The sequence below is a fragment of the Mesorhizobium sp. WSM4836 genome, assembly GCF_055811815.1.
This window is the reverse complement of the sequence record NZ_JBVVQF010000007.1, coordinates 1-110112: the sequence shown is the minus strand read 5'-3', so window position 1 is coordinate 110112 and position 110112 is coordinate 1. Positions and strand designations below refer to the sequence as shown.

111 protein-coding genes, 1 tRNA gene, 2 pseudogenes and 1 riboswitch are annotated in these 110112 nt (G+C 62.6%); of the genes and pseudogenes, 52 read left to right on the top strand and 62 right to left on the bottom strand.

The window, feature by feature from the left end; translation table 11 throughout:
- Window positions 1-216 precede the first annotated feature (216 nt).
- Entirely contained in the window at window positions 217-615 is a 399-nt protein-coding gene (locus AC0L2P_RS11235) for a hypothetical protein (protein WP_473501275.1), read from the top strand.
- A 108-nt stretch (window positions 616-723) separates the two neighbouring features.
- On the opposite strand, the gene AC0L2P_RS11230 is transcribed toward AC0L2P_RS11235, so the two are convergent.
- The 14 genes from AC0L2P_RS11230 to AC0L2P_RS11165 form a co-directional block, all read right to left on the bottom strand.
- Entirely contained in the window at window positions 724-1380 is a 657-nt protein-coding gene (locus AC0L2P_RS11230) for a GNAT family N-acetyltransferase (protein ID WP_473501274.1), read from the bottom strand.
- Window positions 1377-2162 carry an SDR family oxidoreductase gene (locus AC0L2P_RS11225; protein ID WP_473501273.1) on the bottom strand — a complete coding sequence of 262 codons (786 nt, stop codon included), beginning with the start codon at window positions 2160-2162 and terminating at the stop codon, window positions 1377-1379. Before AC0L2P_RS11225 ends, AC0L2P_RS11230 begins: the two co-directional genes overlap by 4 nt.
- Window positions 2159-3154, bottom strand: a complete 996-nt coding sequence (locus AC0L2P_RS11220) for an ABC transporter permease (RefSeq protein WP_473501272.1) — start codon at window positions 3152-3154, stop codon at window positions 2159-2161. Before AC0L2P_RS11220 ends, AC0L2P_RS11225 begins: the two co-directional genes overlap by 4 nt.
- A 164-nt stretch (window positions 3155-3318) precedes the next feature.
- A complete protein-coding gene (locus AC0L2P_RS11215; protein WP_473501271.1) occupies window positions 3319-4359 on the bottom strand; it encodes a sugar ABC transporter substrate-binding protein in 1041 nt (346 codons plus the stop codon).
- Window positions 4360-4398: 39 nt separating this feature from the next.
- Window positions 4399-5163 (bottom strand): ATP-binding cassette domain-containing protein, encoded by a 765-nt coding sequence (locus AC0L2P_RS11210; protein WP_473501270.1) that lies wholly within the window; start codon window positions 5161-5163, stop codon window positions 4399-4401.
- Entirely contained in the window at window positions 5160-6326 is a 1167-nt protein-coding gene (locus AC0L2P_RS11205) for an ROK family transcriptional regulator (protein WP_473501269.1), read from the bottom strand. The genes AC0L2P_RS11210 and AC0L2P_RS11205 overlap by 4 nt, the downstream gene beginning before the upstream one ends.
- 119 nt (window positions 6327-6445) lie before the next feature.
- A complete protein-coding gene (locus AC0L2P_RS11200; RefSeq protein WP_473501268.1) occupies window positions 6446-7201 on the bottom strand; it encodes an ABC transporter permease in 756 nt (251 codons plus the stop codon).
- Complete coding sequence (locus AC0L2P_RS11195) at window positions 7198-7971, bottom strand: ABC transporter ATP-binding protein (protein WP_473501267.1); 774 nt, start codon at window positions 7969-7971, stop codon at window positions 7198-7200. Before AC0L2P_RS11195 ends, AC0L2P_RS11200 begins: the two co-directional genes overlap by 4 nt.
- Entirely contained in the window at window positions 7971-8999 is a 1029-nt protein-coding gene (locus AC0L2P_RS11190; RefSeq protein WP_473501379.1) for an ABC transporter substrate-binding protein, read from the bottom strand. Before AC0L2P_RS11190 ends, AC0L2P_RS11195 begins: the two co-directional genes overlap by 1 nt.
- Before the next feature lie 90 nt (window positions 9000-9089).
- Entirely contained in the window at window positions 9090-9527 is a 438-nt protein-coding gene (locus tag AC0L2P_RS11185) for a VOC family protein (RefSeq protein ID WP_473501266.1), read from the bottom strand.
- 2 nt (window positions 9528-9529) lie between these two features.
- Window positions 9530-10270 (bottom strand): FadR/GntR family transcriptional regulator, encoded by a 741-nt coding sequence (locus AC0L2P_RS11180; RefSeq protein ID WP_473501265.1) that lies wholly within the window; start codon window positions 10268-10270, stop codon window positions 9530-9532.
- The gene (locus tag AC0L2P_RS11175) at window positions 10267-11703 is read right to left on the bottom strand and encodes an FAD-binding oxidoreductase (protein ID WP_473501264.1); all 1437 of its coding nucleotides are present in this window, start codon (window positions 11701-11703) and stop codon (window positions 10267-10269) included. Before AC0L2P_RS11175 ends, AC0L2P_RS11180 begins: the two co-directional genes overlap by 4 nt.
- A 222-nt stretch (window positions 11704-11925) precedes the next feature.
- Entirely contained in the window at window positions 11926-13209 is a 1284-nt protein-coding gene (locus AC0L2P_RS11170; protein WP_473501263.1) for a M23 family metallopeptidase, read from the bottom strand.
- Window positions 13210-13347: 138 nt separating this feature from the next.
- The gene (locus AC0L2P_RS11165) at window positions 13348-13815 is read right to left on the bottom strand and encodes a peroxiredoxin (protein WP_473501262.1); all 468 of its coding nucleotides are present in this window, start codon (window positions 13813-13815) and stop codon (window positions 13348-13350) included.
- A gap of 96 nt (window positions 13816-13911) precedes the next feature.
- On the opposite strand from AC0L2P_RS11165, the gene AC0L2P_RS11160 reads away from it, so the two are divergent.
- Window positions 13912-17289, top strand: a complete 3378-nt coding sequence (locus tag AC0L2P_RS11160) for a hypothetical protein (protein WP_473501261.1) — start codon at window positions 13912-13914, stop codon at window positions 17287-17289.
- A 73-nt stretch (window positions 17290-17362) separates the two neighbouring features.
- Here AC0L2P_RS11160 and tyrS read toward each other — a convergent pair whose 3' ends face one another.
- Window positions 17363-18616, bottom strand: a complete 1254-nt coding sequence (gene tyrS, locus AC0L2P_RS11155; RefSeq protein ID WP_473501260.1) for a tyrosine--tRNA ligase — start codon at window positions 18614-18616, stop codon at window positions 17363-17365.
- Window positions 18617-18847: 231 nt separating this feature from the next.
- Here tyrS and AC0L2P_RS11150 point away from each other — a divergent pair, with 231 nt between their 5' ends.
- Together AC0L2P_RS11150 and AC0L2P_RS11145 are read left to right on the top strand one after the other, a co-directional pair.
- Window positions 18848-19576: a glycosyltransferase family 2 protein gene (locus AC0L2P_RS11150; protein WP_473501259.1), complete on the top strand. Its 729-nt coding sequence runs from the start codon at window positions 18848-18850 to the stop codon at window positions 19574-19576.
- Entirely contained in the window at window positions 19569-19901 is a 333-nt protein-coding gene (locus AC0L2P_RS11145; protein ID WP_023674681.1) for a lipid-A-disaccharide synthase N-terminal domain-containing protein, read from the top strand. The genes AC0L2P_RS11150 and AC0L2P_RS11145 overlap by 8 nt, the downstream gene beginning before the upstream one ends.
- Window positions 19902-19941: 40 nt before the next feature.
- Here the strand turns inward: AC0L2P_RS11145 and AC0L2P_RS11140 are convergent, their stop codons facing one another.
- Window positions 19942-20610 (bottom strand): FMN-binding negative transcriptional regulator, encoded by a 669-nt coding sequence (locus AC0L2P_RS11140; protein ID WP_473501258.1) that lies wholly within the window; start codon window positions 20608-20610, stop codon window positions 19942-19944.
- A gap of 13 nt (window positions 20611-20623) precedes the next feature.
- The gene (locus tag AC0L2P_RS11135) at window positions 20624-21298 is read right to left on the bottom strand and encodes an alpha/beta hydrolase (RefSeq protein ID WP_023674683.1); all 675 of its coding nucleotides are present in this window, start codon (window positions 21296-21298) and stop codon (window positions 20624-20626) included.
- A 321-nt stretch (window positions 21299-21619) separates the two neighbouring features.
- Between AC0L2P_RS11135 and AC0L2P_RS11130 the strand changes: the two genes are divergently transcribed.
- From AC0L2P_RS11130 to sufA, 9 genes are all read left to right on the top strand, one after another.
- Window positions 21620-22798, top strand: coding sequence for a cysteine desulfurase family protein (locus AC0L2P_RS11130; protein WP_473501257.1), 1179 nt, complete (start codon window positions 21620-21622; stop codon window positions 22796-22798).
- A gap of 187 nt (window positions 22799-22985) precedes the next feature.
- Window positions 22986-24503: a Fe-S cluster assembly protein SufB gene (gene sufB / locus AC0L2P_RS11125; RefSeq protein WP_473501256.1), complete on the top strand. Its 1518-nt coding sequence runs from the start codon at window positions 22986-22988 to the stop codon at window positions 24501-24503.
- Window positions 24504-24882: 379 nt separating this feature from the next.
- Entirely contained in the window at window positions 24883-25224 is a 342-nt protein-coding gene (locus AC0L2P_RS11120) for a GIY-YIG nuclease family protein (RefSeq protein ID WP_473501255.1), read from the top strand.
- Between the two features lie 11 nt (window positions 25225-25235).
- On the top strand, window positions 25236-25433 hold the full coding sequence (locus AC0L2P_RS11115; protein ID WP_473501254.1) for a hypothetical protein: 198 nt from the start codon (window positions 25236-25238) through the stop codon (window positions 25431-25433).
- A 33-nt stretch (window positions 25434-25466) separates the two neighbouring features.
- On the top strand, window positions 25467-26222 hold the full coding sequence (sufC, locus tag AC0L2P_RS11110; protein WP_473501253.1) for a Fe-S cluster assembly ATPase SufC: 756 nt from the start codon (window positions 25467-25469) through the stop codon (window positions 26220-26222).
- A 43-nt stretch (window positions 26223-26265) separates the two neighbouring features.
- Complete coding sequence (sufD, locus tag AC0L2P_RS11105; RefSeq protein ID WP_473501252.1) at window positions 26266-27534, top strand: Fe-S cluster assembly protein SufD; 1269 nt, start codon at window positions 26266-26268, stop codon at window positions 27532-27534.
- A gap of 124 nt (window positions 27535-27658) precedes the next feature.
- Entirely contained in the window at window positions 27659-28900 is a 1242-nt protein-coding gene (locus tag AC0L2P_RS11100) for a cysteine desulfurase (RefSeq protein WP_473501251.1), read from the top strand.
- A 4-nt stretch (window positions 28901-28904) separates the two neighbouring features.
- Window positions 28905-29297 (top strand): SUF system Fe-S cluster assembly protein, encoded by a 393-nt coding sequence (locus AC0L2P_RS11095; RefSeq protein WP_352474719.1) that lies wholly within the window; start codon window positions 28905-28907, stop codon window positions 29295-29297.
- 110 nt (window positions 29298-29407) lie between these two features.
- Window positions 29408-29788, top strand: a complete 381-nt coding sequence (gene sufA, locus AC0L2P_RS11090; RefSeq protein WP_473501250.1) for a Fe-S cluster assembly scaffold SufA — start codon at window positions 29408-29410, stop codon at window positions 29786-29788.
- A gap of 135 nt (window positions 29789-29923) precedes the next feature.
- Here sufA and AC0L2P_RS11085 read toward each other — a convergent pair whose 3' ends face one another.
- The gene (locus tag AC0L2P_RS11085; RefSeq protein ID WP_473501249.1) at window positions 29924-30421 is read right to left on the bottom strand and encodes a GFA family protein; all 498 of its coding nucleotides are present in this window, start codon (window positions 30419-30421) and stop codon (window positions 29924-29926) included.
- A 91-nt stretch (window positions 30422-30512) separates the two neighbouring features.
- On the opposite strand from AC0L2P_RS11085, the gene AC0L2P_RS11080 reads away from it, so the two are divergent.
- Window positions 30513-30836, top strand: a complete 324-nt coding sequence (locus AC0L2P_RS11080) for a TfoX/Sxy family protein (protein ID WP_473501248.1) — start codon at window positions 30513-30515, stop codon at window positions 30834-30836.
- A 120-nt stretch (window positions 30837-30956) separates the two neighbouring features.
- Here the strand turns inward: AC0L2P_RS11080 and AC0L2P_RS11075 are convergent, their stop codons facing one another.
- Window positions 30957-31892, bottom strand: a complete 936-nt coding sequence (locus tag AC0L2P_RS11075) for a carbohydrate kinase family protein (RefSeq protein ID WP_473501247.1) — start codon at window positions 31890-31892, stop codon at window positions 30957-30959.
- 278 nt (window positions 31893-32170) lie between these two features.
- On the opposite strand from AC0L2P_RS11075, the gene recA reads away from it, so the two are divergent.
- The 3 genes from recA to AC0L2P_RS11060 all read left to right on the top strand — a co-directional run bounded on the left by recA (window position 32171) and on the right by AC0L2P_RS11060 (window position 37054).
- Window positions 32171-33268 (top strand): recombinase RecA, encoded by a 1098-nt coding sequence (gene recA / locus AC0L2P_RS11070; protein WP_023674696.1) that lies wholly within the window; start codon window positions 32171-32173, stop codon window positions 33266-33268.
- Window positions 33269-33528: 260 nt separating this feature from the next.
- Complete coding sequence (alaS, locus tag AC0L2P_RS11065; protein ID WP_473501378.1) at window positions 33529-36195, top strand: alanine--tRNA ligase; 2667 nt, start codon at window positions 33529-33531, stop codon at window positions 36193-36195.
- Window positions 36196-36259: 64 nt separating this feature from the next.
- Window positions 36260-37054, top strand: coding sequence for a PhzF family phenazine biosynthesis protein (locus AC0L2P_RS11060; RefSeq protein WP_473501246.1), 795 nt, complete (start codon window positions 36260-36262; stop codon window positions 37052-37054).
- A gap of 231 nt (window positions 37055-37285) precedes the next feature.
- Here the strand turns inward: AC0L2P_RS11060 and AC0L2P_RS11055 are convergent, their stop codons facing one another.
- Together AC0L2P_RS11055 and AC0L2P_RS11050 are read right to left on the bottom strand one after the other, a co-directional pair.
- On the bottom strand, window positions 37286-37912 hold the full coding sequence (locus AC0L2P_RS11055; protein ID WP_473501245.1) for a glutathione S-transferase family protein: 627 nt from the start codon (window positions 37910-37912) through the stop codon (window positions 37286-37288).
- An 11-nt stretch (window positions 37913-37923) separates the two neighbouring features.
- Window positions 37924-39135, bottom strand: coding sequence for an NADP-dependent isocitrate dehydrogenase (locus AC0L2P_RS11050; protein WP_473501244.1), 1212 nt, complete (start codon window positions 39133-39135; stop codon window positions 37924-37926).
- 206 nt (window positions 39136-39341) lie between these two features.
- Here AC0L2P_RS11050 and AC0L2P_RS11045 point away from each other — a divergent pair, with 206 nt between their 5' ends.
- The 8 genes from AC0L2P_RS11045 to AC0L2P_RS11010 all read left to right on the top strand — a co-directional run bounded on the left by AC0L2P_RS11045 (window position 39342) and on the right by AC0L2P_RS11010 (window position 44961).
- Window positions 39342-40283: an RNA methyltransferase gene (locus AC0L2P_RS11045; RefSeq protein WP_473501243.1), complete on the top strand. Its 942-nt coding sequence runs from the start codon at window positions 39342-39344 to the stop codon at window positions 40281-40283.
- Window positions 40276-41076, top strand: coding sequence for a glutamate racemase (gene murI, locus AC0L2P_RS11040; RefSeq protein ID WP_473501242.1), 801 nt, complete (start codon window positions 40276-40278; stop codon window positions 41074-41076). Before AC0L2P_RS11045 ends, murI begins: the two co-directional genes overlap by 8 nt.
- A gap of 76 nt (window positions 41077-41152) precedes the next feature.
- Window positions 41153-41341, top strand: a complete 189-nt coding sequence (locus AC0L2P_RS11035; protein WP_023674705.1) for a DUF3008 family protein — start codon at window positions 41153-41155, stop codon at window positions 41339-41341.
- Between the two features lie 10 nt (window positions 41342-41351).
- Complete coding sequence (locus tag AC0L2P_RS11030) at window positions 41352-41780, top strand: hypothetical protein (protein WP_473501241.1); 429 nt, start codon at window positions 41352-41354, stop codon at window positions 41778-41780.
- A 254-nt stretch (window positions 41781-42034) separates the two neighbouring features.
- A complete protein-coding gene (gene rpsD / locus AC0L2P_RS11025; protein ID WP_023717376.1) occupies window positions 42035-42652 on the top strand; it encodes a 30S ribosomal protein S4 in 618 nt (205 codons plus the stop codon).
- Between the two features lie 147 nt (window positions 42653-42799).
- Entirely contained in the window at window positions 42800-43687 is an 888-nt protein-coding gene (ttcA, locus tag AC0L2P_RS11020; RefSeq protein ID WP_473501377.1) for a tRNA 2-thiocytidine(32) synthetase TtcA, read from the top strand.
- Window positions 43677-44504: an inositol monophosphatase family protein gene (locus AC0L2P_RS11015; RefSeq protein WP_473501240.1), complete on the top strand. Its 828-nt coding sequence runs from the start codon at window positions 43677-43679 to the stop codon at window positions 44502-44504. The genes ttcA and AC0L2P_RS11015 overlap by 11 nt, the downstream gene beginning before the upstream one ends.
- A gap of 49 nt (window positions 44505-44553) precedes the next feature.
- Window positions 44554-44961 carry a hypothetical protein gene (locus AC0L2P_RS11010; protein WP_473501239.1) on the top strand — a complete coding sequence of 136 codons (408 nt, stop codon included), beginning with the start codon at window positions 44554-44556 and terminating at the stop codon, window positions 44959-44961.
- 19 nt (window positions 44962-44980) lie between these two features.
- Here the strand turns inward: AC0L2P_RS11010 and AC0L2P_RS11005 are convergent, their stop codons facing one another.
- Window positions 44981-46180 (bottom strand): multidrug effflux MFS transporter, encoded by a 1200-nt coding sequence (locus AC0L2P_RS11005; RefSeq protein ID WP_473501376.1) that lies wholly within the window; start codon window positions 46178-46180, stop codon window positions 44981-44983.
- 201 nt (window positions 46181-46381) lie between these two features.
- Window positions 46382-46717 (bottom strand): Grx4 family monothiol glutaredoxin, encoded by a 336-nt coding sequence (grxD, locus tag AC0L2P_RS11000; protein WP_473501238.1) that lies wholly within the window; start codon window positions 46715-46717, stop codon window positions 46382-46384.
- A gap of 163 nt (window positions 46718-46880) precedes the next feature.
- On the opposite strand from grxD, the gene AC0L2P_RS10995 reads away from it, so the two are divergent.
- A complete protein-coding gene (locus tag AC0L2P_RS10995) occupies window positions 46881-47687 on the top strand; it encodes a phosphodiester glycosidase family protein (RefSeq protein ID WP_473501237.1) in 807 nt (268 codons plus the stop codon).
- 12 nt (window positions 47688-47699) lie between these two features.
- On the opposite strand, the gene AC0L2P_RS10990 is transcribed toward AC0L2P_RS10995, so the two are convergent.
- From AC0L2P_RS10990 to AC0L2P_RS10980, 3 genes are all read right to left on the bottom strand, one after another.
- On the bottom strand, window positions 47700-47933 hold the full coding sequence (locus AC0L2P_RS10990) for a BolA/IbaG family iron-sulfur metabolism protein (protein WP_126093611.1): 234 nt from the start codon (window positions 47931-47933) through the stop codon (window positions 47700-47702).
- 85 nt (window positions 47934-48018) lie between these two features.
- A complete protein-coding gene (purL, locus tag AC0L2P_RS10985) occupies window positions 48019-50256 on the bottom strand; it encodes a phosphoribosylformylglycinamidine synthase subunit PurL (protein ID WP_473501375.1) in 2238 nt (745 codons plus the stop codon).
- Between the two features lie 149 nt (window positions 50257-50405).
- Entirely contained in the window at window positions 50406-51818 is a 1413-nt protein-coding gene (locus AC0L2P_RS10980) for an aminotransferase-like domain-containing protein (protein ID WP_473501236.1), read from the bottom strand.
- Here AC0L2P_RS10980 and AC0L2P_RS10975 point away from each other — a divergent pair.
- A complete protein-coding gene (locus AC0L2P_RS10975) occupies window positions 51817-52164 on the top strand; it encodes a DUF1127 domain-containing protein (RefSeq protein ID WP_473501235.1) in 348 nt (115 codons plus the stop codon). The two genes, AC0L2P_RS10980 and AC0L2P_RS10975, sit on opposite strands and share 2 nt — an antisense overlap.
- Before the next feature lie 16 nt (window positions 52165-52180).
- On the opposite strand, the gene AC0L2P_RS10970 is transcribed toward AC0L2P_RS10975, so the two are convergent.
- From AC0L2P_RS10970 to purC, 7 genes are read right to left on the bottom strand one after another with little or no spacing between them, the layout of a single operon-like run.
- Window positions 52181-52825 (bottom strand): Pr6Pr family membrane protein, encoded by a 645-nt coding sequence (locus tag AC0L2P_RS10970; protein ID WP_473501234.1) that lies wholly within the window; start codon window positions 52823-52825, stop codon window positions 52181-52183.
- A 4-nt stretch (window positions 52826-52829) separates the two neighbouring features.
- Complete coding sequence (locus tag AC0L2P_RS10965) at window positions 52830-53240, bottom strand: hypothetical protein (protein ID WP_473501233.1); 411 nt, start codon at window positions 53238-53240, stop codon at window positions 52830-52832.
- A gap of 2 nt (window positions 53241-53242) precedes the next feature.
- On the bottom strand, window positions 53243-53908 hold the full coding sequence (locus AC0L2P_RS10960) for a glutathione S-transferase family protein (RefSeq protein ID WP_473501232.1): 666 nt from the start codon (window positions 53906-53908) through the stop codon (window positions 53243-53245).
- Window positions 53909-53939: 31 nt separating this feature from the next.
- A complete protein-coding gene (purQ, locus tag AC0L2P_RS10955) occupies window positions 53940-54608 on the bottom strand; it encodes a phosphoribosylformylglycinamidine synthase subunit PurQ (RefSeq protein ID WP_473501231.1) in 669 nt (222 codons plus the stop codon).
- Window positions 54605-54859 (bottom strand): hypothetical protein, encoded by a 255-nt coding sequence (locus tag AC0L2P_RS10950; protein WP_473501230.1) that lies wholly within the window; start codon window positions 54857-54859, stop codon window positions 54605-54607. The genes purQ and AC0L2P_RS10950 overlap by 4 nt, the downstream gene beginning before the upstream one ends.
- A gap of 18 nt (window positions 54860-54877) precedes the next feature.
- Window positions 54878-55120 (bottom strand): phosphoribosylformylglycinamidine synthase subunit PurS, encoded by a 243-nt coding sequence (purS, locus tag AC0L2P_RS10945; RefSeq protein WP_473501374.1) that lies wholly within the window; start codon window positions 55118-55120, stop codon window positions 54878-54880.
- A 40-nt stretch (window positions 55121-55160) separates the two neighbouring features.
- Window positions 55161-55955, bottom strand: a complete 795-nt coding sequence (gene purC, locus AC0L2P_RS10940) for a phosphoribosylaminoimidazolesuccinocarboxamide synthase (RefSeq protein WP_023674725.1) — start codon at window positions 55953-55955, stop codon at window positions 55161-55163.
- A gap of 270 nt (window positions 55956-56225) precedes the next feature.
- Between purC and AC0L2P_RS10935 the strand changes: the two genes are divergently transcribed.
- Together AC0L2P_RS10935 and AC0L2P_RS10930 are read left to right on the top strand one after the other, a co-directional pair.
- Entirely contained in the window at window positions 56226-56546 is a 321-nt protein-coding gene (locus AC0L2P_RS10935; RefSeq protein WP_023674726.1) for a DUF1476 domain-containing protein, read from the top strand.
- A 116-nt stretch (window positions 56547-56662) separates the two neighbouring features.
- Window positions 56663-57436: an HpcH/HpaI aldolase family protein gene (locus AC0L2P_RS10930; protein ID WP_473501229.1), complete on the top strand. Its 774-nt coding sequence runs from the start codon at window positions 56663-56665 to the stop codon at window positions 57434-57436.
- On the opposite strand, the gene AC0L2P_RS10925 is transcribed toward AC0L2P_RS10930, so the two are convergent.
- Window positions 57433-57981, bottom strand: a complete 549-nt coding sequence (locus tag AC0L2P_RS10925; protein WP_473501373.1) for an RBBP9/YdeN family alpha/beta hydrolase — start codon at window positions 57979-57981, stop codon at window positions 57433-57435. The two genes, AC0L2P_RS10930 and AC0L2P_RS10925, sit on opposite strands and share 4 nt — an antisense overlap.
- 272 nt (window positions 57982-58253) lie before the next feature.
- Between AC0L2P_RS10925 and AC0L2P_RS10920 the strand changes: the two genes are divergently transcribed.
- Window positions 58254-59066, top strand: a complete 813-nt coding sequence (locus AC0L2P_RS10920; RefSeq protein ID WP_473501228.1) for a VOC family protein — start codon at window positions 58254-58256, stop codon at window positions 59064-59066.
- 1 nt (window position 59067) lies between these two features.
- Here the strand turns inward: AC0L2P_RS10920 and AC0L2P_RS10915 are convergent, their stop codons facing one another.
- Genes AC0L2P_RS10915 through AC0L2P_RS10900 form a run of 4 tightly spaced genes read right to left on the bottom strand, consistent with a single transcriptional unit; the run spans window position 59068 to window position 62244 of the window.
- The gene (locus AC0L2P_RS10915; protein WP_473501227.1) at window positions 59068-59640 is read right to left on the bottom strand and encodes an RBBP9/YdeN family alpha/beta hydrolase; all 573 of its coding nucleotides are present in this window, start codon (window positions 59638-59640) and stop codon (window positions 59068-59070) included.
- Complete coding sequence (purB, locus tag AC0L2P_RS10910) at window positions 59640-60947, bottom strand: adenylosuccinate lyase (protein WP_473501226.1); 1308 nt, start codon at window positions 60945-60947, stop codon at window positions 59640-59642. The genes AC0L2P_RS10915 and purB overlap by 1 nt, the downstream gene beginning before the upstream one ends.
- 59 nt (window positions 60948-61006) lie before the next feature.
- Window positions 61007-61507 (bottom strand): hypothetical protein, encoded by a 501-nt coding sequence (locus AC0L2P_RS10905; RefSeq protein ID WP_473501225.1) that lies wholly within the window; start codon window positions 61505-61507, stop codon window positions 61007-61009.
- Between the two features lie 11 nt (window positions 61508-61518).
- Window positions 61519-62244, bottom strand: coding sequence for a DUF2259 domain-containing protein (locus AC0L2P_RS10900; RefSeq protein WP_473501224.1), 726 nt, complete (start codon window positions 62242-62244; stop codon window positions 61519-61521).
- Window positions 62245-62490: 246 nt separating this feature from the next.
- Here AC0L2P_RS10900 and AC0L2P_RS10895 point away from each other — a divergent pair, with 246 nt between their 5' ends.
- Entirely contained in the window at window positions 62491-62745 is a 255-nt protein-coding gene (locus tag AC0L2P_RS10895) for a DUF2171 domain-containing protein (RefSeq protein WP_473501223.1), read from the top strand.
- A gap of 47 nt (window positions 62746-62792) precedes the next feature.
- Here the strand turns inward: AC0L2P_RS10895 and AC0L2P_RS10890 are convergent, their stop codons facing one another.
- Window positions 62793-63809, bottom strand: coding sequence for a P1 family peptidase (locus tag AC0L2P_RS10890; protein WP_473501372.1), 1017 nt, complete (start codon window positions 63807-63809; stop codon window positions 62793-62795).
- Window positions 63810-63823: 14 nt separating this feature from the next.
- Window positions 63824-64897: a branched-chain amino acid ABC transporter substrate-binding protein gene (locus AC0L2P_RS10885; RefSeq protein WP_473501222.1), complete on the bottom strand. Its 1074-nt coding sequence runs from the start codon at window positions 64895-64897 to the stop codon at window positions 63824-63826.
- 179 nt (window positions 64898-65076) lie between these two features.
- Here AC0L2P_RS10885 and AC0L2P_RS10880 point away from each other — a divergent pair, with 179 nt between their 5' ends.
- The 5 genes from AC0L2P_RS10880 to AC0L2P_RS10860 all read left to right on the top strand — a co-directional run bounded on the left by AC0L2P_RS10880 (window position 65077) and on the right by AC0L2P_RS10860 (window position 69368).
- Entirely contained in the window at window positions 65077-65571 is a 495-nt protein-coding gene (locus AC0L2P_RS10880; RefSeq protein ID WP_473501221.1) for a flavin reductase, read from the top strand.
- Between the two features lie 190 nt (window positions 65572-65761).
- Window positions 65762-66100 (top strand): XdhC family protein, encoded by a 339-nt coding sequence (locus tag AC0L2P_RS10875; RefSeq protein WP_473501220.1) that lies wholly within the window; start codon window positions 65762-65764, stop codon window positions 66098-66100.
- A 6-nt stretch (window positions 66101-66106) separates the two neighbouring features.
- Window positions 66107-66811: an XdhC family protein gene (locus tag AC0L2P_RS10870; protein ID WP_473501219.1), complete on the top strand. Its 705-nt coding sequence runs from the start codon at window positions 66107-66109 to the stop codon at window positions 66809-66811.
- Entirely contained in the window at window positions 66808-68418 is a 1611-nt protein-coding gene (locus AC0L2P_RS10865) for an NTP transferase domain-containing protein (protein ID WP_473501218.1), read from the top strand. The genes AC0L2P_RS10870 and AC0L2P_RS10865 overlap by 4 nt, the downstream gene beginning before the upstream one ends.
- Window positions 68419-68450: 32 nt before the next feature.
- Entirely contained in the window at window positions 68451-69368 is a 918-nt protein-coding gene (locus AC0L2P_RS10860; protein ID WP_473501217.1) for an alpha/beta hydrolase, read from the top strand.
- Here AC0L2P_RS10860 and AC0L2P_RS10855 read toward each other — a convergent pair.
- Complete coding sequence (locus tag AC0L2P_RS10855) at window positions 69365-70414, bottom strand: DUF1176 domain-containing protein (RefSeq protein ID WP_473501216.1); 1050 nt, start codon at window positions 70412-70414, stop codon at window positions 69365-69367. The two genes, AC0L2P_RS10860 and AC0L2P_RS10855, sit on opposite strands and share 4 nt — an antisense overlap.
- A 124-nt stretch (window positions 70415-70538) precedes the next feature.
- On the opposite strand from AC0L2P_RS10855, the gene AC0L2P_RS10850 reads away from it, so the two are divergent.
- From AC0L2P_RS10850 to AC0L2P_RS10840, 3 genes are all read left to right on the top strand, one after another.
- The gene (locus AC0L2P_RS10850) at window positions 70539-71045 is read left to right on the top strand and encodes a DUF1993 domain-containing protein (RefSeq protein WP_473501371.1); all 507 of its coding nucleotides are present in this window, start codon (window positions 70539-70541) and stop codon (window positions 71043-71045) included.
- 238 nt (window positions 71046-71283) lie between these two features.
- On the top strand, window positions 71284-72150 hold the full coding sequence (locus AC0L2P_RS10845) for a class I SAM-dependent methyltransferase (RefSeq protein WP_473501215.1): 867 nt from the start codon (window positions 71284-71286) through the stop codon (window positions 72148-72150).
- A 485-nt stretch (window positions 72151-72635) separates the two neighbouring features.
- Complete coding sequence (locus AC0L2P_RS10840; protein ID WP_473501370.1) at window positions 72636-75215, top strand: bifunctional diguanylate cyclase/phosphodiesterase; 2580 nt, start codon at window positions 72636-72638, stop codon at window positions 75213-75215.
- Window positions 75216-75302: 87 nt separating this feature from the next.
- Here AC0L2P_RS10840 and radC read toward each other — a convergent pair whose 3' ends face one another.
- Together radC and map are read right to left on the bottom strand one after the other, a co-directional pair.
- The gene (gene radC / locus AC0L2P_RS10835) at window positions 75303-76049 is read right to left on the bottom strand and encodes a RadC family protein (RefSeq protein WP_473501214.1); all 747 of its coding nucleotides are present in this window, start codon (window positions 76047-76049) and stop codon (window positions 75303-75305) included.
- A gap of 52 nt (window positions 76050-76101) precedes the next feature.
- The gene (gene map, locus AC0L2P_RS10830) at window positions 76102-76929 is read right to left on the bottom strand and encodes a type I methionyl aminopeptidase (protein WP_473501369.1); all 828 of its coding nucleotides are present in this window, start codon (window positions 76927-76929) and stop codon (window positions 76102-76104) included.
- Between the two features lie 292 nt (window positions 76930-77221).
- Between map and AC0L2P_RS10825 the strand changes: the two genes are divergently transcribed.
- On the top strand, window positions 77222-77518 hold the full coding sequence (locus AC0L2P_RS10825; RefSeq protein ID WP_352647801.1) for a DUF982 domain-containing protein: 297 nt from the start codon (window positions 77222-77224) through the stop codon (window positions 77516-77518).
- Window positions 77519-77641: 123 nt separating this feature from the next.
- On the opposite strand, the gene AC0L2P_RS10820 is transcribed toward AC0L2P_RS10825, so the two are convergent.
- The 3 genes from AC0L2P_RS10820 to phaC form a co-directional block, all read right to left on the bottom strand.
- Window positions 77642-77716, bottom strand: a tRNA-Glu gene (locus AC0L2P_RS10820).
- Between the two features lie 172 nt (window positions 77717-77888).
- Window positions 77889-79004 (bottom strand): YcbK family protein, encoded by a 1116-nt coding sequence (locus tag AC0L2P_RS10815; RefSeq protein ID WP_473501368.1) that lies wholly within the window; start codon window positions 79002-79004, stop codon window positions 77889-77891.
- A gap of 326 nt (window positions 79005-79330) precedes the next feature.
- The gene (gene phaC / locus AC0L2P_RS10810) at window positions 79331-81166 is read right to left on the bottom strand and encodes a class I poly(R)-hydroxyalkanoic acid synthase (protein WP_473501213.1); all 1836 of its coding nucleotides are present in this window, start codon (window positions 81164-81166) and stop codon (window positions 79331-79333) included.
- A gap of 97 nt (window positions 81167-81263) precedes the next feature.
- On the opposite strand from phaC, the gene AC0L2P_RS10805 reads away from it, so the two are divergent.
- From AC0L2P_RS10805 to recJ, 5 genes are all read left to right on the top strand, one after another.
- The gene (locus AC0L2P_RS10805; RefSeq protein WP_473501212.1) at window positions 81264-81650 is read left to right on the top strand and encodes a hypothetical protein; all 387 of its coding nucleotides are present in this window, start codon (window positions 81264-81266) and stop codon (window positions 81648-81650) included.
- 40 nt (window positions 81651-81690) lie between these two features.
- The gene (locus tag AC0L2P_RS10800; RefSeq protein ID WP_473501211.1) at window positions 81691-82908 is read left to right on the top strand and encodes an LL-diaminopimelate aminotransferase; all 1218 of its coding nucleotides are present in this window, start codon (window positions 81691-81693) and stop codon (window positions 82906-82908) included.
- Between the two features lie 46 nt (window positions 82909-82954).
- On the top strand, window positions 82955-84268 hold the full coding sequence (locus AC0L2P_RS10795) for a homoserine dehydrogenase (RefSeq protein WP_473501210.1): 1314 nt from the start codon (window positions 82955-82957) through the stop codon (window positions 84266-84268).
- A 198-nt stretch (window positions 84269-84466) separates the two neighbouring features.
- Window positions 84467-85450 (top strand): class II fructose-bisphosphatase, encoded by a 984-nt coding sequence (gene glpX / locus AC0L2P_RS10790; RefSeq protein ID WP_473501209.1) that lies wholly within the window; start codon window positions 84467-84469, stop codon window positions 85448-85450.
- Between the two features lie 60 nt (window positions 85451-85510).
- Window positions 85511-87295, top strand: coding sequence for a single-stranded-DNA-specific exonuclease RecJ (gene recJ, locus AC0L2P_RS10785; RefSeq protein ID WP_473501208.1), 1785 nt, complete (start codon window positions 85511-85513; stop codon window positions 87293-87295).
- Window positions 87296-87315: 20 nt separating this feature from the next.
- Here the strand turns inward: recJ and AC0L2P_RS10780 are convergent, their stop codons facing one another.
- The 3 genes from AC0L2P_RS10780 to folE all read right to left on the bottom strand — a co-directional run bounded on the left by AC0L2P_RS10780 (window position 87316) and on the right by folE (window position 89514).
- The gene (locus tag AC0L2P_RS10780; protein WP_473501207.1) at window positions 87316-88287 is read right to left on the bottom strand and encodes a patatin family protein; all 972 of its coding nucleotides are present in this window, start codon (window positions 88285-88287) and stop codon (window positions 87316-87318) included.
- A gap of 83 nt (window positions 88288-88370) precedes the next feature.
- Complete coding sequence (gene hisI, locus AC0L2P_RS10775) at window positions 88371-88841, bottom strand: phosphoribosyl-AMP cyclohydrolase (RefSeq protein WP_473501206.1); 471 nt, start codon at window positions 88839-88841, stop codon at window positions 88371-88373.
- A 10-nt stretch (window positions 88842-88851) separates the two neighbouring features.
- A complete protein-coding gene (gene folE / locus AC0L2P_RS10770; RefSeq protein WP_473501205.1) occupies window positions 88852-89514 on the bottom strand; it encodes a GTP cyclohydrolase I FolE in 663 nt (220 codons plus the stop codon).
- Between the two features lie 240 nt (window positions 89515-89754).
- Between folE and AC0L2P_RS10765 the strand changes: the two genes are divergently transcribed.
- The 5 genes and pseudogenes from AC0L2P_RS10765 to AC0L2P_RS10745 all read left to right on the top strand — a co-directional run bounded on the left by AC0L2P_RS10765 (window position 89755) and on the right by AC0L2P_RS10745 (window position 94696).
- A complete protein-coding gene (locus AC0L2P_RS10765; RefSeq protein WP_473501204.1) occupies window positions 89755-90201 on the top strand; it encodes an iron-sulfur cluster assembly scaffold protein in 447 nt (148 codons plus the stop codon).
- Window positions 90202-90208: 7 nt separating this feature from the next.
- Window positions 90209-90577, top strand: coding sequence for a membrane protein insertion efficiency factor YidD (gene yidD, locus AC0L2P_RS10760; protein WP_473501203.1), 369 nt, complete (start codon window positions 90209-90211; stop codon window positions 90575-90577).
- 145 nt (window positions 90578-90722) lie between these two features.
- The gene (blaOXA, locus tag AC0L2P_RS10755; protein ID WP_473501202.1) at window positions 90723-91538 is read left to right on the top strand and encodes a class D beta-lactamase; all 816 of its coding nucleotides are present in this window, start codon (window positions 90723-90725) and stop codon (window positions 91536-91538) included.
- Window positions 91539-91704: 166 nt separating this feature from the next.
- On the top strand, window positions 91705-93678 hold the full coding sequence (gene thrS / locus AC0L2P_RS10750) for a threonine--tRNA ligase (RefSeq protein ID WP_473501201.1): 1974 nt from the start codon (window positions 91705-91707) through the stop codon (window positions 93676-93678).
- An 83-nt stretch (window positions 93679-93761) separates the two neighbouring features.
- Window positions 93762-94696 (top strand): annotated as a pseudogene (locus AC0L2P_RS10745) (lysophospholipid acyltransferase family protein).
- 10 nt (window positions 94697-94706) lie between these two features.
- On the opposite strand, the gene AC0L2P_RS10740 reads toward AC0L2P_RS10745, so the two are convergent.
- Entirely contained in the window at window positions 94707-95672 is a 966-nt protein-coding gene (locus AC0L2P_RS10740; RefSeq protein WP_376704256.1) for a hypothetical protein, read from the bottom strand.
- Window positions 95673-95828: 156 nt separating this feature from the next.
- Between AC0L2P_RS10740 and AC0L2P_RS10735 the strand changes: the two genes are divergently transcribed.
- The gene (locus tag AC0L2P_RS10735) at window positions 95829-96413 is read left to right on the top strand and encodes a nitroreductase family protein (protein WP_473501200.1); all 585 of its coding nucleotides are present in this window, start codon (window positions 95829-95831) and stop codon (window positions 96411-96413) included.
- 19 nt (window positions 96414-96432) lie between these two features.
- Here AC0L2P_RS10735 and AC0L2P_RS10730 read toward each other — a convergent pair whose 3' ends face one another.
- Entirely contained in the window at window positions 96433-97314 is an 882-nt protein-coding gene (locus tag AC0L2P_RS10730) for an HpcH/HpaI aldolase/citrate lyase family protein (RefSeq protein ID WP_473501199.1), read from the bottom strand.
- Between the two features lie 3 nt (window positions 97315-97317).
- Window positions 97318-97767 carry a MaoC family dehydratase gene (locus AC0L2P_RS10725; RefSeq protein WP_473501198.1) on the bottom strand — a complete coding sequence of 150 codons (450 nt, stop codon included), beginning with the start codon at window positions 97765-97767 and terminating at the stop codon, window positions 97318-97320.
- A 152-nt stretch (window positions 97768-97919) separates the two neighbouring features.
- On the opposite strand from AC0L2P_RS10725, the gene AC0L2P_RS10720 reads away from it, so the two are divergent.
- Complete coding sequence (locus tag AC0L2P_RS10720) at window positions 97920-99041, top strand: DUF2336 domain-containing protein (protein WP_473501197.1); 1122 nt, start codon at window positions 97920-97922, stop codon at window positions 99039-99041.
- A 221-nt stretch (window positions 99042-99262) separates the two neighbouring features.
- Here AC0L2P_RS10720 and AC0L2P_RS10715 read toward each other — a convergent pair whose 3' ends face one another.
- The 10 genes and pseudogenes from AC0L2P_RS10715 to AC0L2P_RS10670 all read right to left on the bottom strand — a co-directional run.
- Complete coding sequence (locus AC0L2P_RS10715) at window positions 99263-99550, bottom strand: GIY-YIG nuclease family protein (RefSeq protein WP_473501367.1); 288 nt, start codon at window positions 99548-99550, stop codon at window positions 99263-99265.
- Window positions 99551-99858: 308 nt separating this feature from the next.
- Window positions 99859-101910 carry a DNA topoisomerase IV subunit B gene (parE, locus tag AC0L2P_RS10710; protein WP_473501196.1) on the bottom strand — a complete coding sequence of 684 codons (2052 nt, stop codon included), beginning with the start codon at window positions 101908-101910 and terminating at the stop codon, window positions 99859-99861.
- A 250-nt stretch (window positions 101911-102160) separates the two neighbouring features.
- Complete coding sequence (gcvP, locus tag AC0L2P_RS10705; RefSeq protein ID WP_473501195.1) at window positions 102161-104971, bottom strand: aminomethyl-transferring glycine dehydrogenase; 2811 nt, start codon at window positions 104969-104971, stop codon at window positions 102161-102163.
- Between the two features lie 16 nt (window positions 104972-104987).
- Window positions 104988-105356, bottom strand: a complete 369-nt coding sequence (gene gcvH, locus AC0L2P_RS10700; protein WP_473501194.1) for a glycine cleavage system protein GcvH — start codon at window positions 105354-105356, stop codon at window positions 104988-104990.
- A gap of 5 nt (window positions 105357-105361) precedes the next feature.
- Window positions 105362-106480 carry a glycine cleavage system aminomethyltransferase GcvT gene (gene gcvT, locus AC0L2P_RS10695; RefSeq protein WP_473501193.1) on the bottom strand — a complete coding sequence of 373 codons (1119 nt, stop codon included), beginning with the start codon at window positions 106478-106480 and terminating at the stop codon, window positions 105362-105364.
- A 151-nt stretch (window positions 106481-106631) separates the two neighbouring features.
- Window positions 106632-106718: riboswitch (glycine riboswitch) on the bottom strand.
- A 140-nt stretch (window positions 106719-106858) separates the two neighbouring features.
- The gene (locus AC0L2P_RS10690) at window positions 106859-107668 is read right to left on the bottom strand and encodes a molybdopterin-binding protein (protein ID WP_473501192.1); all 810 of its coding nucleotides are present in this window, start codon (window positions 107666-107668) and stop codon (window positions 106859-106861) included.
- 1 nt (window position 107669) lies between these two features.
- Window positions 107670-108548 carry a cytochrome b/b6 domain-containing protein gene (locus tag AC0L2P_RS10685; protein ID WP_473501191.1) on the bottom strand — a complete coding sequence of 293 codons (879 nt, stop codon included), beginning with the start codon at window positions 108546-108548 and terminating at the stop codon, window positions 107670-107672.
- Window positions 108549-108650: 102 nt separating this feature from the next.
- Complete coding sequence (locus tag AC0L2P_RS10680; RefSeq protein WP_473501190.1) at window positions 108651-109328, bottom strand: DUF1345 domain-containing protein; 678 nt, start codon at window positions 109326-109328, stop codon at window positions 108651-108653.
- Window positions 109329-109333: 5 nt separating this feature from the next.
- Window positions 109334-109801 carry a YaiI/YqxD family protein gene (locus AC0L2P_RS10675; protein ID WP_473501189.1) on the bottom strand — a complete coding sequence of 156 codons (468 nt, stop codon included), beginning with the start codon at window positions 109799-109801 and terminating at the stop codon, window positions 109334-109336.
- Window positions 109802-109971: 170 nt separating this feature from the next.
- Window positions 109972-110112: pseudogene (locus tag AC0L2P_RS10670) on the bottom strand (S-(hydroxymethyl)glutathione synthase); the annotation flags it as partial.

Sequence of the window (110112 nt, the reverse complement as noted above, 5' to 3'; positions counted from 1 at the left end):
CACGTGGGTTGTCGACTACGGTCCCTCGTAAGGCACATGGACCCTCGATACTGAGTGGCCCCGGCAGACAAACCGGCGATCGACGCAACCAATGGTTTTGTGGTTGTTGCGTGTCGCCGCTCCCAAACGCTTCACAGTCCGGGTGAGGCATAAGACTTTGGTCTTACCAAACCGTCTTTCCGGTTGGGACCTAAGTCTGGTCGGCTGCCTCCTCGGGTGGCAGATGATTGCCGAAAGCTAAAACTTGCAGTAATTCTAGAGATCACAAACAAAAACAAACCTTACTTGCGTATGGGCATGGGCGGGAACGAAAATATTCCTGGATGGCTTACGAGTCATCTTCCGAATGATCCTGTGATCGCAGGAGATCTCGCGGACAAGATATCGAAGGAGGCTGAAAAAATCCAGCTTCCAGGCGAACGGGTTTTGACAACCCGTAGCGAAGAAGACACCTTTAAGAAGAAAAAAGTTGAACCGTATCGCCGCGCCACGGTTGCGGGAATCTTTGCCAGCGGCTCATTCCTGGCCTTATTAGTACTAACCATTTATCTGCTGTATGTGCTGTCGATTGTGGCCGGGGGAACGGTCGCGGATGTTCCTCTGCCCCCACGCTGAACTGTTAGACGTTCCGCCAAGACTCCGATTTGCCCGTACCGTGTTGATGCTGCGACCCTTCCATGTCCGTGGATGTCGTGTGCGACTTGTGCGATTGCCCGCCGCGGCTCAGCCTGCAGCTTCCGCCGGATTCGCAAGCCGTTTTCCGACGTACACGCATTGCTTCGCTGGTTCCGGATCCTGCAGCACCTCGAAGCCGATTGCCTTATAGAACCTTAGCGCATCATCGTTCTCCGGCATGACTTCGAGGTGAATGCCGGTCGAGCCGCTCGCGGCAAGGCGCTGCTCGAGGAAGGCCATCGCGCGCCTGCCGATGCCTTTCCCGCGCGCTTGCGGCAACAGGTCGATATGGCCATGCGACGGGTAGGCTGTCAGCGCAGGCGGAACACCGAAATCGGGTTGGTGGATCAGGTGCCGCGCCCAGTCGCTGCCGCGCCAATGCGAGCTGTCGGGTCCCGGGTCGGCGACGCGCGGCTGCAGGCCGGGATACCAGTTTGACGCCAGGCTGGCATTGAAAGCGGCTGTGTCGGCTGCGCCAAGCAGATAGCCAGCCGCGCCTGCAGCACTATCGATAATGAAGGCCAGCTCGGGTTCGAGGACTTGGTAGGGAATGGTGTAGAGCAGGCCTAGCAGGTCCGGGTCGTCCTCGCGCCCGCTGGCATCCTTGCCGGCATCGCCGGTCTTGAGACAGATCATCGCAAGCGCTGCATGATCAGCGGTGGTCGCGCGGCGCAGGAAGAAACCGCCGCCGAAATCGAGGATCATGGCGGCAGCAGCCGGAAGTCATTGCCCTCGGGCAAAAGCTGCCCGCCATCGACGATGACGGTCGTGCCGGTGATGTAACTGGCGTCGTCAGAGGCCAGGAACAGGAAGGCATTGGCCACATCGCGCGGGCTGCCGAGCCGGCCGAGCGGGATGGCATCTTCCATGTTCTTGATGAAGGCCGCTCCGCGATGCTGCTCTATGCCTTCGGTGAGGATGTTGCCGGGCTCGACGCCGTTGACAGTAATGCCGTAGCCCGAAAATTCGAGCGCAGCCGAACGGATCAGCCCATTGATGCCGGCCTTGGTCGCCGAATAATGGCCGTGGCCGGGGCTGGTGACATGCGGGCCGGTGATCGAGGAGGTGAACAGCATGCGGCCAAAATGCTGTGCCTTCATCGGCACCAGTGCGGCGCGCGCGGCGATAAAGCTGCCGCGCAAATTCACCGCCATGACCCGGTCCCAATCGTCGGGACTGGTGTTTTCCAGCAATTGCCAGGGATAAATGCCGGCATTCTGGACCATGATGTCGAGCCGGCCGTGACGGTGGAGCGCCAGTGACACGGCGGCTTCCGCATCGGCCATCTGAGAGATGTCGGTGCGAATGAATTGAGCGCCGACCTCATCTGCCGTTGCTTGTCCGGCTTCGGTCTCGGTATCGGCCAGCACCAGCTTCGCGCCTTCCTCGGCAAAGCGCTGCGCGATCGCCTTGCCAATGCCGCGGGCAGCGCCGATGACCAGCGCCACCTTGCTAAAAAGTCTGCCGGTTTGCGGTAGGCTGCTCATGCGAGCCTCTGGCGGATGGTTTGCTTGAATGCGTCGAGCAGCACGGCGGCGAGCACCAGCAGGCCGTGGATCACCTGGGTGAAGTTGGCCGGCAGGCCCATGAGATTGATCGCCGTGTTGATGGCGGAGAGAAGCAGCACGCCGGCATAGACGCCGGGCAAGGTGCCGACGCCGCCTTTCAGGCTGACGCCGCCGATGACGACCGCGGCGAAGGCATTGAACAACAGGCCGACGCCGAGATTGGCTGTCGCGCCGGAGGTGCGGATTGCCAGCAGCCAGCCGGCAAGGCCGGCAATCGCGCCGGCGAGAACGAAGGCTATGACAAGGTTTCGGTTGACGCGGATGCCGGCGCGAAAGGTCGCCGTCTCGTTGCCGCCGATCATGACCAGGTGCCTGCCGAATGGCGTCTTGGCCATAATCAGCGAGAACACCACGAAACACGCAATGGCGATCCAGGCAGTCAGTGGCAGGCCGCCCAGGCGCTGGATGCCGAACCAGCGGATTGCCGGCGCAAGGTCCTGCGCCGAGCGGCCGCCGGAAATGACCAGCACCAGGCCGCGCACCCAGATGTAGGAGGCCAGGGTGATGATGAAGGCGCTCATCTTGATCCTGACCACCAGATAGCCGTTGAAGGCGCCGATGAACCCGCCAACGAGAACGGCGATCAGCAGCGAAACCGGAACCATCAGCCATTGCGGCTGCAACTGGATGCCAAGGCCGATGCCCGACGAGCAGAACAGGATACCGACCGCCATGGCGCTGAGCGCCGCCACCGACTCGACCGACAGGTCCATATGGCCGGCAATGATGACCAGCGCCAGGCCGATCGACATGACGCCGAGCACGCTCGAGGCCTCGATGATGTTGGCGAAAATGCCGAGCTGAAAATAATTCGGGATGAGGATGGAAAAGACCACCAGCACGAAGACCAGCATGAACCAGACGAGATTGTCGAGGATGAACTCGAGGGTTTGGCGCGTGCGGGGGTTCATCTGCGGATCCGGTTGGCGCACGAGCCCAAAAAACCACTCGGTTCTTTGGAAAAATCAGGTGCGGTTGAAAATTGCTGCAACGTTGCCGTGCGCGTCCGTTTGAACGCACCGGGCTGCAGGACTGGGCTCCGGGCCTGTGTGGCCCGGAGCTTCTGGCGAGTTCGCTATTCGACCGGCTTTATGGTTTCGGTCGGCGGCTTCATGTTGCCCCAGAAGGCGGGGTTATCGACATTTTCCTTGGTGATCGCAGCGCCGGGGATCTTGATGTTCGGCCCCCACGCTTCCTTGGTCACGGTCGACTTCAGGCCAAGCACGTCGTATTCGCCGGGCTTGATCTCCTGCTTGTTGACTACCTTGTCCATGAACATGGCGACCGCCGCGGCCTGGGCGTAGAGCGGCTGCTCGACTTCGACATTGAGCCAGCCCTTGCGGATCAGGTCGAGACCGACCGGAGCGCCGTTCGAGCTCATCAGCATGACGTCGCCCGGTTTCTTGCCGGCGGCCTCGAGCGAGGCGACGGCAGCGACCGAAAGATGCGCGGCATGGCTGAAGATCAGGTCGATATCGGGGTTGGCGAGCATCTGGTCGGCAACTATGGTGCCGGCGTTGCTGGCCTCCCATTGCATGGCCGGCAGCGAGATGATCTTGACGTCCGGGAACGCCTTCATCTTCTCCTCGAAACCCTTCTGGATGTCGAGCGTGTAGGGGTCGCCCGGATCGCCGAGAACCTGCAGGATCTTGCCCTTCACCGAGCCGTTTTTCGCGGTCAGGAGCTTTTGCGCCTGGTCGGCGGCGACGTAGCCGATCTCGACGGTTCCGGCCACCGAAGTGAAGTCGGACGGGGTCGAGGTGATCTGGCGGTCGAACTCGACGACCGGGATGCCGGCGGCACGGGCCGCCTCGATCGATGGTTTCAGCGCATTGAAATCGACGGCGGCGAGAATGATCGCCGCCGGCTTCAGCGCGATGACGTCGTTCATCTGCGATTGCTGCGCATCGGTCTTGTTGTCGGCGTTTAGTGTCTTCATCTCGTAGCCGACCTGCTTCAGGAACAGTTCCAGCGCGCTCACCGAGCCGGTCTGGAACTCATCGAGCAATGTCGGCACCATGTAGTAGACGGTGCCCTTGGACTGAGCGAATGCCGGCGTGAGCGTGGCAAAGGCCAGTGCCAGGATACCGAAGACGGAAAGAAGTATTTTCTTCATGTCGTTCGCTCCTCTTGCGCCGGACCCCTCATTTGTCCCTCAGCTCGCCGGTCCGGCACCGGCGAGCGTCTCTCCGGTGATCATGTTGATCACCGCGTCGGGACTTGTTTTGTTGCGTGCGACATCGCCAGCCACGACGCCTTGCCGGATCACCACGATCCGGTCGGCGACCTGGAAGGCCTGTTGCATGATATGGGTGATGATGACGACGCCGATGCCCTGGCTCGCCACCTGGCGGATCATGTCGAGGCCGCGCCGCGTCTGCTCGACGCCGAGCGCGGCGAACGGTTCGTCGAGAAGCACCAGCTTGCCGCCAAAATGCACGAACCGGTTGAGCTCGATGGCCTGCCGCTGGCCGCCGGAGAGATGCTCGACATTGGTGCGAAGCGAGGGAATGCGGGTGCCGGCGCTGGCCAGCGCCTTTTGTACCACCTGTTCCATGGCGCGCTCGTCGAGCACCGGAATGCCGAGAACCGTCCTGGTGATCTCGCGGCCCATGAAGAAATTGGCGACCACGTCGATGTTGGTGCAAAGCGACAGGTCCTGGTAGACGGTCTCGATCCCCGCGGCCTTGGCCTCGGCGGGAGATTTTGCGAGGAATTCCTTGCCTTCGAACAGCATGCGGCCGGAGCTCGGCTCGAGCCCGCCGGCAATGATCTTGACCAGCGTCGATTTGCCGGCGCCGTTGTCGCCGAGCAGCGCCACCACTTCGCCCTTGCCGATCGAAAAGCTGATACCTTTCAGCGCTTCGATGGCGCCGTAATTCTTGACAACGTTATCGAGCACCAGCAGCGGTTCGCTCATGCCGCGATCCCCTTGTTATGCAGGAGATCTCGCCCGCGTTCGCGTTCGGCGGTGAAGATCTGGCCGAAGCGTGGCGACAGCACCCCGGAAACGGCAAGTGCGGCGGCGCCGCGCAACACCGCATGCTGGCCGCCGCGCGCGACGCTGACGCGGGGCGTCGTGCGGTCGCTGCGCGCCGAGACCGAATTGGGCAGATGCGCGGCCGCGCCGGCAAGCCTTTCGAGCAGATCGGTGGAGGCAAGCCCGCCGAGGATGATGGTTTCGGGATCGAACAGGTTTTCGATGATGGTGACGGCGTTGCGGAAGATCGGCGCGATCTCGCTCACCCAGTCGGCGTCGGCGACGTTGCGGCGCCGCAGCGCCTCGAGCGAGAGATACCGTTCGAGGCAGCCGCGATTGCCGCACGGGCAGGGCTCGCCGCCCGGCGCCGCGGGAATGTGGCCGATCTCGCCGGCATTTCCCCAGGCGCCGCGCAATGCGGCCCCGTCATGCACCATAACGCCGCCGAGACCGACGCCAAAATAGAGATAGTAATACTCGGAATATGCCGTGCCGAGGCCATAAAGGCGCTCGCCGATCGCAGCCGCCGCCATGTCGGTTTCGAAAAAGGCCGGCAGTCCGGTCGCGGCAGCCAGCCGCTCGCGCAGCGCCACATCTTTCCAGCCCGACATGGTGGTCGGCCCGACAAAGCTCATGGACTCCACGCCGAACGGTCCGGGCAGCGCCATGCCGATGCCGAGAACGCGGCCACCGGGCCGCAATGCCGTCAATTCGAGCACCATGGCGCCGATCAGCTCGAAAGCGTGGTCGGGCGTTGCATTTGGGGCTTCGCGGTAGATGCTCTCGATGACGTCGCCGCTGAGGTTGATCAGCGCGGCATTGATGCCGAGTGGGGTGACGTGGATGCCGACGGCATAGCCGCCCTCCGGATTGATGCGCAGCGTTGCCGGCGGCAGGCCGCGCCCCTTGGGCTCTTCGCGCAGCGACAGCACGTAACCATGCTCTTCCAGCTCGCGAACGATGGTCGACACCGTCTGCACGGTGAGCCCGACCCGCCTGGCAATGTCGCCGCGGGCGATCGGGCCATGAAGGCGGATGGATTCGAGCACTATGCGCCGGTTATACGGCCGCCCGAACTCCTGATTGGTTCCCCGCAGTGCCATGCCTTGCGCCCTCGAGAGAGGCCAGACTGGCACCGAAGATTTATTCAGTCAAATGGAATTCAAAAATAAATCGACTGCTGCGCTGAGCGAAGCCGGCGGATGGCCGCTCAACTGCAAGGTCAGTAGCGGATGGCACGTCGCTCCAGCAGGACCACGATCGCAAACAGCGCGATCGACAGCGAAGACGACAGCACGATCGCCGCATAGAGCCGGTCCGACTGATAGTTGAAGGTCGCCTGGATGATGAGCGCGCCGAGGCCCTTATCCGACCCGATCCACTCGCCGACGATGGCGCCGATTACCGCCGTGGCCGAAGCAATTCTCAGCGAGGAGAACAGCATCGGCAATGCTCTTGGCAGACGCAGGCTCCAGAAGATCTCCCAGCGCGTAGCCGATAGCACCCGGAACAGTTCGTGCTCGTTGTCGCCGGCCGAGTCCAGCCCGCGGATCATGTTGACCAGCGTTGGGAAGAAGCAGATCACCGCCGCGATCACGATCTTCGGCGTCATGCCGAGCCCGAAGATCAGGATGATGATCGGGGACAGCGCCAGGATCGGAATGGTGTTGAAGAACAGCACGATCGGAAAATAGGCGGCCTGCAGGATGCGGCTGTGCACGAAAAGCACCGCCAGCAGCACGCCGGCGAGATTGCCGATGACAAATCCCGCCAGCGCCTCGATCAGCGTCGGCCAGAGATTGCTGAGCAGCAAAGCAAGACTCTTCCGGAACACGCCTGATATGGCCGTCGGTGTCGGCACGATATAGGCCGGCACGCCAAGCCATGGCAGCAGGAACTGCCAGGCGAGCAGGATCGAGGCCGCGCCAAAAACGGGCAGGGCGACGCCCAGCGCCGGTGGCAAGGGCGCCTGCCTCATGAGGCCTGCTCCAGCGCGCCGCGCAGTTCGGCCATCACTGCAACGATCGCCGGATCCTCGCGCGAACAGCGGTTGCCCGCCTGCTTGAACGGCCGCATGTCGAGGTCCCTAGCCAAGCGGCCTGGATTGGCGGCGAGAACGATGACCCGTTCTCCGAGATAGGCGGCTTCGGCGATCGAATGAGTAACGAAAAGGATGGTCGTGCCGGTGCGCCGCCACAACGACAACAGCTCGTCGTTGAGGCGGTCGCGGGTGATCTCGTCCAGCGCGCCGAAAGGCTCGTCCATCAAAAGCAGCCTGGGTTGCCCGAGCAGCGCCCGGGCGATCGCCACGCGCTGGCGCTGGCCGCCGGACAATTGGCGCGGCAGACGCTCACCGAACCCGGCAAGCCCCATCAGATCAAGCAACTCGGCGGTTCGGTCGTCTATTGTCCGGGTAAGCCGGCCTTGTCCGACATCGAGCGGCAGGCGGACGTTGTCGCGCACGGTGCGCCAGGGCAGCAGGGTCGAGTCCTGGAAGACGAAACCGACATCGCGTCGCGAACGGACCGCATGCGGTGTGTCGCCAAGCACGCTGATCGAGCCACCGAGCGGATCGAGCAGGTCCGCGACCACACGGAGCAGGGTCGACTTGCCGCATCCCGAAGGTCCAAGGATCGACAGGAAGGAGCCGGCCTCGACCGACAGGTCGAGACCGGAGAGCACTTTTACCACCGGCTGCCGGCCGCCATAGCCGACATCCAGCCTGCGGGCCTCGACCGCGTTCGCCATCAAGCGGCGGGCGCGTCGAGCTTGGGTCGGTCGGGGGCCGACAATTCGAGTATCTTGGTCGTGTAGACATCGGCTACCGCGGGCCGGCCATTCGGGTATTGGCCAACCTTGTCCAGCAGTGCCAGCTGCTCCTCGATCGAGGCGGGATCGAAGGTTCCCCATCCGTCCTTCGCGGTTGCACCGTCGAAAGAGAGTTTCAGCACCAGATCGATCGTCTTCTGCTCCCAGCCAAGGTCCATTTCCGGATAGGTCTCGACCATCTTCTTGACTGCTTCCTGGGGGTTGGCGTGCACCCAGCCCCAACCCTTGGCGACGGCACCGATAAATTTCGCCAGCGTTTCCGCATCCTGTTCGATCGCCGTGTCGGTAGCGAAATAGACGTCGGCATAGGAGTTCAGCCCGAGATCGCGCACCAGGAGATCGATCCTGTCGTCGCCGACGACGCTCAGCGCCTGGGTATTGGTGATCCATCCGCCAATCGCGTCGACGTCGCCGCGCACCAGCGGCGCCTTATCGAAGCCGACATTGACGACGGTGACCTCGGACGGATCAATGCCGTTCTTGGCCAGGATCTCATCGATGACGAAGCGCGCCGTCGGCTGGATGCCGATCTTCTTTCCCTTGAGATCGGCCACGCCGCGGATCGGCTTGGCGGGCTTCGAAGTGAAGGCATAGGGACCGGTGCGAAAGCCGCAGGCGATGATCTTCACCGGCACGCCACTGGCGCGCGCCGCGTAGAGTTGGGGCGTTTCAGAAAACTGGCCGAGTTGTGCGGCGCCCGAAATCACCGGCGGCACCGTCGCGGCATTGGGGCCGCCCGGGCTGAATTCCACCTCGAGGCCCACTTCTTTGAAATAGCCGTTGGCGACGGCCGCGATGTCGCCGATCTGTCCGTTGGACATTAGCCAGTCATACTGGATGACGACTTTTCCGGCAGCTCTGGCGCCCGGCGTCAGCACGAGCTGCATTCCGACCGACGCTGCCGCGACCGCGGCGAAGCCGGCTTTCACGAAGCTGCGGCGGTTCATGTCGTAGTCTCTGTTCCCACTCATTTTTCGCTCCTGTTGCAAGACGTTCTCGTCTCTTCATTGCGAGCCGTTCCCGTGGCGCGGCGTCGTCTACGGCTGTTCGTCGTGATAGTCGCCGGGGCCGCCGTCGAGCCAGGCGTATAGTTCCCAAAGCGTGTCGTCGGGATCGGTGAAATAGGCGCAGCGCGCGTTCCAGACATAATCCTCCGGCGGGCCGTAGAAGGGCACGCCCTTGGCTGCCAGATCGCCATGGAGCAGGTCGATCTCGCCGGGCGCGTCTAGCCTGACCGCCACGCAGACCTTGTGCGCCTGGCGCGGCGACCTCAATTTCGAGACGCCGGTGTGCCGGTTGATGTGGTCGATCTCCCACGCCGCCAGTGTGACGCCTTTGCCATGGAAGTCGGCAAAGCCCTCGGCGCGGCGCCGCAGGCGAAAGCCGAGTTTCTCGACGTAAAATTCAACCGTCCGCTCGATGTTTTCGACGAGCAGGCAGACGTCTGAAATCGCATAGGCGCCTCCGAGCGGCATGGCTACCTCCCTGTGCCGTGCGCGGCGCGCGTTGCCGGCAGCTTGACGCCGACGCGGTCGGCGGCGCCGACGATGTGGGCGCGCATCGCTGCCTCGGCGGCCGTGGGATCGCCGGCGACCAGCGCTTCGTAGATGCGCACATGCTCCCCGACATTGACTTCGACCAGGTCGTGCAGCGGATTGGTGAGGCGCGCGTAGTGGATCGAGCGGCGGATCTGCTCGCAAACGAAAGAGATAAAGGTCTGGATGTAATTGTTGCCCGTCGCCCGCGCGATCTCGCGATGGAACAAAAGGTCGGCGTCGATACTGCCTTCTTCCCAGCGCTCCTCGCCGCTCATCCGGTCTAGCGCCGCCTTGATCGCGTCGAGGTGCTCCTGCCCGCGCCGTTCCGCGGCGAGCGCGGCTGACTCGGCCTCCAGTATGCAACGCAGTTCGAACAGCCGCTCCATATTCCCGGTCGCCTTCAGCGCCTCGCCATCGATGCGGATCGACGCGCGCTGCTCCGGCGCCAGCACGAAGGCGCCGACGCCTTGCCGGGCCTCGATCATGCCATCGGCCCTGAGTTGAGCGATCGCCTCGCGCACTACGTTGCGACTGACGCCGAATTTTTCCGAGAGCTGCTGCTCGGTCGGCAGCCGCGTGCCCGGATTGAGCTCGCCGGATTCGATCTCGCGGCTAAGGAATGCGGCGACGCGATGCGGCAGCGCCTCTACCGTGCCGATAGCGGCCAGTCTTTGCTTCATGGAAAGGTCTCCGTCGATGGCAGAAGGCAGCCGGGATTCATCATTCCCTGAGGGTCGATCGTTCTCTTGAGGGCCGTGATGAGCCGGCGATGGGCAGGCGCCAGGCCGGCCCAGAAAGTGCGATGGCGGGTGCGGCCGATGCCATGCTCGGCACTGATCGAGCCGCCAAGCGCGCCGACGATCTGGTAGAGCCCGGCGGTGATCTCCGCGCCCTGGACACGAGCTTCACCCTCGCCGAGCCCAGGCGGTGGCAGGACGTTCAAATGGATGTTGCCGTCGCCGGCATGGCCATAGGCCTGCGGCAGCCAGCCGGGATGTTCCTTGGCAACGAAGCGGCGGGCCTGATCGATGAGGGGAGGGATGTCCGATATCCTGACCGCAAGGTCGGTGCGCACATGGTAGCCGCGCTTCGCCTGCCCTTCGACCAGCCCTTCGCGGATCGCCCAGAAGGCTCTGGCTTGCGCGATGCTTTCAGCAAGGACGGCCTCGGCAACCAGACCGCTCTCAATGGCGCCGGCCACGAAATCGACCAGCATGGAGCGCAGATCGACCGCGGCACTTGCGGAGAGTTCCATCACCACGTGGACGGGAGCTTCGACCGGCGAAACGACGTCTGCGTCGATCAAGCGGGCGAGGTCGATGCACTCCGAACCAATGATCTCGAAGGCCGAAATCAGATCGGATGTGGCCCGGCGGGCCTGCCGGAACAGGGTGATGGCCGCTTCGAACGAAGCGAGACCGAGATAGGCGGTCTCGACCCGCGCCGGTTTCGGGAACAGCTTGACCTCGACGCCGGTGATAATGCCGAGCGTCCCTTCGCTGCCGATGAAAAGCTGCTTCAGGTCGTAGCCGCGATTGTCCTTGCGCAGGCCGGAAAAGCCGCTCCACAACTCGCCGTCGGGCAGGACGACTTCGAGGCCGAGGATGAGGTCGCGCGCCATGCCATAGCGCAGCACGTTGGTGCCGCCGGCATTGCTGGCCGCATTGCCGCCGATCTGGCAGCTTCCCTGCGCGCCGAGCGCCAGCGGAAACAGGCAGTCCTGTGCCTCTGCCCCATCCTTGATGTGCTGCAGGATGCAGCCGGCGTCGGCCTGCAGGATGAAATTGTCGGCGTCGACGAGACGGATGCCGTTCAACCGCTCCAGGCTGACGACCACCGCGCTGCGGCTGCCGATGTCGATTGCACCCGCCACTAGCCCTGTGTTCCCGCCCTGCGGGATGATTCCGAGCCCAAGCGTACCGCAGAGCCGCACCACGGCCTGGACTTCACTGACGGAAGCAGGTTTCAGCACCGCAAGGGCTCCGCCGCGATGATCCCCGGACCAGTCCAAGAGGTATTTCGCCATGCCGGCCGCGTCGGCAGCCACGCCGCTTTGTCCGACAGCGCTCTCCAGGGCATTCAGAATTTCAGGCGGGATACCACGAGCAGTCATTACAAGCCTGTTGGGACTAAGGCATAGGCTTATGCATATCATCCTACAACTGTGCCGGAGTCAACGCTGTGGGGCGCAAACCATCAAGGGCTGGAGCCGAAATGTTTCCTGGGAAAAGAGAGCGGGGGGCGATTGTCCGAGGATATTTAGGCTAGGCCGCCTTGGCATGGCTGCGCCGGCCCGATGCCGGTCAGTTGCTGGTTCGTCTGGGGAGCAGCCCGGCTAGAGGTACCGCTCGACTTTCTTGCCGACGGTCAAAAACCGCAGCGGATCGATAGCCTCACCATCATGGCGGACCTCGTAATGCAGATGCGGGCCGGTCGAGCGGCCGCTGTTGCCGGTCTTGCCGATGATGTCCCCGGCATCGAGCTTCTGGCCGACGGCGACGTCGATTTCGCTGAGATGCCCGTAGCGCGTCGCAAAACCGTTGCCATGGTCGACTTCGACCATGCGGCCGTAGCCGCCATTCCAGCCGGCCTTGACGACGACGCCGGCTGCCGTGACCTTGGCCGGCATACCGACCGGCGCCCTGAAATCCATGCCGGAATGCAAGGCGGCCGTGCCGAGGATGGGGTCGGTGCGCACGCCGAACGGGCTGGTGACGCTATGGCCGAGCGCGGGGTTGGCAAGCGGCAGCCGGCGCGCTTCCTTTTTAAGATGATCAAGCGCGTCAAGTGCTTCGTCCAACTCCTTGACCTTGCTATCGAAGACCAACGAGCTGTCGAGCGGTATCAGCGGGCCGCCGAGGTCGCTCTTTTCGAATTCGCTGTCGACGGGCAGGCCGGCGGCCTCGAGCGCCTGCGAGATCGCGTCGGCGCTCTTGTAGGCATTATCGGCAAGTGTGGCGATGCGGGTGAGCTGCTGGCTCTCGATGGCCTTCAGCGAGTTGTTGATCGAAACGAAGAGTTTGTCTGCCCGGTCGGCTGCACTTTCGCTCGGCAGCGGATCGGCGCGGGTCGACCACAGCGAGAACGGCCTGGTGTCGTTGCTGGCAAGGGGGGCAGCAAGGCTGGCGACGGAATAGGCCATCGGCTGGGCGATGCTGCCGGTCGCATCGGCACGTTCGTCCGGCTTTGCCGTCGGCACGGGCGGCGTTGCGACCTCATTTTCGGCTCGTTCGAGGATCGGGCCGAGGCGGCCGTGACGCAAGCTGAGCTGGCTCTGCCGTTCCAGCAATTCGCTGACCTTGGTTTCCATCAGCTGCTGATCGAGAAGCTGGCGGCTGGTGATGCGATCGACCTGGCTCCGCAGTGCCGAGATGCGGTCTTCGTAGGCCTGCTGCATGCGCGCCTGCCGTGCCGTCGTGGCGCCGATCAGGTCGTCGCGCAGCACCAGATAAGAGGTCGCCAGCAGATAGCCAATGACGATCGCCGCCAGCGCCGAGCCGCAAAATGCAGCCAGCCACGGGCGTATGGTAAAATGCCTTATCTGGTCGCCCCGGGCGATGATCACCGTGTGCGGCTCTTTGCGTCTGCCGAAGACCGCTGACTGACTGGCTACGTTCACGGGACCAAGCTTTCGTTACGACACCAACGACGAGCCTGATTACACATTATTAGGGTTAACAAAGTTTTGGCGGATCGAACCGTACGCAAAGATATTCGCGCAAAACGTGCATCGCATTACAGCGGCCTGCCGCAGCTCTCAAAGGGCGCGAACCGCCTCCAGCACCTCTTCGGCGTGCCCCTTGACGCGGACGTTGCGCCAGATCCTGGCGATGCGTCCGTCCCGGCCGATCAGGAATGTCGCCCGTTCGACGCCCAAATAAATGCGGCCGTAGAGCTTCTTTTCCACCCACAAATGGTAAGCCTCGATCACCTGGCGCTCCTCGTCGGCGACCAGGTCGATGCTGAGGTCGTATTTCGCCTTGAATTTATCGTGTTTCTTGACGCTGTCCGGCGAGAGCCCGATGACGACGGCGCCGGCCTTTGCGAACTCCGGCTTCAACTGCGAAAAGCCGATCGCCTCGTTGGTGCAGCTTGTGGTGTCGTCCTGTGGGTAGAAATAGAGTACGATGGGTTTTCCCAGCAATGCGGCGAGGCTGAGTGAACCGCCGCCGTCGCGCGGAAGATCGAATTGCGGCGCAACATCGCCCACGTCGAGGTCAGCCATACCGATGCCCTTGTTTGAGGTTACGCGCCAGGCTGCACCGATATAATGTCGAGCGGGGATTCGTCCACGATCGAGTTCGTTTCAACGGAAGATTGCGTGGATCAGGAGCTGCCGCAGCACGAGAAGATCAGGTTCAGGCGTGACGAGATCACCGACCTGGGAACCTTTCCGTCCGCATGCCGCGTCCCGCCGCTCGGCCAGGCATCGATCGGTCGCGGCGTTCGTTTGATGGCGCGGCTGTTTGCCGGCCTTGTCGCCCTTGTGCTGCTGGCTGCCGCCGGCGTCTACGCGATCGGCGTGTCCGGCTTCGGCTCGGAGCGGCTACGCGCGGAAGCCGAAACGGCAATCGAGAAATTGGCCGGCTTCGATGTCGACGTTGCCGTCGGACCGGCCCGGCTGACGCTTGACGGGTCGAGCTTCATTGCGCTGCAGGTCAGCGACGTCAGCCTCAGGACCGCCGACGGCAAACCGATGGCCGATGCCGGCCGGGTCCGCTTCGGCATCCGGCTGATCCCGTTGCTTTCGGGCGAGGTGCGGCTGACCAGTGCCCGGATTTCCGACGCGCACATCGTCATGGCGGCAATGCCGTCCGGCGGCGACTGGACGGCCGAGCTGCGCAACCAGGACGGCCTCATCGATCCGGAAAAACTTTCCGCCGCCGTCTTCGCCAACCTCAACCACGCGCTCGATGCGGTGCGCGAGGATTCGATGCGCCAGATCGATCTGCGCAACGTCGAGTTGGCACTGCCCGAGACCGGATCGGTCAAGTCGGTCACCATCGCCGACGCCTCCGTCTCGCAGTCGGGGCCGGGAAGCATGGAGTTTTCATCCGACGCCGATGTCGACGGCAGGGCGCTTACCATCGCCGCTTCCGCCACCCGCGATCCGACGACGCGACGCATCACCACGCTGGACGCCAGCATCCTGGCAGCGGACGCCGACACTGCGGCGGCAGGTGGCAAATTGGGTGCGATCGCCTTGAAGCTGGCGGGGTCGGAAGGGACCGGCGAAAACGGCTCGCGGCTTACCGCTGCCCTGTCGCTGACCGGATCGGTGCTCGATCTCGGATCGCGCGGCCTGCTTCCGGCCGACATCGATCTCGATGCAACGCTCATCGCCGGGTCGAACAAGATCCAGGTCGACAGTTTGCTGGCGAAAACCGGCCGCTCGACCTTCGATTTCGCCGGTTCGATCGGGCCGAAGCCGGCTACCGGCACAGCGGGCGAGGAGCCATCCTATCGTTACGACCTGACCAGCGACGGTTCGACCCTGGCGCCTTCGGATTCGCCGGAGCCGGCGCTCAGCTTCATTGCCCGTATCGCCGGCGTGTACCAGCCGACGAGCCAAAAGCTGGTCGCCGAGCAGATTGGCGTCCGGTCCGGACCGGGCAGCGAAGTGCTGGGCACGGCTTCGGTTTCATTCGTCGCCAACCAGGCGCCGGGCATATCGGTAGCGCTTAATGTCCACGACATGCCGGTCTCGCATGTCAAGCAATTATGGCCGTGGTTTTCGGCGCGCAATGCAAGGTTGTGGGTGCTTAAGAACCTGTTCGGCGGCCGCGTCGTCGATGGCAGCCTGCAGTTCCAGGTCGTGCCCGGGCGGCTCGGCAACGGCGTGCCGCTTTCCGCCGATGAAGTGTTCGGCCGATTCCAGGTCGAAGGATCGCGCTTCGACACGGCCGGCCGTATTCCGCCGATCCGCGATGCCGTCGGCGTTGTCGGCTTCCACGGCAACGACGTCGACGTCGCGCTGTCCTCGGGCAGCGTCTATATGCCGAGCGGCCGCACGGTAGCGGCGAGCAACGGCACGCTCACCGTCAAGGCGGCGAATCATCCGCCGGTGATCGGCGCGCTCGACATCGATGTCGCCGGCGAGGCGCCGGCAATCGCCGAGCTGGCATCCTATGACCCGATCAACGCCATGCGCCATGTCGGCCTGCTGCCGGACGATCTGTCCGGCACGGTGACCGGCCATGTAAAGGCCGATATTCCACTGCAGTCCGGCGTCGATTCTTCCAAACTCGATTGGCTGGTTGCGCTCGACTACAAGGACCTGTCGCTGGCCAAGCCGTTCGAGGGCCAAACGATCAGCCATGCCGACGGCTCGATCACCGTCGCGCCCGACCGGGCGGTGATCTCGGCCAAGGCGCTACTCAACGGCATTCCGGCCGAGCTCGACCTGATCGAGCCGCTCAGGGATGGCGGCCCGCCGCGCAGTCGCAAAGTGGCGCTGGTGCTCGACGACAAGACGCGCGCCACCGCCATGCCTGGCCTGTCGACGCTGCTTTCCGGAACCATCAAGGTGGCGATCGACAAGAGCGGCACCGGCAACCAGAACGTGTCGGCCGACCTGACCAATGCCAGGCTGGACATTCCCTGGGCCGGCTGGAGCAAGGGCCCCGGCATTCCCGCCAAGGTCGCCTTCGCCATGGCGAAGACCGGCGACACCACGACGCTGTCTAATTTCGAACTGGATGGCAAGACCTTCTCCATCGACGGCAGCGCGGTGCTGGTCAACGGCGCCTTGTCCTCGGCCCGGTTCAGCAAGGTCAAGTTGAACAGGGGCGACGATGTCGGCGTCTCGGTGAAGCGGTCGGGCAAGGCCTATGCGGTCGAGGTCAGCGGCAGCGCGCTGGACGCACGCTCGCTGATCAAGCAATTCACGTCCGACGTTGACACCGCCACCAAGACCACCGGCGTCGATGCGATCTCGGTCAGCGCCGACGTCAGCTCCCTGACCGGCTTCCACGACGAGGTGCTGTCAAATTTGAAGCTCGACTACAGCGCCGCCGGCTCCAGGGTGAACGGGCTCAAGGTGAGCGCCACCGCAAGTTCGGGAGCCGCGATCACCGTCAGCAACACGACCGGCGGCGGCCTGCGCACGCTCAACATGAAGTCGGCCGATGCCGGCGCGATACTGCGCTTCCTCAACATCTACGAGCATATGGAAGGCGGCTCGATCACGCTGGCGCTCACTGGCGCCGGCGACGGTCCGATGAAAGGCCAGGTCGACGCCAGGAATTTCTTTGTCGTCAACGAGCCGAAGCTCGCCTCGATCGTGTCGACGACGCCGGCCGGCGACAGCCGCAGCCTCAACGAGGCGGTCAAGGGCAATCTCGACACGTCGCGGGTGAAGTTCGAGCGCGGTTTCAGCGAGATCGACAAGGGCAGCGGCTATCTCAAGTTGCGCAACGGCGTGCTGCGCGGTCCGCGCATCGGCACAACCTTCCAGGGCACGCTCTACGACCAGAACAACAATATGGACATGACGGGCACGTTCATGCCGGCCTACGGCGTAAACCGCATCTTCGGCGAACTGCCGCTGATCGGCGCGCTGCTCGGCAACGGCCGCGACCGCGGCCTGATCGGCGTCACCTACAGGCTCAGGGGCAACGCCAACAAGCCGAGCCTCGACGTCAATCCGCTATCCGTAATCGCGCCCGGGATTTTCCGGTCGATCTTTGAGTATCGCTGAGGCGGGTAGCTAGGGCTCGCTCTGCAGCGATCCTTCGCGCCCCCTCTGTCCCGCCGACGCCAACGGTTGAGCGTCAGACCGGCCGCACCAGAACGTGCTTCTTCTTGCCGAGCGACAGCTTTGCAACGTTTTCCGGGCCAAGGTCTTGCAGCGTCACCATCCGACGGTCGTCTGTTACCGGCTGGTCGTTCAGGCGCACGGCGCCGCCCTGGATATGCCGTCGTGCCTCGCCGTTGGACCCAGCCAGCCCGGCAGTGACGAACAGTGACAATATGCCGACGCCGGCTTCAAGATCGGCCCTGCCCACCTCGACGGTCGGCAGTGTTTCGGCGAGCGCCCCTTCTTCGAACGTCTTACGCGCCGTGTCGCTGGCCTCCTCCGCCGCCTGGCGGCCATGCAGCATGGCGGTGATCTCGGTGGCGAGGATCTTCTTGGCTTCGTTGATCTCCGAGCCGCCGAGCCGTTCGAGGCGCGCGACCTCGGCGAGCGGCAAGGTCGTGTAGAGCTTCAGGAAACGGCCGACATCGGCATCTTCGGTGTTGCGCCAATATTGCCAGAACTCGTAGGGGCTCAGCATCTCCGCATCGAGCCAGACCGCGCCCGAGGCCGACTTGCCCATCTTGGCGCCGGAGGAGGTGGTGAGCAGCGGCGTCGTCAGCGCATAAAGCTGCGCGCCTTCCATGCGGTGGCCGAGATCGATGCCGTTGACGATGTTGCCCCACTGGTCGGAGCCGCCCATCTGCAGCCGGCAGCCGAGGCGCTTGTAAAGCTCGACGAAGTCGTAGGCCTGCAGGATCATGTAGTTGAATTCGAGGAACGAAAGCGACTGCTCGCGGTCCAGCCGGAGCTTGACCGAATCAAAGGCCAGCATGCGGTTGACCGAAAAATGCCGGCCGACATCGCGCAGGAAATTGACGTAGTTGATATCCATCAGCCAGTCGGCATTGTTGATCATGACGGCGTCGTTGGGGCCGCTGCCGAATTTGAGGTAGGGCGTGAAGTTGCGGCGGATGCCGGCGAGATTGTCCTCGATGTCCTGCGGCGTCAAAAGCTTGCGCGCCTCGTCCTTGAACGAGGGATCGCCGATCATCGAGGTGCCGCCGCCCATCAGCGCGATTGGCCGGTGGCCGGTCTGCTGCAGCCAGTAAAGCATCATGATCTGGATCAGTGACCCGGCATGCAGGCTTCTGGCGGTGGCGTCGAAGCCGATATAGGCGCTCACCGTTTCCGTGGCGAAAAGCTGGTCGAGGCCGGCATCGTCCGAGGTCTGGTGGATGAAACCGCGCTCGCTCATCGTGCGCAGGAAATCGGATTTGAAGGCGGACATTTTTCTTCCCGAAAGGCTTCCGGCCGAACGTGGCCCGGCTATGCATGAAGGCGGGCGTTTAGCACTCAAGCGCGATCAGCAAAAGTGGAATCCGGTTTTGCGTCCGCGCGGATAGCGTGCGGCCTGCTTGCGTCATTGTTTCGGCTGGCGTAATGAGGCGCCGCGCCAGCGGGGCTCTTCCGCTGGACCGCGCGGCATCGATCGAATGCCATATCATGTGACAGAGTCGAGATGCCGGAGATATCCATCGTCATTCCTTGCCGGAACGAGGCGGCGAACCTGCCGCTTCTGCTCGATGAAATCGGTATTGCCATGGCCGGGCGGGACTTCGAAGTCATTGTCGTCGACGACGGCTCGACAGACGATACGCCTTCGGTGCTTGCCGCAGAAGCAGCGCTTCGCCGGTTTCCGCTGCGCCATCTCAGGCATCAAAAATCCGCCGGACAGTCGCTTTCGGTGCGCTCGGGCGCGTGGGCGGCGCGCGGCGATATCGTTGCCACCATCGACGGCGACGGCCAGAACGATCCCGGCTACATCCCAGTGTTGATCGACGCGCTCCGGCAGGCTGGTCCCGACGTCGGGGCCGCGCAGGGACAGCGTCTGAAGCGCCGCGACAGCAAGATCAAGCAGCTGGCATCGCGTTTCGCCAACGGGCTGAGAAAAGCCATCCTGCATGACGAGACGCGGGATACCGGCTGCGGCCTCAAGGCGATCCACACCGACATTTTGAGGAAATTGCCGTTCTTCGACGGCACCCACCGCTTTGTTCCGGCGCTGGTCATCCAGGAGGGCTACCGCGTCGTCCATTGCGACGTCGTCGACCGTTCCCGCCGTTACGGCAAATCGAATTACGGCATCTTCGATCGCGGCCTTCAGGGCGTGCTCGATCTTGCCGGCGTCTGGTGGCTGCGCCGCAGGCGCCGCAGAATGCCCAAAGTAGAGGAAATCAGGCATGGGTAACGTGCTTCAGGAATTGGCGACCTGGCTTCACGATGTTTTCGTCAAGCAATTCGATGCCTGGGTTCTGCTCGGCTTCGTCGCCCAGTTCTTCTTCACCATGCGCTTTCTGGTGCAGTGGGTGGCGTCGGAAAAGGCCAAACGCAGCGTCGTGCCGATTGCCTTCTGGTTCTTTTCGCTGTTCGGCGGCGGCCTGCTGCTGATCTACGCCATCCAGCGTCAGGATCCGGTGTTCATCGCCGGCCAGGCCATGGGCCTGTTGATCTACATCCGCAATCTCTGGCTGATCGCCAACGAGCGCAAGGCGGCGATGACGAAGGTCGATTGAGCTCGCCACCGGCCTGAACCGGTCGAGCAAGCAACCCAGATTACTTGCCGTCCAGCCCGCCGTAGGACCTTACCAGCCGGACCATGTCGGCCTTGTTGGCACTCTCGCCCTCGAGCCCCTCGGCGACACCGACGCGGTCGGCGGTCGGCCGGTTCTGGCTGACTTTCCATTTGCCGCTGATTTCGGTGATTTCGATTTCCAGGCCGACGATGCCCTTGATCTGCGACTGGATGAAGGGTGCCGGCGCGTCGGTTACCGCCCATGGCGCTGCGCGGCTGCCCTCCTGCGACATCGTCAGATCGGAAATCTGCTTGGCCAGCCAATCCTGGTCTTCTATCACCGTGACAATGCCGCGCACCTGGACAATGGCGTAGTTCCAGGTCGGTACCACCTTGCCGGTTTCACGCTTGGTCTCATACCAGGACGGCGTCACATAGGCATCGGCGCCCTGGAAGACGACCAGCACCGGCGCCAAGGGATTGTCGGCCAAAAGCCGCCATTGCGGATTGGCCTTGGCCAGATGGGCGCGCAGCCTGCCGTTCGGCGACACATCCGCGTTGAGCAAGGAGGGCGCGTCTGGAAGAAAGGGAATTGCGTTGGCGACCGGCCCCTCGGCGCCGTTCGACACCAGCAGGCCAAGCGGATGCGCCCGGATCAGCCCGTGCAGGACGTCCGGCCGGGTTTCCTGGAAGTGAGGCGGTTGGTACATCGCGGTTCCCCGATTATCTCAGCCGCTTGGGCCGTGGGTCGGACAGTTCCCCGGCCAGCCGGCGATCGAGATAGTCGGCGCATTCCTCGATGAGAAGCTCAGCATGGTTGGCAAAGAAATGGTTGGCGCCCGGCAAGGTCTTCTGGGTGATGGTAATGCCCTTTTGCGTGTGCAGCTTGTCGACCAGGCCCTGCACGTCCTTGGGCGGCGCGACCTTGTCGGCGTCGCCGTGGATGATCAGGCCGGACGACGGGCATGGCGCCAGGAACGAGAAATCATAGGTATTGGGCTGCGGCGCGACCGAGATGAATCCCTCGATCTCGGGCCGGCGCATCAGAAGCTGCATGCCGATCCACGAGCCGAACGAATAGCCGGCAACCCAGCAGCTCTTGGAATCCGGATGCAGCGACTGCACCCAGTCGAGCGCCGCGGCGGCGTCGGACAACTCGCCGGTGCCGTGGTCGAACTCGCCCTGGCTGCGGCCGATGCCGCGGAAATTGAAGCGCAGCGTGGTGAAATTGCGCTTCTGGAACATGTAGAAGAGGTCGTAGACGATCTTGTTGTTCATCGTCCCGCCGAACTGGGGGTGCGGGTGGAGGACGATGGCAATCGGCGCGCTCTTTTCCTTCGAGGGCTGATAGCGACCCTCCAGACGGCCGGCCGGACCGGTGAAAATGACCTCAGGCATAAAATACTCCACTTGGCATAATTGGGCGGCGCCCGGAACAACTCTTCCTCTGGCCCAGTCTTCCCTAGGCCCCAGTCTTCCTTAGGCCCCAGTCTTCCCTAGGCCCCAGTCTTCCCTAGGCCCCAGTCTTTCCTAGGCCTTGACGCAGGGCGAGCGTCTTTCTAGAAGCTAGTTTAGAATTGTTCAAAACTGGGCGGCCAAAGACTGTGGCTCGGCCACCCACGCCGCAAGCCGCGTAAATAGGACGTCTTGCCTTGCAATTTCAAGGAAATAACGCGCTATCTTCGCGGAACGGCTATTGAAGGGACCAGTTGGACGGAAATGGCCGGAGCACGCGCCTACCTCGACTACAACGCCAGCGCGCCGCTGCTTGCCTCAGCGCGCGCGGCCGTGGTCGCTGCGCTCGACGTCGCCGCCAACCCATCCTCGGTCCATGCCGAAGGCCGCGCGGCGCGGCGGCTGATCGAGGATGCCAGGCGCGACGTAGCGCGACTGGTCAGCGCGAAAGCCGAGCATGTCGTATTCACCTCCGGCGCGACGGAAGCGGCCTCGACACTGCTGACGCCGGACTGGCAGATGGGGCGCGGCGCCGTCCGCATGAGCCGGCTTTACGTGTCCGAGGCTGACCATCCCTGCCTGCTCAATGGCGGGCGCTTCCCCGCGGGGCAGCTAACGCGGATAGGCGTCGATGCCGACGGCATCGTCAGGCTCGACACCCTGGCGTCAGCACTTAGTGCGCATGCCAAGGCCGACGGTTTGCCGCTGGTGGCGATCCACGCCGCCAACAACGAGACCGGCGTGATCCAGCCGATTGGCCGCATTGCCGAAATCGTCAAGGCGGCGGGCGGCATCCTGGTTGTCGATGCCGTGCAGGCGGCCGGCCGCATTCCGCTTGATATGTCAGCGGATTACGCAGACTATTTGATTCTATCGTCGCACAAGATCGGCGGCCCCAAGGGCGTCGGCGCCATTGTCGCGGCGTCGGACCTGATGATGCCAAAACCGCTGGTCAGCGGCGGTGGCCAGGAAAAAGGCCATCGCGGCGGCACCGAAAACCTGGCAGCGATTGCCGGGTTTGGCGTGGCGGCGCGAGAGGCGTCCGCCGGATTGCAAGAGATCGATGCGGTGCGGCAGCGTCGCGACGAAATCGAGGCGATCGTGAAAACGCACGTCCCGGGTGCCGAATTCTTCGGGACCGGCGCGCCAAGGCTTGCCAATACGACATTCTTCGCTATTGCCGGCATCAAGGCCGAGACGGCGCAGATCGCTTTCGACCTGGCCGGCGTGGCGCTGTCGGCCGGATCGGCCTGTTCGTCGGGCAAGGTCGGGCCGAGTCACGTGCTGAAAGCCATGGGTTACGGTGACAGTCTTGGCGCGCTGCGCGTGTCCATCGGTCACGCGACCAGCGCCGAGGATATCGAGCTGTTTCGCGCGGCGCTGGCGATGATCGTCGCGCGGCAAGCCGATAGGGAAAAGGCGAACAGGGAAAAGGCCGCCTGAGCGCGGCAACGGAACATTTGGGCCTTCCGGCCTGGTAGAGCCGTGCGTTCGCATTTGGCCGGGTGAATTTCCGGCATGAACGCACTATATGAAACTTACGCCGCTTCGGGTGCCCAAGTGTGCTCGTTCGCGGTGCCATAGTTTGAAAACTGCCGGGCCTTGACCCCGGCGTGGATGGAGAACGCTGATGCCTGCTGTGCAGGAGACGATCGATCGAGTTCGAAAGATCGATGTCGACCAGTATAAATACGGATTCCAGACCGAAATCGCGATGGACAAGGCCCCCAAGGGCCTGAGCGAAGACATTATCCGCTTCATTTCGGCGAAGAAGGACGAGCCGTCCTGGATGCTGGAATGGCGCCTGGAAGCCTATCGCCGCTGGCTGACGCTCGACGAGCCGAGATGGGCGCGCGTCCACTATCCCAGAATCGATTTCCAGGATCTCTACTATTACGCCGCACCCAAGAGCACGCCGGGTCCGACTTCGCTCAGCGAGGTCGATCCCGAACTGCTGAAAGTCTATGAGAAGCTCGGCATTCCGCTCATGGAGCAGGAGATCCTCGCCGGCGTGCAGAAGACCGATGCGTCGGAGTTCGAGGAAGCCAGCGACAATGTCTACAAGTCGGGCCGCGTTGCCGTCGATGCGGTGTTCGATTCCGTCTCGGTCGTCACCACCTTCAAGAAGGAGCTGGCGCAGGCCGGCGTCATCTTCTGCTCGATCTCGGAAGCGATCCGCGAACATCCGGAGCTGGTGAAGAAATATCTCGGCTCGGTCGTGCCGACCTCCGACAACTTCTACGCGACGCTGAATTCGGCCGTGTTCACCGACGGTTCCTTCGTCTTCGTGCCCAGGGGCGTGCGCTGCCCGATGGAACTGTCGACCTATTTCCGCATGAACGAGAAGAACACCGGCCAGTTCGAGCGCACGCTGATCATCGCCGAGGAGGGGGCTTACGTCTCCTATCTCGAAGGCTGCACGGCGCCCCAACGCGACGAGAATCAGCTCCATGCCGCGGTGGTCGAACTGATCGCGCTCGACGATGCCGAGATCAAATATTCAACGGTGCAGAACTGGTATCCCGGCGACGCCGAAGGCAAGGGCGGCATCTATAATTTCGTCACCAAGCGCGGCGACTGCCGCGGCCATCGTTCGAAGATTTCGTGGACGCAGGTCGAGACCGGCTCGGCTATCACCTGGAAATATCCGAGCTGCATCCTGCGCGGCGACGATTCCAGCGGCGAGTTCTATTCGATCGCCGTGTCGAACGGATATCAGCAGGTCGACAGCGGCACCAAGATGATCCATCTCGGCAAGAACACGTCGAGCCGCATCATCTCCAAGGGCATCGCCGCCGGTTTCTCGCAGAACACCTATCGCGGCCAGGTCTCGGCGCACCGCAAGGCGACCAACGCGCGCAACTTCACCAATTGCGACTCGCTCTTGATCGGCGACCAGTGCGGCGCGCACACCGTGCCCTACATGGAAGCCAAGAATTCGACGGCGCAGTTCGAGCACGAGGCCACTACCTCGAAGATTTCCGAGGACCAGAAGTTCTACGTCATGCAGCGCGGCATCCCCGAGGAAGAGGCGATCGCGCTGATCGTCAACGGCTTCGTCAAGGACGTCATCCAGCAGCTGCCGATGGAGTTCGCGGTCGAGGCGCAGAAACTGATCGGCATCAGCCTTGAGGGAAGCGTAGGATGACGAGCTCTGGCTTTGCGTTGGCATCTCTGAGCTTGGCACTGTCATCCTCGGATTTGGCGCCGTCATCTCCGGGATTTGCGCCGTCATCCTCGGATTTGGCGCCGTCGTCGCTGAGTTTTGCGCCGTCATCCTCGGGCCTCGCGCCATCGCCACTGAGTTTCGCGCCGTCATCCTCGGGCCTCGCGCCGTCATCCTCGGGCTTGTCCCGAGGATCTGCTGTCCAACAGAGATATGGCGCGATCCGTATTGAGAGGCCGGTAGATCCTCGGGACAAGCCCGAGGATGACGGCGCAAAGGTTAAGGATGACGGCGAGAAGTTCAGAGATAACGGCGCGGAGTTTAAGGACGACGGCGCCTTACGTCGGTCGTCTGCAGGAAAATGACCGGTTTCGTCTACATGATGTCGGATAAGCCGCGTGGAGTGATCTACATTGGTGTAACCAGTGATTTGCATGGGCGAGCGTGGGAACACCGTAACGATGTGCATCCAGGATTTACTTCGAAATACAAGGCGAAGAATCTGATCTGGTTCGAACAGCACCCGAATATCGTTCTCGCGATTCAGCGCGAAAAGTCCTTGAAGCGCTATCGCCGCGAATGGAAGATAAGTCTGATTGAAGGCCTAAACCCGACTTGGCTGGATTTGCATGAGAGCATTGACGATATTGAAAATACCTACCGGCCTCATCCGAATACTCGAATGTGGAGTGATTACAATTAAGAGGTCAACGGATGTTTAGGACGCCCGAACGCGAATCGGCTGAAAAACACATCTATCTGCGGGATCGGATGGACGGCTGGTCTGCGGGTCTAGAACTGGCGCTATGGTTCGGCGCGACGGGCGCTGCGTTGCTCGTCGCGGCCTATTCGCCGGATGGCTTTTGGCACGGGCTTTTGGAAACCTTGAAGCAGTTGTTAAATCGAGTTTAGCCAGGCAGACGGCTACGGATAGGACGAATGGAAATGCTTGAAATCAGAAACCTCCATGCCCGTATCGTCGATGACGGCACCGAGATCATCCGCGGCTTGAATCTTTCGGTGAAGGCCGGCGAGGTTGCGGCCATCATGGGGCCGAATGGCTCGGGAAAATCGACGCTGTCCTATATCCTCGCTGGCCGCGAGGACTATGAGGTCACCGAGGGCGACATCCTCTACAACGGCCAGTCGATCCTCGAAATGGATCCGGCCGAGCGCGCTAGCGCGGGCATCTTCCTCGCCTTCCAGTATCCGATGGAGATACCGGGCGTCGCGACGATGGAATTCCTGAAAGTGGCGATGAACGAGCAGCGCAAGGCGCGTGGCCAGGAACCGCTGAAAATCCCGGAATTCCTCAAGCGCGTGAAGGAAGCGGCCGCCTCGCTCAACATGGACATGGCGATGCTGAAGCGGCCGCTCAATGTCGGCTTTTCCGGCGGCGAGAAGAAGCGCGCCGAGATCCTGCAGATGAAGCTGCTCGAGCCGAAACTGTGTGTCCTCGACGAGACCGATTCCGGCCTCGACATCGATGCGCTGAAGATCGTCGCGGACGGCGTCAACACGCTGCGCTCGCCGGACCGGGCCATCGTCGTCATCACCCACTACCAGCGACTTCTCCAATACATCGTGCCGGATACGGTGCACGTGCTCTACAGGGGCCAGGTGATCAAGTCGGGCGACAAGTCGCTGGCGCTCGACCTCGAGGCCAATGGCTATGCCGGCGTGATCGGGCAAGCCGCGTGAGATGCCAGCAGGCCCGGAAGGCAAGCCAAACAAGGCGATACTGATGAATATGCACACGACACCCCAGCGAACATTGGCCGAAACGGCGCTGATCGACGCCTTCGGCGAGCGGCTGTCGCTGCTGCCCGGTGACGGCGCGGTGATGCTGAAGCGCGACGACGCCATCGAGGCGATCAAGAGCGGCCTGCCGACGCGGCGCATCGAATCCTGGCACTATACGGACCTGCGCCGGCTGCTGACTTCGGTGCCGGACTTCGATCCGGCAGCGGTCGCGAAAGCCATTGCGCCGATTGTCGAAGGCTCCAGCGTTTTGCCGGTGCTGAACGGCGTTTCGAGCGCGAAATGGGCTGCTGTCGAGGGCGTCACGGTCCAGCGCCTGTCGGAGAAGCTGACCGACGGCAGCGCAGCACCTGGGTTGGATTCCTATGGCAGCGACGACGCCATCGGCGCGCTGAACACTGCCTTTGTCGCCGACGGCTATTTCGTCGACATCGCCGACGGTGCCCAACTGGACAAGCCGGTCGAATTGCAGAATTTGCAGGCCGGTGGACAGACGCATGTACGCCTGGCCGTCCGCGTCGGTGCCGGCGCCAACGCCGTCATCGTCGAGCGCCAGGCGGGCGAAGGGGCGGCGCTGGTCAGTTCGGTCAGCCAGCTTGTGCTTGGCGAGGGCGCCAATGTGACATGGCTGGTCGTGCAGGAGCAGCCGGATACGGCAACGCATCTCGCCCAGTTCAAGGCGCATCTCGGCAAGAATTCGAAACTGACGCTGTTCGTGATGAATGCCGGCGGCAAGCTGGTGCGCCAGGAGGTCGTCGTGAAGACGACCGGCGAGGGCGCCGAATTCACGCTGCGCGGCATCAATCTGCTCGCCGGCGACACCCATACCGACGTCACCATGGTGCTCGACCACGCCGTGCCGCACACCGCGTCGACCGAAGTGATCCGTAACGTGGTGACCGGCAAGGCGCGCGGCGTCTTCCAGGGCCGCATCAACGTGCACCAGTATGCGCAGAAGACCAACGCCAAGATGGCCTGCAACACGCTGCTGTTGTCGGACGACGGCGAGTTCTCGACCAAGCCGGAGCTCGAAATCTTTGCCGACGACGTCGTCTGCGGCCATGGCGCGACCGTCACCGAGATCGACCGCAGCCATCTGTTCTACCTGATGGCGCGCGGCATCGACGAGAAGACCGCGCGCGGCTTGCTGGTCAAGGCCTTCGTCGCCGAGGTGATCGAGGAACTGGACGACGAGGCCATCGTCGAGGCGCTGGAAGCACGGCTCGACGAGTGGTTCGTGGCGCATGGGTGAGTGGCTCAAGACTCCGGCGTCATCCTCGGGCTTGTCCCGAGGATCTGCCGCGTGGACGAGGAACTGGCAAAATCCGAGGGCTAGTAGATCCTCGGGACAAGCCTGAGGATGACGGGTCGAGACGATGGACCAGAAAGTCGAAAACACCCCCTATAACGTCGAGGCGATCCGCCGCGACTTCCCGATCCTGTCGCGGCAAGTCTACGGCAAACCGCTGGTCTATCTCGACAATGGCGCCTCGGCGCAGAAGCCGCAGGCCGTGCTTGACGCCATCCAGCACGCCTATTCCCAGGAATACGCCAACGTCCACCGCGGCCTGCATTTCCTGTCCAATGCCGCGACCGACGCCTATGAGAACGCGCGCAAGATAGTGCAGAGATTTCTCAACGCGCCGAGCACCGACAACATCGTCTTCACCTCGAACACCACGGCGGCGATCAATACGGTCGCCTATGGTTTCGGCATGCCGAACATCGGCGAGGGCGAAGAGATCGTGCTGTCGATCATGGAGCATCATTCCAATATCGTGCCGTGGCATTTCATCCGCGAGCGGCAGGGGGCCAAGCTGGTCTGGGTGCCGGTCGATGATCTCGGCGTGTTCCACATCGAGGAATTCGAAAAGCGGCTGACAGAACGGACAAAGCTGGTCGCCATCACCCATATGTCGAATGCGCTGGGCACGGTGACGCCGATCAAGGAGATCGTGCGCATTGCGCACGCCCGCGGCATTCCGGTGCTTGTCGACGGCAGCCAGAGCGCCGTGCATATGCCGATCGACGTGCAGGATCTCGACTGCGATTTCTTCGTCTTCACCGGCCACAAGGTCTATGGCCCGTCGGGCATCGGCGTGCTCTACGGCAAGAAGGATATTCTGGAGCGCATGCGCCCGTTCATGGGCGGCGGCGAAATGATCGAGGAAGTGACGGAAGACATCGTCACCTACAACGACCCGCCGCACCGTTTCGAGGCCGGCACGCCGCCGATCGTGCAGGCGATCGGGCTTGGTGCTGCGCTGGAATACATGGAAAAGATCGGCCGCGAGCGCATCGCCGCGCATGAGGCCGATCTGAAGGATTACGCGCATCAGCGGCTGCGCGCTATCAACTCGCTGCGCATCTTTGGTGATGCGCCTGGCAAGGGCGCCATCATCTCGTTCGAGCTGCAGGGCATCCATGCGCATGACGTGTCGATGGTCATCGACCGCCAGGGCGTGGCCGTCCGCGCCGGCACGCATTGCGCCCAGCCGCTGTTGAAACGCTTCGGCGTAACATCCACATGCAGGGCGTCGTTCGGCATGTATAATACCAGGGCCGAAGTCGATGCTTTGGCCGATGCGCTGGAAAAAGCGCGAAAGTTCTTCGGGTGACGACATGGACGATGCCAGCCACACCGCCGAGACCAATTCGGAAGCGACGACCAATGCGGCGGTTTCCGGATCGACAATCCCCGCCGACGAACTGGCGCGGCTGACAGACGACATCGTCTCGGCGCTGAAGACGGTCTATGATCCGGAAATCCCGGCCGACATCTACGAACTCGGCCTCGTCTACAAGATCGACATCGAGGACGACCGCTCGGTCAAGATCGATATGACGCTGACCGCGCCGGGCTGCCCGGTGGCCGGCGAAATGCCGGGCTGGGTCGAAAATGCAGTCGGCGCCGTTGAAGGCGTTTCCGGCGTCGAGGTCAACATGACCTTCGACCCGCCCTGGTCGCCCGACCGCATGTCGGAAGAGGCGCAGGTGGCGGTGGGGTGGTACTAGCATCCGACCAGCCAGAGGCTGGCGCACTTGCGCCGGGTACAAAACTTCACCATTTTAGGTGAGGAATCATTCGGCAGGCCTTGAACCTGCGCGCAATGGAGAAGGAAAACATGGGACGCTTTGCCGTCATCACGATGACCGAAAAGGCTGCCTGCCGAGTGCGCGAGATCGTCGCGACCCGTGAGAATGCGCATGGCATTCGCCTGGGCATCAAGAAGGGTGGCTGCGCCGGCATGGAATATACGGTCGATCTGGTGACCGAACCGAACACCAAGGACGACCATATCGAGCGCGACGGCGCCCATGTCTATGTTGCGCCGGAGGCAGCCCTTTTCCTATTCGGCACCGAGATGGATTTCGAGCAGACGACGCTGCGTACCGGCTTCACCTTCCGCAATCCGAACCAGAGCTCGGCCTGCGGCTGCGGCGAATCGGTCGAGTTGAAGCCAGCCGATTTGAAGGCACTGGCCGAGGCGCGCGCTTCGGCTTGAGGCTTTTCCTTCTCCCCGTCACGGGGAGAAGGTGGCCCGAAGGGCCGGATGAGGGGTAGAACCAGCCTCCGCGATGTTTGCGCCGCCCTTCATCTGCCTGCCGGCATCTTCTCCCCGTAAACGGGGCGAAGAACGCTAATCCACCCACATCCCGGTTCGTTTGTGCCAGTCGGCGATCGACTCTTCCGGATAGACGTCGAAGACCTTGTCGCCCTTGCCAATGTCGGGCTCGACCCAGTTCGCCTTGTATTTCAGCATCAGATGCACCTTCTCCGGCGGCTTCGGCAGGTCGGTGTCGATCGCCGAGGCAAACGGATGCACCAGCTCCGGCCAGGTCGGGTCGTAGAGCCAGAGTGCCGTCCCGCATTTCGTGCAGAAGTTCCGCTCGCCCGTCGAGGTCTCGCGTTGCGGGTGCTCGTCGTCCTCGATCTCGGCGCGGTAGACGCCGAGATTGCGCTTGCCCTCGATTTTCAGCGTCTCGTAATCGGCGCCGAGATTGATGGCAAAACCGCCGCCGCCCTGCTGCTTGCGGCAGATCGAGCAGTAGCACAGCATGAACGGCACAGGCGTGTGGCTTTCCACCTCGAAACGCACGGCATTGCACCGGCAGGACCCTTTGAGCAGAAGCGGCATGAGAAACTCCGACGAAATTTGATTCTGAACTTGTCAGGATGGTGCCGGTTGCGTCGATGACAAGGGGAAATCCGGGTGACATGATCGCGGCATGGGCAACGAGCGCATAGAAGAACTTTTCGAAGGCCTAGGCCGGGTGAGCATCCGCGGGATGTTCGGCGGCAAGGGCATCTATTTCGACGGCGTCATCGTGGCGATCGTCCTTCGCGGCGAATTGATGCTGAAGGCCGACGCGGAAAGCGCGCCGGAATTCGAAGCGGCCGGCTGCACGCAGTGGACCTACACCGGCTCACGGCACGGCAAGCTGGTATCGATGCCGTATTGGAGCGTTCCCGACAGCGCTTTCGACGATCCCGACGAGATGGCGATCTGGTCGCGCCGAGCCTATGAGGCGGGACGGCGCGCCGGGAAGTGATGCGGCGACGCTCTGGCGGCGCGGATAACTCTTCGGAAACGCCGGAGGGGCAGCACCCCCTCTGTCCGGCAGGACAGAGGGGGGTGGGTGGGAACTCGACAGAGCAGAGCCAAGTCGACCTCACGCCAGGTCGCGCGCGTCGGGCACGAGCGCCAGCGCCTCGGCAAAGCCAGCGCTGGTGAAGGCGGTGCTCTCGATGGCGAGCGCCGCGGCGGCGACGCCTTCACCCAGCGCTTCGCGCAGCGTCAGGCCACGCAGCAGGGCGGCGATCGTGGCGCCGGCCAATGCGTCGCCGGCGCCGGCAGCATCGGTCCGTTTTTGTGGCAGCGGCGGTGGCGAGATCGAGAACGCGCCCAATTCGTCGAAACCGAGCACCGGTCCGTCGCCGGCGGTGACCACGCCGCCCTTCAGGCCGGCGCGTCTCAGGCCGTCGACAACGCCTTGATCGTCAGCATCGATGTCAGGGCCGGCGAGCACGCCGGCCTCGTGCCGGTTCATGAAGGCCATCGCCAGACGGTCGAGCACCGGCGTCAGCCGCGCCGCTTTGCTGGGCGAGACGGCGAGCGCAAAGACCGGCGTGCCGGCGGCGAGTGCCGCCAGCCGCTCAACCGCGGTCGACGGCAGGTTTGCATCGCACAGCACCGCGTCGGCCGAACCGATCGCTTCCCGCACCTTGGCGCGGCGGATCTGCTTGGGGAGCGCCAGTTCGTAGAGCACCATGTCGGCAAGGCCGGCGATCAGCTCGCCGTCCCTATCGAACAGCATCGTATGGCTTGGCGTTGTCCGGTCGAGGAACACCGCCGACAAATCGGCAATGCCGGCCTCGGCGACGGCGCGTAGAACCGTGTCGCCTAAGGCATCGCCGCCGCGCACCGAAAGCAGCGAGGCCGAGGCGCCGCGCCGCACTGCACAGCGCAAGGCGTTGAAGACGGCACCGCCGACATGCTCGCGCATCGTGCCGGGGTTGGAAGCGGCCGGCACGAAGGCGCCGGCAACCCGGCCGCGCCGCTCGATATAGGCGCCGCCCACGGCCAGGATGGTCGGGGATTTCATCATGCCGGCAAAATGCCCTTAGCTGTTGCCCGGGAGGAGACTAGGTCGCCGGGCGGAACCCTGCAATCGCGGGTCCCGATTCGGATGGTGACGGCGACGGCGCCGCATGCGAGGTGAGACACATCCGGAAGCAAAATTGCGAAACAAAAATAGAACAAAAACGGATATCCATTGTTTTTCAAACCTTTGGCGCTCATTGACAAATGAGAACAAATGAGGTACATTCTTTTAAGGATCGCGGGATTGTCCGGCCTCCATTGACGACCACGGGGTGATGTATCATGGCTCAGAATTCTTTGCGGCTTGTAGAGGACAAAGCGGTGGACAAATCAAAGGCTCTGGATGCGGCGCTGTCGCAAATCGAGCGTGCCTTCGGCAAGGGCTCGATCATGCGGCTCGGCGCGAACGAGCAGGTCGTCGAGATCGAAACGGTGCCGACCGGCTCGCTTGGCCTGGATATTGCGCTTGGCGTCGGCGGCCTGCCGCGCGGCCGCATCGTCGAGATCTACGGGCCGGAAAGCTCGGGCAAGACGACGCTGGCGCTGCACACGGTGGCCGAAGCCCAGAAGAAGGGCGGCATCTGCGCCTTCGTCGATGCCGAGCACGCGCTCGACCCGGTCTATGCCCGCAAGCTCGGCGTCGATCTCGAAAACCTGCTGATCTCGCAGCCCGATACCGGCGAGCAGGCGTTGGAGATCTGCGACACGCTGGTGCGCTCCGGCGCCATCGACGTGCTGGTCGTCGATTCGGTGGCGGCGCTGACGCCGCGGGCGGAAATCGAAGGCGAGATGGGCGATTCGCTGCCCGGCCTGCAGGCCCGTCTGATGAGCCAGGCACTGCGCAAGCTCACCGCCTCGATCTCGCGCTCCAACACCATGGTCATCTTCATCAACCAGATCCGCATGAAGATCGGCGTCATGTTCGGTTCGCCCGAGACGACGACCGGCGGCAATGCGTTGAAATTTTATGCCTCGGTTCGCCTCGACATCCGCCGCATTGGCTCGGTCAAGGATCGCGACGAGGTCGTCGGCAACCAGACCCGCGTCAAGGTCGTCAAGAACAAGCTGGCGCCGCCTTTCAAGGTGGTCGAGTTCGACATCATGTATGGCGAGGGCGTCTCCAAGACCGGCGAGCTGGTCGATCTCGGCGTCAAGGCCGGCGTGGTCGAAAAGTCGGGCGCCTGGTTCTCCTACAATTCGCAGCGTCTTGGCCAGGGCCGCGAAAACGCAAAGCTGTTCCTGCGCGACAATCCCGACACGGCGCGCGAGATCGAGCTGGCGCTGCGGCAGAATGCCGGGCTGATCGCCGAGAAATTCCTTGAAAACGGCGGCTCCGAAAGCAGCGACGACGGCTTCGAAGACGACGCTGGGGTAATGTAGGGTAAGAGACGTCTCGCGGAGCATCAGACAGGTTTGGATTTGATGTTTTGATTCTGAGTTTGCGTAATCGATGCGTTTCGAACCGCCGGCTCCGTGCCGGCGGTTGGCGTTTGACGGCGAGGCAGATGCATTTCAAAGGCGCTGGTGAAAGCCGGGATTTGAGCCCATTTGGTGTTTCTGGACAGGCTGCGGTGCGACCGCTAAAAGGCCATGTCTATTTTCCGCCGGCAGCCGGCGGTTCTCTCGAAAAGGCAGTATTCATGAGTGGCGTCAACGAGATCCGGTCGGCATTTCTCGACTATTTTCGCAAGGAAGGTCACGAGGTCGTCGCGTCGAGCCCGCTGGTGCCGCGCAACGACCCGACGCTGATGTTCACCAATGCCGGCATGGTGCAGTTCAAGAACGTTTTCACCGGTCTGGAGAAGCGGCCTTATTCGCGCGCCACGACCGCCCAGAAGAGTGTTCGCGCCGGCGGCAAGCACAACGACCTCGACAATGTCGGCTACACTGCGCGCCACCTGACCTTCTTCGAGATGCTCGGCAATTTCTCCTTCGGCGACTATTTCAAGGAGCGGGCCATAGAGCTTGCCTGGAACCTGATCACCAGGGAATTCGGGCTGAAGAAGGACAAGCTGCTGGTCACCGTCTATCACACCGACGACGAGGCCGCCTCCTACTGGAAGAGGATTGCCGGCTTTTCCGACGATCGCATCATCCGCATCGCGACTTCGGACAATTTCTGGGCAATGGGCGACACCGGGCCTTGCGGGCCGTGTTCGGAGATATTCATCGACCGTGGCGAGCATATCTGGGGCGGCCCTCCCGGCAGCCCCGAGGAGGATGGCGATCGTTTCCTCGAATTCTGGAACCTGGTCTTCATGCAGTATGAACAGGTCACGAAGGACGAGCGCGTCGACCTGCCGCGTCCGTCGATCGACACGGGCATGGGCCTCGAGCGCATGGCCTCCATCCTGCAAGGGGTTGAAAGCGTCTTCGAAACCGATCTGTTCCGCCACCTGATCGACGCTGCATCGTCGGCGCTTGGCAAAGGTCCGGATGCGGACACCGTCGCATCGTTCCGCGTCATCGCCGACCATTTGCGTTCGTCCTGCTTCCTGGTCGCCGACGGCGTGCTGCCGTCAAACGAAGGCCGCGGCTACGTGCTTCGTCGCATCATGCGCCGTGCCATGCGCCACGCGCAGTTGCTCGGCGCCCGCGATCCGCTGATGTGGCGCCTGGTGCCGGCGCTGGTCCGCGAGATGGGCCAAGCCTACCCGGAACTGGTGCGCGGTGAACAGATGATCACCGAGACGCTGAAGCTGGAGGAAACTCGTTTCCGCAAGACGCTGGTACGCGGCTTAGGCTTGCTTTCGGAGGCGACGGAAAAGCTGGTCTCCGGCGACATGCTGGATGGCGAGACAGCGTTCAAGCTCTACGACACGTATGGCTTTCCGCTCGATCTGACGCAGGACGCGCTGCGCCAGCGCAACATCTCGGTCAACCTTGCCGGCTTCACCGAGGCGATGGAGCGGCAAAAGGCGGAGGCGCGCAAAAGCTGGGCCGGTTCCGGTGAGGCCGCAACCGAGACGGTATGGTTCGCGGTGCGTGAGGAGAACGGCGCCACCGAATTCCTGGGCTATGAGACCGAGCAGGCCGAAGGCCTCATCCAGGCGCTGGTCAGGGACGGCAAGACCGTCGACAGTGCCGGCAAGGGCGACGCCGTTGCCATCGTTGTCAACCAGACGCCGTTCTACGGCGAGTCCGGTGGCCAGATGGGCGATACCGGCGTCATTTCGGGTGACGGGTTCTCGATCGAGATATCCGATACCCAGAAGAAGGCCGATGGGCTTTTCGTCCATCTCGGCAAGGTGGCCAATGGCACCGTCAAGACGGGCGCGACCGTCGAGCTGAAGGTGGACCACGCGCGCCGCTCCAGGCTGCGCGCGAACCATTCCGCCACGCATCTGATCCATGAGGCGCTGCGCGAGGTGCTGGGTACCCATGTCGCGCAGAAGGGCTCGCTGGTCGCGCCCGAGCGTCTGCGCTTCGACATCTCGCACAACAAGCCGATCTCGCCGGACGAGCTCGAAGAGGTTGAGCGCATGGCAAACGAGATCGTCGTTCAGAATAGCCCAGTAACCACGCGCCTGATGTCGGTCGACGACGCCATTGCCGAAGGCGCCATGGCGCTGTTTGGCGAGAAATATGGCGATGAAGTGCGCGTCGTTTCGATGGGCACGGGCTTGCATGGCGCCAAGGCCAACCGGCCCTATTCGGTCGAGCTATGCGGCGGTACCCATGTCAGGGCGACCGGCGATATCGGTCTGGTGCGCGTCGTGTCGGACAGTGCGGTCGCTGCCGGCGTGCGCCGCATCGAGGCGTTGACCGGCGAGGCCGCCAGAAAGCATCTCGACGAACAGGACAAACGGCTGAAGGCCGCCGCCGCCGCGCTGAAGATTTCGCCGGCCGATGTACCGGCCCGCGTCGAGGCGCTGCTCGACGAGCGCAAGAAGCTCGAAAAGGAACTGACAGAGGCGCGCAAGAAGCTGGCACTGGGCGATCGCTCGCCAGCGGGTGTGCCTGCGGAAAACGAAACCATTGCCGGTGTCGGTTTTCTAGGCAAGGCGGTATCGGGCGTCTCGCCAAAGGATCTTAAGCCGTTGGCCGATGCCGGCAAGAAGTCGCTCGGCTCCGGCATCGTCGTCTTTGTCGGCGCCGGCGAGGACAACAAGGCGAGCGTCGTCGTCGCCGTCACCGATGATCTGACCGGCCGCTTCAGCGCCATCGATCTGGTGCGCGTCGCGTCGGCGGCGTTGGGCGGGCAGGGCGGCGGCGGGCGACCCGATATGGCTCAGGCCGGCGGCCCGGACGCCTCGAGGGCCGAAGACGCGATCGCTGCGGTGAAAGCGGCTCTCGAAGCGGCATGAACCTGCACCGGGGGCGGCACGGCCTAAATGGCGCGCCGCCCAGCGGATATCTTTGAGGGCCGATATGCCGACGCTGACGATGTATCAGGTCGATGCCTTTGCCGAACGGGCCTTCCAGGGCAACCCTGCCGCCGTTCTCCTTTTGGAGGAGTGGCTGTCGGAGCAGGTAATGCAGGCCATTGCCAACGAAAACAATCTTGCTGAAACGGCGTTTGTGCGGCCGAATGGCAGAGGTTGGGATTTGCGCTGGTTCACGCCGGTCTATGAAGTCGACTTCTGCGGCCATGCCACTCTTGCGGCCGCCCATGTGCTGGCTACGGAATACAATGGGCAGGGCGAAATGGCCTTCGCCACCCGGGTGGGCGAGCTGCGGGTTTCCCGGCAGGAAGGGGCCTATCAGCTCGATCTGCCGTGTTTTCCGCCGCAGCCCATCGAGGAAGAGCTGAACTCGGCGCTGCAAACGATATTGCCTCAGCGGCCGGTTGCGAGCTTCCGCAATTTCGAGAACCTGTTTGTCGAGCTTGCCGACGAGACAACCGTGCGATCTTTCGTTCCCGATCTGCTCAGGATCGGAGCCTTTCATCCTCTCGGCCTGGTTATTACCGCACCTGCGCGAGCCCACGATTTCGTCTCGCGTTATTTCGTGCCCGGGGCGGGCATTCCCGAGGATCCGGTAACCGGCTCCATTCATGCGACATTGGTGCCCTACTGGGCTGAAAAACTCGGCAAGACGCGTCTGTCGGCATTCCAATGCTCGCAGCGCGGCGGGCATTTGCTATGCGAGCTGGCCGGAGATCGCGTGCTGATCACAGGCCGTGCGAAGACCTTCATGAAGGCGGAGATTTACCTCCCCGATTGAGCGGCTTGGCTCGGGTTCCTCGCCCCCACGAAGTTGGGGGGAGGTGGCCGCGAAGTGGCCGGAGAGGGGGCCTGCGCCATCAGACGAAAAGAAAGCCTGTGTCGGACATATGCAAGACGTTCGAGGAGGGGTGCCGAATTCCCCTCTCCGTCTCGGCTTCGCCGAGCCACCTCTCCCCGCAAGCGGGCGAGGAACCCAGGTCGTGCGAAGTTGCCGCGCCTCGCGGCGGTCTCACTCTGCCTTTTCGGTCTTAGCAAAACTCTCGCGTCCGACGATGCGCGCATACCAATCCCGAATATCGGCAAACTCGGCCAGCAGTTTTCGCCCCTCGGCCACCTTGACGAAATAGCCGATGATTGGCGCCGCGTGCAGGTCGGCCAGCGTCAGGTCCGTTCCCAACAGCCAAGGCCCTTCGGCTTTCAGCGAAGAGAGCGCCTGCAATGCCGTTCTCGCCTGCCTCAACCCGTTGGCGATCACGGCTTCGTCGGGCGGCGTTTTTTCCAGCCGCTCGACGGCGACATCCCAGACCATGGCTTTGTAAGCATAGGCGTCGAGCAGGCCGGCGTTTTGGTTCATGCGTGCTCGAGGCCGGACTTCGACCGGTTGCAGCGCCGGGCCGTCAAAGGCTTCATCGACATAACGGGCAATCGCGCCGGTCTCGTAGAGGCGAAAGCCGTCATGCTCGAAGGCCGGGATGCGGCCGAAGGGCTGGTGCTCGAAATACCAGCCGGGAATGCCGTCCGCCGCAAAGATGTCGACGGGAACGAGCTCGTAGCCGACGCCCTTTTCCTCGAGCACCAGCCGGACGATGCGCACATAGACGCTGTAATCCGCGCCGTAAACGACGGGCTTGCCCATGTCGGTTGGGCTCAGGCCATCGCTTTCTGCAAATTCTCGTCGATCTTGTCGAGGAAGCCGGTGGTCGAAAGCCATGGCTGGTCGGGGCCGATCAGCAGCGACAGGTCCTTGGTCATGAAGCCGGACTCGACCGTCTGGATACAGACCTTTTCCAGGGTCTCGGCAAAGCGCTTCAGTTCGGCATTGTCGTCGAGCTTGGCGCGATGCGCGAGGCCGCGCGTCCAGGCGAAGATCGAAGCGATCGAATTGGTCGAGGTCTCCTCGCCCTTCTGGTGCTGGCGATAGTGGCGGGTAACGGTGCCGTGCGCGGCCTCCGCCTCGACGGTCTTGCCGTCCGGCGTCATCAGCACCGAGGTCATCAGGCCGAGTGAGCCGAAGCCTTGCGCCACCGTGTCGGACTGCACGTCGCCGTCATAATTCTTGCAGGCCCAGACATAGCCACCCGACCATTTCAGGCTGGAGGCCACCATGTCGTCGATCAGCCGGTGCTCGTACCAGAGCTTCTTCGCTTTGAATTCCGCTTCGAACTCCGCCTCGTAGACCTCCTGGAAGATGTCCTTGAAGCGGCCGTCATAGGCCTTAAGGATGGTGTTCTTGGTCGAGAGGTAGACCGGGTAATTGCGCAGCAAGCCGTAGTTCAGCGAGGCGCGGGCGAATTCGCGGATCGATTCGTCGAGATTGTACATGGCCATGGCGACGCCGGCGCCGGGTGCGTCGAACACATCGTGCTCGATCGCCTGGCCGTCCTCGCCGACGAATTTGATCGTCAGCTTGCCTTTGCCGGGGAAGCGGAAGTCGGTGGCGCGGTACTGGTCGCCGAAAGCGTGGCGGCCGACGATGATCGGTTTGGTCCAGCCGGGCACCAGCCGCGGCACGTTCTTCATGATGATCGGCTCGCGAAAGATGGTGCCGCCGAGGATGTTGCGGATGGTGCCGTTCGGCGACTTCCACATCTTCTTCAGCTTGAATTCCTCGACGCGCTGCTCGTCGGGTGTGATCGTCGCGCATTTCACCCCGACGCCGTATTTCTTGATGGCATTGGCCGAATCGATGGTCACCTGGTCGTTGGTGGCGTCGCGATGCTCGATACCGAGGTCGTAATATTCGAGCTTGAGGTCGAGATAAGGGTGGATCAGCTTGTCCTTGATGAACTGCCAGATGATGCGGGTCATCTCGTCGCCGTCGAGTTCGACGACCGGGTTCGCCACCTTGATCTTCGCCATGGAAAGAATGCCTCGCTTTTGGGGAACGGAAGGGCCTTGCCCGCACGGCTGCCGACCCTGGAATGCGGCCCGTATATCAAAGGCTTTTTGGCCGCGCAAACGGCGAACCGCGCCGTAGTGCCGGCATTCCTTGCGAAAGCTTCATTTTCGTAGCCAAATGTGGCAGGGACTGCGAAATGCCGCAAACAGCAGTTCACTGACAACCCATGTCCGCTACCCAGGATCCCAATACCCCTCTTGCCTCCGGAACTCCAGCGTCCGGACCGGCGATCATCCTGGTCGAGCCGCAGCTCGGCGAGAATATCGGCATGGTTGCGCGCGGCATGGCCAATTTCGGCCTTGCCGAGCTGCGGCTCGTCAATCCGCGCGACGGCTGGCCGAGCGAGAAGGCGCGTGCCGCCGCAAGCCGCGCCGACCATGTCATCGATGCCGTCAAGGTGTTCGACGACCTGGCTTCGGCGGTTGCCGATTTGAACTTCGTCTTCGCCACCACGGCGCGCGCGCGCGACAATTTCAAGCCGGTGCGCGGTCCGGTCGAGGCGGGCAGGGCGCTGCGGGCGCGGCAGCGGGCCGGCCAGCGCACCGGCATCCTGTTCGGCCGCGAGCGCTTCGGCCTCTATAATGACGAGGTCGGCCTCGCCGACGAGATCGTCACCTTCCCCGTCGACCCAGCCTTCTCCTCGCTCAACATCGCCCAGGCGGCCCTGCTGATGACCTATGAATGGGTGAAGTCCGGCCTGGAAGACGAGACCAGGACCAACTTCTCCGGCCCGGAAATGGCGCCGGCTGCCAAGGAAGAATTGCACGGCCTGTTTGCGTATCTGGAAGGTGCACTGGAGGCGCGCGGCTATTTCCGCCCGGCAGCGAAGAAGCCGAAGATGGTCGACAATTTGCGCGCCGTGCTGACCCGCCCCGGCTTTGCAGAACCGGAGCTCAAGGTGCTGCGCGGCATAATATCATCGCTGGACAGGTTCTCGCCGGCCATGCCGCGCGGCGACGGCTCCCCCGGCGACGACCCAAGACGATTGCCCGCGGCAGCCGCGGCACGCGCCCGCAAGACGGAAGCGGATCGCAACAAGCTACATGAAGCCGCCGGCGGCGATGAGGACGCGGCGGCGCTCGGCGGAAAGGGCACCGACAATGACTGAGCGGCCGATCCTGATGTTCGATTCCGGCATTGGCGGCCTCACCGTGCTGCGTGAGGCGCGCGTCCTGATGCCGGACCGCCGCTTCATCTATGTCGCCGACGACGCGGCCTTTCCCTTCGGCGCGTGGGAGGAGCCGGCGCTGAGGGCACATATACTGGAGCTGTTCGGTAAGCTGCTCGACCGATTTTCACCGGCCATTTCGGTCATCGCCTGCAACACCGCCTCGACACTGGTCATCGATGCATTGCGCGAGAGGTTTCCCGGCCACCCTTTCGTTGGGACGGTGCCGGCCATCAAGCCGGCGGCGGAACGCACGCGCTCAGGCCTGGTTTCGGTGCTGGCGACGCCCGGCACCGTCAAGCGCCAGTACACGCGTGATCTGATCAGCAAATGGGCGCAGAAATGCCACGTCCGCCTGGTCGGCAGCGACAGGCTGGCGGGATTGGCCGAGGCCTATATGCGCGATGGTTTTGTCGACGAGGACGCCGTGCGCGCCGAGATCGCGCCGTGCTTCGTCGAGCATGACGGGCTACGCACCGACATCGTCGTGCTTGCGTGCACGCATTATCCTTTTTTGGCCAATCGCATGCGCAAGACAGCACCTTGGCCGGTCGACTGGTTGGACCCGGCCGAGGCGATCGCACGCCGGGCGCTGTCGCTGCTTGCCGATACCGAGGCCGCTTATCGCCGAGAAGTACTGCCGGAAGGCGTCGACCTTGCGTTCTTCACCTCGAACAGCGCCGATTTTCCGACGCGCCGGCTGATGCAGGGATTTGGCTTGGCGATATCTTGACCGCAAGCAATCGTCGCTTTGGGAACATCACACCAGACAATGCGTTTTCCTTTCATCGGAAACGGGAGAAACCATCATGCCAGCCACCTCAAAAGCCCAGCAGAAAGCGGCCGGCGCGGCATTGTCAGCCAAGCGCGGCGAGACCAAGAAGGGCGCGCTCAAAGGCGCCTCGAAGGGAATGTATAAGTCCATGAGCGAAAAACAGCTCGAGGAATTCGCCGAGACCAAGCGCAAGGGCCTGCCGGAAAAGAAGTCGAAACACTGATTCCGGTCACATGGAAGCTTTTCTGGCGGCCAATGCCGGTTTCAAAAAGCCCGCGATGGGCTTACCGCGGGCTCTGATGGGTCCTTTATTCCACTTGGAAGGCCGAAGCCGGCTCAGTAAATCCAGTGGCAGCGCTGCCCTTGTAGCGAATGACGTGGCGATAGCCATGCCGCCACACAACCTTGCGCTTCACCACCACGCGGCAGACCTGTCTGTGGCCGTGCCAATGCCGGGCCTACGCCGGCTCCGGCGCGACCGCCATCGTGCCGGCCATCACCGCGGCTCCTATCAACGTAAGGAAGAACTTCTTCATGCGAATTCCAGCTCCTTTGACTTCAGTCCCTTCCTGATGCCGCCGGCGCAACCTCCCGCCACATCCGGCAGGCTCTACAACCCTGACACTACCCGGTTCGGCGAGCCGCGCCAGCCAGAAGCTTGACAGCGGTTAAATCTCCGTTTAACCAGCCCACCAACACCGGGCCGCAATGCCCGGTGGTTTTCTTTATGTGCGCAAGACGTTTGGGAAGCCGGTTTTACTTTCCTTATGTCTTGTCTGAAATGACGTGTCCCGTGGGTTTTCCGTCGCGTTGCGTGGAAAACCCTGTCAGGTCTCGAAAACGGAGGCCAGAGGAGGGCGCGTTTCCTTCACCCGGACCATGAGGTTCCGGGTGTGTTGTTTTGAAAGGGAATGCGATGAGCAAGCGCGAATCCGCGAAGTACAAGATCGACCGCCGTCTCGGCGAAAACATCTGGGGCCGCCCGAAGTCCCCGGTCAACAAGCGTGAATACGGTCCCGGCCAGCATGGCCAGCGCCGCAAGGGCAAGCTTTCCGATTTCGGCCTGCAGCTGCGCGCCAAGCAGAAGCTGAAGGGCCACTATGGCGACGTTTCGGAGAAGCAGTTCCGCAAGGTCTACGAAGAGGCGGACCGCCGCAAGGGCGATACCTCGGAGAACCTGATCGGCCTGCTCGAATCGCGGCTCGACGCGGTCGTCTATCGCGCCAAGTTCGTGCCGACGATCTTTGCGGCGCGCCAGTTCGTCAATCATGGCCACGTCAACGTCAACGGCAAGCGCGTCAACATCGGCTCGTACCGCTGCAAGCCGGGCGACGTCATCGAAGTGCGTGAGAAGTCGAAGCAGCTGGTCATCGTGCTGGAATCGGTGGGCCTGGCCGAGCGCGACGTGCCCGATTACATCGAGGCCGACCACAACAAGATGACCGCGGCCTTCACACGCATCCCCGGCCTGGCGGACGTTCCGTTTGCCGTGCAGATGGAACCGAACCTCGTCGTCGAATTCTATTCGCGCTGATCGGCGCGTTCGTTGCGATACAAGAAAAGGCCGCTCGTCGAGGCGGCCTTTTCTTTTTTCGTTCTTTTTTCCGAAATCAATTTCGATTTTCGGTCCGATGCGCTACTGCGGGCGGCAACAGGACCTTAGGGCCGACGCGCAGTGAATATGCAGCCAGACGCCGAAACGCTCGAACCGGTCGCCGAAGCCGAAGGCGGCTTTCATCCGCTGTTTGCCGATGTGCCATCCTCCGTCGAGTTCAACAAGCTGCGCAAACGGCTGTTGCGGCTTGCCCGCCAGGCGATCGACGATTTCTCCATGGTGAGACCCGGCGACCGTTGGCTGGTCGCTCTGTCGGGCGGCAAGGATTCCTACGGCCTACTTGCCGTACTGCTCGATCTCAAATGGCGCGGGCTGCTGCCGGTCGAGCTGTTGGCCTGCAATCTCGACCAGGGCCAGCCGAACTTTCCCAAGCACATATTGCCCGATTATCTCGATGGACATGCCATTCCGCATCGCATCGAATATCAGGACACCTATTCGGTGGTCACCGACAAGCTGGCCGAGGGCAGCACCTATTGCTCGCTATGCTCGCGGCTGCGGCGCGGCCATCTCTATCGAATTGCCCGCGAGGAGGGCTGCTCGGCGCTGGTGCTCGGCCACCACCGCGAGGACATACTGGAAACCTTCTTCATGAACCTGTTCCATGGCGGGCGCCTCGCCGCCATGCCGCCGAAGCTGCTCAACGACGAAGGCGATGTCATGGTGCTGCGGCCGCTCGCCTATTGCGCGGAAGCCGATCTCGAGAAATTCGCCGGCGCCATGAAATTCCCGATAATTCCGTGCGATCTGTGCGGTAGCCAGGAAGGCCTGCAGCGCAACGCCATGAAGGCGATGCTCGACGACATCGAGAAGCGCATGCCCGGCCGCAAGGATACGATGATCCGCGCCATGAGCAATGTGCGGCGCTCGCATCTGCTCGACAGGACGCTGTTCGATTTCGCCGCCCTCAACGACGCTCTTAATGCAAAGCAAGACGGTCCCCATGACGTTTGACGACAGCGCGATCGACTGGCTTGCCGACCTTCTGTCGGACGCCGCCGTCGCCGAGATCATGCCGCGCTTTCGCCGATTGAGCGAGGGCGACGTCCGCCGGAAGACCTCGGCCGCCGATCTTGTGACCGAGGCCGACGTGAATGCCGAACGGCTCATCACCGCTAGGCTGCGCCAGCGTTATCCTCACGCAATGATCGTCGGTGAGGAAGCCTGCTCCGACGACCCGACGCTGCTCGACGGTCTCGGCGATGCCGAACTCGCCTTCGTCGTCGACCCGGTCGACGGCACCTTTAACTTCGCCTCCGGCGTGCCGCTGTTCGGCGTCATGCTTGGCGTCGTGGTCAAGGGCGAGACGGTCGCCGGCATCATTCACGATCCCGTTGGCAAGGATTGGCTGATCGGTGTTCGCGGCGCCGGCAGCCATATCCGCCATGCCCATGGCAATCTGGAAAAGGTCCACGTCGCCAAACCGGCGCCGATGTCGGAAATGACCGGCGCGGTCTCATGGCACTATGTGCCCGAGCCGGACCGCTCACGTTTGGCGCGCAACCAGACCAAGTCGCTATCGCAGTTCAACTATCGCTGCGCCGCCCACGAATACCGCCTGCTGGCCAGCGGCCACGGCCATTTCGTCGTCTACAACAAGCTGATGCCCTGGGACCATCTGGCCGGCGTGCTGATCCATGCGGAGGCCGGCGGCCATGCCGCGCGCTTCGACGGCAGCGCCTATCTGCCATCGCATGTCGGAGGTGGCCTACTGGTCGCGCCGGACCGGGAAAGCTGGCGAGAGCTGCGCCGCGAGCTCTGGGCGGAATAACTCTTCGCTGCCAAAGTTGTCCAATCTTGTGCGAAACCGGAGACCTCGAATGAAACCTCGGTCCGCAATTGTTGCAACGGCCTTTGCCCTTGCCTTGGCTGCCGGTGTCAATGAAGCAAGATCTGGGGAACGCGCATGTCGCAGTCCCGACCCCGTCGACACCATAGACGAGATGTTCTCCGCGATCATCGCCTGTTGGAAGCCGCCGCCCGGAACCGCGGGCATGACCCTGACGCTGCAGTTCTCAATTCGCCGAAACGGCACGCTTATTGGCAAGCCGCGCGCCACTTACTCCCATCTAGGGGACGATGGCTCGCTCAACCGGGCCTTCGTGGCTTCCGTCCTCGAGGCGCTCGACAAGGCTCTTCCATTGCCCGTTTCGGACAGCATGGGTGGAGCAATCGCAGGACGTACGCTGTTCCCTCGCTTCACCGCGGTCAGTGAGGGTGCATCCTAGGCGCGCCCGGCAATGTGCATTAAACCGGCGGGTTATGCGGCTGGAATAGTCTGCCGCGCTCGGCCAGGAGGATCATCAGCAGCGCCGCCACCGACACGCTGCAGAACCCGGCGGCCAGCGGCGTCACCGTGCCGTTGAAGGCTTGGCCGATCAGCGTGCCGAGGATGCCGCCAAGAAATGTCTGCATGAACCCGAGGATCGACGACGCAGTGCCGGCCAGGTGCCCCAGCGGCTCCATGGCGAGCGCGTTGAAGTTCGCGCCCAGCGCGCCGAACGGGACCATGGCGCAGGCAAAGAAGGCAATGAAGAGCCAGAGCGGCATCTTCATTTCGATGGAAACGACCAGCCAGACAAGACTGATGGCCAGAAACAGCAGCAGCGCGCTTTGCGACAGACGGCGCATGCCGATCCGGCCCACGAGGCGCGAATTGAGGTAGTTCGAAAAAGCAAGCACGCCGGCAACCCCCGCGAAGATGACCGGGAACATCTCGCCGACATTGAACACGCTGACAAAGATCTGCTGGGCCGAGGCGATGAAGCCGAACATGGCGCCGAAGATGAAGGTGCTGGCGAAGGCGTAGCAGAGCGCGATGCGATTGGTGAGAACGATGCGGAAGCCGCCGATGATGGAGGACACCGTCAGCGGCCGGCGATATTCTGGGTGCAGCGTCTCGGGCAGGCGCAGCAGCGACCAGGCGGACACGATCAGCGCTCCGGCTGCCATGGTGACGAAGATCACATGCCAGGTCGCAAACAGCATGATGAACTGGCCGATACTAGGCGCCACCACCGGAATGGCCATGAACACCATGAAGATCAAGGACATGACTTCAGCCATGCGCCTTCCGTCGAACGTATCGCGCACGATCGAGACGGCAATGACGCGCGTCGCCGCCGCGCCGATGCCTTGCACGGCCCGGCATAGCAGAAGCGTGGCGAATGACGGGGCGATTGCCGCAGCGCCGGCCGCCACGACGTAGATCACCAGCCCTGCGACAAGAGGTGCGCGGCGCCCGAAGCGGTCCGAGATCGGCCCGAAGAACAGCTGTCCGCCGCCAAAGCCAAGGATATAGGCGGTGACCACATATTGCCGGTGGTTTTCATTTTCGACGCCAAGGGAGGCGCCGATCTGCTGCAGCGCCGGCAGCATGATATCAATGGCCAGCGAATTGAGCGCCATCAGCGCCGCGCACAGCGCAATGAATTCCCAGCGCGGAATGGGCAAGGTGCTTGCCTTTTGCTGCGCTTGTGCTTGCTGATCCACGGCCAGTCCGATCCTCAAACGAAAATGCGCCGGCGTGCCGACGCATCCATTCGTTCATCGCCCCGATCGCGGGCAGAACTTTTTACCAAGGTGCCCCGGCGCTTAGCGCATGGCCCGCCAAAAACGCAGTCGGAAGGTCACACGCAGAAACAGAAGTCAGGCGGCGCCTTTGACGCTGACGCCCTTTTCGACGAGGAAGGTCTGCAATTCGCCCGCCTGGAACATCTCGCGGATGATGTCGCAGCCGCCGACGAACTCGCCCTTGACGTAGAGCTGCGGGATGGTCGGCCAATTGGAATAGTCCTTGATACCTTGCCGTAACTCGGCCGACGTCAGCACATCGACACCCGTATAGTCGGCGCCGATATAGTCGAGGATCTGCACGACCTGGCCGGAAAATCCGCATTGCGGGAAGCCGGGCGTGCCCTTCATGAAGAGAACCACGTCGTTGCCCTTCACTTCATTGTCGATGTAGTCGTTGATGCCGCTCATGGAATACCCTTTCATGCCTGTGGGAGTCAGGCTCGAACATTACCCTTCAAATAAGCCCATGGGTTGCGCGAAACAAGATGTTTGCCGCCTTGCCATGCAAATGGCGCAAAGGAACGTCTGATCTTGGGCCAAGCCGTTGGCCACCATCTTTCCCCGAGGCGCGATGAAAAGACGATATCTCGCCGGGTTCCTCCTCGCCTTTCTGGTCGCCGCATTGGTCTTGATCCGGTGGACCAAGTCGCCGAGAGAGCCACCTCTCGTCGTCGGCGGTGAATTACCGGCGCCGTGCCGCGATGCGAGCTTCGAGGCGGTCGCCTATATCGTCTGCGAAATCGATCTGCGCCGGTATGACGTCGGTGTGTTCCACACAGGCGTCGACGGCAAGGCTTTCGGTTTGCTGGACAAATTCGACAAGGCGATGGCGGATCAGGGCCGGCCGGTGCTGCTCGCCATGAACGCCGGCATGTATCACCATGACCTGACCCCGGTCGGCCTTCTCGTCGAAGACGGCCGGGAGAAGGCGCCGATCAACGTCGCCGATAGCGAAGGCAATTTCTACCTGAAACCGAATGGCGTGTTCCTGGTCCGCAAGGACGGCAAGGCGGCTGTCATGGAGACAAACGCCTATGCCGCGACCAGGCCGGACGTGATGTTCGCCACGCAATCCGGCCCAATGCTGGTGATCGACGGCCGGCTTCATTCTCGCTTCGAGCAGAACGGCACATCGCGCTATGTCCGCAACGGCGTCGGCGTGCGTGACGAAAACACCGTCGTGCTAGCGATCTCGCGCTCTGAAGTCAGCCTCGGCAGCTTCGCACGGCTGTTTCGCGATGGGCTCGACTGCCCCAACGCGCTTTTCTTCGACGGCGTCGTTTCGGCGCTGTCGAACGGCGAACGGACGATTGTTGGTGGAAACTATCCGGCCGGGCCGATCATTGCCGTGACCGGCAAGACGCTTGCGAGGCGGTAACTGGAAGGGAGATTAGTCCGGCACGCTGGTCTGCAGGGCAAGCGCGTGCAGTACGCCGCCCATGTTGCCCTTCAGCGCGTCATAGACCATCTGGTGCTGCTGGACGCGGCTTTTGCCGCGAAAGCTCTCGGCCACCACCTCGGCCGCATAATGGTCGCCGTCGCCGGCCAGGTCGCGAATCGTCACCTTGGCATCCGGAATGCCTTGCTTGATCAGCCGTTCGATGTCGTGAGCGTCCATTGCCATGCGAGGATTCCTTGTTCAGGTCGTGATCTCATAGATATGGTCGAAAAGGCGGATGAACCCAGGGAAAGGGCTCCGCTCGATCACATCACGGGTCCACGACCTCATTTGCCATGAAGCGAGGGAACCAGGATTCGTGGGCGGCGGTCAATTCGCTGACCGGTATCGCACGCGCGTCGCCAAGCTTCAGTTCGCTGCTGCGGGTCGACCCGATCCACGGTGCAAAGATGCCGAGCTTGCTTTGCTGTTCGCAAATGGCGTCCCATTCCTCGCTCTGCGGGTCGATCGACAGCGTCAGCAGATAGCGGCCCTGGTCCTCACCGAACCAGACCGGGATCGGATCGGTGCCGATCAGGCCGGGGATGATCGCGCCGATGCCGGAGGCCATCGCCATCTCAGCCAGCGCCACCGCGATGCCGCCATCGGAAACGTCATGCGCCGCGGTAACGACACCGGAGGCGATCAACGCCCGCACATGGTCGCCGACCCGCTTCTCGTGGTCGAGATCGACCGGCGGCGGCGGGCCGTCGGCGCGGCCATGGATGTCGCGCATATAGACTGATTGGCCAAGATGCGTGCCCCACATCGTCGGCGCGCCGACCAGCACGATCATCTGACCTTCGGCGGCAAAGCCGATCCGCACCATTTTCGACCAATCGGCAATCAGCCCGACGCCGCCGATGGTCGGTGTCGGCAGGATGCCCTGTCCGTTGGTCTCATTGTAGAGCGAGACGTTGCCGGAGACGATCGGGAAGCCGAGCGCCCTGCAAGCATCGCCGATGCCTTTCACAGCACCAACCAGCTGGCCCATGATCTCCGGCCGTTCCGGATTGCCGAAATTGAGGTTGTCGGTAGCAGCGAGCGGCAGAGCGCCAGTGGCTGTCAGATTGCGCCAGCACTCCGCAACCGCCTGCTTGCCGCCCTCGTAAGGGTCGGCCTCGCAATAGCGCGGCGTCACGTCGGAGGAAAAGGCGAGCGCCTTGGTCGGGTGACCGTCGACGCGCACCACGCCAGCGTCGCCGCCGGGAAGCTGCAGGGAATTACCCTGGATCAGCGTGTCGTACTGCTCCCACACCCAGCGGCGCGAGGAAAGGTCCGGTCCGCCCAGCAACTTGAGCAGTGCCTCGGCCACGTCGGCTTGCGGTGTATCGCCAGGCAATGGCGCCGGCTTCTTCGGCTCGACCCAAGGACGGTCATATTCCGGCGCCTGATCGCCGAGATCCTTGATCGGCAGGTTGGCAACCTCGTCGCCCTGGTGCAGCACGCGGAAGCGCAGATCGTCGGTGGTCTTGCCGACGATGGCAAAGTCGAGGCCCCATTTGTGGAAGATCGCCTCGGCCTGTTTTTCCTTTTCGGGGCGCAGCACCATCAGCATGCGCTCCTGGCTCTCCGAAAGCATCATCTCATAAGCGCTCATGCGCTCTTCACGCACCGGCACCTTATCGAGATCGAGCTCGATGCCGAGGTCGCCTTTGGCGCCCATTTCGACCGCTGAGCAGGTGAGGCCGGCGGCACCCATGTCCTGGATGGCGATAACGGCGCCGGACGCCATCAGTTCGAGGCAGGCTTCGAGCAGGCATTTTTCGGTGAAGGGATCGCCAACCTGAACGGTGGGGCGCTTCTCGTCGATCTTGTCGTCGAACTCAGCCGAGGCCATGGTGGCGCCGCCGACACCATCGCGCCCGGTCTTGGCGCCGAGATAAACGACAGGCAGGCCGACGCCCTTGGCCTCCGACAGAAAGATTGCGTCCGTTTTCGCGAGGCCAGCGGCAAACGCATTGACCAGGATGTTGCCGTTGTAGCGGGCGTCGAAATTGACCTCGCCGCCGACCGTCGGCACGCCGAAGGAATTGCCATAGCCACCGACGCCGGAAACGACGCCGGCGACGAGGTGCCTGGTTTTGGGATGGTCGGGCGCACCGAAACGCAGCGCGTTCATCGCCGCGATCGGCCGCGCGCCCATGGTGAAGACATCGCGCAGGATGCCGCCGACGCCGGTCGCAGCCCCCTGATAAGGCTCGATATAGGAGGGGTGGTTATGGCTCTCCATCTTGAAGACGACACAGTCGCCATCGCCGATGTCGACCACGCCGGCATTCTCGCCCGGGCCCTGGATGACTTGCGGCCCGGTGGTCGGCAGCGTGCGTAGCCATTTCTTCGAGGATTTGTAGGAACAATGCTCGTTCCACATCGCGGAAAAAATACCGAGTTCCGTAAAGCTCGGCTCGCGCCCGACCAGGTCGAGGATGCGTTGGTACTCGTCGGGCTTCAGCCCGTGCGCGGCAATGAGTTCCGGAGTGATCGGCACGGAATTGGAAATGGTCATGATCGGCAATTTGTGTCCTTGGGATCGAGTCCCGTCTTATCGCAAGCTTTGCAGCCGATACACCCCGTCGGATGACTAAAACGACGGAAAGCAACAGCTGGCCGCAAGTAGCGAAAGATCGCCACTCGACCCGCCGGTTTCAAGCCGGTTCACGAAAAGCTGTCGTAGCCGGCGCGGCCCTCGTCCAGAAGCCGCCGGATCACCGCCACGCCGTGCGCGATATCGTCCCGCTGTGGCGGCTGCGAGATGCCAAACCGCACGCCGTGAAAGGCCTGTTCGGAACGCCCTGCCTTGAACTCGTCCTCGTCGTCGATGAGCACGCCATGTTCAAGGCAGGCCTGTTTGAAAGTGCCGGAAAGCCACGGGTCGGGCAAAGTGAGCCAGACGAACGGCACATTATCCAGCGCCTTGAAGTCGAAGCCGTCGAGTGTCTCGCGCACGATCGCGATGCGCGCACCGATCTCGGCAATGCTGCGCTTGCGCATCTCGGCGGCCTGACCGGACAGCACCAGCCGGCTTCCCACCTCCGCCAGCAGAAAGGGCAAGCCGCCCGTCATCATCTTGTGGGCAACCCGGATGCGGTGACGATAGGCCGGCGGGCAGGCGAGCCAACCGCCGCGAACACCCGCCGCGACCGATTTCGACAGCCCGCCGGCAACGATGGTCCGTTCGGGAGCATATTCGGCCAATAGAGGCGTCGGGTCGTCGGTCAGGCCGCCATAGAGATCGTCCTCGATCAGGACGACGTTATATTGACGGGCGACACGCGCGATCGCCTCCCGGCGCGATGCCGACAGCGTCGTCAGTGTCGGATTCTTGGCCGTCGGCATCAAAAACATCATCTTCGGATGCTTTTGTGCGCAAACGCGCTCGAAATCCTGAGGATCGATGCCCGCGTCGTCAGCCGCCACCAATGCGGTCCGGCGACCGATCAGGCCGGCGCTGCGGGAAATCTGCGAATAGGTGAGGTGCTCGAAGACGACATAGTCGCCGGGCGCGGTGAGCCCCGCAATGGTTGCCATCACCGCGGCGTGGGTGCCGAGCGTGGGAACGATTGCATCTGGGGCCGGGCGAAAGGAATTGCGCGACAGCCAGCGTCTGCCGGCTTCGAACCAGCGGTCCGGGAAATCACGCGTGTAGCTCGAAATCTCATGCGGATGATCTTGCGCCGTCCGCGTCAACACGTCGGCGACGATGGCGCCCTGGCCGACATCCGGTGCGGCGGTGCTATCGAAGCGCAGCTTGTCGCCGGGCGCATCCATATAGCGCGTGCCTTGTTCGACCGGCCCCCGGAACTCCGGCTTTGCGCTCTCCGACTGTTGAGCGAGAACATAGGTTCCGCGGCCGACCTCGCCGCTCACCAATCCCCGCTCGCGCAGCAATTGATACGCCCTGCCAACGGTGCCGACGGTCGTGCCGATGTCGTATGCCAGATCGCGCTGCGGCGGCAGCTTTGCTCCTGCACCTATCAGGCCGCGATCGATGTCCGTCTCGATGGAATCGGCAAGCCGCTGATAAAGCGGGCCGGTGCCGGCGGTAAGGTCTGGAAGCCAAGTTGTCATGGTGACAATTTTCTACATTGCACCCGATCTAGGAGTCAATACATATCAGCTTGGCGGCTATAAGGGTACAATCCGAAGTCTTGGCAGAAAGAAAATGGCTACAATAGAGACAATCCGCTCCGTTAGGGCTGAATTGCAGATGCAGGTGGCACCTCCGTTAGGCCGGCCAACCTATGTCGGTCGGCTAGTGCGTACGCTCAGATCCTTCGCGAGGTGGATCGGCAGGCTAATGGATCGTCGGCGCAGCCGGCTGGTCCTGCTCGAAATGACCGACGACCAGCTCAAGGATATCGGCATCTCGCGCTGCGATGCCCATCGTGAGGGTCTGAGGCCGTTCTGGGACTGAGGAGTTCGACGGGGCGCTATCGCACTTTAGCGATGTCCGCCGCCCTGATCCGCGTGACACCGTGGTCCACAAGCACCGCCACAATGCACAGCAACAGAAAAAGCCCGGTAACGGCTAGAGCTGAGACGGCGACGCTGGTCGCACCGTTCTTAGGGACATCAAGGAACGGGTAAGGCACTTCACCGGCAATCGGCGCCCGCAGCAGCGCATAGGCCAGATAGGCGACCGGATAGATCATCCACCAGGAGATGTCGCGCCATCGCGTCGAGCCGTCGGCGCCCGCCACAAGCCACCACACCACAAACAGCAGCGGCGTCACATAGTGGAGGAGGACGTCGCAGAGCAGGAACAATCCTTGCGGCTGCCAAAGCTGCGCCAGGACCGTTGCATAAATGATGAGGACCAGTGTCATGGCGACAGCTACGCCGGCCCGCATCCGTGGCGCGGCAAAAGCCGGAAACCAGGCATAACCCGTCGACGACAACAACGAGGCATGAACGAGCACCGCGCCGATGTTGGTCAGGATGGTGAAGAAGCTGAAATAGAAGACCAGCGAGCCGACAAACCGCGGTTCGATTGATGCCGGGACCGTGATGCAGAGCTGCAGGACCAGCCCGGCCAGGCCGACGACCAGACCAGTGATCTGCAGCAACCGACCCATTGGGCTAGGCAGCAGCGCCGCAGCCCGAATTGCCCGCCTGCCAGCGGGAAATGTCCGAGCCGATGCGCGCGCCGAGCGGTTCCGCCATCAATGGGCCGAACACGTCGACGCGGCTCGAATTGCCTTGCGCCTGCACGACCAGCAGCGGCTTTCCGCCATAATGTTTGGCCGGCACCAGCAGGAAGCGCGGCGTGCCACTGAACGAATTCAGTTCGTTGGCCATCTGATAGGATTTGAAGGCAGGGTCCTTGCTGGCGATCCAGCATTTGTGGGCAGCGATTGCCACTCGCTCCATGGCAAGCAGTGACGCGCTCTTGCCCGCCGGCGCCGGCGTGCTCTTGGGGCCCGACTGGCAGGAGGCAAGTACAAGACAGGCGGAAGCGGCGAGGGCTAGGCGGGCGAGTGTCGATCGCATGGTTAAGCGGCGCCCATCTCGAGTTCGGACAGAAAGATCTTCAGACCGTCTGTCATCTCACCCCAGACGCGCGACAGCGCCGGATGCTGCAAGGCGATTTGCTCATAGGCATCGAATTTCGGATAGGCGTCAAGCAAATCGGGGCGGCCGATCGTCGCTCTGAAATTGTTGAAGACGAAGCGGGTCGGCGTCAGCCACGCATCGGCGAAGGAGATGTCGTCGCCGAGCGCGAACGGCCCATGCGCCATGCGGGCCTCAATTGCCGCAAGCCCGTGATGCAATCGGGCGAACTGTGCCTTGATCTCGGCCTCGTTGCGCTGCGGCACGAAATAGAGCTCGAACAGCTTCATCGTTGGGGCGAGCACGTCAAGGTCGGTGATGCGGGCGAACACGCGCACCAGCGCCCGGTCTTTCGAATCCTTGGGCAACAGCGCCGGCTCGGGAAAGCGCTCCTCCAGATATTCGGCAATGACCACCGATTCGACGATCGTTTCGCCCGAGCCGGTGATCAGCACCGGAATCCGGTTGAGGGGCGAGATGGCACGAAATCCCTCGGGGATGGGAAACCCCGACGGCGGTGCAATGACCTTGAGCGGCACGTTCTTGATGTAGGCCAGCGCCCGCACAATCGACGAATAGGGCGACAATGGCCGCGAATAGAGTTTCATGACCGTCGCTCCAGAAGGAAAATTGAAGGCATCAAGCGGCGACGCCCAGCGCGCTTTCGAACAGTGCCCGGCCGTCGCTGCCGCCATGCGCCGCTTCGATCAGGTTCTCGGGATGCGGCATCAGACCGAGCACATTGCCGCGGCCGTTGACGATGCCGGCAATGTCGTTGATCGAGCCGTTGGGATTGGTGCCTTCGGCATAGCGGAACACTACCTGGCCTTCGCCTTCGAGGCGGGCCAGCGTTTCGACATCGGCAAAATAATTGCCATCATGGTGCGCCACCGGCGCCCGGATGACCTGGCCCGGCAGATAGCGGCGGGTGAACATCGTGTTGGCGTTGGCGATCTGCAGCTTCACCTCGCGGCAAACGAATTTCAGCGAGGTATTGCGCATCAGCGCCCCCGGCAGCATGCCGGCCTCGACGAGTATCTGAAAGCCGTTGCACACGCCAATGACCATGGCGCCCTTGGCCGCTTTTTCGGCTACAGCCCGCATCACCGGCATGCGCGCGGCAATCGCGCCGCAGCGCAGATAATCGCCAAACGAAAAGCCGCCGGGAATGGCGATCAGGTCGACGTCGGGAATTTCGGTGTCGGTCTGCCAGACGGTGACCGGCGGCGTGCCGGAAATCTTGGTCAGCGCCGCGATCATGTCGCGGTCGCGATTGAGGCCGGGGAGCAGGACGACGGCTGATTTCATTTTTGTTCGTAGGGCCTCTGGGCTTCGGCGAGTTCGCGCAATTCTAGACGGCGTTCTATGCGCTCAAGGCGATCGTCTTGACGGCCGAGAATGCCATAGATGTTGTGAATGTCGCTTTGCGTTGCGACCATGTGACCCCGAACTACGTTCAACTCCCGCTTCACTTCGGAAACATCCTGGCGAAGTTCAGCGACTTCGTGATGCACACGCTTGAGAAGCTCATACATCAACTCATTCGTGGCTTCGGTCATCTGCCCTCCGGTACAACCTCAGGTAATGGCCACACTATAATTCTCAATCACCGTATTCGCCAGAAGCTTGTCGCACATGGCATTCAGCTCCGCCTCGGCTTTGGCCTTGTCGCTCTCGGCAAGCTCGATATCGAAAACCTTGCCTTGCCGCACCCGGCCGATGCCGCCGAAACCCATTGCGGAAAGCGCATGCTCGATTGCCTTGCCTTGTGGATCTAGCACGCCGTTCTTGAGGGTTACGGTAATGCGGGCCCTGATCACGCTGGACATGCTCCTGTTCACCTGTTGAGCGGGCAAGCCATCAGTGCGGCTTGCCTTTGACGCCGTCAGTCGATGCGACGAGCACCGGTCCGGCAGGACGCGGCGGTTCGTTCTCGTTCATGATGCCGAGGCGGCGGGCAACTTCCTGATAGGCTTCGACCAGCCCGCCCATGTCGCGGCGGAAGCGGTCCTTGTCGAGCTTGTCCTGCGTCGCCACGTCCCACAGCCGGCAGGAATCCGGCGAGATCTCGTCGGCAACGACGATGCGCATCATATCCCCTTCGAACAGGCGGCCGCATTCGATTTTGAAATCGACGAGCTGGATGCCGACGCCCATGAACAGGCCGGAAAGGAAGTCGTTGACGCGAATGGCCAGCGCCATGACATCGTCGATCTCCTGCGGGCTCGCCCAGCCGAAGGCGGTGATGTGCTCTTCCGATACCATCGGATCGTCGAGCGCATCGGCCTTGTAATAGAATTCGATGATCGAGCGCGGCAGCACGGTGCCTTCCTCAATGCCGAGGCGCTTGGCCAGCGAGCCGGCGGCGACGTTGCGCACCACCACCTCGAGCGGGATGATCTCGACTTCCTTGATCAGTTGCTCGCGCATGTTGAGCCGGCGGATGAAGTGGGTCGGAATGCCCATCCGGTTGAGATGATTGAAGATGTGCTCGGAAATGCGGTTGTTGAGCACGCCTTTGCCATCGACGATTTCATGCTTCTTCTTGTTGAAAGCGGTAGCGTCATCCTTGAAGAACTGGATCAGCGTGCCAGGCTCCGGTCCCTCATAAAGGATCTTGGCCTTGCCTTCATAAATGCGGCGGCGATTTTTCATCTGATTTTTCTCTGGATTTGCGGGCAGGCGGCAAGCGACCAGTTCCTGTCCGTCCGCCTAAAATAAGATGGCGACGGTGGGGTTCAATGCCGGTGTCTATCCCAATCGCAGTGTTTGCTCAATCGGCAAATCCTTCCAATCAACCGCTTTCGGGAACCGAAATGCCGCAGCGCAGCAGGCAATGTAGCATATTGACCGGCCGGCGCCCTTTTGGTTTGTGCTCCGGCAACACATATTGGCACAACGAATCGGATTTCACGGAGGGATGCCATGAGCAGCATGAAAGACCGCGAAGAGGGCTTTGAGCGCAAATTCGCGTTCGACGAGGAACTTCGGTTCAAGGCTGCGGCACGCCGCAACAGAGCGCTCGGCCTGTGGGCTGCCGAAAAGCTCGGCAAGTCCGGCGCCGATGCCGACGCTTATGCCAGGGAAGTGGTCGTCAGCGATATCGAGGAAGCCGGCGATCACGACGTTTTCCGCAAGATACGCAAGGATTTCGATGCGGCCGGCATCGACCAGTCGGACCATCAGATCCGCCGCACCATGGATGAATTGATGGCGCAGGCGATCGAGCAGATCAAGAACACCTGATCCCCCCATCGATACCGAATGCTGGACCAATCGACCGCCCGGCCTAACCGGGCGGTTTTTCTTTGCCTTTGCGTTCGTTTCCGGCTGAATTGCTGCAAGCAAAGAGGAAATCGCCAATGTCCCTGAAGTCACGCCTTGCGGCCGACGAGACGCTGTTCACCGCATGGTCCGGCGTGCCGGATGCCCTGACCGTCGAGATACTGGCCAGACAAGGGTTCGACGCGGTTACGCTCGATATGCAGCATGGTGGCCATCACGAGGACAGTGTGCTGCGCGGGCTTGTGCCGGTGCTGGCCGCCAACAAGCCCGCTTTGGTGCGCATTCCGGTCGGCCGCTTCGACATGGCCAGCCGCGCGCTTGACTTCGGCGCCGAGGCGGTGATTGCGCCGATGGTGAATTCAGTGGCGGACGCAAAGCTGTTTGCCGCCGCCATGAAATACCCGCCGCTCGGCGAGCGCTCCTGGGGCCCGACCTATGCTTTTCCGCGCCATGGCAAGGGCGATTATGCCGACTGGCTGCACGACAGCAACCAGCGCACCATGGCGTTCGCCATGGTCGAAACGCGCGCCGCGCTTGATGCACTCGACGGCATTCTCGACACGCCGGGTATCGACGGCATCTTCCTCGGCCCGTCGGATTTCTCGATCGCCTGGTCGAAGGGGACCACCGTCAGTTCGACACTGGAGAGCATGATGGAGACCGTCGCCTCGATCGCCCAGCGCACCCGCAAAGCCGGCAAGCATGCGGCGATCTATGTGATGGAACCGGCCATCGCCGGTCGTGTGGTGTCGATGGGCTATCGGCTGCTGGCGATGGGTTCCGAGCATTCGCTGATTTCGCTTGGGGCAAAGACCCTGCTGAGCAGCGTCAGGGATTCGATCGCTTCCTAGAGATCCGTCAGGAATTTCGCGAACGTCATAGAACCTTCGGGCCAGGGGCCGAAGCCGGAATCCGCGTTGAGATGACCGGCATGGCCGGCGTCGATGAACAGCGAACCCCAAGCCGCGGCAATATTCTCGGCGACGCCGAAGGCGCAGAACGGGTCGTTGCGGCTGGCGATCACCACCGACGGAAACGGCAGCGGGTCGCGCGGATAAGGGCCGAAGGTCATCAGGTGCCTCGGCTTTATCTCTGGGTTGGCGACATCGGGCGGCGCCACGAAGAAAGCGCCGGCGACCGGCCGCTCAAACCGAGGCAAGGCCTGGATGACCGCGGCGACGCCAAGCGAATGAGCGACGATGACGACAGGCCGCTCGGCCTCGTTAACCGCCTTGGCGACACCGGCCGTCCAATCCTCGCGCACCGGCTTCGACCATTCCGCCTGTTCGACGCGGCGCGCTGTCGACAGTTTCGATTGCCAGCGGCTCTGCCAATGATCTGGGCCGGAATTGGTGTAGCCCGGCACGATGAGAATATCTGCTTCCTTGACTTTCATGGCGCGCATGTAGCGAGCGACACCGTCGGGTGCAACCGGGTATGGGTCCAAAAGAACCGCACGCAAACGGCCTCGGGCGGGCCGGTTCTGCTCGCAATTGTGAACACCATGTTCGCTTCTTGCGCTCTTGTGTGAACGATCGCGATCGACGATCTGTCGGCAAGAAAGAATGGCTGTTCCGAGATTTTGGCACGGACACGGCATAGAATGATTGATGGCGCCGGGTTCCTCTGTTGGAAGCTTGTCGAACGCCGCCTGAACGGAGCACTTTGATGAGCGAACTGCCTTTTGCCGCGACGACCCCGGTCAGCGTTGCCCGCGTCGGCTTGCGGGCGCGCGATGCAGAAAATCTCGCTGCTTACTATCGCAAGGTCGTCGGCCTGCAGGAGCTGAGCCGCGCCGGCGGCACGATCACGCTCGGCGCAGTCAATCGCCCTTTGCTTCACATCGAAGCGGATCCGGCTGCGAAACCCGATGACCCGCGCAGCGCCGGTCTTTTCCACACCGCCTTCCTGCTACCCAGCCGGGCCGATCTCGGTCGCTGGATCAACCACGCCATCGCCGGCAAGATCGGCATAGAGGGCGCATCCGATCATCTGGTCAGCGAGGCGCTTTATCTGACCGACCCGGAAGGCAACGGCATCGAGATCTATGCCGACCGCCGCCCGGAGGACTGGAAATGGAACGGCGACAAGATCGCGATGGCGACGGAGCGGCTGAACATCCCCTCGGTGGTTGCCGAAGTGCCGGCCGGCGACACCGGCTGGCAGGGCGCGCCGGAAAACAGCATTATCGGCCACGTCCATTTGCGGGTCGGCAGGCCGGAAGAAGCCGAAGCATGGTGGCATCAGGAGTTCGGTTTCGACACGGTGGCAAAATATGGTGGCGCGGCGGTGTTCCTGTCGTCCGGCGGCTATCATCACCACATTGGCGCAAATGCGTGGCAGAGCCCGGGTGCCGGTCGCCGCGATCCCTCCCGGTCCGGCCTGGCCTGGGTCGAGATGCGTTCGGACAATGTCGCAAGCGACACTACGCGCGAGGATCCGTGGGGCACAGTGATAAGGACGGTTCCCGGTAAGGCGTAGGCTAGAGGTTCGCCTTTTCAAGTAAGCGTCCAAGCATCAGCAGGCCCGCTGGCCATACGCCCAGGCGGGCCTCGTTTCCCATATGGCCGAGATCGCCGGCATCGGCGATATCCGCGCCCCAGGCTGCGGCAAAAGCGCTCGCCTTGTCGAAGGTGACGCGCGGGTCGCTGCGGCTCGCCACCACCAATGCCGGGAAGGGCAGGCGCTTCAGCGGCATCGGCGCGAACGGGCGCACCGCGTCGAATGAGGGATCGGTATCCTCGACATTGGTCGCGGCAACCAGGAACGCCGCCGCGACCTTGTCGAGCTGGCTTTGACTGGCCCCGGAAGCCCACTTCACCGCCGTCGCCACTGCCAGCGAATGTGCAAGCAGCACGATGCGGCGCGGTGCGGCGGCCACCGCAGCATCCAGCCGGCCGATCCAGTCTTCAGGCTTCGGTCGGTCCCACTCTGCCTGCAGCACGCGACTTGAATTGGGGAGCACCCGGCACCAATGCGACATCCAATGATCCGGTCCGGAATTGCCGCGCCCGGGCAGGGCAAGGAAATCGAAATCTCCGGCCGCCGAAATCATCAGGCTTCTCCGAACACTCGGCTGAAGATCGTATCGACGTGCTTGGTATGATAGCCTAAGTCGAATTTCTCGCGGATCTCGGCTTCAGGCAGAGCTGCAACAACGTCCTTGTCGGCTAGAAGTTCCTCAAGGAAATCAGCGCCTTGCTCCCACACCTTCATGGCATTGCGCTGCACCAGCCGGTAGGCGTCCTCGCGCGAGACGCCGGCTTGCGTCAGCGCCAGCAGCACGCGCTGCGAATGCACGAGGCCGCGGAACTTGTTCATGTTCTTCAGCATGTTGTCCGGGTAGACCAGTAATTTGTCGACAACGCTGGTCAGCCGCGACAGCGCGAAATCGAGCGTCACCGTCGCGTCGGGCCCGATCATGCGCTCGACCGACGAATGCGAGATGTCTCGCTCGTGCCACAGCGCCACATTCTCCATGGCCGGCAGCGCGAAGGAGCGCACCATGCGGGCAAGGCCGGTGAGATTCTCGGTCAGCACCGGGTTGCGCTTGTGCGGCATCGCCGACGAACCCTTCTGTCCGGGTGAAAAATACTCTTCTGCTTCGAGTACCTCGGTGCGCTGCAGATGACGCACCTCGATCGCCAGCCGCTCGATCGACGAGGCGATGACGCCGAGCGTGGCGAAGAACATCGCATGGCGGTCGCGCGGAATCACCTGCGTCGACACCGGCTCGGGCTTCAGTCCGAGTTTCTTGGCGACGTATTCTTCGACATAAGGATCGATATTGGCGAAGGTGCCGACCGCACCCGAGATGGCGCAGGTTGCAATGTCCTCGCGTGCGTGCACCAGCCTCTCGCGGCAACGCGAGAATTCGGCATAGGCCTGCGCCAGCTTGACGCCGAAGGTGGTCGGCTCGGCATGAATGCCGTGGCTGCGGCCGATGGTGATGGTGTCCTTGTGCTCGAAGGCGCGGCGCTTGAGCGCCGCAAGCAGCCCGTCAATGTCGGTCAGCAGGATGTCGCTGGCCCGGGTGAGCTGCACGGCAAAACAGGTGTCGAGAACATCGGAGGATGTCATGCCCTGGTGGATGAAGCGCGCATCCGGCCCGACGAATTCCGCAAGATGGGTGAGAAAGGCGATGACGTCATGCTTGGTGACGCGCTCGATCTCGTCGATGGCTTCGACATCGAATTTCGCCGCTCCGCCTTTCTCCCAGATGGTCTTGGCAGCCTCCTTTGGAATGACGCCGAGCTCGGCCAATGCGTCGCAGGCGTAGGCCTCGATCTCGAACCAGATGCGGAACCGGGTTTCGGGCGACCAGATGGCCACCATTTCCGGCCGGGAGTAGCGAGGGATCATCAGTCGGTCCTGACTTGCGAGAGCATTTGCCCGCGTCCTAACAGAGGCAGGCAAAATCCTCAACGTTGCTGGCGCGCAAACCAGACACTGGCGACAGCGAGCGCAATGAAACCGAGCGGAAAATACAGCCGAATGCCGAGGACGACGAACTGGTAGAGTGCCGTCAACATCGTGAACACGAACTGGAAAATCCAGGTGATGGTGAGCGCGGGCGCATGCCATTGGACATAGTAGGAGCGGTATTGCAGCCCAAACAGGCCGCCGGTGACGGCGATCGTCGCTGCGAGAAGGCAGACGAAGGCGGCGGCAAGGGCGATCTCCCAGTGGCGTCCGAGCGAGACGAACCGCGCCAGGAACAGCCCAACCGGGAAGGCCAGCGCACCGCCGGCAGCATAAAGCAGCGAGACGAAGCGAATCTTTGCCGGGGTCTCCCAATCGTACTGCAGCAGATTGAGCAGCGCGCTGGCGCCCATCGCCATGGCCCACAGCAAGGCACCGGCAAATGCGGTGCTCAGCGACGGCAGAGCGCGGCGGAGATGGCGCAGGGCGCGATAGCGCATGGTTGGGAACGTCACCGGCGACCGGTTACCGCGATCCAGCGATAGTCCGGCCCTTCGAATCCGTATTGGCGCACCGCGATCAGCACGGCATAGGCGCTGAGGCTATCCAGCGAAAATGTCTGAACCGCGCCGATCTGATAGCCATTCGGACAACCTCTGCTTTGCGGGATCGACTTGTCCTCGTGGATAATCCTCGTTTGGCCGCCGTCCTTCGCCTCGATGCGCAGCAGGCGAAAACCATTGATCTCGCCCTGGCTCTCGCATCGTTCGGTGTCATTCATGCCGATCTGGTCGAGCCGGAACTCGAGCGGATCGTCGACCGGCGAGAAGATCGGGCGCGGATTGACCATCATGCGGAAGGGATCGGCAGAAAGCTCGGTAACCGGGTTGAAGCCGGCGGTGATGCCGCGATTTGACGTGAGTTCCGCCTGATTGACGATCGCTTCGCCCTTTTGCCGGGCCTGCAGCCGCGCTGCGTCCACCGTGGCATTCTCGTCTTCGAGCCGGACGCGGATCGGCGAGCCCTTGAGAAAACTGTCGTCGGCCGTGTCAATATAATAGCGGTTTGCATAGGGAAATCCCGATCCGTCCTGGACGCCGTATTCCTCGAAGGCAAAGACCCCGCCATCACGACTGAAGCCGAGGATCTCAAGCTCGGCGACATCGCCTGCGTGGGCGGCGACCAAAGTTGCAAGCGGGGCAAGCAGGCAGACGGCAAACAGGGCAAGATTTCGCATGGGGCTTTCCATTCAGGCGGTCGACGCCGTTAAATTCCTATCACGATGCCGTCAAAAGATCGTGCTACTGAAACACAAGGTCGATGCATCCAATCCGGCCGTCGTTTGTTATTGTCGGCAGCTTCACCGCATCGTGCCTTCCGAAAATTAGGATCGATTTTTGGAAGGCACGATGCATTGATTCAAAATGTTTAGAGCGTCCTTTGCGCGTCTAATTGGACGTGCGGCGCCCTAAGGGAGACCGCCATGATTGATGCAGCCAAGATTCGCGAACGTATGGAAGTGATCGGCGCCGACGGCGTCCATGTCGGTACCGTCGACAAGGTTGATGGAAGTCGCATCAAGCTGACCAAGCGCGATAGCGGCGAGGGCGCTCACCGGGGCCATCACCACTTCATTCCTCTTAGTCTTGTCGCAGAGATTGAAGGCCAGAAGGTGCGGCTCTCGGCAAACTCGGATGTTGCGGTCACGTTCGAGGAAGAAAAATCCGACCCCACCTGATCATAAGTCCAGTCTGATTACGGCTCACCCGAATGAGCGTTGCGCGGTCAGCGCGACGACCAGACCGGGAACAGATCGCCTTCGGCCGGCGTCGCGGCAAAGACGCCGCGGGCGATAGCGCGCGCCATCGTGGCGCCGGCCGCGGCGTAGAGATCGACTGCATCGTTGGGCCCGAGCTCGATGCCGCTCTTGCCCGTTGCCAGCGCGAAGACCAGATCGCCGTCGGCCGGCGTGTGCGTCGGCCAAATGGCACGGACAAAGCCGTCATGCGCTGATATTGCCAGGCGTTTGGCGGCGGCCTTGGTGAGTACCGCATCGGTGGCGATCACGGCGATGGTCGTGTTGCCGCCGGTTTCCGCCTGCTCTGCATGCTCGTCACGGAACTTCAGCAGGATCTTTCTGGCATCGTCAGGCATCGGGTGGGGATAGCCTAAACCGCCGAACTCGTCGCCGATCTCGAACGGCGCCGCCCAGAAATGGCGGGTCCCGGCGACCGTCACCGAGCCGGTCGGGTTGACGGCGGCGAGCGCGCCGATGGTGACACCGCTGTCGAGCATCGTCGAGGCCGAGCCGAGCCCGCCCTTCAGGCCGGAGCTCAAAGCCCCGCTACCTGCGCCGGCAGTGCCGAGCGCAAAGTCGATCGCGGCGGCTTGCGCGGCTTCGTAGCCAAGGTCCCGGTAAGGCGGATACCGGCCCCAATCCTTGTCGCCGCCATTGCGCAGGTCGAACAGGATCGCCGCCGGCACGATCGGCACGCGAAAGCCGCCGACCTCGACGCCGATGCCTTTTTCGCGCAGGGCCGCCTGCACCCCCGACGCGGCGTCGAGGCCAAAGGCCGAGCCGCCCGAAAGCACCACGGCATGGATGGCGTGGATCGAATTGTGCGGCTCGAGCAGGTCGGTTTCGCGGGTACCTGGCGCACCACCCAGGATTTGCACGCCGGCCACGGCCGGCTCGTCGCAGATGACGGTGGTCACACCGGATTTCAGCTTGGCATTCGCCGCATTGCCGACACGCAGGCCGGCGACGTCGGTGATGAGATTGCGCTGACCCGTATGGAACATCCCCGTGCTTGACATCATTGGCTCTCCGCCGGCACGAAACGGCCGCCGTCGAAACGGTAGGCGCGATAAGGATTTTGCGTCAGGTCACCTTTTTCGTCAAAGCGGATCGGTCCAATCACCGTGGTGAAGTCATGCGCGGTCAGCATGTTGGCCAGCTTCTCGCCGGCGCTTTGCGTCAATGCTGAAGCCGCCTTGGCGATCTCGACCGCGGCATAGGCAGGCAGCGTGTACCCTTCCGGCACGATGTTTTGTCCGGCAAAGCTCTGCAGCACCTTGGGGTCGGCGACATCGGCCCATTCGGGCGGCGCGATCATCAGCGTGCCTGCGGCGTAAGGCACGTCGCCGAGCGGCGCGCGCAACGCTTCCCCGCCGGCAAACACCATTCCCGTGTTAAGCTGGCCGGCGTCACGGCCCATTATGGCGACATCATCGCCGTCGCCGCCGGCAAAGACATGCGTTGCGCCGGCTTTCTTCAGCCGGCCGATCAGCGCGATCTGGTTGTCGAGCTGCGGCCGGAACGTGTCGACGAACACCGGCTTCAGGGCCGACTGCTCGGCGGCTGCCCGAAACGTCTCGGCCATTTCGCGGCCGTAGATGGTGCCATCGTCGACGATGGCGAACAGCTCGTTTTGCCATAGGCGGGTGAGGATGGCGGCGACGGCATTGCGCTCGTCGTCGCCGCGCGGCCCGAGACGATAGATCGGCCATCCCGTCTTGGCGCGCCGGTCGGTCAGGCTTTCGGTGCGGACGCCGACTGTGATCACCGGGATGCCGGCATCCTTAAGGATCGGCAGAGCCGCCTCGATTGCCTCGGTGCACAAAAAACCGATGACGACGTTGACCTTGGCCGCGGTGAATTCCCGCGCGGCAGCCGCGCCGCCGGCGGCCGTGCAGGCGTCATCGATCGTCCTGATCCCGGCATCGTTCGCTTCAGCCGCCATTGTCGCGCCTGACTCGATCTGTTTGCCGAGGATCGCCGACGGGCCCGACAAAGGTGCCGCGACGCCGACCAGGAGCGTCTCGGCACTCGCACTACCGGCGACCGAGAGCCAGGCCAGCACCGCTATTGTGGTTGTCCAGGGTCGCATGCGAGCGAAGAATTCCTCCGCGCCGATCGCGTGTTTTGCCGGCGCCAATGCCGTCAAGACCTAAAGGCTGGCCAGCTTTGGCGCAACACGGGAATTCAGGATATAGCTCAAGCACTTCGCTTGTGGCATGCAATATCCCGCCATATATAACGGTTGGTTCTGACTAGTGGAAATCATCGGTGCTGAAGAAGAATGACATCGGGCCGCAGGCCTACCGCGACGCGATGGCCCATTTTGCCGGCCACGTGCATGTAGTCACCACCAATGGCCCCGCCGGCAGGCGCGGCGCGACGGTGATCGCGGCCTGCTCGGTGTCTGACACGCCGCCGACCATCCTGGTTTGCCTCAATCGTGAAAATCCCAAGAACGAGCCGTTCGTGGAAAACGGCAAATTTGCCCTGAACACGCTGGCTTCGGATCAGGAGTCGCTGTCGATCGGCTTTTCCGGCATTACCGGCCTGCCGGTCGAGGAGCGTTTCGCGTTGGCCGAATGGGATGTGATCTCGACCGGTTCACCGACGTTGAAGGGTGCCCTTGCCGTCTTCGACTGCGAGCTGGTCGACACCAAGGATCTGGCCACCCACCGTGTGCTTTTTGGCAACGTGACAGGTTTGCGCATCGGCGATAATTTGCGGCCGCTGGTTTATCACAACCGCGGCTACCACGCTCTGTAGAGGCTTTCGGATGGCCGCGCCCGCGGAAACAGAATGACCGAGTTGAAACCGCGTCCGGCGCCGCGGACAATCGACGAGACGCTATGAAAGCCTAGATGTCTCCTCCCGGTCCGTTCGGTCGACCCGCGCCGGTGGATCGAGGCTGGCGCGAAGCGCGTGGCATAACCACATGTCTCCCAGGGAGAAAATCATGGAACACAGTATCTATCTCGATGAGACCCGCGACCCGCTGATCATTGCGGAGGGCTGGATGAAGGACGGCAAGGATGTCGCCATCGCCACCGTGGTCGAAACCTGGGGCTCGGCACCGCGTCCGGTCGGCAGCCACTTGGTCATCGACGCCGAAGGCAATTTCCATGGCTCTGTTTCGGGCGGCTGCGTTGAAGGCGCAGTGGTGACCGAGGCGGTCGACGTTATCGATAGCGGCAAGGCGAAGATGCTGGAGTTCGGGGTTGCCGACGAAACCGCTTGGCAGGTCGGCCTGTCCTGCGGCGGCCGCATCAAGGTCTATGTCGAAAGGTTGGGCTGATTCTCAATGGATCCTTATGCGCTGAAGGCACTCAATGCCGAACGCCGCGCCCGCCGCGCGGCAATCCTGGTCACCGATCTCGGCGACGGACGCGACCGTGTCGTGCGCGAGGGCGACCAGGTGGCCGGCGAACTCGGGGCGGCCATCGCCAAGGCATTTCGCACGGGCAATTCCGGTTCGGTCGAAGCTGAGGGGCGGACCTTCTTCCTCAACGCACATCTGCCGCAGCCGCGCCTGGTGGTGATCGGCGCCGTCCACATCAGCCAGGCGCTGGCACCGATGGCCAGGATCGCCGGCTATCCTGTCGAGATCATCGATCCGCGCACGGCCTTTGCCACGTCCGACCGCTTTCCCGATATCGCGCTGCATGCCGAATGGCCGGGGGATGTGCTGAAGCGTCAGCCACTCGATAGCTATACGGCGCTGGCTGCTCTCACCCACGATCCGAAGATCGACGATTTCGCGCTGAAGGCGGCACTCGATGCCGGCTGCTTCTATGTCGGGGCGCTCGGCAGCCGCAAGACCCACGCCAAACGTGTGGAACGCCTGCTGGCTTCGGGAGCGACAGCCGACCAGATCGCCCGCATTCATGCCCCGATCGGCCTCGATATTGGAGCTGCCAGCCCGGCCGAGATTGCCGTCGCGGTTTTGGCGCAAGCGATCCACGCCTTCCGCTCCCGCGGCCTCGAATCCAAAGGCGCGGTCGCGTGAAATTTGGTCCCGTTGCGATCGATGCGGCCGAAGGGGCAGTGCTTGCGCACGCCACCACGGCCGGAGAGCGCCGCTTCCGCAAGGCGCACAGGCTAAGCGCCGGGGATGTGTCCCTGTTGAAGGCCGCTGGCATTTTCGAGGTCGTCGCGGCGGTGTTGGCGCCCGACGATCTCAGCGAGGACGTCGCCGCCGAAAAGATCGCCGCATCCATGATCCATCGCAACATCGAGGCGAAGCCCGCCGCGACCGGCAGGGTCAACCTCCACGCGCGGGCTGCCGGCATGTTCACTGTCGACGCTGTGATGATCGACGCCATCAACGCCGTCGATCCGACGATCACCATCGCGACGCTCGCGCAGCATGCGCCGGTCGAAAAAGGTCAGATGGTGGCAACGGTGAAGATCATCCCGTTTGCCGTCGCCTCCGCTTTGGTCGATGCCGTGGCAAGGATCTGCGCCGGCGGCGAGATCTTTGCCGTCAACGCCTTTCAGCCCGCGCGCGTCGGCGTCATCCAGACGGTGCTGCCCGGCACCAAACCCAGCGTGCTCGACAAGACGCTGCGCGTCACCGAAGCACGCCTGGCGCGTTCGGGCGGCAGGCTGGCGGCCGAGCGTCGAACGCCGCATGAAATTATCCCGGTCGCCGAGGCTGCGGTCTCGCTGATCCGCGACAACGATATGGTGGTTATCTTCGGCGCTTCGGCGATGGCCGATTTCGGCGACGTCGTTCCCGCTGCCATCGAAAGGGCGGGCGGCATTGTCATCCGCGCCGGCATGCCGGTCGATCCCGGCAATTTGCTGGTGCTAGGCACTCTGGGCGGCAAGCGCATCATCGGTGCGCCGGGCTGCGCACGCAGCCCCAAGGAGAACGGCTTCGACTGGGTGCTCGACCGGCTGATCGCCGGCCTCGACGTGACCGCCAGGGATATTGCCGGCATGGGTGTCGGCGGGCTGTTGATGGAAATTCCGACGCGGCCGCAACCGCGCGAGCCATTGCCGGCCAAAGCCGAACCAAAGGTCGAGATCGTGCTTCTGGCCGCCGGCCGCTCCAGCCGCATGGGCGGGCCGAACAAGCTCTTGGCACTGTTCGACGGCAAGCCCCTGGTTCGTCGCACTGCCGAACGCGCGGTCGGTTCGAAAGCCGCGGCCACCATCGTCGTCACCGGCCACCAGCGCGAGCGCGTGCGCGATGCACTGTCTGGCCTAGATGTGACCTTCGCGGACAATCCGGATTTCGCCGCGGGCCTGTCTTCGTCGCTGAAGGCCGGCATCGCCAAGATTTCCGGCGACGCCGCCGGCGCCATGATTGTCCTCGGCGATATGCCCGGCGTCGCCTCGGCCGATCTCGACAGGCTGATCGAGGCGTTCCGCAGGTCCGAGGGCCGATCGGTAGTGCGGGCCTCGCACGACGGGCGGCGCGGCAATCCGGTGCTGCTGCCGCGCTTGCTGTTTTCCGCGATCGCTCACCTCGAAGGCGATACCGGGGCCCGCAATCTGGTCGAGGCCGAAGGGTTCGACGTCATCGATGTCGAGATCGGGGAAGGGGCAGCCGTCGATGTCGACACGCGCGAGGCGCTGGAAAGCGCCGGCGGCGTGCTGCAGGATTGACAAACCGAAGCCGAAAAACGCATGGCTGAGGGATGGCCTTTCGTTCCTGCTTCCGGTTCTGCTTGCCTCCTTCCGGCTTCCCGGCCCTGCTGGCGGCGATTCTTTGGTCGCTCTCTTGTGCCGCCTACGCCAACGCTCTCGAACTCAAGCCCTTCAAGGACGATCTGTTCGCCTATCCGGGCACGCTCTCATCCGAAAACAACGACGCCTATACGATTATCGATTATCGTGAGATGCGCGACATCAACGCCCGTGACGAAGTGCCCGAGCGTCGTGTGCATGCGCAATACACCGATCCCGGTGTGCGCAAGGTGCAGCAGGACTTGTTGCTGAAGACCGATGCCGGCGATGTCCGCCACATTGCTGTCGGCAAGACAGATGGCGCGGGTATCATCGTGCTTTACCTGCACGGGCAGGGCGGCAGCCGCAGGCAGGGCACCGACGACTTCACCTTCGGCGGCAATTTCAACCGCATCAAGAACCTGATGGCCGGCAATGGCGGCCTTTATCTGTCGCCGGATTTTTCTGATTTCGGCGACACCGGTGCCACCCAGATCGCCGCATTGATCGGCCACTATGCCGAACAATCGCCGCACGCAAAAATCTTCGTCGCCTGCGGCTCCATGGGAGGCGCGTTGTGCTGGAAGCTGGCCTCCCGCAAGGATACCGGCGGGCGCATCGACGGGCTGCTGCTGCTCGGCTCGCTGTGGGATGAGAGTTTCTTCTCAAGCCCGGCCTTCAAGCGCCGTGTTCCGGTCTTCTTTGGCCAGGGCAGCAAGGATCCGGTATTTCCGGTCGAGAAACAGGAAGGCTTCTTCCGCTCCATCCTGGCCAAATCGAAGAGCTATCCCACGCGCTTCGTCCGCTTCGAGACCGGCACACATGGCACACCGATCCGCATGATCGACTGGCGCGGCACACTCAACTGGATGTTGTCGAAGGCCCCTTAAGGCGCGGTGTTGTAGTCGAGCACTGTCTGCGGGTTGATCTCGCCGTCATAGGACGCGTCGACCTCGTACTGCACCAGCGAGAAATTGCCGTGGCGAAACAAATAGGTGCCAGCCGACGAGGCGTCGCCGACGCCACGCCATTTGTTCAAGGATGAAATCGTCTTGGTGGCATCGTCATATTCGGAGTTGACCAACTGATCGTCCGTCTGGAAGCCGACGATATTGATGCCCTCGACCTTGCCTTCGCTGTTGTTGTTCTCATAACGGATGTCGAGTTCCGGTGACGCGAATTGCAGTTGCCGGACGCCCGATACGTCGTCGTAGATGTAATAGACGGCGCTCTCATTGTAGGCGGCCATCGAGCAGAAAAAACGGAACAGCCGCGTTTCGCGTTCGGGCTCGCTGTCGGTGGCGCCTGTATCCTTGTAGCGCAGCGAGTAGGCGTCCGGCTCTCCACGCGGATTGCCGCCGGGCATATCCTTCTCGCATTGCTCGCCATAGGTGGCAGCAAACGCCTTCTTGGCCTTCTCAAGCGCGGCGTCCTTCTTCGACGGCGGCGGCCCGTCGCCGCAGCTTGCCGGCACGGCTTCCTCGAAATCGGCTTTTGACGGTTTCAGCGCACCCTTGTCGATGAACATCGGGCGAAATGGCGGCTCCTGGACCGATGCGTTGATCTGGCGCAGCGTGTAGCAGCCGGCAAAGACATTCTCGCTGCCGTCCTTGGAAGTCGCCCGGATGGCGACCGGAACGCTGTAGTAGATGCTGCCGGCAGCGCCGTCCTCGGACACGCCACCGGTTTTGACGTCGACTGCGTCGGTGCCGTCATAGCCTTTGAAGAACGCATTGAAATCCTTAGCCGGCTTTGTATCCCCGAAATAGTCCCAGGCACGCGCGAATTCATGTCGGCTGATGGCGCTGTAGAGCGAGCGGATGACTGCCTCGGCATCCGACCTGTCGTCAATATAAGGCGCCTCGGCGGCGAGCATGGGTTGGCCGCTAACGGCGAGGGAGAAGAAGGCGGTCGCTGCAAGAAGGGCGGGTCTCATCGGGAACCTCCACTCGATGAAAAAATCCTATCATATCGATTGCGGCGACGTGGTGACGCTTGAACAATCGCCTGCGAAAGCGCTACCTCTCGCCATCGGCAGTCGGGCCGCGTGGAGATTTCTTGTGACCATATCAATGTATGAAGCATCCGTGCCGGTATTTTCGGCGAGGTTGAACGCACTAGCCAATGTGCTGAAGATTGCCGAGCAAAATGCGGCTGATCGCAAGATCGATCCGCAGGTGTATCTGACGGCGAGGCTGGCGCCGGACATGTTTGCGCTGACCAGGCAGGTAGAGATTGCCACCGATCACGCCAAGGGCGCGCCGTCGCGGCTTGCCGGGCGTGAGGTGCCAAAATACGAGGATAATGAGGCGAGCTTCGCTGATCTGCAGGCCCGCGTCACCAAGACATTGGCTCATCTCGCGACATTTTCGGCGGCCGAATTCGATGGTTCAGATGACAGGATGGTCGAACTGCGGCTTGCGGGACGCGAGGTTTCGATGCCGGGAATGCAGTATCTGCTGCACGCCGCCATGCCCAATTTCTATTTCCACCTGACCACTGCCTACGACATCCTTCGCCACAACGGCGTGCCATTGGGGAAGTCGATTTTCCTCGGATCGCGTTGAGATCCGCTCGGGAGATATCCCGCCGCGGCGAGATATCTCCCGGTGCGCCTGCAGGGTCTTGCCGCCGAGCGCGGCGGCGGCATTAGAAGCCTTTGATCTGCAGCAAGCGTTTTCAGAAGCTATGGCGTTTGCGACCGGCGGCACACCGCCGCCCGGGTCCGGATTGACGCGCGATGCTTTCGCTGCAAAGGTATGTTAACGACTTGTTTACCATGCGTCAGTCAGGGCTGGGGGGAATTTGGAACCGTTTCTGGGTGCGAACCGCCTTAATTGGGATGATCGGGCCGAACTGCACTCGACCGACACAACGGGCAGCTACCACATCGAGAATGTGCTGGCCGGCGGATCCAATCTCTATGAGCTGGAAACGCGCGAGGTCGGCGATATTGCCGGCAAGGACATCGTCCACCTGCAATGTCACATCGGTCTTGACACGATCAGCCTGAAGAATCTCGGCGCAGGCAGCGTGACCGGCCTCGACTTTTCCCCGACGGCGATCGCGGCGGCGCGGGATTTTGCTGCGAAGGCAGGCACCGACGTGCGCTTCGTGGAAGCGCCGCTGTTCGAGGCGGTGGAAGCGCTCGGTCGGACCTTTGACATCGCTTACGTTACCTGGGGTTCGGTAAACTGGCTGGACGACGTGTTCCGTTGGGCGCGGGTGGTTGCCGATCTCCTGCGACCCGGCGGCCGGCTCTACATGGCCGAGGGCCATCCATTGATGTTTCAGTGCGATCGAAAGGCCGCGGCCCTGGAATTGAAGCACGACTGGCGAACGCCGATAGCTCGGCCGCTGGCCTGGAACGAGGAACTGACCTACACCGGCGATGACCGCATCTTGAAGCATCCTCGTTATTATGAGTGGATCCACCCGATCAGTGATGTGGTGAATGCGCTAATTTCAGCGGGTCTGACGCTCGATTTTCTCAATGAGCATGACACGGTTTCGTGGCGGCACTTTTCATTTGCAGTGCGGGCCGGCAAGGATATGTACGGCCTGCCCGAGAACTCTCCCAAGATACCGATGGCTTATTCCATTGGCGCGACGAAGCGCAGCGTCGGTAAGATACCATACCTTGTGTCTGCTAAGTCGATTGAAGGCCATTAGTCCAAGGCCAACGCTCTGACACGCTCGGGTCGGAGCGTCGAAGTGTGCAATGGCGCTCGTGCGCCCTGACCTTTCGAGCAAAGCCTGGTCCAGCTGGCCTTTCTTGTCGGTCCGGTTCCACAGACGAACGGCAATGAGCAAGGAAACGGCCGCCGGCCGCCGGTTTCCGCTCCCATCAGATCTCCTCGCGAAATGGTCAACAGACGCTGGATCGCCGGCGCCGGCGCATCGCAATCAGTGATGATGTCAGCGGAAATCGGCAGCTGGCTCCAACCGCCCGTGGCCTGCAACATCAGCAACGCTGGAAAGTACAAAAACTCTAAGGAGCGTGAAGGTCAAATTAAACATTGAAAGCTAATGTTTCCTCATCGGGTCGACCCGGGAACCTGAAATGGCACTTGAGGAATCGCCTGTTGGCTTTTTTCCGCGCTAGGTTCGGCGGCATCAAGGAGGTCGTCTTTTCGTCGGCAAATATTCCGGCGGCGATCGCGCTTGTCGTCATACTTATTAGCGCTGCGTTCGCGGAGCACCAGAACAAAGTCGTCTCGGACCAGGCTGTCCGTGCGGACGTGCTGACCAAGGTCAATCTCATCCGCGCCAAGCTCGAAGGCAATATCAACGGAAACCTTCAACTCGTGCGTGGACTGGTCGCCGCTGTCGTGACCGAGCCCTATATGGGACAGCAACGCTTCGCCTCGCTGGCAAGCAATCTGTTTGGCGCCGACTCGCAATTGAACAATATTGCCGGCGCACCCGATCTGGTCGTCTCCCTGATGTACCCGATGGCGGGTAACGAGCAGGCGATGGGCCTGGACTACCGCAAGAACGAACGGCAGCGTGCGGCTGCGCTAAGGGCGCGAGACGAACGCAAGCTGGTGCTTGCCGGTCCCGTCGACCTGAAGCAGGGAGGACAAGGCTTTGTCGGCCGCTTTCCGGTTTTTGTGCGGAGCGCGGGCAACACGGAAAGATTCTGGGGCATCGTTTCCGCCGTTGTTGACGTGCAGCGTCTTTATCGGGCGAGCGGGCTGCTTGACGACGATCTCGGGATCGACATAGCGCTGATCGGCAGGGACGCTCTCGGTCAAAATGGAGACCAGTTTTACGGCAATGAGCGGATCGGCAAAAGCGATCCGGTGACGGCCGACGTTTTGCTCCCGTCCGGTTCGTGGCAGATCGCGGCCATTCCCAAAAATGGCTGGCCTTCGACGCCAAGTAACGCATGGTTGTTGCGCGCGATCATGGCGACGGCCGGGGCTTTGGTTGTGTTTCCCTTCCTGGTCACTGGTCGTCTGATAGGCGAAAGACAGCGCAATTATGCGGAATTGCGCCGATTGTCACGACGCCTTGAACTCGCTCTGGAAGCTTCGGCTATTGGGGTTTGGGAACACGATCTGGCGACCAACGAGCTTACGTGGGATGATCGCGTCAATGAAATATATGGCAGACGAGCGGGGGAGCACCGGGGCTACACAGACTGGGCGGGAGCGATCCATCCAGACGATCTGGCTGGCGCCAACGCAGATTTCGATAGGGCGGTGGCCAGCGGACGACCATATTTATCGGAGTACCGGATTGTGCGCCCGAATGGGGAGGTCCGTCATGTCCGGTCCAAGGCGATCCTTTACCGGGTCTCAAACGACACCCCAAAAATGATCGGCGCGGAATGGGACGTGACTGCCGACGTCCTGCTGAACAAGGATCTGGTTCGCGCAAAACAGCTGTCCGAGTCGAAAAATGCAGAACTCGAGTCGGCCAAGGCGCGCATAGAGCACATCGCGCTTCATGACTCGCTGACCGGCTTGCCCAACCGGCGTTACCTCGACCAGGTACTGGAAGATTATGCGGCAAACGCCAGGCGCTCAGGCGGGCATGTGGCATTGCTTCACATCGATCTGGATCGGTTCAAGCACATCAACGATACGCTGGGCCACGCCGCTGGTGACGCGATGTTGGTTCACGCGTCGACAGTCCTCAGATCGAAGGTCGGCGACGAGGGATTCGTCGCCCGCATCGGAGGAGACGAATTCATCGTTCTGTGCGTGGTACGCGACGACACCAAGCAACTGGCGCTGCTTGCCGATCGGGTCATCAGCCAGATGCGCGAACCCGTCTATTATCAGGGCCATCGGTGCCGTTTTGGCGTCAGCGTGGGAATCGCTGTCGACAACGGAAAAGATGTCGAAGCCAAACACCTGCTCGTGAACGCCGATATTGCGCTTTACCGAGCAAAGAGGCGTGGGCGCAATCGATACGAATTCTTCACCGGCGCGATGCAAAGCGAAATCGTCGATACAAAACGGATTGCCGACGAAATTCTCGGCGGCCTCGAGCGCAACGAATTCATTCCGTTCTACCAGCCCCAATTTGACGCAAAGACGCTCGAAATCGTTGGGGTTGAGGCGCTGGCGAGGTGGCGACATCCAGTAAAGGGTATTTTGGCGCCCGACATCTTCCTGAGGATTGCAGAAGAACTGAACGTCGTCTCGATCATCGATCAAGCCATATTGAAGCAATCGCTTTCGGATTTCGACGAGTGGTCCGCTGAAAAACTTAACATTCCGCGGGTGTCGGTCAATGTCTCGGCAAGGCGTCTTCAAGACGAGGAGCTCATCAAGAGCCTGCGAGGACAAAATATCAAGAAAGGAACTGTTTCGTTCGAGCTTGTTGAGTCGATTTTCCTGGACGAGAACGACGACCTTGTCACCTGGAACATCGAGCAGATAAAAGAACTGGGGATTGACGTCGAAATAGACGATTTTGGTACCGGTTACGCTTCGATGGTCAGTTTGCTGAAGTTGCAGCCTCGCCGGCTGAAGATAGATCGGCAGCTGGTCACCCCAATCGTCAAATCGCCGCAGAGAAGGCAGGTTGTCTCGTCGATCATTGAAATCGGCAAGTCGCTGGGTATCGAGGTCGTGGCGGAAGGCGTCGAGACGATGCAGCATGCACGGCTACTCAAGGGCTTGGGCTGCGACATATTGCAGGGTTATGCCTTCGGCCACGCGTTCGATTCCGAGGGACTTAAGACCTTTGTCCGATCGCGAGGCCTGCGCACGGCCAGCTGAGCCTTGGCGCCAGAGTTTATCGAGCCGACCCGCCTTGAGCGTTGCGGTACATACGCGCGCAGCTGACAGAGCTGAAAACGACCAACCTCAAATCAGCAGCAGGCCCTTCATGCTGGAGTGGCCTTTCCTACCGATGATGATGTGGTCGTGAACGGCAATGCCAAGCGGTTTGGCCGTCTCGATGATCAGTTTGGTCATCTCGATGTCGGCGCGCGACGGTGTCGGATCTCCCGACGGATGATTATGCGCCAGAATGATCGCCGTGGCGGAGAGCTCCAAGGCGCGCCTGACCACCTCACGCGGATAGACCGGCGTGTGGTCGACGGTGCCGACCTGCTGCACTTCGTCGGCGATCAGCGCGTTTTTCTTGTCGAGGAACAGGATGCGGAACTGCTCGCGCTCCTCGAAGGCCATCACAGACCGGCAGTATTCGAGAACCTGCGTCCAGGTCGACAACAGCTCGCGGCCGGCGATCTCGCCGCGCGCCATGCGCTGCGCCGTTGCCGCAACAACCTTGAGATCGAGCGCCACCGCCGGGCCGATGCCCTTCACCTCTTGCAGGCGCTCGACGGGCGCGCCGAGGACCTCGGCCAATGTACCGAAGCGTGCCAGCAATGCCTTGGCGACAGGTTTGGTGTCGGCGCGCGGGATCAGCCGAAACAATAGAAGCTCGAGCAGTTCGTAGTCGGGGAGGGTGCTGGGACCGGCGGCGAAGCGCTCGCGCAGGCGGTCGCGATGGCCGAGATAATGCGGCTTGTCGGCGGCCACCGCCTTCGCGGGCGATCGCACCGGCCTTTCGGGAAAGAAGGCCCGCTCGTCGTTGTCACCGTTCATGGCTGCCCCACCCAGCATTTGCCGGGCAAGGTAATGCCCGATCTGCCAGACACTAGGCCCGCAGGCCGGCGCGGTCGAGGTTTTTTGGCGATAGGGTGAAGATCTCGCAGCCGGTTTCGGTGACGCCGATCGTGTGCTCGTACTGCGCCGACAGCGAACGGTCGCGCGTCACCGCGGTCCAGCCGTCCGACAGCACTTTCACATGCGGCCGGCCGAGATTGATCATCGGCTCGACCGTGAAGATCATGCCCGGACGCATCTCGACGCCTTCGCTTGCGCTGCCGTAATGCAGGATGTTCGGCGCGTCGTGAAACAGCCGGCCGACCCCGTGGCCGCAGAAATCGCGCACCACCGAGCAACGCTCGGCTTCGGCGTAGGTCTGGATGGCGGCGCCGATGGCGCCGGTGCGGGCGCCCGGCTTGATCGCCGCGATGCCGCGCATCAGGCACTCATACGTGACTTCGAGCAGCCGCTCCGCGGCACGCTTGATCATGCCCACCGGATACATGCGCGAGGAGTCGCCATGCCAGCCGTCGAGGATATAGGTGACGTCGATATTGACGATGTCGCCATCCTTCAACGGCTTGCTGTCGGGTATGCCGTGACAGACGACGTGGTTGATCGAGGTGCAGGATGATTTCGTGTAGCCGCGGTAGTTGAGCGTCGCCGGAAGCGCGCCATGGTCCATGCCGAACTCGAAGACGAAGCGATCGATCGCTTCGGTGGTGACGCCGGGCGCCACAATCGCTACCAGTTCGTCGAGGCAGCGCGCGGTGAGATCGCAAGCCTTGCGCATGCCGATAAAACCTTCCTCGTCGTAAAGACGGATCTGGCCGGTGTTTCTGAGCGGGGCCGCGGCGGCGTCGAGATAGGTGACCATTTTCATCCGTCTTGCAGGGATAGGAGGCCTGGATGAGCCTCGCGAGAAAATCTCCCCAGATTTGGCACCGGAGAGCCCAAGGTTCAAGGACGAACTGCCGGCGATGGCCGAGGACCGGCGATATTCACGCCATGTTGCGCCCTCAGTGCCGGTAGCGGCCTGCTTCCGCAGCCTTCATTCGGCTTCCGCAGTGACGACACATTTCTAGGCGAGAAGTCGGCCCAAGCATCAAGCCCCCACGGCAACTGCGACGAACGGCGTTGCCGCGGGGCGTCGGTTCAGGAGAGATGGGATGGACAGACTGCAATTCGAGGTGCCGGTGCGGATCGCGCCTGTGCCCGGCCAGCCGGTCGAGGAAATCTATAGTGTCGAGCAGGCGCTCGATTTCCTGCAAACGTGGCCGGTTCGCCGGAAGGGGCCAACCTATCAGGCCGCGTTCAACGCCTGTTTTGGTGCCACCGTGGACATCGTCGAGACCGAGGACGCATGGCGGGCCTTCATGGCCTTTTGCCGGGTGAGCAGGCTGCTGGCCAGGGACATGATGGTTCCACGCAAGCGCGGCGGCGAGGCGAGGGGACTGCGGGCGTAGAAAGCCTTTGGCAAAATCTTCAATTTGTCTGGCAACCTTTGCCGACATCCTCATCAGAGTGGTGGTCCGGCAAGGTTACGCGTCGCGATAGCGATGGCATGCGCTAAGTGTGCTTGAGGTCTCTGGTACGCCCAAGGGGAATCGAACCCCTGTTACCGCCGTGAAAGGGCGGTGTCCTGACCGCTAGACGATGGGCGCGCTCAGATGTGAGCGCTTATAGTTACGTCGCGACAAACCGGCAACCCGTCTGCCGCCGGCTGCGACAACTTTTTTCCTTTGGCTCCAAACCGCGTGTTTCCGACAGCTAGGCGCGTTCTGCGGCATGATGCAACGTTGCCGAGGGCATTCGCAGTGTCGGAAGAACCTCGCCTTAGCCGCGCCTGCGGCAGCGCCAGTTCCAGTCGCGCTCGGGGCCGACATCGACGTGAACGGATTCAGTGTGGCAGTAGGTGCCGACGCCGCCGCGGCCCGGCATGGTGCGGATGTAGCCCGCCAGTTCCCATTTCGAGACGCCGGGAACCTGGATGTCGGCGGCGGCGCAATACATGTGCAGCGAATTCTTGGCGCCGTTGGCGCGCCGGTTGCGGGCCGGATCGCGATAGCCGGAGGTGACCGTCATCTTGCGGCCGTAGTGGCCTTCGATCGTCTTCAGCACGCGAACCAGCGACGGCTTCAAGCAGGCGACATCGACGCTTTCGGTCTGTTTCAGCAGGCCGTTGGGTGCCAGCCGGGCGAGGCCGGCGGCGGAGGCGACCTGATAGGCGCCGCCCGAACCTTCGTCTTCGTTGAGGTCGACGTCACTCTCGTCGTCGAGGCCGGATTTGCGCTTGATCTCGAACAGCGCTGTCTGGCGCACGCCGGGCAGCGCATCGCTGGTGAAATGGGTGGTATCATCATCGGTCGACACCAACTGCGCCGGGTTTTCAGCCGGATCGGCCGAGGCCAGGGTGACGGTGGGTTTTGCCGCGGGCGTCGCCTTGGCCTGCACGACGGTTGGCTGCCCGCCCGATCTGCTGTTGGCCGGCGATGCCGCTGAAGCGGGCGTGGCGCTGAACAGCGAGGCCAGGAAGCTTTTCTTCGGTGCGTAGGCCTGTGGCTCCGGCATCTTGCCGGCGCTCACATAGACCGGGTTGTTCATCGCCGGCGCGGCGGCCTTGGCGTTGGGCTTCGATGCATCGGCACTGTTCTGTGCCACGGCCTGTTCAGCCGTCTGGGCGTTCGGTTGCAGCGGTTGCGGCGTGTGTCCCGCGATTGTCTCGCCTGCCGTGGGAACGGCGATCGGGAAGCCGGCATCGGGCTGGGCCCCAGGCTTGGCCATCGGTACATAGGCCACCTGCTCGGGAAGGTTGGCGTCGCCCTCGGCATTCATCGTCGCTTGTGCGGTTGTCATCTGCGACGATGATGCAGCCGTGCTGGCCTGGGGCGCGCCGGCGGCCGTGCTGATTTCGGTAGCCGAGGTATTATAGCCTGGCATGCCGACCGACATGGTCGGGTCGCCGGCAGAGGTGCAGGACGCCAGGAGCACCGAGAAAAGCGCCGCCACAATGGCGCGGCTTTCTCCCTTCGCGAGGCGCGATCCTGCTGATCTCAAAACAAAATTCCCCCTCGAAATCCGACCGGTTCGTCATTGGCGCGGCGCCGAAACGTCTCGTCGAAATGACCCTTGTTCCCCGAACCGGAAACGAGACCTGTGTCAAATCTGCAAGCCTCGAAGTAATTTGGCGGCTAGAGGATGAATCAAGGCGCTCAGGGTTGACGGCACCATTTCGCCCGCTTTTGGCGGCGCGTCAACTCACCACACATTACAGATGGTTACACACGCACCTTGACATAGGTGCCGGGGGCTTCGCCTAGAACTTGCGTGTGCTCGCCCGGTTTGCGGGCGAGAACGCGGGTGTTGTCCTTGGCTTCGATCCAGCGCTGCCAGTGCGGCCACCATGAGCCCGGATGATTGGTTGCCTTGGCCAGCCATTCGTTGAAGTCGCCCACCGGCTTGCCGCCGGTCCAGTAGTGGTATTTCTGGGCCGCCGGAGGATTGACGACCCCGGCGATGTGGCCGGAGCCGGCCACGACGTAGTCGACCTCGCCGCCGAAATATTTCGAGCCGAGGAATACCGAAAGCGCCGGCGCGATGTGGTCCTCCTTGGAGGCGAGGTTGTAGACCGGAATGGTAACGTCCTTCAGCGAAACCGTGCGGCCCGCCAGTTCCATCATGCCTTGCGAAAGCCTGTTCTCGAGATAGCAATTGCGCAAATAGAAGGAATGGTTGGCCGCGCCCATGCGGGTCGAATCGGCATTCCAGTAGAGCAGGTCGAAGGGCAGGGGATCCTTGCCGCGCATATAGTTGTTGACGACATAGGGCCAGATCAGGTCGCCCGAGCGCAGCATGTTGAAGGCAGTCGCCATTTTAGTGCCGTCGAGGTAGCCTTTCTCGTTCATCGCCTTTTCGACGGCTGCGACCTGCTCCTCGTCGACGAACACTTTTAGATCGCCGGCATAGGTGAAATCGACCTGGGTGGTGAAGAAGGTGGCGGATTTGATGCGGTGGTCGCCTTCCTGCGCCATCAGCGCCAAGGCCGCCGCCAGAAGCGTGCCGCCGACGCAGTAGCCGATGGCGTTGACGTCCTTTTCGCCGGTGGCCTTTTGGATGGTGTCGAGGCCGTATTGCAGGCCCTCCCTGATATAGGCCTCCCAGCTCTTGGTGCCGTGCCGCTCGTCCGGATTGATCCACGAGATGACGAAGACGGTGTGGCCTTGCTCGACTGCCCAACGGATAAAGGATTTTTGCGGATTGAGGTCGAGGATGTAGTATTTGTTGATCCACGGCGGGCAGATCAGCAGCGGCCGCTTGAGCACGGTGTCGGTCGCCGGCTCGTATTGCAGGATCTCGGCGACGTCGCTGCGGCCGACCACCTTGCCGGGCGTGGTGGCAAGATTTTTACCGATCTCGAAGGATGAATAATCGGCCTGGCGCAGCTTCAGGTCGCCCTTGCCGGCGGCTATGTCCTCGGCCAGCATCTTCATGCCGCGCACCAGGTTTTCGCCGTTCGAGGCGACCGTCTCGCGAAACAATTCCGGATTGGTCAGGATGAAATTCGACGGCGAGATGGCGTTGGACACCTGCTTGACATAAAATCCGGCCTTGTGGCGGGTGTGCTCGTCCAGGCCGTCGGCGTGCTCGACCAGTTCGGCCGCCCAGCGCGAGGTGACCAGATAGGCCTGTTTGAGGAAATCGAAGAAGGCGTTGCGGCCCCATTCCGGGTCCTGGAAACGCTTGTCGCCGCGCTCGGGCTTGACCGCGTCCTCGGCGTCCTCGGCGCCGGCGCCGATGCGCTGGACGGCGTTGGCCCAGACGGTCATGTAGCCGGAAAACAGCCGCGTCTGCGCCTCCATCGCGCGTTGCGGGTCGGAGAGCCAGTACTCGGTGAGCTTGGAGAACGTCTTCACCATATCGACGACCGGCTCGGCGACGTGATCGCGCACCTCGCCCTTTTCCCGCGGCTCGGCCCATGCCGAGGCGGCCTTGCCGGCCTGCTCGATCATGCGGGCCATGTTCAAAGCGAAGCGTTCCGGGTCCTTCACCAGATATTGCTCGACGGTCGAAGGTTGGTCATCTTCCGCTTTGCCCGAATCGGGTGTTTTGGACATGGTTCGCGGGGTTCCTCCCGAAGCGTTTTGTTGACATATTACCATGGGATATCGGACAGGGTCCAACGTGCTCTAACCCGCCCGCCAGGAAAACAATATGACGATTAATATTGGCAAGAACGTTTTTTCCGGCACTGGTCGTTTTTGCCGCATGGCGCTCGTCCTGTTGGCGATGGCCGGTTGCACGAGCAGCAATATGGAAGGTGCAGCGCCCGCCACCGGCCTTGTCGGGGCGAAGGACACCGGTTCCTATCCGAACCTGAATATCCGGCCGCAGGTGGCGGCCGAGCAATTCACCGACGAGGAAAAGAACGCCAAGCTCGCCCAACTGAAGGCCGAGGAGCAGAGCCAGGCCGCCAAGGGCGGCGGCGTCAAGGTCGCGGACCAGGCAGGGCTGGACCAGCTGGCAAAAAAACACGGCGCCGAGGCGCTGAAGCAGATCGAAGGCAAATGCGACCCCGCTCTCGACCCTAATTGCAAATAAGCCTATACGCGCGACCGCAACCTCACTGTCTGGAACTGCCATGGAAGAATTTCACAAGGTCCGCCGGCTTCCGCCCTATGTCTTCGAACAAGTCAACCGGCTGAAGGCCAGCGCCCGTTCGCGCGGCGCCGACATCATCGACCTTGGCATGGGCAATCCGGACCTGCCGACGCCCAAGGCCATCGTCGACAAACTCTGCGAGGTGGTGCGCGATCCGCGCACGCACCGCTATTCGTCGTCGCGCGGCATTCCGGGCCTGCGCCGCGCCCAGGCCAATTACTATGCCCGCCGCTTCGGCGTGAAGCTCGATCCGGATAGCCAGGTGGTGGCGACGCTCGGCTCGAAGGAGGGCTTCGCCAATATGGCGCAGGCGATCACCGCCCCCGGCGATGTGATCCTTTGCCCCAACCCGACCTATCCGATCCACGCCTTCGGCTTCATCATGTCGGGCGGCGTCATCCGCTCGCTGCAGGTCGAGCCGGACGACGGCTTCATCCCGGCGCTGGAGCGCGGCATCCGCCATTCGATACCGAAGCCGCTGGCGCTGATCCTCAATTATCCGTCCAACCCGACGGCACTGGTCGCTTCGCTCGATTTCTACAAGGAGGTGGTGGCCTTCGCGAGGAAGAACGACATCATCATCCTGTCGGATCTTGCCTATTCGGAGATCTATTTCGACGGCAATCCGCCGCCTTCGGTGCTGCAGGTGCCGGGCGCCATAGATATCGCGGTCGAGTTCACCTCGATGTCGAAGACCTTCTCGATGCCGGGCTGGCGAATGGGTTTTGCGGTCGGCAATGAACGGCTGATTTCGGCGCTGACGCGAGTGAAATCCTATCTCGACTACGGCGCCTTCACGCCGATCCAGGTGGCGGCCGCGCATGCACTCAACGGCGACGGCGCCGACATCGCCGAAGTGCGCGACGTCTACCGCAAACGCCGCGATGTCATGGTCGACGCTTTCAGCCGCGCCGGCTGGACCATTCCTGCACCCGCGGCTTCGATGTTCGCGTGGGCGCCGATCCCGGAGCCGTTCAAGCACCTGGGCTCGCTCGAATTCTCCAAGCTCCTGATCGAACACGCCGACGTCGCGGTGGCGCCGGGCGTCGGCTTCGGCGAGCATGGCGACGATCACGTGCGCATCGCGCTGGTCGAAAACGAGCACCGGATCCGGCAAGCGGCGCGCAACATCAAGCGCTTCCTCGCATCCAGCGCCAAGCAGCCGAATAACGTCGTACCGCTCGCCGCGCATCGCTGATTTTCTACACATCAATCGACCGAATTGTTGAGGGGCGTCGCCGGACATGGCTGAAGCGTTGCGTGTTGGAATTGCCGGCCTCGGCACCGTCGGTGCGTCGGTGGCCCGCGTGCTGCGCGACAAGGCGGCCGAACTGACGCGGCAGTGCGGGCGCGACATCGTCGTGTCGGCGGTTTCGGCCCGCGATCCCAAACGCGACCGCGGCGTTGATCTTGGCACAGCTCGGTGGTTCGACGACGCCGTCAAGATGGCGCAGACCGCCGAGATAGATGTCTTCGTCGAGCTGATCGGCGGCGACGAAGGCCCGTCACGCTCCTCCGTCAAAGCGGCGCTCGAGGCCGGCCGACATGTCGTCACCGCAAACAAGGCGTTGCTTGCCAAGCACGGGGTGGCATTGGCCGAGATCGCCGAGAAGAAAGGCGTGCTGCTCAATTACGAGGCGGCGGTGGCCGGCGGCATTCCGGTTATTAAGACAATGCGCGAGGCGATGGCCGGCAATTCGGTGACCCGCGTTTTCGGCATCCTCAACGGTACCTGCAACTATATTCTGACGCGCATGGAAGCCGAGGGCCTGTCCTTTGATGCCTGCCTGAGGGATGCGCAACGACTGGGCTATGCCGAAGCCGACCCGACCTTCGACATTGAGGGCCACGACACGGCGCACAAGCTGTCGATCCTGACCAGCCTTGCCTTCGGCACGAGGATCGCCGCCAACGATATCTACATGGAAGGCATCTCCAACATCAGCCAGGCCGACATCCGCGCGGCCGGCGATCTCGGCTACCGGATCAAGCTCCTTGGCGTCGCCCAACGCACCGAAAGCGGCATCGAGCAGCGCGTGCACCCGACCATGGTGCCGACCGCCTCGGTCATCGCGCAGGTGCACGGCGTCACCAATGCGGTCGCGATAGAAACCGACATCCTCGGCGAATTGCTGCTTTCCGGCCCTGGCGCCGGCGGCAACGCCACCGCGTCGGCGGTGATCGGCGACATTGCCGACATCGCCAAAAGCCGGCCTGGCTTCCAGCATGGCCCGGTCTTCGGCCGTCCGGCGAAGGAATTGAAGCCTTACAAGAAGGCGCAGATGCGCAGCCATGCCGGCGGTTATTTCATCCGGCTGACCGTGCACGACCGCCTCGGCGTCTTCGCGGCAATAGCCAAGCGCATGGCCGACAACGACATTTCGCTGGAATCAATCGTCCAGCACGCCGCCGGGCCGGAGACCGAGGCACAGAAGACGGTCATCCTGGTGACCCACGAGACGACCGAGGCGGCGGTGCGCAAGGCCGTCGACGGCATCACCAGGGACAGCCTTCTGACCGACAAGCCGCAAGTCATCCGCATCGAGCGGGCCGGATAGAAGTCTCATTTTTACCTTCAATCGATTGATATTGCTGCGCTTTCAAAAAGGCCCGGCGCAGGTCTTGCTGTTGTCACGAGGCTTTGACACAAGAAGCGCGTCTCTGGCGGGAGGCTAATGCATGTCGCCCAAAAGTGTGCGGCGATTTTGGGACAACGACATGCATAAAACCAAAGTTCCAACGAGGATTGTCCATCGATGAATGTGGCCCAGAACATTGTCGCCGGCCTCGACCGGATACTGACCATGGAATTGGTGCGCGTCACCGAACGCGCAGCGGTCGCAGCCGCCAGATTGCGCGGGCGCGGCGACGAGAAGGCGGCCGACCAGGTGGCGGTCGACGCCATGCGGCAGGAGCTCAACCGTCTTGCCATCAACGGCACGGTGGTGATCGGCGAAGGCGAGCGCGACGAGGCGCCGATGCTCTATATCGGCGAGGAGGTCGGTACCGGCAAAGGCCCGGCTGTCGACATCGCGCTCGATCCGCTCGAAGGCACGACGATCTGCGCCAAGAACCTGCCCAACGCATTGGCCGTTATTGCAATTGCCGAAAAAGGCAGCCTTTTGTTTGCGCCCGATGTCTATATGGACAAGATCGCGATAGGCCCCGGTTATGCCGATGGCATCATCGACATCGATGCCTCGCCGGCCGAAAACATCGCCAGCCTGGCCAGGGCCAAGGGCGTGCCGGTGGCGGAGATCACCGCCTGTATTCTCGACCGGCCGCGCCATGGCGCGCTAATCGAAGCCGTGCGGGCGACCGGAGCCGCAATCCGCCTGATCGGCGACGGTGATGTCGCCGGGGTCATCCACACCACCGACCCGGACGAGACCGGCATCGACATCTATCTCGGCACCGGAGGCGCGCCGGAAGGCGTGCTCGCAGCTGCCGCCTTGCGCTGCACCGGTGGCCAGATGCAGGGCAGGTTGATCCTCGACACGCCAGAAAAGCTGGTGCGCGCCGTCAAGATGGGCATCTCCGACCCCAAACGGATCTACCACACGCAAGACATGTCACGCGGCGACGTGTTGTTTGCCGCGACCGGCGTCACCGACGGCAATATGCTGGCCGGCGTCAAGTTCGGCCGCAATTTCATCACCACGCACACGATCGTGCTGCGCTCGTCATCGCGGACCGTGCGCGAGATCAAGGCCAGGCACCAGGATCTGGAAAAGTTTTGATTTCAACTCAGTTAGCCGTTGCATATTGTGCGCAATGACAAATTGCCGACGGCGCGTCACGTGACGGGGGAAAGAGGCTTTTTCCTCGATGTCAGGCAATCGGCCACCGGCGTTTCCTGGGAACACCGGCTGACCGAGCGCCAGGACATGGCTGCGCTCGCCATCGCGCAAGGTTATGGCGTGCCCGACATCGTGGCGCGCGTGCTGGCCGGGCGCGGCGTCACCGCCGAGCAGACCGAGCGGTTTCTGGATCCGACCATCCGCAACATGCTGCCCGATCCGGCATCGCTGACCGACATGGACAAGGCCGCCTTTCGCATCGCTCAGGCGGTGACGGCCAAGGAAAAGGTGGCGATCTTTGGCGATTACGATGTCGACGGCGCCGCGTCGTCGGCGCTGCTCAAGCGCTTCCTTGCACATTTCTCCGTGCCGTCGGAGATCTATATACCGGACCGTATCTTCGAGGGTTACGGCCCCAATCCGGAAGCGATGCGCGAACTCGTTTCACGCGGCGCGACGCTGATCGTCACCGTCGATGGCGGCACCAATAGTGCTGCTTCCATCGACGCCGCGAAGGCCGCCGGCGCCGACGTCGTGGTGCTCGATCACCATCAGGTCGGCGGGCCGTTGCCGGCCGCGGCTGCGGTCGTCAACCCAAATCGCGAGGACGACCTTTCCGGGCAAGGCCATCTCTGTGCCGCAGGCGTCGTTTTCCTTTGCCTGGTGCAGACCGCGAAGATCCTGCGCGGCCGCCTGCCGGATGCCGCACCGCCGGACCTGCTTGCCCTGCTCGACCTGGTGGCGCTGGGCACAGTCTGCGACGTTGTGCCGCTCACCGGCGTCAACCGCGCCTTCGTGGTCAAGGGGCTGCAGGTGGCGCGGCAGCAGAGAAACGAAGGGCTGGCGGCGCTGGCGCGGGTCTCGCGTATAGGCGAGCCGATCAGCACCTTCCATCTCGCCTTTCTGATCGGTCCGCGCATCAACGCCGGCGGGCGCATCGGCGACGCAGCGCTTGGCAGTCGTCTGCTTGCAACCGACGACCCGGTCGAGGCCCGCACCATCGCCGAGACGCTGGATCGGCTCAACCAGGAGCGGCAGTCGATGGAGCAGGAGATGCTGGCCGTAGCGCGCTCAGAGGCCGACACCGAGCTTGCCGGCGGCAATGGTCCAGCCATCGTGGTCACAGCCAGCAACAACTGGCATCCGGGCATTGTCGGCCTGCTTGCCTCGCGGCTCAAGGACCATGCGCGCCGGCCTGCCTTTGCCATCTCCTTCAATGCCAATGGTATCGGTACCGGTTCAGGCCGTTCGGTGTCGGGCTTCGACCTCGGCCGGCTGGTGCGCGAGGCTGCCGATGCCGGGCTGATCGTCAAAGGCGGCGGCCACGGAATGGCGGCAGGCATCACTGTCGAGCGGGCGAAGCTCGGCGAACTCAGGGCTTTTTTCGAAGAGCGCGCAGCGGTGGATGTGTTCCGCCTGCAAGGCGAGGAGAGCCTGGCGATCGACGGCGCGCTTGCCGCCGAGGGCGCGACGCTCGCCCTGCTCGATGCACTCGAGAGGGCAGGGCCGTTCGGCGCCGGGCACGTCGCGCCGGTGTTCGCGCTGCCGCGCCATCGGCTTGTCGACGCGCGAGCGGTCGGCAGCAACCACATCCGCGCCGACCTGCAGTCGGAAAGCGGCGGCCGCATCCAGGCGATCGCCTTTCGCGCCGTCGACACGGCTCTTGGCGAGTTCCTGTTCAAGAACAGGGGCAAGCCGGTGCATGTCGCCGGCTCGCTGTCGGGCAACCACTGGAACGGCAACCGCACGGTGCAATTTCGTATCGTCGACGCGGCACTTGCCTGAGAGATCGCCGGCCGCTCTGCCTAAGCGAGGACTGTCTGCAGCCGGGTGAGATCGCCGATCTGTGCCATCGTTGCCTGGTAGCCGATACGGATCGCTTCGTCGGCGCGGTGGAATTCGGTCAGGCCGATATGGCTGAGCTTCGGCTGCAGCGATATGTCAGGCGGGTCACCGGCCAGCCGGGCGCGCGAAATGCGGTCCTGGATGATGTTGAAGGCCTCGACCATGACGCCGGTAATGCCGAGCCGAGTCTCGCGCGACTGGCGTTCGGGATCGGCGTGGCCCGCCCTCGGCGCGTCTTTCTCGATGACCAGCTCGCCGGCATTGTGCTTGATCACCGCGGCGCGGCCGAACAAATCGTAGTGAAGGTTCACCGCAACCACGAGCGGCTGCTCGTAGGCACGGCAGACCGAGACCGGCACCGGATTGACCAGGGCGCCGTCAACCAGCACACGCCCGTTGCAGGCGACTGGCTCGAACACGCCGGGCAGCGCGTAGGAGGCGCGCATAGCGGTGCTCAAAGAGCCGCTCGACAGCCAGATCTCATGGCCGGTGCGGATTTCGGAAGCGACACAAACGAAAGGCTTTGGCAGGTCCTCAAAGCGGATGCCGGTTATGTGCTCGCGCAGCCGCGCATCGAGCTTCATGCCACCGAACAGGCCGCTGCCGCGTAGATTGAGGTCGAGAAGGCCAAAAATGCGCCGCCTGGTCAGGCTGCGCGCGAATTCTTCCAGCTGGTCGAGCTTGCCGGCAACATAGCAGCCGCCGACTAGCGCGCCGATCGAGGTGCCGGCGATCATCGACACTTCGATGCCCGCTTCGTCAAGCGCGCGCAGCACGCCGATATGCGCCCAGCCGCGCGCACAGCCGCCGCCCAATGCCAGCGAAATCCCTGTTTTGCCCGGAGATCTGGTTTCGGATGCGCACACGGCCGAGGAGAGGCCATTGGCTTCCCGAACATCAGGTCTGTTGCGCAATGACGCCCAGTCGAGCATCACAATCTCCTTATCCCACTCTCATCCTACAGGCGGGCCGTATCGAAATCATGAATATACGTGGCTGAAGTGCTGCGAATGGTTCATATTGATGGTGTATTGGGCTTTCGGTAGGTTTTTTCCGCATCGAACAGCGGCTTGTTGCCATCGCTGGCAAGCGTCCCTTTGCCATCGCTCAGCCCCACCGTCCGATAAAAGCATGAACGTCGGCCGGTGTGACAAGTTGCTTCGTGACCCAGCACTTTGACGCGCAACCATATCGCATCCTGGTCACAATCCGTGAGCATCTCGACGACCTGCTGGACATTGCCCGAGGTTTCGCCCTTCTTCCACAGCGTGTCGCGCGAACGCGACCAGTAGTGGGCGATGCCGGTCTCGAGTGTCAGCGCCAGCGCCTCGGCATTCATATGCGCGACCATCAGCAGCATTCCGTCTTCGGCATCGGTGACGACGACAGTGACGAGGCCGCCGGCATCGAAGCGCGGTGAAAGGACGGTGCCTTCCTCGAGTGCCTTCTTGTCTGATGGAGCTTTCGGGAATTCCAATACCGACATTCGCCGGTCCCTATTTAGCGAAGGCGGCGAGGGTTTGATCAGTTCCGCCGCCGCGCACCATGGTGACGAAGCGGACCTGCTCTTCAGGTGTATCCTTGAAGACGCCGGTGAAGGTCGAGGTCAGCGTGGTGGAGCCCTGCTTGCGGATACCACGCATGGCCATGCACATATGCTCGGCCTCGAGCATGACGGCGACGCCGCGCGGATTGAGGACGTCCTGGATGACGCCGGCAATCTGCGCGGTCATCGCTTCCTGGGTCTGCAGGCGGTGGGCAAAGATATCGACGACGCGCGCGATCTTGGACAGGCCGACGACCTTGCCATCAGGCAAATAGCCGACATGCGCCTTGCCGATGATCGGCACCATGTGATGCTCGCAATGCGAGTGGAAGGTGATGTCCTTGACGATGACGAGGTCGTCATAGCCGGCGACTTCCTCGAAGGTGCGGCCGAGCTCATCGGCCGGGCACATATCATAGCCGTTGAACATTTCGCGAAACGCCTTGGTGACGCGCTTCGGCGTGTCGATCAGACCCTCGCGGTCAGGATTGTCGCCGGTCCAGCGCAACAAGGTGCGCACTGCGGCTTCGACTTCGGCCTCGCTCGGCCTGTCGGTGACCGGCTTTTCCATATAGGCCGACCGCGGCATGAGTTTCTTGATAACGGCGTCCATAAAGGCGTCTCCCGTAGTTCCTCTCTCAGGAGGAACGAGTTGAACGGACCACGACCTTTCGGGTGTTAGAAACTCGCCCGGTTTCCAGCCCGTAAGTGGCGTGAACAGAATTGGGCATGACGAGGTTTGTGGTCGCCTTGTCGATACCCGACTACCGCCATTATATATGTTCGTGCCGAGCGAAAGGAAGACGCCAGAGCGGCAATGACTGTTCGCTGGGCGGCGAGGGATTGGAAAAATATGATCGACGATGTCTACAATGCGAAAATTCTGGGTTTTGCCGGAAACATCGCACGGATCGGTCGGCTCGACCGGCCCGACGCAACCGCACGAGCACATTCCAAGCTGTGCGGCTCCACGGTGACCGTCGATCTGAAGATGGATGATGGCGTCGTCAGCGATTTCGCGCATGACGTGAAGGCCTGTGCGCTTGGCCAGGCGTCGTCTTCGATCATGGCGCAGCATGTCGTCGGCGCCAGCGCCGAAGAATTGCGCAGCGTGCGCGAGACGATGCTGAAGATGCTGAAGGAAAATGGCCCGCCGCCCGAAGGCCGCTTCGCCGACCTGAAATACCTGGAACCGGTGCGCGACTACAAGGCGCGCCACGCCTCGACAATGCTGACCTTCGACGCAGTGGTCGACGCCATCGGCCAGATCGAGAAGAAGCGGGCCGAGCAGGTGGCGTAGCCGTCAAATGGCTACGGATCATATGCACCAGCATGAGAGGCCGCGATACGCACGCAACTGGCCCGGCCCGTGGCGCAAGACGCCGGGCCGCGTCCTCGGTACGGCGCTTGTCCGGCTCTATCAACTGACGCTGTCCGGCTTCGTGGGCAATTCCTGCCGGCATTTGCCGACCTGTTCCGAATACGCGCACGAAGCGATCGCCCGCCACGGGCTATGGGCCGGCGGCTGGATGGGGTTTTTCCGCGTGCTGCGCTGCGGGCCGTTCGGCACGCATGGCATCGACCGCGTGCCGGAGGTCTTGGCTGATCGCTATCGTTGGTTCACGCCCTGGCGGTACTGGTGGATCGGGAAAAAACGTGGCGACCTGGACAGTTAACCGCAACTCTTCGGTGAACAACCGGACCGCTTTTACGATCTGGTAGGGTTAACGGCAGCTTGCATGGATATAGCGCATTTAAGACAAGATCGAGACAAGACGCCTCGCTAAGTCGCTCCTGACACCCTTCAGGAGAGATTACCAAATGCGCCGGATAGATCGTCTTCCCTTCGTTTTCGCCGTGGTTCTCTACGTCCTGGCGTGGCTGTTGGGTTTTCCAATCCGTGCGCAGTCGGCGCCGCTTGGGGACGTCGAATGCACGCTGATCGTCGACGCCGCAAGCGGCGAGACGCTGTATCGCCAAGGGATCTGCGAGCAGCGCGTCAGCCCCGCCTCGACATTCAAGGTTCCGCTGGCGCTGATCGGCTACGATGCTGGAATCCTGAGCGACGAGCACACGCCCAGCTGGGAGTACAAAGCGGAGTTCAATGCGCCGAAACGGGACCGCAAGACCGTCGACCCGACGATCTGGGAAAGGGATTCGGTCCTTTGGTTCTCACGCGAGGTTACGCGCCGGCTCGGCGGCAAACAGTTTGCCGGCTATGTGTCGAGATTGGACTACGGCAACACCGACGTCTCCGGCACTGCCGGCAAGAATGACGGCCTCACCCATTCCTGGGTGAACTCTTCGCTCGAGATATCGCCGGTCGAGCAGGTCGAATTCCTGCGCAAGCTGCTGGCGCGGAAACTGCCGGTCTCAGACAAGGCCCATGCGATGACCAGCGCGATTGTCCCGACCTTCCGGGCGGGCGGCTGGAGGGTGCAGGGCAAGACCGGAACGACCAGGCTTGGCGACAGCGCCGACAAGCGCTCGCTTGGCTGGTTTGTCGGTTGGGCGCAGACCGATGCTCGCAAGATCGTCTTTGCCCGCCTGGTAGTCGATACGAAACGTTCCGACACGCCAAAGGGGCTCAAGACGCGGGCGATGTTCCTGAAAGAGCTGCCGAATCTCCTCAGGTGACCTACATCCGGCTTTACGGCGCCGAAAACTGCCCATAAAAGACCGCTCGCCGCCGGACGCATCCGGCTCTTACTGATGCATGTCGTACCCCCAAAACCGCTAGGCAGTTTTGGGCGACATGCATTTCACCACCCGCGCTCGTTTGCGGGACTGGATAGGAGAATCTATGCTGAATTCCGTTTCCCTGACATTTCCCGATGGCTCCGTCCGCGACTACGACGCGGCGATGACCGGCGCCGGCCTGGCGGAATCGATCTCGAAGTCGCTGGCCAAGAAGGCCGTTGCCTATTCGATCGACGGCACGCTGCGCGACCTTTCCGACCCGATCGGCAAGTCCGGCAAGGTCGAGATCATCACCCGTGAAGACCCGCGTGCGCTGGAGCTCATCCGCCACGATGCAGCCCATGTGCTAGCCGAAGCCGTGCAGGAACTTTGGCCGGGAACGCAGGTGACCATCGGGCCGGTGATCGAAAATGGATTCTACTACGATTTTGCCCGCAACGAGCCCTTCACGCCCGACGATTTCCCGGTGATCGAGAAGAAGATGCGCGAGATCGTTGCGCGCAACAAGCCGTTCACCAAAGAGGTGTGGTCGCGTGATAAGGCGAAAAGGATCTTTGCCGACAAGGGCGAGCGCTACAAGCTGGAGCTGATCGACGCCATCCCCGAGGATCAGGATCTCAAAATCTATGCGCAGGGCGACTGGTTCGATCTTTGCCGCGGTCCGCATATGGCCTCGACCGGCCAGGTCGGCAACGCCTTCAAGCTGATGAAGGTAGCCGGCGCCTATTGGCGCGGCGACAGCAACAACCCGATGCTGACCCGCATCTACGGCACGGCCTGGGCCGACCAGGCGCAGCTCGAAGCCTATCAGACGATGCTGGAGGAGGCCGAGAAGCGCGACCACAGGAAGCTCGGCCGCGAGATGGACCTGTTCCATTTCCAGGAGGAAGGCCCCGGGGTCGTCTTCTGGCACGCCAAGGGCTGGAAAATGTTCCAGAACCTGGTCAATTACATGCGCCGCCGCCTCGACGAGCAGGGCTATCAGGAAGTCAACGCACCACAGGTGCTCGACAAGAGCCTGTGGGAGACGTCCGGCCACTGGGGCTGGTACCGGGACAACATGTTCAAGGTCACGGTTGCTGGCGACGACACCGACGACGACCGGGTGTTTGCGCTGAAGCCGATGAACTGCCCCGGCCACGTCCAAATCTTCAAGCACGGGCTGAAGTCCTACCGCGATCTGCCGGTAAAACTTGCGGAATTCGGCAATGTGCATCGCTATGAGCCATCTGGCGCGCTGCACGGGCTGATGCGTGTGCGCGGCTTTACCCAGGACGATGCCCACATTTTCTGCACCGAGGAACAGCTCGCCGACGAGTGCATCAAGATCAATGATCTGATCCTCTCCACCTATGCCGATTTCGGCTTCGACCAAATAACCGTCAAGCTGGCGACCCGCCCCGAAAAACGGGTCGGCACCGACGCGATGTGGGATCATGCCGAGGGCGTGCTGCAGGACGTGCTCGACAAGATCGCGGTGCGGTCGGGCAACCGGATCAAGACGGGCGTCAATCCGGGTGAGGGCACGTTCTACGGGCCGAAGTTCGAATATGTGCTGAAGGATGCCATCGGCCGCGACTGGCAATGCGGCACGACGCAGGTCGACTTCAACCTGCCGGAACGGTTCGGCGCCTTCTACATCGGCTCGGATTCGGAAAAGAAGCAGCCGGTGATGGTGCATCGCGCCATCTGCGGTTCGATGGAGCGTTTTCTCGGCATCCTGATCGAGAATTATTCCGGCCATTTCCCGCTCTGGTTCGCGCCGCTGCAGGTGGTGGTGGCGACGATCACTTCCGATGCCGACGATTACGCGCGAAAGGTCGTCGCGCAGTTGAAGGCGGCCGGGCTGGTCGCCGAAGCCGACCTGCGCAACGAGAAGATCAACTACAAGGTCCGCGAGCATTCGCTGGCCAAGGTCCCGGTCATCCTCGTCTGCGGCAAGCGCGAGGCCGAGGAAGAAACGGTCAATGTTCGCCGCCTCGGGTCGCGCGACCAGGAATCGCTCGGCCTCGCAGCCGCCGTGAAGCTGCTTGCCGACGAGGCGGTGACACCCGACCGCAGGCGCCGCGCGGCCTGAACCAGCCGACCAGCAACGAATTGGCGGTGGATCGTTCACCGCCATTTTCATATGCCTGTCACGCCAATTGTGTAGCGAGCCGCATGCTCAAGCTGAAGATGCGCGAAAGACCGTTTCCAGAGCTCTCCTATGCCAGTCCGCATCAGCCGGCGCTGACGCGGTGGTTCATCCATTCGGTCGAAGGCCTGTCGGGACGTGATCGTTTCGCGGCAGTCTATGATTTCTGGCGCCGGCACGTGGTGCCGAATGGCGAGCGCGTGTTCAGCCGCATGCTGGAATTGATCGACGTCCGGGTGCGGACCGCCGGTCAATGGCCGCCGGCAAGCCTGCCCGACACGCCGCTGGTGATCGTTGCCAATCATCCGTTCGGCATCGGCGACGGTATTGCCGTGCTGTCGCTGGCGGAGCAGCTCGGCCGGCCATTCCGCGTCATGATCCACAAGGATCTGCTCAAGATCCGCGAGATGGAGCCCTATTCGCTGCCGATCGACTTTTCCGAGACCAAGGACGCGCTCAAGAACAACATGGCGGTACGCCATGAGGCGGTGCGCCTGCTCAAGGAGGGCGTCATTATCCTCGTCTTCCCGGCGGGCGGTGTCGCCACCGCGCCGAAGGGATTTGGCCGGGCGCGCGATCTGCCGTGGAAGATGTTTCCGGTCCGTCTCGTTCACGATGCCAAGGCATCGGTCATCCCGATGCATTTTTCCGGCCAGAACGGTCGGCTGTTCTATCTGGTCAGCGGGCCGATGAACATGGCCGAGCGCGACGGACGTGTCGCGAAACTCGTCAAGGCATCGCTGACCCTGCGCATATCGCTGCTCATCCGTGAATTTGCGCGGCTCTCCGGCAAATCGATCGATGTGCGCGTCGGCGATGCGCTGAGGTGGGACCAACTGGAACCGCTGCGCGACCGCAGGCCTTGCTCGACCGCCTCCAGCGCGGCGTCTTCGATCTGGCGCCGGCCGAGACGCGTGGCCGCGTGCGATTGCTGGCGCGACGCATGCGCAAAGCAGCTTAGAGAGGCGCGGTTAGTCGGCGCCTTCCTCGGAGTCTATTGCCGAAGCTTCGGTGGCCAGAACTTCGATGTCCTGGTTGTGTCCGGCCACCACCGTAAAATCCTTCTGGTAGATGCGGTCGCGGTTCTTGGCGATGATGGTGTAGTCGCCCTCGGCCAGCACCATCGAGGCAAAGGCGCCGACGGTTTCCTTGATCGGATCGCCGGATTCGTTCAGTAGCGACCAGGAGGTGTCGGCGATCGCCTCGCCGCCCGGTTCGCGCACCAGCTTCATGGTCAACTCGGCGGCACGGTGCTCGACGGTCGCTTCGGTCAGCTTGCCGGCCTCGACGCGGATGTCGGAGCGGATGACCGCGTTCACCGCACCATAGGTCGACACGACATGATAGGTGCCGGCATTGAGCCGTACGACGCTGTTCGGCTCGACATCGGGTATGATCAGGGCGCGATCGCCATCGGCCGCGGCGTGGCTCTCATAAATCGAGAAGCGTAATTTCTTCGGTGGTATGCGCACTCCTCCCGACAGCACGGCATCAAGCTTGAGGCCGCCGGCGTCGAGCACGAGGCTCTCACGCTTGGCTTCCTTGCCGACGGTGATGCGCTTGGTGGCGCCCGCCCGCCCGTAGGAGGCGTGGACCAGATAAGAACCCGGCTCGAGCTGGAATACGGCGGTACCGCCATGAGCGGAGGCGACCATCGGCAGCTTGCCGTCGCTGGCCGATTCGGGCTTGAAGACGCGCCAGACGATGCCGCGCGTGATGTCGGCGCCCTTGTCGGTCAATTGCGCCGACAGCGTGATTGCCCCGCTGCTCCCCAACGCCAGCGATGTCTCGCTTTTCGGAGGCGCATAGCCCGAAATTCCGGGAAGTTTCAGCTCGCCGAGGCCGTCCACATCCTGGGCGACGGCGAGCGAAACCGGCACCATCAACAGTGCGGCAGCGAGCCATATCAGGAAAAGACGCAATGTCCCCTCAAACATGCCTTGCGTTGAAGCCCAAGGCGGTGGCAATTTCAAGGCTTAAGAGTTCGGTCGGCTTCTGCTACAGGGCTCTTTGTCCGGCGCCCCGCGCCAATGCCCAAGCCGCCCGATGTCCCGATGGTGCGCTTCAGCTCAAATTCCAGGAGACTTGCGCCTATGGCGTCGCCGATCATCGATCTTCTGCTGACCCGAAATTCCGCGCCGATTCCGGATTTGAAAGAACCGGCACCGAGGGATGCGGAGATCGCGACGATGATCGCCGCCGCCTCGCGGGTGCCGGACCACGGCCGGCTGGAGCCTTGGCGTTTCATCCTCTATCGCGGCGAGGCTCGCGTCGAGATCGGCAAGAAGCTGGTGGCACTTGCCGAGCAGCGTGAAGGACCGCTGCCCGAAGGCCGCCGCAACCAGGAATTGGCGCGCTTTTCACGCGCGCCGCTAGTCATCGGCGTGATCTCGATTCCCAGGGAAAACCCAAAGATCCCGCAATGGGAGATGTTCCTGTCCGGCGGCATGGCGGCGATGAACCTGATGCTTGCCGCCAATGCGCTGGGCTACGGCACCAATATGATCAGCAACTGGTATTCCGATGTTCCGGAGGGCAGGGCGCTCCTCGGTCTCGCGCCGCATGAGCGGGTCGTCGGTTTCGTCCATATCGGCTCTTATCAAGGGCCGGCACCGGAGCGGCCACGGCCCGATCCGGCAAAGCTCTATGCCGATTATTCGGGGCCGTGGGTGGGATGAATTCGGCGCGGAACAGATCCTAAGCGCCAAGCCCAGCTGCTCTGGCTCGCGCTAGGAGCCGCTCGGCGAGCTTGAGATGCGGCCGGTCGTACATCTTGCCGTCGATGCCGACGACGCCGGGATTTCCCGCCGCCCTGAACGCTTCGACGATCGCCAGGGAATTTTTCACCGCTTGCGCCGAAGGCGTGAAGGCGGCGTTGATGACCTGCACCTGCGCCGGATGGATCGCCATCTTGCCGGTGAAACCGTCGCGCTCGGCCTCGGCGCATTCGGCCTCGAAACCGGCCATGTCGCGAAAATCCGGAAACACAGTGTCGATTGCCGCGACTTCAGCGGCACTCGCTGCAAGGATGGTCATGGTACGGGCGAGGCGGAACACATCCGTGTAGCGGCCATTCGCGTCGCGCGTCGCGCGCGCGCCGATTGCCGCCGACAGATCTTCCGCGCCCCAGGTGAGGCCGACAAGCCGCGCGCTTGCCTTGGCGTAGGTCGCGGCGGTAAGAACGCCGGCGGCCGTTTCCGTGACGATCGGCAGGATCCTTATCGCCCCATCGGGCAGGCCGCTTTCAGCTTCGTGCACCCTGAGCTTGGCCGAGAGATGCTGGACATCCAGTCCGCCGTTCGACTTGGGCAGCATGATGCCGTCAGGCTTCACTGGCACGAGCGCCGCCAGATCGTCGTCGGTCAGTCCGGTCGACAGGTCATTGACGCGCACATAGATCACGGAGTCGATTTGGTGCCCGTGTGCGGCGATGAAACGCGCCGCTGTGTCGCGGGCCAGCCCCTTGTTCTGCGCGGCAATCGAATCCTCGAGGTCGACGATGACCACGTCGGCGCCCACGCCAAAGCCCTTCTCCAGCTTCTTTTCCGAATCGCCGGGAACGAAGAGCAGAGAACGCATCGGTTATGCCTTTTTCATCATCATGGCTTGCCTCGTGCATTTGGCAACCAGCACGTCGTTCTGGTTATAGGCGCAATGCTCGAGCTCGACGATGCCGCGGTCAGGTTTCGACCTGGATTCACGCACCGAGACGACAGTGGTCTCGACGCGAATGGTGTCGCCATGGAAGACGGGATGCGGAAACACCGTCTCCTTCATGCCGAGATTGGCGATAGTGGTGCCGACGGTGATGTCGTTGACCGAGATGCCGATCATCAGGCCCAGCGTGAACAGCGAATTGACCAGGGGCCTGCCCCATTCGCTCTTGGCGGCGAAGTCGAAATCGATGTGCAGCGGCTGCGGGTTCAGCGTCATCACCGAAAACAGCATGTTGTCGCTTTCGGTCACGGTCTTGCGCAGCGTGTGCTTGAACACATGGCCGACAACGAACTCCTCAAGATAAAGTCCGGCCATTGTCGATCTCCTCCGCTACTTAAGGGTTGATAGGCGTTGCATACCGGGCTCGCAAGCCAGTTAACGAACATGGTGAACCGTTCGTAAACCATTTGTGCCTACGGTCTCGACAGGGGCCAGAAGCGTTCTGGCAAAGGGCGTAGGCAGGCGACATGGTCGTTTCGCATTTCCTGAAATGGGTCCACACGGCGAAGGTGTCGGAGCGTGCTGCGGCGGCAAGCGCACTGGCTCGCGCCTATGTCGACTCGGACCTGCCTTTCGAGGACCGCTGCGCTGCCGAGGCGGCGCTGACGCTGCTGCTCGATGACGCATCGTCGAAGGTGCGGCTGGCGATCGCCGATGCGCTTTCCATGAGCTATCACGCGCCGCTGCAGATTGTCAGCGCGCTGGCCTCGGACCAGCCGGAAGTCGCAGCCTTGGTGCTGGCGCGCTCACCGCTGCTTACCGATGCCGACCTGATCGACCGGGTCGCCAGCGGCCAGAAAGCGACGCAGAAGGTGATCGCCGACCGGCCACGCGTGTCGATGCCGGTTGCGGCGGCGATCGCCGAGATCGGCGAGCCGGAGGCCTGCGCCACGCTGCTCGCCAACAGCGGCGCCGACATCGCATCGATCAGCTTTCGCCGCATGGCCGAGCGGCACGGCCATCTGCCTTTGGTGCGCGAGGCGCTGATTGCCGACGCGCGCCTGCCCGCCGATTGCCGGCATTTGCTGCTGGTCAAAGTGGGCGAGATGCTCAAGGGCTCACCGCTGGTGCTGGCGCTGATGGGCGTCGCCAGGGCCGAACGGGTCACGCGCGATGCCTGCGTCAAGGCTTCCGTGACATTGATCGAGGGCACGCGTGCGGAGGAACATACCGCGCTCGTCGAACATCTGCGCCTGCGCGGCGACCTGACCGCAAGCTTCATCATCCGCACCATCGCGCACGGCAAGGTCGACTTCTTTGGTTCGGTACTGGTCGCGCTCAGCCAGCAATCCGAACAACGGGTGAGGACACTGCTTGCCGGCGGCCATGACGTGGCTCTGCAGGCGCTGTTCCGCAGTGCCGGGCTTGCCGCCGCCACCCACGCCATCATCCTGCGCGCGCTGAAGGTCTGGCGCGAGGTCGCCAATGGCAAACGCCTCGCCGGCGTCCAGGAAGTCAGCTGGCTGATGCTGAAGGAATTGGGCGGACAGTCGGCCGAAGGCGATCTCGCCCGGCTGGTCAAATCGATTCATCTCGAGGCGCTGCGCGAAAACGCACGCGGGCACGCGCTGGCGATCGCCGCTGCCTAGAGTCGCGACACAGAGGATTGGCTGTTTGACTGAGCGTGAAAGGGACTGTGGACGGTCGCTGCTGATCGACATCGGCCGCCAATCTCCAGGGTTTGCGATTAGCCAAGTCCCACCACGCCTTCGTCATCCCAGGGCGGAGCAAGGAGCGAAGCGACGCGGCGCAGACCCTGGGATCCATGCCGTTACTTTGCGGCAGTGCTCCGGCGGACCAGAAGCGAACGCTACCACTCGGTCCCGCGAAAAAGTTCGAACCACTCTGGATTGGTTTTCTCGATCAGCTCGATCTTCCATTGGCGCGGCCATCGCTTCAGCGACTTCTCGCGCTGGATGGCGTCGCGAATGTCGAAATGTTCCTCGTACCAGACCAGACGCCGCACGCCGTAATGGCTGGTGAAGCGCGAGCCTTGGCCGGATTTGTGCTCCGGCATGCGGCGGCCGAGGTCGTTGGTGACACCGATGTAGATCGTGCCGCGCTTCTGGCTCGCGGTCATGTAGGCATAACCGGTCATGATGTAAGCGTAGCTGGCGCCGGTGCCGACGCAGGCACTGTTCTGAACCGCTGCATGCTTCGGCGGATGTAACGGCATGGATCCTGGGGTCTGCGCCGCGTCGCTTCGCTCCTTGCTCCGCCCCAGGATGACGAAGGGAGGATGTCTCGGCCAATCTCCGAGGTTTGCGATTTGCATTGACAGGAATTATCACGATCGCTGCCGATCGGCCCCGACCTGTCAAACTCACTGTGTCGAGGAACGTCTTAGCCTCCTTATACTGTGTTGCGGCAGTGTCGTCGTTCACCACCTCGCCGAGCACAAGACGTTCAGATATCCAGCACTTCCGTCTCCGCGAATTCCGCGCGTTCCTGGATGAAGCGGAAACGGGCCTCGGGCTTGGTCCCCATCAATGCGTCGACCGCATCCTTGGTCGCCGCCTCGGCGTCGATGACGTCGACCCTGAGCAGCGTGCGCTTTCTCGGGTCCATGGTGGTTTCCTTGAGCTGGGCAGCCATCATTTCGCCCAGCCCCTTGAAGCGGCCGATTTCGACCTTGCCGCGCCCGGTGAATTCTGTGCGCAGGAGTTCGTCCTTGTGCGCGTCGTCGCGGGCATAGGCGACCTTGCCGCCTTGCCGGATCGAATACAGCGGCGGCACCGCCAGATAGAGATGGCCGCCGCGGACCAGGCTCGGCATCTCCTGGTAGAAGAAGGTGATCAGCAGCGAGGCAATGTGGGCGCCGTCGACGTCGGCGTCGGTCATGATGATGACCCGGTCGTAACGCAGGTCCGCGTCGCGGTATCTCGAGCGTGTGCCGCAGCCCAATGCCTGGATCAGGTCGGATATCTGCTGGTTGGCGGCAAGCTTGTCGTTGCCGGCGCTGGCGACGTTGAGGATCTTGCCGCGCAGCGGCAGCACCGCCTGGCTGGCGCGGTCGCGCGCCTGCTTTGCCGAACCGCCAGCCGAATCGCCCTCGACGATAAAGAGCTCGGCGCCGGCGGCGGCATTCTGCGTGCAGTCGGCGAGCTTGCCGGGCAGGCGCAGCTTGCGCACAGCACTCTTGCGCGACACTTCCTTTTCCTGGCGGCGGCGCACCCGCTCGTCGGCGCGCGCGATCACCCATTCGAGCAGTTTCGAAGCCTCCTGCGGATTGTCGGCCAGCCAGTGGTCGAACGGGTCGCGGATGGCGCTTTCGACGATGCGGATCGCCTCGATCGTCGCCAGCCTGTCCTTGGTCTGGCCGACGAATTCCGGCTCGCGGATGAACACCGACAGCATGCCCGCCGCCGAGATCATCACATCCTCGGATGTGACGATCGAGGCGCGCTTGTTGCCGACAAGGTCGGCATAAGCGCGCAAGCCGCGCGTCAGGACGTTGCGGAACCCGGCCTCATGCGTGCCGCCTTCGGCGGTCGGAATGGTGTTGCAATAGGAATTTATAAAACCGTCGCCGCCGAACCAGGTTACGGCCCATTCGAGCGAACCGTGACCGCCCTGCTTCTCGCTCCTGCCGGCGAACATTTCACGGGTCACCTGGAATTCGTCGCCGAGCGAGGCTTTCAGATAATCCTTGAGGCCGCCCGGAAAATGGAATTCTGCCTTGGCCGGCGTTGTGTCCTTTTCCTTGATCAGCGAGGGATCGCAGGTCCAGCGGATTTCGACACCGCCGAACAGATAGGCCTTGGACCGAGCCATGCGGTAGAGCCGCGCCGGCTCGAAAGCAGCACCCTTGCCGAAAATCTGCTCGTCTGGATGGAAGCGGATCTTCGTGCCGCGGCGATTGTGCACCTCGCCGAGCTGCTCCAGGCCGGTCACAGGAATGCCGCGCGAGAACTTTTGCCGATAAAGTTTCCTTCCCAGCGCGACCTCGACCTCGAGATGGTCCGACAGCGCGTTGACCACGGAAACGCCGACACCGTGCAGGCCGCCGGACGTCTCGTAAACCTTGCTGTCGAACTTGCCGCCTGAATGCAGCGTCGTCATGATGAGTTCGAGCGCCGGCTTCTTGAATTTCGGGTGCGGATCGACCGGAATGCCGCGGCCATTGTCGGTGACGGACAGGTATCCGTCGGCGGAAAGCTCGACATCGATAAAGGTCGCATGGCCGGCGACCGCCTCGTCCATCGAGTTGTCGATGACCTCGGCGAACAGATGGTGCATCGCCTTGTCGTCGGTGCCTCCAATGTACATGCCCGGGCGGCGGCGCACCGGCTCCAGCCCCTCCAGCACTTCGATATCGGCGGCACTGTAGCTCTCGCTGGCATCACGGGGCGCTGGCCGCTTCGCCGCTTGCACCAGCGGGTCGGCCGGGCGCGCGGGGACGCGAGCCGGCTGCGGCTGCTTGTCCAATTTGGCGAAAAGATCGTTATTGTCGTCCATGCCGATCCTGGATTCCGATGCTGCGAATCACCACCCGATAGTGCCACGCTTTTTGCGGGCAGGCGATGGAGGTTCCTGTTACGTTCGAGGATGGAGCCTCTTATCGCAAAACCATTCCGCAACCAAGCGGCGGAAATGAGTCGGGCGGCTGATCCTTTGCGGGAGCAACGCTCATAGTGAACAACCGGATCACCCCATTTCCGCCTGCGTGGAAATGGGGTCTTCTGATCAGTCCGAGGCTGCCCTGGCTTTATTCCGCCGCGCCCAGATATTCCGACAGCGGCGGGCAGGAGCAGACCAGGTTGCGGTCGCCGGCGACGTTGTCGATGCGTGACACCGGCGGCCAGTATTTTGCCGCCGTATCGGCATCGCCGGCGGGGTAGGCCGCTTCCAGGCGCGAATAGGGATGGGTCCACTGGCCGGCCAATGCCTCGGCGGCGGTGTGCGGCGCATTGACCAGGGGATTGTCGGCCAACGGCCATTCGCCCTTCGCCACCTTGGCCGCCTCGCCGGCTATGGCGATCATCGCCTCGCAGAAACGATCCAGCTCGCGCTTGGGCTCGGACTCGGTCGGCTCGACCATCAGCGTGCCGGCCACCGGGAACGACATGGTCGGCGCGTGGAAGCCGTAGTCGATCAGCCGCTTGGCGATGTCGTCGACGCTGATACCGGCGCTGTCCTTGAGCACGCGGGTGTCGAGAATGCATTCATGCGCGACGCGTCCGTTGCGCCCCTTGTAAAGCAGAGGGAAATGTTCCCCAAGCCGCGTCGCCACATAGTTGGCGGAGATGATCGCAGTCTCGGTCGCTTGCTTCAGGCCGGAGGCGCCCATCATGCGGATATACATCCAGGTGATCGGCAGGATCGAAGCGCTGCCGAACGGTGCCGCCGCCACGGCATGGGCCGAGCCTTCAGTGACGTGGCCGGGCAGATATGGCCTCAGGTGCGCCTTGACGCCGATCGGGCCGACGCCGGGGCCGCCGCCGCCATGCGGGATGCAGAAAGTCTTGTGCAGGTTCATGTGGCAGACATCGGCGCCGATATCGCCGGGACGGGCGAGGCCGACCAGCGCGTTGAGATTGGCACCGTCGAAATAGACCTGGCCGCCATGGCTGTGGACGAGGGCACAAAGGTCGCGCGCGCCTTCCTCGAAGACGCCATGCGTCGAAGGATAGGTGAACATCAGCGCCGCAAGGTTGTGCGAATGCTCGGCCGCCTTGGCCTGCAGGTCGTCCGTGTCGATATTGCCGTCCTCGGTGCAGCGCACGACGACGACGCTCATGCCGGCCATGGCCGCGCTTGCCGGATTGGTGCCATGCGCCGAGGACGGGATCAGGCAGACGGTGCGATGGCCTTCGCCGCGCGACAGATGATAGCCGCGAATGGCGAGCAGCCCGGCATATTCGCCCTGGCTACCGGCATTGGGCTGCAGGGTCACCGCGTCGAAGCCGGTGATCTCCGCCAGCCAGCCCTCCAGCTCCCCGATCATGGCGCGATAGCCTGTCGAATGGTTTGCCGGGGCGAAGGGATGCAGGTTGGCGACATCAGGCCAGCTCACCGGCATCATTTCGGCGGCGGAGTTGAGCTTCATGGTGCAGGAGCCGAGCGGGATCATGGCGCGGTCGAGCGCCAGGTCCTTGTCGGCCAGCCGGCGCAGGAAGCGCATCATGTCGGTTTCCGAGTGGTTTTCGCGGAAGACGGGCTGGGTGAGGAATTCCTTGCCGCGCGGTTTTCCTGGCATGGAACTGCCGGCGGCAACGCCGGCCTTGGCGCCGAAAAGTGCTGCGATCGCCTCTAGATCGGCTTCGGTGGAGGTCTCGTCGAAGCTGATGCCGACATGGTCGGCGTCGATGACGCGCAGCAGCCGGCCGGTCTTTTCTGCGGCGGCGGCAATCGCGCCGGCTCTGCCCTTCACGTCCACAGTCACCATGTCGAAGCGGCTTTCGCCGAGCACCGAAACGCCCGCTGCCTTGAGGCCGGCAGCCAGGCGGTCGGCCAGCGTGTGGACGCGGCCGGCAATCGCCTGCAGCCCGGCAGGGCCATGCCAGATCGCATAGGCCGTCGCCATATTGGCGAGCAGCGCCTGTGCGGTGCAGATGTTGGAGGTCGCCTTGTCGCGGCGGATATGCTGCTCGCGTGTCTGCAAAGCGAGGCGATAACCGGGATGGCCCTTGCTATCCGTCGACTGGCCAACAAGCCGGCCGGGCATCAGCCGCGTCAGCCTGTCGGAGACGGCGCAATAGGCGGCGTGCGGCCCGCCAAAGCCCATCGGCACGCCAAAACGCTGCATCGGGCCGACGGCGATGTCGGCGCCAAGCCTGGCCGGCGCATCGGTCAGCGTCAGACCAAGCGGGTCGGCGATGAAGACGACCAGCGCGCCGGCCGCGCGGGCCTTGTCGATTGCTGCCTTGTGATCGCCGTAGACGCCGAATGTATCGGGCCAGGAGACCAGCAGGGCGGCGGTGTTGTCGTCGATCACCTCGCCGTCCACCTCGATGCCAAGCGGCTCGGCGCGGGTGCGCACGACATCCAGCGTCTGCGGGTGCGGCGTGCCGGCCAGTGCCACCTTGGTGCGCTTGTCGCGATGATGGCGCAGCGCTATGCCGACAGCTTCGGCTACCGCCGTCGCCTCGTCGAGCAGCGAGGCCGATGCTACCGGCAGGCCGGTCAGTTCTGTCACCAGCGTCTGGAAGTTGAACAGCATTTCCAGCCGGCCCTGGCTGATCTCGGCTTGGTAGGGCGTGTAAGCCGTATACCAGGCCGGGTTCTCGAACAGGTTGCGCTGGATTACGGGCGGCACGTGGACGCCATGATAGCCGGTACCGATGAAGCTCTTCAGCACCGTGTTCCTTGCCATCGTCGCCGCGAGCTCGGCCAGCGCTTCCGCTTCGCTTGCCGGCGCGGGCAGGGCCAGCGGCCGGTCGAGCCGGATCGACTTCGGCACTGCCTGGCTGATCAGGGTCTCGACCGAAGGAACGCCGATCGTCGCCAGCATGGCTCTGACGTCTTGGAGGCCCGGGCCGATATGGCGAGCCGAGAAGGGGTAGGGTGCTGCGGTCATCTTCCTGGTCCTGCTATCAACCAATATGGGCTTTGTAAGCGGCTTCATCGAGGAGCCCGTCGAGTTGGCTTTCATTCGCCAGCTTCATCTTCCACAGCCAGCCGTCGCCGGTTGCCGCCGAATTGACGAGCGAAGGATCCGATGACAGCGCGGTGTTGGCTTCAGTGATCTCGCCGTCGGCCGGCGCGTAGACATCCGATGCCGCCTTGACCGATTCGACCACTACGGCAGTATCGCCCTTGGCCAGCTTTTTCCCCGGCTCCGGCAGTTCGACGAAGACGAGATCGCCGAGCTGCTCCTGCGCGTAATCGGTGATGCCGACGGTGGCGATGCCGCCCTCGACGCGCAGCCATTCGTGATCTTCGGTGAAATAGGTCTTTGCCATTGAAATCATCCTTTGCGGTAGCGATGGGGCGTGAAGGGCAGAGGGTGGATATCGACCGGGATTTTCGTCCCGCGGACATCGGCGAACAGTTTTGCGCCGGCTTTGGCAAGCGGCGTCTGGACGTAGCCCATGGCGACCGGATGACCGGCCGAGGGGCCGAAGCCGCCGGAGGTGACATGGCCGGCAGGGTTGCCGTCGCCATTGAAAAGGGCAGCACCGGCGCGCACCGGCTGGCGGCCTTCCGGCTTCAGGCCGACACGTTTTTGCGAGGGGCCGCGCTCCAGGATGGCGCGGAGCGCATCGGCACCGATGAAGGCGCCAGAGGCGCGAACCTCCTTGGGGATGGCCCACATCAGCCCGGCACTGGCCGGATCGATCTCCGGCGTGATGTCGAGCCCGTGCAGGCACAGCCCGGCTTCGAGCCGCAGGCTGTCGCGGGCGGCAAGGCCGATCCACATCACCCGTTCGTCCTCGAGCAGCGTGGTGACGAGATTTCTTGCATCCGCTTCCGGCAGGCCGATCTCGAAGCCGTCTTCGCCGGTATAGCCCGACCGGCTCATGAACCAGTTTTCGCGCGGCTCGATGCCGTGCATGAACACCAGCGAACCGGTCTCGATGCCGGCGCGGGACAGGGCGGCCCACGCCTCGGGACCTTGGATAGCCAGGAAGACGCGGTCGAGCGCGTCCACCTTCACGTCGAAATCGTCCTCTGCATCAAAATTCTCGGCCAGTGCGCGCAGATGCTTTTCGTCGGCGGCGGCGTTGCCGGCATTGGCGACCATCATGAAGCGCTCGGCGCCGAGCCTGGTGACGATCAGATCGTCCAGAATGCCGGCGGCCTCGTTGAGGAAGAACGTGTATTTGGACTGGGACACCTCAAGCGCGCCGGCATCGAACGGGCAGGCGCGGTTCAGAAGCGCTGCTGCGCCCGGGCCGCTGATTTCGAACAGCTTCATGTGCGAGATGTCGAACAGGCCGGCATGCTCGCGGCTGTGCAGGTGTTCCTTCATCACGCCGGCCGGGTAGGTCAGCGGCATCGACCAGCCGGCGAAGGCGCCGAAGCGCGCACCGGCTGCCATGTGCAGATCTTCAAGGGGGAGGTGTTTGGTGTCGTCGCCCGTCATGTCATCTCCAGAGTCGCACGCAAGCGGCCGCGAATGGCGACCAGTCCGTGCCCCTCTGTCTGAAGCCTGAGAGACTCGCGCCCCGTAACTCTGTCGGCAGCGCTTACACCTTCGGCGCGGGGGCGAAAAACCCCGACTTTCCAGAGTGTCTTTCCCGTCTACGGTTCTTTTGCCTGAGAGATTTCGGGCGATTTCCCCTTCGGCGGCAGCTCTCGCTGCTCTCTCCCGCAAACAGGTAGGACTCGGTCAGGAGCCCTCGACTCGTCATCCATAGCCCGTGGACGACACCTTGTCACCTGCCAGCGACATTTTTACTGGCAAGTCTTCGCACCCTCGTCGCGAACGCGTCGCGACCCTATTGTTTGGCGGGCCCTTCGGTCAGATGCCGCCGTACCAGTCGTAGCCATTGTCCTCCCAATAGCCGCCTCTGCCGCCGCCGATATTGGCAAAGCCGTCGACCAGCTCGATCTTGTAGAGATATTTCGGCATCTTGTAGCCGAGCTGGCGCTCGACGCGGACGCGCAGCGGCGCGCCGTTCTCGACGGGCAGCGGCTTGCCATTGAGGCCATAGGCAAGGATCGTCTGCGGATGACGGGCATCGATCAGGTCGATCGAGCCGTAATATTTGATGTCGCCGGCGAGGCTGCGGTCGATCGTGTCGAGGCAATGGAAGATGACATAGCGCGCCTGCGGCTTGACCATCGCCTGGTCGAGCACCAGCGACAGCGGTGTGCCGGTCCATTTGGCAATGCAGCTCCAGCCTTCGACGCAGTCGTGGCGGGTGATCTGCGTGCGGCTTGGCATGTTCATCAGCTGCTCGCGGCTCAGCGATAGCGGCTTTTCGACGAGGCCTGAAACCTCCAGCCGCCAGTCGGCGAAATCGCTGGCGAGCAGGCTCTTGTAGAAATCGTCGTCGGGTGCGGTGACACCGTTCGGGCGCTGCGGCTGGCGAATGTCGGCCTCGGTGAATTCCGGCGCCAGCGCATCGCGGCCGGCAAGCAGCCGCTGCGCTCGCCAGGTCAGGCCATTGGCGCTTTCGAGGAAGCTGCGCAGGCCGTCGCCGACGCCAAGCTGGCCGTCGAAGGCGTCGCAGCCCGAAAGCATGATGCCGGAAAGGCCAAGGCTGGCCGAGGTCAGGAATTTTCTTCGGCTTATCTGTAGCTTGGGGCTGATCTCGAATTTCGCCATGTCAGGCGCTCCTCTCGGGTGCTTTGTCGCCATGCGCCGGCGGGTCGGTTCGGTACCAGCCGGTGATGATCGAGCGCAGCTCGTTGATCGGGCCGGCGGCCAGGATCATCAGGATGTGGATGACGAAGAAGGCGACGAGCAGCAGCATCACGGTGAAGTGGATGGTGCGCGCCGTCTGCCGGCCGCCGAGTAGGTCGTTGAGGAATGGCAGCACCGAGTCCATGCTCGGCGACATGGCAAGGCCGGTGATGATCATCAGCGGCAGCAGCACGAACAGCACGCCGCCATAGGCCATCTTCTGCAACGTGTTGTAGTCGCGCGTGTGGTGGAATCTGAACCTGGCGTGCTCGACGATGTCTCGCGGCAGCCGCCTGAAATCATCGAGGCGCGGAGCAAGATCGCGGCGCAAATGGCCGTTGATCAGGCTGGCGACCAGCCAGACCAGCAGCGTGGTGGTCAGCACCCAGGCAAAGAAGAAATGAACGACGCGCGCGGTGCCGAGATCGTAGTAGGAAGGGATCGTCGCCCAGGACGGGATGGCGCGGGAGGTCTCCTGGGCGGCCGGACCCGACCAGCCGAGCACGCCGGTAGTATCGAAGCGCTTGCCGAAGATTTCGGTGTAGCCGCGCGGGCCAGTCGCCGTATTCTCGGCGCCGATGGCGAAGATGGTGTTGTTGTAGCCAAAGCCCGACTCCTTGCCGATGTAGAGCTGCGGGCGGGCGTTGAAGATCTGCAGGCCGGAAAGCAGCATGAAGAACAGCGCGATCGCCCACAGCCAATGCGTCAGCCGCGTCCAGCGCGACTGGCGGTAGATCAGCGTAGCATCGGTCGAAGCAGCGCTATCTGCTCGGGCGGTTTGGTTTCTGGCAAGCGATTCCATCTGTTGTTTCCTCCGGCCGCACGTTCGCCGCAGCCTCGTCAGATCTCTTCTCCTCCCAATACGTCACCAGCCAAAGCGATGTTTCACCCGATCACGGATTTATTACGGACTGCCGAGGCTGACGGCGAGGTTGACCGCGGCTGCCACGATAACCGTGTTGAAGAAGAACGACAGGATCGAATGCACAAGCACGACACGGCGCATTTGCGAGGTCGTGACGTTGGTGTCGGCGGTTTGCGCCGTCATGCCGATCACTGTCGCAAAATAGAGGAAATCCGAGCCTTCCGGCCGCTTGCCGCCCGGGAAGTCGAGGCCGCCGACCGGAATCCTCTTTTTTGTGTCGCCGTCCACCGCATCGCCGTCCATCCAGTAGAGATGAGCGTAATGAAGTGCCGCCATGGCATGGATGGTCAACCAGCCAAGCGGGATAGACAATAGCGCGACCGTAAGCTCGACGGGATCCGCGCTCTTGTCCCTGTTGATCAATTGAAACAACGAAATGATGGCAATGGCGACCACAACCAGAGTGACCGCGAAGATGGCCAGCACCGGCAGGTCCGTGTCTCCTGCATTCTTGCGCAGATAGCTGCCGCTAAGCCGCGGCATGTGGGCGATGACAAGAACGAGATAGGCAACAAAGAACACATTCGCGCCGATCGAATAGGCTAGCGGCGCGCGCCAGATCAGCGCGGCGCCAAAGGCTGCCACGCCGATGCAAGCCGACACCGCGAACAGCGTGTGGCGTTGCATGGGCATCTTGGTCGAGGTGCCGGTCGTCATGGTTCTCAGTCCGCTGAGGCGGATTTCAGCGCTCGCCGCAAGATGCGGTCGAGTTCGCCAAGGAACCGCGAGCGATCCTGCGGCGCGAAGCTCGAATTGTAGCCCTTGCTTTCGCCGGTCTCGCGCAGATGCTGCTTGAGGTCGCGCATCGCCACCGCCATGCCGATCGTTTCCGGCGTAAACGGGCGTCCGGTCGGGCCGAGCACATAGGCGCCAAGCGCCACCGCGCGGGCGGCAAGCGGGATGTCGGCGGTCACGACGATATCGTTGGGCCGGGCATTGTCAACGATCCAGTCGTCGGCGGCGTCCGCACCCTTGGAGACGACAACATTGCGGATCATCGGATCGCGCGACGGACGCAAGCCGCCATTGGAGACGAAAGTGACGACGATGCCGTGCCGCTCGGCGACTTTTTCGACCTCGGCCTTCACCGGGCAGGCGTCGGCATCGACGAGAATAGCGGGTGCGGGCATCGTTGTTCCAAATGTGAAAGAGCCGGGCGATGTCGCCCGGCTCGATCGATGATAATGCATGTCGCGCAAAAGTGCGCAGCGGTTTTGCGTAACGACATGCATCAAAACAAGAACCTCAAGCGCGTCGCATGAGGCCCGGTCGAACGCGACGCGCTTTAGTCGAGCGGCTACTAGGCCGGCAGCGCGCCGGATCTCTTCGCCGTCCAGGTGGCGACATAGTCCATCAGGCCTGGGTTGAGGCAATCATAGGGCTCGAGCCCGATTGACTTCAGCTGTGACCTTATGCCGTCCATGCGGCTCGGATCGACACC

Bases quoted from the DNA above. Each gene is read 5' to 3' on its own strand.
- parE (WP_473501196.1), bottom strand. From the start codon at position 101,910: ATGGACGACAATAACGATCTTTTCGCCAAATTGGACAAGCAGCCGCAG.
- grxD (WP_473501238.1), bottom strand. From the start codon at position 46,717: ATGAGCGGCATCAACGACTACATCGACAATGAAGTGAAGGGCAACGAC.
- AC0L2P_RS10740 (WP_376704256.1), bottom strand. From the start codon at position 95,672: ATGTTTGAGGGGACATTGCGTCTTTTCCTGATATGGCTCGCTGCCGCA.
- AC0L2P_RS10995 (WP_473501237.1), top strand. From the start codon at position 46,881: ATGAAAAGACGATATCTCGCCGGGTTCCTCCTCGCCTTTCTGGTCGCC.
- AC0L2P_RS11030 (WP_473501241.1), top strand. From the start codon at position 41,352: ATGGAAGCTTTTCTGGCGGCCAATGCCGGTTTCAAAAAGCCCGCGATG.
- AC0L2P_RS10725 (WP_473501198.1), bottom strand. From the start codon at position 97,767: ATGGCCGGACTTTATCTTGAGGAGTTCGTTGTCGGCCATGTGTTCAAG.
- purB (WP_473501226.1), bottom strand. From the start codon at position 60,947: ATGATCCCTCGCTACTCCCGGCCGGAAATGGTGGCCATCTGGTCGCCC.
- AC0L2P_RS11115 (WP_473501254.1), top strand. From the start codon at position 25,236: ATGTTTAGGACGCCCGAACGCGAATCGGCTGAAAAACACATCTATCTG.
- AC0L2P_RS10780 (WP_473501207.1), bottom strand. From the start codon at position 88,287: ATGCTCGACTGGGCGTCATTGCGCAACAGACCTGATGTTCGGGAAGCC.
- AC0L2P_RS11150 (WP_473501259.1), top strand. From the start codon at position 18,848: ATGCCGGAGATATCCATCGTCATTCCTTGCCGGAACGAGGCGGCGAAC.
- AC0L2P_RS10715 (WP_473501367.1), bottom strand. From the start codon at position 99,550: ATGACCGGTTATGCCTACATGACCGCGAGCCAGAAGCGCGGCACGATC.
- AC0L2P_RS11010 (WP_473501239.1), top strand. From the start codon at position 44,554: ATGAAACCTCGGTCCGCAATTGTTGCAACGGCCTTTGCCCTTGCCTTG.
- AC0L2P_RS11100 (WP_473501251.1), top strand. From the start codon at position 27,659: ATGGACCAGAAAGTCGAAAACACCCCCTATAACGTCGAGGCGATCCGC.
- AC0L2P_RS11145 (WP_023674681.1), top strand. From the start codon at position 19,569: ATGGGTAACGTGCTTCAGGAATTGGCGACCTGGCTTCACGATGTTTTC.
- hisI (WP_473501206.1), bottom strand. From the start codon at position 88,841: ATGTCGGTATTGGAATTCCCGAAAGCTCCATCAGACAAGAAGGCACTC.
- AC0L2P_RS11205 (WP_473501269.1), bottom strand. From the start codon at position 6,326: ATGGCACTGCGGGGAACCAATCAGGAGTTCGGGCGGCCGTATAACCGG.
- AC0L2P_RS10805 (WP_473501212.1), top strand. From the start codon at position 81,264: ATGACGATTAATATTGGCAAGAACGTTTTTTCCGGCACTGGTCGTTTT.
- AC0L2P_RS11165 (WP_473501262.1), bottom strand. From the start codon at position 13,815: ATGGCTGACCTCGACGTGGGCGATGTTGCGCCGCAATTCGATCTTCCG.
- AC0L2P_RS11075 (WP_473501247.1), bottom strand. From the start codon at position 31,892: ATGATGAAATCCCCGACCATCCTGGCCGTGGGCGGCGCCTATATCGAG.
- sufB (WP_473501256.1), top strand. From the start codon at position 22,986: ATGCCTGCTGTGCAGGAGACGATCGATCGAGTTCGAAAGATCGATGTC.
- purQ (WP_473501231.1), bottom strand. From the start codon at position 54,608: ATGAAATCAGCCGTCGTCCTGCTCCCCGGCCTCAATCGCGACCGCGAC.
- purL (WP_473501375.1), bottom strand. From the start codon at position 50,256: ATGACCATTTCCAATTCCGTGCCGATCACTCCGGAACTCATTGCCGCG.
- gcvT (WP_473501193.1), bottom strand. From the start codon at position 106,480: ATGACGGGCGACGACACCAAACACCTCCCCCTTGAAGATCTGCACATG.
- murI (WP_473501242.1), top strand. From the start codon at position 40,276: ATGACTGAGCGGCCGATCCTGATGTTCGATTCCGGCATTGGCGGCCTC.
- AC0L2P_RS11120 (WP_473501255.1), top strand. From the start codon at position 24,883: ATGACCGGTTTCGTCTACATGATGTCGGATAAGCCGCGTGGAGTGATC.
- AC0L2P_RS11140 (WP_473501258.1), bottom strand. From the start codon at position 20,610: ATGTACCAACCGCCTCACTTCCAGGAAACCCGGCCGGACGTCCTGCAC.
- map (WP_473501369.1), bottom strand. From the start codon at position 76,929: ATGGTCACCTATCTCGACGCCGCCGCGGCCCCGCTCAGAAACACCGGC.
- AC0L2P_RS10930 (WP_473501229.1), top strand. From the start codon at position 56,663: ATGTCCCTGAAGTCACGCCTTGCGGCCGACGAGACGCTGTTCACCGCA.
- gcvP (WP_473501195.1), bottom strand. From the start codon at position 104,971: ATGACCGCAGCACCCTACCCCTTCTCGGCTCGCCATATCGGCCCGGGC.
- AC0L2P_RS10730 (WP_473501199.1), bottom strand. From the start codon at position 97,314: ATGCGTTCTCTGCTCTTCGTTCCCGGCGATTCGGAAAAGAAGCTGGAG.
- AC0L2P_RS10765 (WP_473501204.1), top strand. From the start codon at position 89,755: ATGATCGACGATGTCTACAATGCGAAAATTCTGGGTTTTGCCGGAAAC.
- gcvH (WP_473501194.1), bottom strand. From the start codon at position 105,356: ATGGCAAAGACCTATTTCACCGAAGATCACGAATGGCTGCGCGTCGAG.
- AC0L2P_RS10885 (WP_473501222.1), bottom strand. From the start codon at position 64,897: ATGCGACCCTGGACAACCACAATAGCGGTGCTGGCCTGGCTCTCGGTC.
- AC0L2P_RS11225 (WP_473501273.1), bottom strand. From the start codon at position 2,162: ATGAGCAGCCTACCGCAAACCGGCAGACTTTTTAGCAAGGTGGCGCTG.
- sufC (WP_473501253.1), top strand. From the start codon at position 25,467: ATGCTTGAAATCAGAAACCTCCATGCCCGTATCGTCGATGACGGCACC.
- AC0L2P_RS10690 (WP_473501192.1), bottom strand. From the start codon at position 107,668: ATGGCGAAATTCGAGATCAGCCCCAAGCTACAGATAAGCCGAAGAAAA.
- ttcA (WP_473501377.1), top strand. From the start codon at position 42,800: ATGCAGCCAGACGCCGAAACGCTCGAACCGGTCGCCGAAGCCGAAGGC.
- AC0L2P_RS11045 (WP_473501243.1), top strand. From the start codon at position 39,342: ATGTCCGCTACCCAGGATCCCAATACCCCTCTTGCCTCCGGAACTCCA.
- blaOXA (WP_473501202.1), top strand. From the start codon at position 90,723: ATGCGCCGGATAGATCGTCTTCCCTTCGTTTTCGCCGTGGTTCTCTAC.
- rpsD (WP_023717376.1), top strand. From the start codon at position 42,035: ATGAGCAAGCGCGAATCCGCGAAGTACAAGATCGACCGCCGTCTCGGC.
- AC0L2P_RS10815 (WP_473501368.1), bottom strand. From the start codon at position 79,004: ATGTCGGTCGGCATGCCAGGCTATAATACCTCGGCTACCGAAATCAGC.
- AC0L2P_RS10720 (WP_473501197.1), top strand. From the start codon at position 97,920: ATGGTCGTTTCGCATTTCCTGAAATGGGTCCACACGGCGAAGGTGTCG.
- AC0L2P_RS11215 (WP_473501271.1), bottom strand. From the start codon at position 4,359: ATGAAGAAAATACTTCTTTCCGTCTTCGGTATCCTGGCACTGGCCTTT.
- AC0L2P_RS11095 (WP_352474719.1), top strand. From the start codon at position 28,905: ATGGACGATGCCAGCCACACCGCCGAGACCAATTCGGAAGCGACGACC.
- AC0L2P_RS10855 (WP_473501216.1), bottom strand. From the start codon at position 70,414: ATGAGACCCGCCCTTCTTGCAGCGACCGCCTTCTTCTCCCTCGCCGTT.
- AC0L2P_RS10895 (WP_473501223.1), top strand. From the start codon at position 62,491: ATGATTGATGCAGCCAAGATTCGCGAACGTATGGAAGTGATCGGCGCC.
- AC0L2P_RS11195 (WP_473501267.1), bottom strand. From the start codon at position 7,971: ATGGCGAACGCGGTCGAGGCCCGCAGGCTGGATGTCGGCTATGGCGGC.
- AC0L2P_RS10920 (WP_473501228.1), top strand. From the start codon at position 58,254: ATGAGCGAACTGCCTTTTGCCGCGACGACCCCGGTCAGCGTTGCCCGC.
- AC0L2P_RS10870 (WP_473501219.1), top strand. From the start codon at position 66,107: ATGGATCCTTATGCGCTGAAGGCACTCAATGCCGAACGCCGCGCCCGC.
- AC0L2P_RS11185 (WP_473501266.1), bottom strand. From the start codon at position 9,527: ATGCCGCTCGGAGGCGCCTATGCGATTTCAGACGTCTGCCTGCTCGTC.
- purC (WP_023674725.1), bottom strand. From the start codon at position 55,955: ATGAAAAATCGCCGCCGCATTTATGAAGGCAAGGCCAAGATCCTTTAT.
- AC0L2P_RS10960 (WP_473501232.1), bottom strand. From the start codon at position 53,908: ATGAAACTCTATTCGCGGCCATTGTCGCCCTATTCGTCGATTGTGCGG.
- AC0L2P_RS11190 (WP_473501379.1), bottom strand. From the start codon at position 8,999: ATGAACCGCCGCAGCTTCGTGAAAGCCGGCTTCGCCGCGGTCGCGGCA.
- phaC (WP_473501213.1), bottom strand. From the start codon at position 81,166: ATGTCCAAAACACCCGATTCGGGCAAAGCGGAAGATGACCAACCTTCG.
- AC0L2P_RS11135 (WP_023674683.1), bottom strand. From the start codon at position 21,298: ATGCCTGAGGTCATTTTCACCGGTCCGGCCGGCCGTCTGGAGGGTCGC.
- sufA (WP_473501250.1), top strand. From the start codon at position 29,408: ATGGGACGCTTTGCCGTCATCACGATGACCGAAAAGGCTGCCTGCCGA.
- AC0L2P_RS10990 (WP_126093611.1), bottom strand. From the start codon at position 47,933: ATGGCAATGGACGCTCACGACATCGAACGGCTGATCAAGCAAGGCATT.
- AC0L2P_RS11055 (WP_473501245.1), bottom strand. From the start codon at position 37,912: ATGGGCAAGCCCGTCGTTTACGGCGCGGATTACAGCGTCTATGTGCGC.
- AC0L2P_RS11080 (WP_473501248.1), top strand. From the start codon at position 30,513: ATGGGCAACGAGCGCATAGAAGAACTTTTCGAAGGCCTAGGCCGGGTG.
- thrS (WP_473501201.1), top strand. From the start codon at position 91,705: ATGCTGAATTCCGTTTCCCTGACATTTCCCGATGGCTCCGTCCGCGAC.
- AC0L2P_RS11220 (WP_473501272.1), bottom strand. From the start codon at position 3,154: ATGAACCCCCGCACGCGCCAAACCCTCGAGTTCATCCTCGACAATCTC.
- AC0L2P_RS10970 (WP_473501234.1), bottom strand. From the start codon at position 52,825: ATGGGTCGGTTGCTGCAGATCACTGGTCTGGTCGTCGGCCTGGCCGGG.
- AC0L2P_RS10975 (WP_473501235.1), top strand. From the start codon at position 51,817: ATGGTGACAATTTTCTACATTGCACCCGATCTAGGAGTCAATACATAT.
- AC0L2P_RS11230 (WP_473501274.1), bottom strand. From the start codon at position 1,380: ATGATCCTCGATTTCGGCGGCGGTTTCTTCCTGCGCCGCGCGACCACC.
- AC0L2P_RS10795 (WP_473501210.1), top strand. From the start codon at position 82,955: ATGGCTGAAGCGTTGCGTGTTGGAATTGCCGGCCTCGGCACCGTCGGT.
- AC0L2P_RS10800 (WP_473501211.1), top strand. From the start codon at position 81,691: ATGGAAGAATTTCACAAGGTCCGCCGGCTTCCGCCCTATGTCTTCGAA.
- AC0L2P_RS11130 (WP_473501257.1), top strand. From the start codon at position 21,620: ATGGCCGGAGCACGCGCCTACCTCGACTACAACGCCAGCGCGCCGCTG.
- AC0L2P_RS10965 (WP_473501233.1), bottom strand. From the start codon at position 53,240: ATGCGATCGACACTCGCCCGCCTAGCCCTCGCCGCTTCCGCCTGTCTT.
- AC0L2P_RS11200 (WP_473501268.1), bottom strand. From the start codon at position 7,201: ATGAGGCAGGCGCCCTTGCCACCGGCGCTGGGCGTCGCCCTGCCCGTT.
- alaS (WP_473501378.1), top strand. From the start codon at position 33,529: ATGAGTGGCGTCAACGAGATCCGGTCGGCATTTCTCGACTATTTTCGC.
- AC0L2P_RS10980 (WP_473501236.1), bottom strand. From the start codon at position 51,818: ATGACAACTTGGCTTCCAGACCTTACCGCCGGCACCGGCCCGCTTTAT.
- AC0L2P_RS10680 (WP_473501190.1), bottom strand. From the start codon at position 109,328: ATGACGACCGGCACCTCGACCAAGATGCCCATGCAACGCCACACGCTG.
- AC0L2P_RS11175 (WP_473501264.1), bottom strand. From the start codon at position 11,703: ATGACTGCTCGTGGTATCCCGCCTGAAATTCTGAATGCCCTGGAGAGC.
- AC0L2P_RS10735 (WP_473501200.1), top strand. From the start codon at position 95,829: ATGGCGTCGCCGATCATCGATCTTCTGCTGACCCGAAATTCCGCGCCG.
- tyrS (WP_473501260.1), bottom strand. From the start codon at position 18,616: ATGTCCGCCTTCAAATCCGATTTCCTGCGCACGATGAGCGAGCGCGGT.
- AC0L2P_RS11210 (WP_473501270.1), bottom strand. From the start codon at position 5,163: ATGAGCGAACCGCTGCTGGTGCTCGATAACGTTGTCAAGAATTACGGC.
- AC0L2P_RS10905 (WP_473501225.1), bottom strand. From the start codon at position 61,507: ATGCGCTATCGCGCCCTGCGCCATCTCCGCCGCGCTCTGCCGTCGCTG.
- AC0L2P_RS10875 (WP_473501220.1), top strand. From the start codon at position 65,762: ATGGAACACAGTATCTATCTCGATGAGACCCGCGACCCGCTGATCATT.
- recA (WP_023674696.1), top strand. From the start codon at position 32,171: ATGGCTCAGAATTCTTTGCGGCTTGTAGAGGACAAAGCGGTGGACAAA.
- AC0L2P_RS10675 (WP_473501189.1), bottom strand. From the start codon at position 109,801: ATGCCCGCACCCGCTATTCTCGTCGATGCCGACGCCTGCCCGGTGAAG.
- AC0L2P_RS10900 (WP_473501224.1), bottom strand. From the start codon at position 62,244: ATGCGAAATCTTGCCCTGTTTGCCGTCTGCCTGCTTGCCCCGCTTGCA.
- AC0L2P_RS10890 (WP_473501372.1), bottom strand. From the start codon at position 63,809: ATGTTCCATACGGGTCAGCGCAATCTCATCACCGACGTCGCCGGCCTG.
- AC0L2P_RS10685 (WP_473501191.1), bottom strand. From the start codon at position 108,548: ATGGAATCGCTTGCCAGAAACCAAACCGCCCGAGCAGATAGCGCTGCT.
- glpX (WP_473501209.1), top strand. From the start codon at position 84,467: ATGAATGTGGCCCAGAACATTGTCGCCGGCCTCGACCGGATACTGACC.
- AC0L2P_RS11085 (WP_473501249.1), bottom strand. From the start codon at position 30,421: ATGCCGCTTCTGCTCAAAGGGTCCTGCCGGTGCAATGCCGTGCGTTTC.
- radC (WP_473501214.1), bottom strand. From the start codon at position 76,049: ATGAACGGTGACAACGACGAGCGGGCCTTCTTTCCCGAAAGGCCGGTG.
- sufD (WP_473501252.1), top strand. From the start codon at position 26,266: ATGAATATGCACACGACACCCCAGCGAACATTGGCCGAAACGGCGCTG.
- AC0L2P_RS10825 (WP_352647801.1), top strand. From the start codon at position 77,222: ATGGACAGACTGCAATTCGAGGTGCCGGTGCGGATCGCGCCTGTGCCC.
- AC0L2P_RS11060 (WP_473501246.1), top strand. From the start codon at position 36,260: ATGCCGACGCTGACGATGTATCAGGTCGATGCCTTTGCCGAACGGGCC.
- folE (WP_473501205.1), bottom strand. From the start codon at position 89,514: ATGGACGCCGTTATCAAGAAACTCATGCCGCGGTCGGCCTATATGGAA.
- AC0L2P_RS11015 (WP_473501240.1), top strand. From the start codon at position 43,677: ATGACGTTTGACGACAGCGCGATCGACTGGCTTGCCGACCTTCTGTCG.
- AC0L2P_RS11180 (WP_473501265.1), bottom strand. From the start codon at position 10,270: ATGAAGCAAAGACTGGCCGCTATCGGCACGGTAGAGGCGCTGCCGCAT.
- AC0L2P_RS10950 (WP_473501230.1), bottom strand. From the start codon at position 54,859: ATGACCGAAGCCACGAATGAGTTGATGTATGAGCTTCTCAAGCGTGTG.
- AC0L2P_RS10860 (WP_473501217.1), top strand. From the start codon at position 68,451: ATGGCCTTTCGTTCCTGCTTCCGGTTCTGCTTGCCTCCTTCCGGCTTC.
- AC0L2P_RS10935 (WP_023674726.1), top strand. From the start codon at position 56,226: ATGAGCAGCATGAAAGACCGCGAAGAGGGCTTTGAGCGCAAATTCGCG.
- AC0L2P_RS10925 (WP_473501373.1), bottom strand. From the start codon at position 57,981: ATGAAAGTCAAGGAAGCAGATATTCTCATCGTGCCGGGCTACACCAAT.
- AC0L2P_RS11050 (WP_473501244.1), bottom strand. From the start codon at position 39,135: ATGGCGAAGATCAAGGTGGCGAACCCGGTCGTCGAACTCGACGGCGAC.
- AC0L2P_RS11035 (WP_023674705.1), top strand. From the start codon at position 41,153: ATGCCAGCCACCTCAAAAGCCCAGCAGAAAGCGGCCGGCGCGGCATTG.
- yidD (WP_473501203.1), top strand. From the start codon at position 90,209: ATGGCTACGGATCATATGCACCAGCATGAGAGGCCGCGATACGCACGC.
- AC0L2P_RS10915 (WP_473501227.1), bottom strand. From the start codon at position 59,640: ATGATTTCGGCGGCCGGAGATTTCGATTTCCTTGCCCTGCCCGGGCGC.